General features: G+C 30.2%; 94 protein-coding genes (1 of these 94 cut by a window edge). 40 read left to right on the top strand and 54 right to left on the bottom strand.

Annotated elements, in window-relative coordinates; genetic code table 11:
* The first annotated feature begins 75 nt into the window (after positions 1-75).
* Positions 76-1,524 carry a S41 family peptidase gene (locus ACOQN8_RS16845; protein WP_420553573.1) on the top strand — a complete coding sequence of 483 codons (1,449 nt, stop codon included), beginning with the start codon at positions 76-78 and terminating at the stop codon, positions 1,522-1,524.
* Positions 1,525-1,560: 36 nt separating this feature from the next.
* Here ACOQN8_RS16845 and ACOQN8_RS16850 read toward each other — a convergent pair whose 3' ends face one another.
* Positions 1,561-2,454, bottom strand: coding sequence for a DUF72 domain-containing protein (locus ACOQN8_RS16850; protein WP_420553574.1), 894 nt, complete (start codon positions 2,452-2,454; stop codon positions 1,561-1,563).
* Positions 2,455-2,458: 4 nt separating this feature from the next.
* Complete coding sequence (locus tag ACOQN8_RS16855) at positions 2,459-3,412, bottom strand: patatin-like phospholipase family protein (RefSeq protein WP_150899607.1); 954 nt, start codon at positions 3,410-3,412, stop codon at positions 2,459-2,461.
* 48 nt (positions 3,413-3,460) lie between these two features.
* Here ACOQN8_RS16855 and ACOQN8_RS16860 point away from each other — a divergent pair, with 48 nt between their 5' ends.
* The gene (locus tag ACOQN8_RS16860; protein ID WP_420553575.1) at positions 3,461-4,504 is read left to right on the top strand and encodes a WD40/YVTN/BNR-like repeat-containing protein; all 1,044 of its coding nucleotides are present in this window, start codon (positions 3,461-3,463) and stop codon (positions 4,502-4,504) included.
* Between the two features lie 35 nt (positions 4,505-4,539).
* Here ACOQN8_RS16860 and ACOQN8_RS16865 read toward each other — a convergent pair whose 3' ends face one another.
* Positions 4,540-5,769 carry a hypothetical protein gene (locus ACOQN8_RS16865; RefSeq protein WP_420553576.1) on the bottom strand — a complete coding sequence of 410 codons (1,230 nt, stop codon included), beginning with the start codon at positions 5,767-5,769 and terminating at the stop codon, positions 4,540-4,542.
* Positions 5,770-6,061: 292 nt separating this feature from the next.
* Here ACOQN8_RS16865 and ACOQN8_RS16870 point away from each other — a divergent pair, with 292 nt between their 5' ends.
* The 6 genes from ACOQN8_RS16870 to ACOQN8_RS16895 all read left to right on the top strand — a co-directional run bounded on the left by ACOQN8_RS16870 (position 6,062) and on the right by ACOQN8_RS16895 (position 16,301).
* Positions 6,062-9,004: an amidohydrolase family protein gene (locus tag ACOQN8_RS16870; RefSeq protein WP_420553577.1), complete on the top strand. Its 2,943-nt coding sequence runs from the start codon at positions 6,062-6,064 to the stop codon at positions 9,002-9,004.
* Between the two features lie 19 nt (positions 9,005-9,023).
* Positions 9,024-10,322: an amidohydrolase family protein gene (locus tag ACOQN8_RS16875; RefSeq protein WP_420553578.1), complete on the top strand. Its 1,299-nt coding sequence runs from the start codon at positions 9,024-9,026 to the stop codon at positions 10,320-10,322.
* A 94-nt stretch (positions 10,323-10,416) separates the two neighbouring features.
* A complete protein-coding gene (locus ACOQN8_RS16880; RefSeq protein WP_420553579.1) occupies positions 10,417-11,211 on the top strand; it encodes a TrmH family RNA methyltransferase in 795 nt (264 codons plus the stop codon).
* 55 nt (positions 11,212-11,266) lie between these two features.
* A complete protein-coding gene (locus ACOQN8_RS16885) occupies positions 11,267-11,572 on the top strand; it encodes a DUF6787 family protein (RefSeq protein ID WP_235274740.1) in 306 nt (101 codons plus the stop codon).
* 387 nt (positions 11,573-11,959) lie between these two features.
* Positions 11,960-15,163 carry a LodA/GoxA family CTQ-dependent oxidase gene (locus ACOQN8_RS16890; RefSeq protein ID WP_420553580.1) on the top strand — a complete coding sequence of 1,068 codons (3,204 nt, stop codon included), beginning with the start codon at positions 11,960-11,962 and terminating at the stop codon, positions 15,161-15,163.
* 7 nt (positions 15,164-15,170) lie between these two features.
* Complete coding sequence (locus ACOQN8_RS16895) at positions 15,171-16,301, top strand: NAD(P)/FAD-dependent oxidoreductase (RefSeq protein ID WP_420553581.1); 1,131 nt, start codon at positions 15,171-15,173, stop codon at positions 16,299-16,301.
* Positions 16,302-16,308: 7 nt separating this feature from the next.
* On the opposite strand, the gene ACOQN8_RS16900 is transcribed toward ACOQN8_RS16895, so the two are convergent.
* The 8 genes from ACOQN8_RS16900 to ACOQN8_RS16935 form a co-directional block, all read right to left on the bottom strand.
* Positions 16,309-17,163 (bottom strand): mechanosensitive ion channel family protein, encoded by an 855-nt coding sequence (locus tag ACOQN8_RS16900; protein WP_235274736.1) that lies wholly within the window; start codon positions 17,161-17,163, stop codon positions 16,309-16,311.
* Positions 17,163-17,849: an aspartate/glutamate racemase family protein gene (locus ACOQN8_RS16905; protein ID WP_420553582.1), complete on the bottom strand. Its 687-nt coding sequence runs from the start codon at positions 17,847-17,849 to the stop codon at positions 17,163-17,165. Before ACOQN8_RS16905 ends, ACOQN8_RS16900 begins: the two co-directional genes overlap by 1 nt.
* Positions 17,850-20,564, bottom strand: coding sequence for a DNA gyrase/topoisomerase IV subunit A (locus tag ACOQN8_RS16910; RefSeq protein ID WP_420553583.1), 2,715 nt, complete (start codon positions 20,562-20,564; stop codon positions 17,850-17,852).
* Positions 20,565-20,779: 215 nt separating this feature from the next.
* Positions 20,780-22,639, bottom strand: coding sequence for a DNA topoisomerase IV subunit B (locus ACOQN8_RS16915; RefSeq protein WP_235274733.1), 1,860 nt, complete (start codon positions 22,637-22,639; stop codon positions 20,780-20,782).
* Between the two features lie 144 nt (positions 22,640-22,783).
* Positions 22,784-23,137, bottom strand: coding sequence for a cadherin repeat domain-containing protein (locus tag ACOQN8_RS16920; protein WP_420553584.1), 354 nt, complete (start codon positions 23,135-23,137; stop codon positions 22,784-22,786).
* A 164-nt stretch (positions 23,138-23,301) separates the two neighbouring features.
* A complete protein-coding gene (locus ACOQN8_RS16925) occupies positions 23,302-23,967 on the bottom strand; it encodes a DNA-binding transcriptional response regulator (protein ID WP_420553585.1) in 666 nt (221 codons plus the stop codon).
* A gap of 2 nt (positions 23,968-23,969) precedes the next feature.
* Positions 23,970-25,751, bottom strand: a complete 1,782-nt coding sequence (locus tag ACOQN8_RS16930; RefSeq protein ID WP_420553586.1) for a tetratricopeptide repeat-containing sensor histidine kinase — start codon at positions 25,749-25,751, stop codon at positions 23,970-23,972.
* Positions 25,752-25,798: 47 nt separating this feature from the next.
* The gene (locus ACOQN8_RS16935) at positions 25,799-25,984 is read right to left on the bottom strand and encodes a hypothetical protein (RefSeq protein ID WP_420553587.1); all 186 of its coding nucleotides are present in this window, start codon (positions 25,982-25,984) and stop codon (positions 25,799-25,801) included.
* 374 nt (positions 25,985-26,358) lie between these two features.
* Between ACOQN8_RS16935 and ACOQN8_RS16940 the strand changes: the two genes are divergently transcribed.
* Complete coding sequence (locus ACOQN8_RS16940; protein WP_420553588.1) at positions 26,359-26,922, top strand: hypothetical protein; 564 nt, start codon at positions 26,359-26,361, stop codon at positions 26,920-26,922.
* A 150-nt stretch (positions 26,923-27,072) separates the two neighbouring features.
* Here the strand turns inward: ACOQN8_RS16940 and guaB are convergent, their stop codons facing one another.
* The 11 genes from guaB to ACOQN8_RS16995 all read right to left on the bottom strand — a co-directional run bounded on the left by guaB (position 27,073) and on the right by ACOQN8_RS16995 (position 41,708).
* The gene (gene guaB / locus ACOQN8_RS16945) at positions 27,073-28,548 is read right to left on the bottom strand and encodes an IMP dehydrogenase (protein ID WP_420553589.1); all 1,476 of its coding nucleotides are present in this window, start codon (positions 28,546-28,548) and stop codon (positions 27,073-27,075) included.
* Positions 28,549-28,705: 157 nt separating this feature from the next.
* Positions 28,706-29,431: an ABC transporter ATP-binding protein gene (locus ACOQN8_RS16950; RefSeq protein ID WP_420553590.1), complete on the bottom strand. Its 726-nt coding sequence runs from the start codon at positions 29,429-29,431 to the stop codon at positions 28,706-28,708.
* Positions 29,432-29,433: 2 nt separating this feature from the next.
* Positions 29,434-31,047, bottom strand: coding sequence for an ABC transporter permease (locus ACOQN8_RS16955; RefSeq protein ID WP_420553591.1), 1,614 nt, complete (start codon positions 31,045-31,047; stop codon positions 29,434-29,436).
* A gap of 36 nt (positions 31,048-31,083) precedes the next feature.
* A complete protein-coding gene (locus tag ACOQN8_RS16960; RefSeq protein ID WP_235274714.1) occupies positions 31,084-32,130 on the bottom strand; it encodes a Fe(3+) ABC transporter substrate-binding protein in 1,047 nt (348 codons plus the stop codon).
* A gap of 48 nt (positions 32,131-32,178) precedes the next feature.
* The gene (locus tag ACOQN8_RS16965; RefSeq protein WP_420553592.1) at positions 32,179-34,662 is read right to left on the bottom strand and encodes a TonB-dependent receptor domain-containing protein; all 2,484 of its coding nucleotides are present in this window, start codon (positions 34,660-34,662) and stop codon (positions 32,179-32,181) included.
* On the bottom strand, positions 34,637-36,010 hold the full coding sequence (locus ACOQN8_RS16970) for an HTTM domain-containing protein (protein ID WP_420553782.1): 1,374 nt from the start codon (positions 36,008-36,010) through the stop codon (positions 34,637-34,639). The genes ACOQN8_RS16965 and ACOQN8_RS16970 overlap by 26 nt, the downstream gene beginning before the upstream one ends.
* Positions 36,000-37,106, bottom strand: a complete 1,107-nt coding sequence (locus ACOQN8_RS16975) for an imelysin family protein (RefSeq protein ID WP_420553593.1) — start codon at positions 37,104-37,106, stop codon at positions 36,000-36,002. Before ACOQN8_RS16975 ends, ACOQN8_RS16970 begins: the two co-directional genes overlap by 11 nt.
* A 93-nt stretch (positions 37,107-37,199) precedes the next feature.
* Positions 37,200-38,396 (bottom strand): DUF4856 domain-containing protein, encoded by a 1,197-nt coding sequence (locus ACOQN8_RS16980; RefSeq protein WP_420553594.1) that lies wholly within the window; start codon positions 38,394-38,396, stop codon positions 37,200-37,202.
* Between the two features lie 102 nt (positions 38,397-38,498).
* Complete coding sequence (locus ACOQN8_RS16985; protein ID WP_420553595.1) at positions 38,499-40,010, bottom strand: bifunctional metallophosphatase/5'-nucleotidase; 1,512 nt, start codon at positions 40,008-40,010, stop codon at positions 38,499-38,501.
* Between the two features lie 15 nt (positions 40,011-40,025).
* Positions 40,026-40,847, bottom strand: a complete 822-nt coding sequence (locus ACOQN8_RS16990) for a hypothetical protein (protein WP_420553596.1) — start codon at positions 40,845-40,847, stop codon at positions 40,026-40,028.
* A gap of 3 nt (positions 40,848-40,850) precedes the next feature.
* Positions 40,851-41,708, bottom strand: a complete 858-nt coding sequence (locus ACOQN8_RS16995) for a hydroxymethylglutaryl-CoA lyase (protein WP_420553597.1) — start codon at positions 41,706-41,708, stop codon at positions 40,851-40,853.
* Between the two features lie 200 nt (positions 41,709-41,908).
* Here ACOQN8_RS16995 and ACOQN8_RS17000 point away from each other — a divergent pair, with 200 nt between their 5' ends.
* Genes ACOQN8_RS17000 through ACOQN8_RS17010 form a run of 3 tightly spaced genes read left to right on the top strand, consistent with a single transcriptional unit; the run spans position 41,909 to position 44,055 of the window.
* A complete protein-coding gene (locus tag ACOQN8_RS17000) occupies positions 41,909-42,475 on the top strand; it encodes an RNA polymerase sigma factor (RefSeq protein WP_272149517.1) in 567 nt (188 codons plus the stop codon).
* On the top strand, positions 42,465-42,995 hold the full coding sequence (locus tag ACOQN8_RS17005) for a hypothetical protein (protein WP_420553598.1): 531 nt from the start codon (positions 42,465-42,467) through the stop codon (positions 42,993-42,995). The genes ACOQN8_RS17000 and ACOQN8_RS17005 overlap by 11 nt, the downstream gene beginning before the upstream one ends.
* Positions 42,982-44,055 (top strand): hypothetical protein, encoded by a 1,074-nt coding sequence (locus tag ACOQN8_RS17010; RefSeq protein ID WP_420553599.1) that lies wholly within the window; start codon positions 42,982-42,984, stop codon positions 44,053-44,055. Before ACOQN8_RS17005 ends, ACOQN8_RS17010 begins: the two co-directional genes overlap by 14 nt.
* On the opposite strand, the gene ACOQN8_RS17015 is transcribed toward ACOQN8_RS17010, so the two are convergent.
* Positions 44,045-44,797, bottom strand: coding sequence for a lysoplasmalogenase family protein (locus tag ACOQN8_RS17015; RefSeq protein WP_420553600.1), 753 nt, complete (start codon positions 44,795-44,797; stop codon positions 44,045-44,047). The two genes, ACOQN8_RS17010 and ACOQN8_RS17015, sit on opposite strands and share 11 nt — an antisense overlap.
* Between ACOQN8_RS17015 and ACOQN8_RS17020 the strand changes: the two genes are divergently transcribed.
* Positions 44,748-45,473: a head GIN domain-containing protein gene (locus tag ACOQN8_RS17020; protein WP_272149512.1), complete on the top strand. Its 726-nt coding sequence runs from the start codon at positions 44,748-44,750 to the stop codon at positions 45,471-45,473. The two genes, ACOQN8_RS17015 and ACOQN8_RS17020, sit on opposite strands and share 50 nt — an antisense overlap.
* 76 nt (positions 45,474-45,549) lie before the next feature.
* Here the strand turns inward: ACOQN8_RS17020 and ACOQN8_RS17025 are convergent, their stop codons facing one another.
* The 4 genes from ACOQN8_RS17025 to ACOQN8_RS17040 form a co-directional block, all read right to left on the bottom strand.
* The gene (locus ACOQN8_RS17025; RefSeq protein WP_420553601.1) at positions 45,550-47,589 is read right to left on the bottom strand and encodes a hypothetical protein; all 2,040 of its coding nucleotides are present in this window, start codon (positions 47,587-47,589) and stop codon (positions 45,550-45,552) included.
* A gap of 159 nt (positions 47,590-47,748) precedes the next feature.
* A complete protein-coding gene (locus ACOQN8_RS17030) occupies positions 47,749-49,509 on the bottom strand; it encodes a hypothetical protein (RefSeq protein ID WP_420553602.1) in 1,761 nt (586 codons plus the stop codon).
* Between the two features lie 159 nt (positions 49,510-49,668).
* Positions 49,669-51,111, bottom strand: coding sequence for a hypothetical protein (locus ACOQN8_RS17035; RefSeq protein ID WP_420553603.1), 1,443 nt, complete (start codon positions 51,109-51,111; stop codon positions 49,669-49,671).
* 158 nt (positions 51,112-51,269) lie between these two features.
* Complete coding sequence (locus ACOQN8_RS17040) at positions 51,270-53,906, bottom strand: valine--tRNA ligase (RefSeq protein ID WP_420553604.1); 2,637 nt, start codon at positions 53,904-53,906, stop codon at positions 51,270-51,272.
* A gap of 187 nt (positions 53,907-54,093) precedes the next feature.
* Between ACOQN8_RS17040 and ACOQN8_RS17045 the strand changes: the two genes are divergently transcribed.
* Positions 54,094-54,501 (top strand): DUF1573 domain-containing protein, encoded by a 408-nt coding sequence (locus tag ACOQN8_RS17045; RefSeq protein ID WP_420553605.1) that lies wholly within the window; start codon positions 54,094-54,096, stop codon positions 54,499-54,501.
* 51 nt (positions 54,502-54,552) lie between these two features.
* Here ACOQN8_RS17045 and ACOQN8_RS17050 read toward each other — a convergent pair whose 3' ends face one another.
* Positions 54,553-55,899 carry an aspartyl protease family protein gene (locus ACOQN8_RS17050; RefSeq protein WP_420553606.1) on the bottom strand — a complete coding sequence of 449 codons (1,347 nt, stop codon included), beginning with the start codon at positions 55,897-55,899 and terminating at the stop codon, positions 54,553-54,555.
* Positions 55,900-56,055: 156 nt separating this feature from the next.
* Between ACOQN8_RS17050 and ACOQN8_RS17055 the strand changes: the two genes are divergently transcribed.
* On the top strand, positions 56,056-57,246 hold the full coding sequence (locus ACOQN8_RS17055) for a pyridoxal phosphate-dependent aminotransferase (RefSeq protein WP_420553607.1): 1,191 nt from the start codon (positions 56,056-56,058) through the stop codon (positions 57,244-57,246).
* 2 nt (positions 57,247-57,248) lie between these two features.
* Positions 57,249-58,256 (top strand): UDP-N-acetylmuramate dehydrogenase, encoded by a 1,008-nt coding sequence (gene murB, locus ACOQN8_RS17060; RefSeq protein WP_420553608.1) that lies wholly within the window; start codon positions 57,249-57,251, stop codon positions 58,254-58,256.
* Here the strand turns inward: murB and ACOQN8_RS17065 are convergent.
* The 4 genes from ACOQN8_RS17065 to aqpZ all read right to left on the bottom strand — a co-directional run bounded on the left by ACOQN8_RS17065 (position 58,253) and on the right by aqpZ (position 61,106).
* On the bottom strand, positions 58,253-58,942 hold the full coding sequence (locus tag ACOQN8_RS17065; RefSeq protein ID WP_420553609.1) for an SCO family protein: 690 nt from the start codon (positions 58,940-58,942) through the stop codon (positions 58,253-58,255). The genes murB and ACOQN8_RS17065 overlap by 4 nt on opposite strands.
* Entirely contained in the window at positions 58,926-59,495 is a 570-nt protein-coding gene (locus ACOQN8_RS17070) for a toxin-antitoxin system YwqK family antitoxin (protein WP_420553610.1), read from the bottom strand. The genes ACOQN8_RS17065 and ACOQN8_RS17070 overlap by 17 nt, the downstream gene beginning before the upstream one ends.
* Positions 59,496-60,272 (bottom strand): YHYH protein, encoded by a 777-nt coding sequence (locus tag ACOQN8_RS17075; protein ID WP_420553611.1) that lies wholly within the window; start codon positions 60,270-60,272, stop codon positions 59,496-59,498. It abuts the gene before it with no gap.
* 147 nt (positions 60,273-60,419) lie between these two features.
* Entirely contained in the window at positions 60,420-61,106 is a 687-nt protein-coding gene (aqpZ, locus tag ACOQN8_RS17080) for an aquaporin Z (RefSeq protein WP_420553612.1), read from the bottom strand.
* Positions 61,107-61,243: 137 nt separating this feature from the next.
* Here aqpZ and ACOQN8_RS17085 point away from each other — a divergent pair, with 137 nt between their 5' ends.
* The 6 genes from ACOQN8_RS17085 to ACOQN8_RS17110 all read left to right on the top strand — a co-directional run bounded on the left by ACOQN8_RS17085 (position 61,244) and on the right by ACOQN8_RS17110 (position 67,759).
* Complete coding sequence (locus ACOQN8_RS17085) at positions 61,244-61,450, top strand: membrane or secreted protein (RefSeq protein ID WP_150899655.1); 207 nt, start codon at positions 61,244-61,246, stop codon at positions 61,448-61,450.
* A gap of 15 nt (positions 61,451-61,465) precedes the next feature.
* Complete coding sequence (locus tag ACOQN8_RS17090) at positions 61,466-62,566, top strand: glycosyltransferase (RefSeq protein ID WP_420553613.1); 1,101 nt, start codon at positions 61,466-61,468, stop codon at positions 62,564-62,566.
* Complete coding sequence (locus tag ACOQN8_RS17095) at positions 62,557-63,120, top strand: RNA polymerase sigma factor (RefSeq protein WP_150899657.1); 564 nt, start codon at positions 62,557-62,559, stop codon at positions 63,118-63,120. The genes ACOQN8_RS17090 and ACOQN8_RS17095 overlap by 10 nt, the downstream gene beginning before the upstream one ends.
* 91 nt (positions 63,121-63,211) lie before the next feature.
* On the top strand, positions 63,212-64,432 hold the full coding sequence (locus tag ACOQN8_RS17100) for an Nramp family divalent metal transporter (RefSeq protein WP_420553614.1): 1,221 nt from the start codon (positions 63,212-63,214) through the stop codon (positions 64,430-64,432).
* Between the two features lie 40 nt (positions 64,433-64,472).
* Positions 64,473-65,342 (top strand): lipoyl synthase, encoded by an 870-nt coding sequence (gene lipA / locus ACOQN8_RS17105; protein ID WP_235274689.1) that lies wholly within the window; start codon positions 64,473-64,475, stop codon positions 65,340-65,342.
* A 296-nt stretch (positions 65,343-65,638) separates the two neighbouring features.
* Positions 65,639-67,759, top strand: coding sequence for a thioredoxin domain-containing protein (locus tag ACOQN8_RS17110; protein ID WP_420553615.1), 2,121 nt, complete (start codon positions 65,639-65,641; stop codon positions 67,757-67,759).
* A 6-nt stretch (positions 67,760-67,765) separates the two neighbouring features.
* Here the strand turns inward: ACOQN8_RS17110 and ACOQN8_RS17115 are convergent, their stop codons facing one another.
* From ACOQN8_RS17115 to ACOQN8_RS17155, 9 genes are all read right to left on the bottom strand, one after another.
* On the bottom strand, positions 67,766-68,950 hold the full coding sequence (locus ACOQN8_RS17115; RefSeq protein WP_420553616.1) for an AGE family epimerase/isomerase: 1,185 nt from the start codon (positions 68,948-68,950) through the stop codon (positions 67,766-67,768).
* Entirely contained in the window at positions 68,931-70,319 is a 1,389-nt protein-coding gene (locus tag ACOQN8_RS17120; RefSeq protein ID WP_420553617.1) for an MFS transporter, read from the bottom strand. The genes ACOQN8_RS17115 and ACOQN8_RS17120 overlap by 20 nt, the downstream gene beginning before the upstream one ends.
* Positions 70,320-70,329: 10 nt before the next feature.
* Entirely contained in the window at positions 70,330-71,343 is a 1,014-nt protein-coding gene (locus ACOQN8_RS17125) for a LacI family DNA-binding transcriptional regulator (protein WP_420553618.1), read from the bottom strand.
* A 105-nt stretch (positions 71,344-71,448) separates the two neighbouring features.
* Positions 71,449-73,692, bottom strand: a complete 2,244-nt coding sequence (locus tag ACOQN8_RS17130; RefSeq protein WP_420553619.1) for a glycoside hydrolase family 3 N-terminal domain-containing protein — start codon at positions 73,690-73,692, stop codon at positions 71,449-71,451.
* A 7-nt stretch (positions 73,693-73,699) separates the two neighbouring features.
* Positions 73,700-74,725 (bottom strand): SMP-30/gluconolactonase/LRE family protein, encoded by a 1,026-nt coding sequence (locus ACOQN8_RS17135; protein ID WP_420553620.1) that lies wholly within the window; start codon positions 74,723-74,725, stop codon positions 73,700-73,702.
* A 97-nt stretch (positions 74,726-74,822) separates the two neighbouring features.
* Positions 74,823-76,412 carry a solute:sodium symporter family transporter gene (locus ACOQN8_RS17140; RefSeq protein ID WP_420553621.1) on the bottom strand — a complete coding sequence of 530 codons (1,590 nt, stop codon included), beginning with the start codon at positions 76,410-76,412 and terminating at the stop codon, positions 74,823-74,825.
* A 6-nt stretch (positions 76,413-76,418) separates the two neighbouring features.
* Positions 76,419-79,703, bottom strand: a complete 3,285-nt coding sequence (locus tag ACOQN8_RS17145; RefSeq protein ID WP_420553622.1) for a VCBS repeat-containing protein — start codon at positions 79,701-79,703, stop codon at positions 76,419-76,421.
* A gap of 92 nt (positions 79,704-79,795) precedes the next feature.
* A complete protein-coding gene (locus tag ACOQN8_RS17150; RefSeq protein WP_420553623.1) occupies positions 79,796-81,337 on the bottom strand; it encodes a RagB/SusD family nutrient uptake outer membrane protein in 1,542 nt (513 codons plus the stop codon).
* Positions 81,338-81,349: 12 nt separating this feature from the next.
* Entirely contained in the window at positions 81,350-84,322 is a 2,973-nt protein-coding gene (locus ACOQN8_RS17155; protein ID WP_420553624.1) for a SusC/RagA family TonB-linked outer membrane protein, read from the bottom strand.
* Between the two features lie 218 nt (positions 84,323-84,540).
* On the opposite strand from ACOQN8_RS17155, the gene ACOQN8_RS17160 reads away from it, so the two are divergent.
* Together ACOQN8_RS17160 and bglX are read left to right on the top strand one after the other, a co-directional pair.
* Positions 84,541-85,413 carry an AraC family transcriptional regulator gene (locus tag ACOQN8_RS17160; RefSeq protein WP_420553625.1) on the top strand — a complete coding sequence of 291 codons (873 nt, stop codon included), beginning with the start codon at positions 84,541-84,543 and terminating at the stop codon, positions 85,411-85,413.
* Positions 85,414-85,563: 150 nt separating this feature from the next.
* The gene (bglX, locus tag ACOQN8_RS17165) at positions 85,564-87,864 is read left to right on the top strand and encodes a beta-glucosidase BglX (protein WP_420553626.1); all 2,301 of its coding nucleotides are present in this window, start codon (positions 85,564-85,566) and stop codon (positions 87,862-87,864) included.
* 55 nt (positions 87,865-87,919) lie between these two features.
* On the opposite strand, the gene ACOQN8_RS17170 is transcribed toward bglX, so the two are convergent.
* Both ACOQN8_RS17170 and ACOQN8_RS17175 read right to left on the bottom strand, forming a co-directional pair.
* On the bottom strand, positions 87,920-89,281 hold the full coding sequence (locus ACOQN8_RS17170; protein ID WP_420553627.1) for a pyridoxal-phosphate dependent enzyme: 1,362 nt from the start codon (positions 89,279-89,281) through the stop codon (positions 87,920-87,922).
* 22 nt (positions 89,282-89,303) lie between these two features.
* Entirely contained in the window at positions 89,304-90,539 is a 1,236-nt protein-coding gene (locus ACOQN8_RS17175; protein WP_299122790.1) for an ABC transporter permease, read from the bottom strand.
* A gap of 64 nt (positions 90,540-90,603) precedes the next feature.
* On the opposite strand from ACOQN8_RS17175, the gene ACOQN8_RS17180 reads away from it, so the two are divergent.
* From ACOQN8_RS17180 to ACOQN8_RS17215, 8 genes are all read left to right on the top strand, one after another.
* Positions 90,604-91,188 carry a GNAT family N-acetyltransferase gene (locus ACOQN8_RS17180; RefSeq protein WP_420553628.1) on the top strand — a complete coding sequence of 195 codons (585 nt, stop codon included), beginning with the start codon at positions 90,604-90,606 and terminating at the stop codon, positions 91,186-91,188.
* A 34-nt stretch (positions 91,189-91,222) separates the two neighbouring features.
* A complete protein-coding gene (locus tag ACOQN8_RS17185; protein ID WP_420553629.1) occupies positions 91,223-92,473 on the top strand; it encodes an exo-beta-N-acetylmuramidase NamZ family protein in 1,251 nt (416 codons plus the stop codon).
* 209 nt (positions 92,474-92,682) lie between these two features.
* Positions 92,683-93,276, top strand: coding sequence for a hypothetical protein (locus ACOQN8_RS17190; RefSeq protein WP_420553630.1), 594 nt, complete (start codon positions 92,683-92,685; stop codon positions 93,274-93,276).
* A gap of 68 nt (positions 93,277-93,344) precedes the next feature.
* On the top strand, positions 93,345-94,154 hold the full coding sequence (locus ACOQN8_RS17195) for a hypothetical protein (RefSeq protein WP_420553631.1): 810 nt from the start codon (positions 93,345-93,347) through the stop codon (positions 94,152-94,154).
* 15 nt (positions 94,155-94,169) lie between these two features.
* Positions 94,170-94,493 carry a hypothetical protein gene (locus ACOQN8_RS17200; protein ID WP_420553632.1) on the top strand — a complete coding sequence of 108 codons (324 nt, stop codon included), beginning with the start codon at positions 94,170-94,172 and terminating at the stop codon, positions 94,491-94,493.
* Positions 94,494-94,562: 69 nt separating this feature from the next.
* A complete protein-coding gene (locus ACOQN8_RS17205) occupies positions 94,563-95,156 on the top strand; it encodes a phosphopantetheine-binding protein (RefSeq protein WP_420553633.1) in 594 nt (197 codons plus the stop codon).
* A 135-nt stretch (positions 95,157-95,291) separates the two neighbouring features.
* Positions 95,292-96,020, top strand: a complete 729-nt coding sequence (locus ACOQN8_RS17210) for a tetratricopeptide repeat protein (protein ID WP_420553634.1) — start codon at positions 95,292-95,294, stop codon at positions 96,018-96,020.
* A 162-nt stretch (positions 96,021-96,182) separates the two neighbouring features.
* The gene (locus ACOQN8_RS17215; protein ID WP_420553635.1) at positions 96,183-96,941 is read left to right on the top strand and encodes a hypothetical protein; all 759 of its coding nucleotides are present in this window, start codon (positions 96,183-96,185) and stop codon (positions 96,939-96,941) included.
* A 3-nt stretch (positions 96,942-96,944) separates the two neighbouring features.
* Here the strand turns inward: ACOQN8_RS17215 and ACOQN8_RS17220 are convergent, their stop codons facing one another.
* The 5 genes from ACOQN8_RS17220 to ACOQN8_RS17240 form a co-directional block, all read right to left on the bottom strand.
* On the bottom strand, positions 96,945-97,586 hold the full coding sequence (locus ACOQN8_RS17220; protein ID WP_420553636.1) for an MIP/aquaporin family protein: 642 nt from the start codon (positions 97,584-97,586) through the stop codon (positions 96,945-96,947).
* 69 nt (positions 97,587-97,655) lie between these two features.
* Positions 97,656-98,054: a GlcG/HbpS family heme-binding protein gene (locus ACOQN8_RS17225; protein WP_420553637.1), complete on the bottom strand. Its 399-nt coding sequence runs from the start codon at positions 98,052-98,054 to the stop codon at positions 97,656-97,658.
* A 95-nt stretch (positions 98,055-98,149) separates the two neighbouring features.
* Positions 98,150-98,989, bottom strand: a complete 840-nt coding sequence (locus tag ACOQN8_RS17230; RefSeq protein WP_420553638.1) for a helix-turn-helix domain-containing protein — start codon at positions 98,987-98,989, stop codon at positions 98,150-98,152.
* A gap of 19 nt (positions 98,990-99,008) precedes the next feature.
* The gene (gene capA, locus ACOQN8_RS17235) at positions 99,009-100,007 is read right to left on the bottom strand and encodes a cysteate synthase (protein ID WP_420553639.1); all 999 of its coding nucleotides are present in this window, start codon (positions 100,005-100,007) and stop codon (positions 99,009-99,011) included.
* A gap of 120 nt (positions 100,008-100,127) precedes the next feature.
* On the bottom strand, positions 100,128-102,224 hold the full coding sequence (locus tag ACOQN8_RS17240; RefSeq protein WP_420553640.1) for a S9 family peptidase: 2,097 nt from the start codon (positions 102,222-102,224) through the stop codon (positions 100,128-100,130).
* Between the two features lie 140 nt (positions 102,225-102,364).
* On the opposite strand from ACOQN8_RS17240, the gene ACOQN8_RS17245 reads away from it, so the two are divergent.
* The 5 genes from ACOQN8_RS17245 to ACOQN8_RS17265 all read left to right on the top strand — a co-directional run bounded on the left by ACOQN8_RS17245 (position 102,365) and on the right by ACOQN8_RS17265 (position 104,978).
* Complete coding sequence (locus tag ACOQN8_RS17245) at positions 102,365-102,688, top strand: YbaB/EbfC family nucleoid-associated protein (protein WP_150901181.1); 324 nt, start codon at positions 102,365-102,367, stop codon at positions 102,686-102,688.
* A gap of 8 nt (positions 102,689-102,696) precedes the next feature.
* Positions 102,697-102,990, top strand: coding sequence for a DUF2752 domain-containing protein (locus tag ACOQN8_RS17250; protein WP_272149467.1), 294 nt, complete (start codon positions 102,697-102,699; stop codon positions 102,988-102,990).
* A 15-nt stretch (positions 102,991-103,005) separates the two neighbouring features.
* A complete protein-coding gene (locus ACOQN8_RS17255; protein WP_420553641.1) occupies positions 103,006-103,338 on the top strand; it encodes a CCC motif membrane protein in 333 nt (110 codons plus the stop codon).
* Positions 103,339-103,486: 148 nt separating this feature from the next.
* Positions 103,487-104,203, top strand: a complete 717-nt coding sequence (locus ACOQN8_RS17260) for an AAA family ATPase (protein WP_420553642.1) — start codon at positions 103,487-103,489, stop codon at positions 104,201-104,203.
* Between the two features lie 46 nt (positions 104,204-104,249).
* A complete protein-coding gene (locus tag ACOQN8_RS17265; RefSeq protein ID WP_420553643.1) occupies positions 104,250-104,978 on the top strand; it encodes a YggS family pyridoxal phosphate-dependent enzyme in 729 nt (242 codons plus the stop codon).
* Positions 104,979-105,022: 44 nt separating this feature from the next.
* On the opposite strand, the gene ACOQN8_RS17270 is transcribed toward ACOQN8_RS17265, so the two are convergent.
* Genes ACOQN8_RS17270 through ACOQN8_RS17295 form a run of 6 tightly spaced genes read right to left on the bottom strand, consistent with a single transcriptional unit; the run spans position 105,023 to position 111,143 of the window.
* Positions 105,023-106,354, bottom strand: coding sequence for a DUF58 domain-containing protein (locus ACOQN8_RS17270; RefSeq protein ID WP_420553783.1), 1,332 nt, complete (start codon positions 106,352-106,354; stop codon positions 105,023-105,025).
* A 2-nt stretch (positions 106,355-106,356) separates the two neighbouring features.
* On the bottom strand, positions 106,357-107,358 hold the full coding sequence (locus ACOQN8_RS17275) for an AAA family ATPase (RefSeq protein WP_150901177.1): 1,002 nt from the start codon (positions 107,356-107,358) through the stop codon (positions 106,357-106,359).
* Between the two features lie 11 nt (positions 107,359-107,369).
* On the bottom strand, positions 107,370-108,593 hold the full coding sequence (locus ACOQN8_RS17280; RefSeq protein WP_420553644.1) for a DUF4350 domain-containing protein: 1,224 nt from the start codon (positions 108,591-108,593) through the stop codon (positions 107,370-107,372).
* 4 nt (positions 108,594-108,597) lie between these two features.
* Complete coding sequence (locus ACOQN8_RS17285) at positions 108,598-109,329, bottom strand: DUF4129 domain-containing protein (RefSeq protein WP_420553645.1); 732 nt, start codon at positions 109,327-109,329, stop codon at positions 108,598-108,600.
* A 4-nt stretch (positions 109,330-109,333) separates the two neighbouring features.
* Positions 109,334-110,185 carry a hypothetical protein gene (locus ACOQN8_RS17290; RefSeq protein ID WP_272149460.1) on the bottom strand — a complete coding sequence of 284 codons (852 nt, stop codon included), beginning with the start codon at positions 110,183-110,185 and terminating at the stop codon, positions 109,334-109,336.
* A complete protein-coding gene (locus ACOQN8_RS17295; RefSeq protein ID WP_420553646.1) occupies positions 110,178-111,143 on the bottom strand; it encodes a stage II sporulation protein M in 966 nt (321 codons plus the stop codon). The genes ACOQN8_RS17290 and ACOQN8_RS17295 overlap by 8 nt, the downstream gene beginning before the upstream one ends.
* Before the next feature lie 119 nt (positions 111,144-111,262).
* On the opposite strand from ACOQN8_RS17295, the gene ACOQN8_RS17300 reads away from it, so the two are divergent.
* The 3 genes from ACOQN8_RS17300 to ACOQN8_RS17310 form a co-directional block, all read left to right on the top strand.
* On the top strand, positions 111,263-111,979 hold the full coding sequence (locus ACOQN8_RS17300) for an RDD family protein (protein WP_420553647.1): 717 nt from the start codon (positions 111,263-111,265) through the stop codon (positions 111,977-111,979).
* Between the two features lie 173 nt (positions 111,980-112,152).
* A complete protein-coding gene (locus tag ACOQN8_RS17305; RefSeq protein WP_420553648.1) occupies positions 112,153-115,125 on the top strand; it encodes a DEAD/DEAH box helicase in 2,973 nt (990 codons plus the stop codon).
* 74 nt (positions 115,126-115,199) lie between these two features.
* Positions 115,200-115,343 carry the start of a hypothetical protein gene (locus tag ACOQN8_RS17310; RefSeq protein ID WP_420553649.1) on the top strand. 786 nt of this gene lie beyond the right edge of the window, so 144 of the gene's 930 nt are visible here — the first part of the coding sequence; its start codon is at positions 115,200-115,202; its stop codon lies off the right edge, out of view.

Below are 115,343 nucleotides of genomic sequence, written 5' to 3' on the forward strand. Positions count from 1 at the left end.
AAGTTTGTTACATCAATTTCAAAAAAAATAATATTATTGATTAAATTGCGTTGTATTATAGCTAATATATTCCATATGAAATTACTTAAAGTATTTTTAATTGCCTTTTTAATAGTATCAATAACCTCTTGTAGCGATAAAGATGATACTCCAGCAAATATTCAAATCCCTAACTTTGTTTGGAAAGGTTTGAATGCTTATTATTTATGGCAAGATCAAGTTCCTGATTTATCTGATAGACGTTTTTCTAACGATCAAGAACTATACAGTTATTTATCTACTAAAAATGATCCTGCTGCTTTTTTTAGCAGCTTATTATATATGCCTAATGAATATCCAAAAGATCCTAATAGAACTTATTCTTGGATTGTTGATGACTATGTTGCTTTGGAACAAGCTTTTCAAAGTAATCGTTTAACTACTGGTATGAAAGTTAAGGGGAAAAGTTTTTCAGATGGTTCTGGTGGTTATTATGTTTATGTTTATGATGTTGCTAAAGGTTCTAATGCAGAAACTAATGGAGTTACAAGAGGAATGCTAATTACTCAAGTAAATGGTACTACTATTACTGAAGCAAATGTTAATTCATTATTTAACAATGATTCATTTACTATCCATTTAGCTGACTATAACGCTGGAAATCCTGTTGCTAATGGAACAACTATTTCATTAACCAAATCGCAATTAATTGAGAACCCAATAAAAGAAGCTAAGGTTATTACTAGCGGTAGTAGAAAGATTGGTTACATTATGTATAATCAATTTTCTAATTCTTTTGATGGTGACTTAAACGCTGAATTTTTAAAATTTAAAAATGATGCTATTGACGATTTAATTATTGATTTAAGATATAATGGTGGTGGTTCTGTACAAACTGCTGTTTATTTAGGTAGTATGGTTACTGGACAATTTAAAGATGAACTTTTTTCTAAACAAGTTTGGAATAGTAAAGTAATGGCAGTAACTAACCCTAATCAGTTAATCAACAATTTTACCGATCAAATTTTAAATAAAGACGCTAGCGGTAATGTAGTTTTAGATGAAGCTATTAATAGTTTAAACTTAGGTACAGTTTATTTTATAGTATCGGATAATACTGCTTCTGCTTCTGAACTTATAATAAATGCTTTATCTCCATATATTGATGTAAAATTAGTTGGAGTTCAAACTTATGGTAAACACGTAGGTTCTATTACTTTATATGATTCTGAAAACTTTAGAAAAAATGGTCCTAATTTTAGAACGAATCATACATGGGCTATGCAACCTATTGTTTTAGAAATTCAGAACAAAAATGGAGAAAACAAACCAGAAGGTTTTATTCCTGAAGTAACTTTGGAAGAAAACCCTGGAAACTTAGGAGTTATTGGTGATCCTACAGAACCTTTATTACAAAGAACTATTCAATATATTACTACAGGTTCTAAAGGTTTTCCTTCAGCACTAACAACAAGAACTCATACTCCTTGGAATTCATCTATGAGTAATATTGATTACAACAACATGTATGTTGATTTAAAATAAAAATAAAAAGACCAGCTTTAAAGCTGGTCTTTTTATTTACAACAAACTCATTTGTTGACCATTATCTTCGTTTGGTATTTTTAAATTAATACTTAATTCTTTATTCAATTTCTTAATAAAATGTGCTGCTAATAATGGAGATTCTACTTCTAAATTCTGATGTATAAAAAAGTGAATATTCTCCAAACCTAAATCAACCCATTCTTTTAATCTTACAACCCAATCGTCTAAACGAGTGTAATCTGATACATGATTAGCTCCTACATATCGTACAAACGCTTCGTTATTAGTTAAACGCATATGAGCCATATCTCTTCTTCCTGCTGTGTCAACTAATACATTGGCTATCTGATTTTCTTCTAACAACTTTGTAAACTCATCAAAAATAGATGAATCTTCATACCAATCTTTGTGTCTTAATTCTACTGCTAGTGGAATTCCTTTTGGCCAGCTTACAACAAAGTTCTTTAGTGCTTCAAAGTTTTTAGGCCCAAAATTAGAATGCATTTGTAAAAAAATAGTCCCTAACTTTTCTTTTAAATGTGCCGAATTATCTAAATACAAATTAACTGCATCTTGTACACCTTGTAAACGTTTCCAATGACTTATCTCCTGCCCTAACTTAGGGAAAAACTTAAAGTTTTCAGGTGTTTTCAATCTCCATTTATCAAATTGTTCTGCTGAAAATTGACGATAAAAAGTAGCATTCAACTCTATCGAATTGAATTGCTTAGAGTAATATACTAATTCATCTTTAGTTCCTCTAGGATAAAAACCTTTTAAATCGGCCTTGTTCCATTTAGCACAACCTACATAAACATTCAATTCATTTGCCTTCTCTTGAGAACTTAACAAATCAACTGTTTTTGTATGTGTAACAGGTAATGAAAAATCTATTAATTCTGGATGATCTACCTTTCCAAATTTCATAAAACTAAGAGTTTTCTAATCCTTCTTCTATTTCTTGATTATCTATCATTTCAGGTCTAAATTCACTCATTTTTTCCTCATTCAATCTTTTAGCATATTTATAACCAGACTTCCACCATTTTTTCATCTTCTCTTTCTCAAAAACTAAAGAATTGGTTGTTAGAACGGTAGGTGTATAATATAGATTCAATTTTACATCATGCTGTTTAGCAGATAACTTCCCTATAGTAATATTATGTTTTTCAACATTTTCTAGCATAAAATCGAAAGTATCCATCATTAAAGAAAATGGATTTCTAGCTGGTAATCTATTTATTTGAGTAACTTCAGTAGCTAAAATAATAGCATCTACTTCTTTTGCTCCTCTTAAAATAGCTTCTCTAATAGGAACTAAACTACCAAAACCACCATCTGCATATTGACAATGGTCTTTTTCTAACAAACTCATAAAAGGAACATAATTGCACGAACCCCAAACCCAATCGCAGAAATCATCATAACTACAATCTAAAATAGATTTATATTCAATTTGATTGGCTGTTAAATTAGAAACCGTTACTACAACATCTTTATTAGCTTTTCGTATTTGGTGGTACATCTTTTTAGTAACACTTTTTTTTATCAGCTTTCTTAGATTCTTACTTTCTCCAAAAGTTTTTCGTCCATTTAAAAAATTCCAAAAAGTATTTCTGTGTCTAATAGAAATTACTTTGGCGCCATTTACTTTTCTAATTTTAAAAGGACTGTTACTAAAAATAGATTTTTGGTCTACTGAAGTATAAACATCTTTTAATTCATCAACCATCCCTAAAGCTAGGTGTGAAACCATTAAACTTCCTGTTGAAGTTCCTAAAAACATATCGTAATCCTTTCCTTTTTCTTTCATTAAATATTGAGCAACGCCACCTGCGAATGCTCCTTTACTTCCACCTCCAGAAATTACTAATGCTTTCTTCATAGAATTAAATTGATTTATCTATTTTTATTTCTGTAAAAATATCAAAAAATGAAACGAATTTCACTTTTAATTTTAGTCGTAATTATTTCTTTTTCTTGCAAAAAAGAGTATACTCCTAGAAATATAAATTCAGTAAAAATAACTGAATATAAACAAGATAGTATTAGTATTCGTGCTATACAAGTAATTTCCGAAAACGAATTATTATACGCTGGTTCTAAAGGTGCTCTCGGTTTAACTCAAGACGGAGGTAAATCTTGGGATATAAAACGGCTAAATTACAATGATTCTATCATTCCTAATTTTAGAAGTATTGCTATGAACAAAGAAGGAGTTTTTGCTCTTTCAGTTGCAAATCCTGCTTTGTTATTTAAGGTGAATCTAGAAAAAGATACACTAGTTTACAAAGAAGAACATGAAAAAGTATTTTACGATTGTATGAAATTTTTTGATGATGGCTTGCATGGAATTGCTGTTGGAGACCCTACAGAAAATTGTCCTTCTATCCTATTAACTATTGATGGAGGTATAACTTGGTCAAAACTTCCTTGTGAAAAACTTCCAAAATTTGAAGAAGGAGAAGCCTTTTTTGCTGCAAGTAATACCAATATTGCTATTATAAATAAAACCGTATGGATAGCTTCTGGTGGTAGCAAAGCTAGAATTTTAAAGTCTGTAGATTACGGTAACACTTGGGAAGTTTACAATACACCAATTGTACAAGGTGATGGCCCTCAAGGAATTTATTCTATTGATTTTTATGATGAAAACAACGGTATTGCTATTGGGGGAAACTATTCTAAAGAAGATGATAATTATGCTAACAAAGCTATTACCAAAGATGGTGGTAAAACATGGACTATTGTTGCAAACAATCAAAACCCTAGTTATAAAAGTTGTGTACAATATGTACCAAACACCAATGGGAAAGAAATTTTTGCAGTAGGTAAAACAGGAGTTTCTTTTTCTAATGATGGTGGAATCTCATGGAAAGAAGTTAGTAAAGATAAATACTACGCCATTCAATTTGTTGATGAGAATACAGCTTGGCTTTCAGGACATGAAAAAATTGGAAAATTAATACTGAATTAGAAAATTAAAGAGGTTTTAAAAAACCTCTTTAATTTTTATTGCAAAATCATACTATTTATTTGTGAAGAGCTCTTGTTTGAATATTCTAAAACTTCTTTTTTAATTTTTTCAATTAAAAGGTAATAATCACGTGAAGAATAATCCTTTTTCATAAAATCTAATACCTCTAAAAAAGAATTCTTTTCTTTTTCTGATATCAAGATATTTTTAGATGCTCTATTTTTCATAAACACTTCTACTTTATCTATTATTAAAGGTTTTATTTTATTAATTCTTCTCATAGTTTCATCAGATAGTTCTTTTGAATAAGAACTTAACTCATAATATTGAGATATTAACTCTTTTCCTTTATCACTTAAGAATAAAAAACCATCTCTTAATAAATATAATATATTTTCCTCTTCTTCTCTAGACCTTTTACTTGCTATAGGCTCTTGTAATTTACTTATTTTTTTTACTTCTCTAAATAAGCACCATGTAACTCTTGGCTGACAATTCCAATATCCTGGTCTTGGATTATCATTTACCCATGTACATGGCCCTCCACTTATAAAATTACAAGGAGAAGTACATTTATCATCAGATAAATCTTCATCATAAATTAATTCAAAATTATTCTTTGTTTTTAACTCTTGTAGAGATATTCCTCTTTCTCTAGCACCTTCTTCTATTAAATAGGTTCTTATGTTACTCTCTAATTCATACTCTCTCAATGAATTTGGTTTAAAATCAATATAATTGAACGATTCATTAATATTTTCAAGCATAAAAATACTAGTAGTTCCATTAAATAACCCAGCTATTTTATACATATCATTAGCTGAGATATAATTCACTGCTGATGATAGTTTTTTAATTTTTTCATATTTTCCCTTGTTATTTTTATAAATATCAGTCTTGATAGTATTCTCTTTTCCAAAGTATAATTGATATGCCTTAACATTATTAGCATTTATACCCCTTTTCCTTATCCAGTCTTTTTGATCACCATCTACATAAAAAATAATTGCAAAAGATTTTTCTACGCTATTTTTATCAAGAAATCTATCAAATAATAATTGATTATTATTCACTGATGAAACATACAAATCATACTTTTGATCTGAAGTAGAAGCATTCCAGTATTTAAAATTGATTTCTTTATTAAAAAAATTGATTTTAGAAATTCCATCTTCTGAAATAGAACATTTTTGATCTTTTTGACATGAAATAAAAAAGCAAAAAACAAGAAAAATATTACAGTAATGTTTAATTTCTCTCTTCATAATATTATTAAAAGTTAATTAACATTCTACGACTTTTTTTAAGTCATTCATAGCTTTATGACTAGTCATTGCAAAAACTTAGTTTAAAGTTCAAATATTTTTTTTTCATACACAAAACACACTGGTTTTAAATAATAGCATAATGTTTTAAAATACAACCATTAGCTATAATTTGGTTGAAATCATTTCTTGAAAAATATTTTTACTTTTAATAATTCTTAATTATTTGTTAAAACGCTATACTTTCTTTTTAGAAAAAGATACCTTTAACCATTAATCAACGTAATCATCAATGAAAAAAACACTCTTACTCCTATTATTCATGTGTTTGTCTACAGTGTATGCACAAGAATATTTTCCAAATAACAAAGGAGTCAAAACATCAAAAAACAATGTATTTGCATTTACCAATGCTAAAATTTATGTAAATCCAAACACTATTATCAAAAAGGGAACACTACTTATCAAAGACGGAAAAGTTATTAGTAGTGGAAAGTCTGTTTCTATTCCTAAAAATGCACAAGTAATTGACTTAAAAGGAAAAACTATTTATCCGTCATTTATCGATGTCTATACTACTTTTGGTATACAAACACCAAAAAGAGAAGGATGGTCAGGTAAACGTCCACAGTACGAAGCTGGTAGAAAAGGATATTATTGGAACGATCATATTAGACCTGATGTTAATCCTTTAAATCAATTTAAATTTGATACTAAAAAAGCTAAAGAGTTATTAAACTTAGGTTTTGGTGTTGTTAATACACACTTAGAAGACGGTATTATGCAGGGTAACGGAGTATTAGTAGCACTTAACCCAAATAGTACTAATGCCTATAGAATTTTAGACAAAGAATCAGGAAACTATTTATCGTTTAGTAAAAGTAAGAAATCGCGTCAAACATATCCAACTTCTCGTATGGGAGCAATGGCTTTGTTAAGACAAACATATTTAGATGCTGATTGGTATGCTAAAGGTAAAATGAAGAATACCGATTTAGCTTTACAAGCATTAAATGATAAAAAAGATTTAGCTCAAATTTTTAGAGGAGGAAACTATCTAGATGATTTAAGAGCTGATAAAGTTGGTGACGAATTTGGAATTCAATATACCATAGTTGGTGGTGGTGACGAATTTGAGCGTATTAATGATATAAAAAATACCAATGCTACTTTTATAATTCCTATTAATTTTAGAAAAGCTTACGATGTTAGCGATCCTTTTTTAGCTGATCAAGTAGCACTTAGCGATATGCGTAAATGGAATCAAGAGCCTTCTAATCCATCAGTATTAGCTAAAAATAAAGTTCCTTTTGCTTTAACAACATATCAATTAAAAAAAGCAACTGACTTTACAGCTAACTTAAGAAAAGCTATAAAATATGGATTAAACAAAACAAAAGCTTTAGAAGCTTTAACTACAATTCCTGCTAATATTCTTAAAAACACTAAGATTGGAAACTTAAACAATGGAAGTTATGCTAACTTCTTAATTACTTCGGGAGATATTTTTGATAAAAATACTACTTTATACGAAAACTGGGTTCAAGGAGACAAAAATGTTGTGAACCCTATGAACATTAAAGACCTTTCTGGAGAATACACTTTAACTACTAATGGTAAAACATATAACATGACTATTAGTGGAAAAGGAGCTAAACAAAAAGCAACTATAAAACAAGGTGATAAAAAAGTGAATTCTAAATTTTCTTTCAAAGATAACTGGGTAACTATTACTTTGAGAGAAGGAGATAATTTCACACGCTTATCAAGTTTTGTAGAAGATAAAAACTTAAAAGGAACTGCTATAGATAATAATGGAAACACATCACAATGGTCAGCAGTTTTTAACTCTAAAAAGCAAGATAAAAAAGATAAAAAAGGAGACAAAAATAAAACTCCTGAAATAGTAGCTGTTACTTACCCAAATGTTGGATATGGTAATACTAGTAAGCCAAAGCAAGAAAACATTTTAATAAAAAACACAACAGTTTGGACTTCAGAAAATGGAGCTGTTTTAAACAATACTGATGTTTTAATTAAAAATGGGAAAATTAGTCAAATAGGTAAAAATCTTTCTTCTAGAGGAGCTAAAGTTATTGACGGAACTGGAAAATACTTAACAGCCGGAATTGTTGATGAACATTCACATATTGCTACATCAGCAGTAAATGAAGCAGGACATAATTCAACTGCTGAAGTTACTATAGAAGATGTTGTAAATCCTGATGACATTAATATTTATAGAAACTTAACTGGTGGTGTAACTTCAATACAAGTATTACACGGTTCGGCAAACCCAATTGGTGGGCGTTCTGCAATACTTAAATTAAAATGGGGTGAAAACGCAGATAAATTAATTTACAAGAACTCTCCAAAATTTATCAAGTTTGCTTTAGGAGAAAATGTAAAGCAATCAAACTGGGGAGATTTACAAACTGTACGTTTTCCACAAACACGTATGGGAGTTGAACAAGTTTATATTGATTACTTCCAAAGAGCTAAAGAATACGATGCTAAAAAGAAAAGTGGTCAACCATACCGTAAAGATTTAGAATTAGAAGCTTTGGCTGAAATTATAAATAAAGAGCGTTTTATTTCATGTCACTCATATGTGCAATCAGAAATCAATATGTTAATGAAAGTTGCTGAAATGTTTGATTTCAACATTAACACATTCACACATATTTTAGAAGGATATAAAGTAGCTGATAAAATGAAAAAACACGGTGTTGGTGGATCTACATTTGCCGACTGGTGGGCTTATAAGTACGAGGTAAATGATGCAATTCCATATAATGCAGCAATCATGCACAGACAAGGAGTAACGGTTGCTATAAATTCTGATGACGCGGAAATGTCTCGAAGATTAAATCAAGAAGCAGCTAAATTGGTAAAATATGGTGGTTTATCTGAACAAGAAGCTTGGGCTACAGTAACTATAAACCCTGCTAAATTATTACACTTAGATCAACAAACTGGAAGTATTAAAGAAGGTAAAGATGCCGATGTTGTTTTATGGAGTGGAAACCCACTTTCTGTATATTCAAAAGCAGAAAAAACAATTATTGATGGTACTATCTACTTTGATATTGATGCCGATTTACGAAAAAGAAAATCAATTAAAGAAGAACGTTCTAAATTGATTAATATGATGTTACAAGAAAAATTAAAAGGAGCTAAAACTCAAGCACCTTCTAAGAAAACTAAAAAATTATTCCACTGTGATACTGAATAAGAACTTAAAAAAAACAAACATGAAACTAAAAGTAATATATAGTCTATTGTGTTTCTTATTCATAGGAAATATAATGGCACAACAAACGCCTGCTCCTAAACAAACTACCGATTATAGTATTGAGGGAGCTACAGCTCACTTAGGAAATGGAGAAGTAATTGAAAACTCTTTAATTATGTTCTCTAAAGGTAAAATTTCTTTTGTTGGTAGCGCTAATATGAGAATAGCTCGTATAGGTACAGTAATTAATGCCAAAGGAAAACATGTATACCCTGGTTTTATTGCTGCTAATACTTCATTAGGTTTAGCTGAAATTGATGCTGTAAGAGCTACCAGAGATTTTGATGAAATAGGAAATATGCTTCCTCATATACGTAGTATTATTGCTTACAATACAGAAAGTAAAGTTGTTGAAAGTATGAGACCTAATGGTGTTTTTATGGCACAAATAACTCCAAGAGGAGGTGTAATATCAGGAACATCATCAGTTGTACAATTCGATGCTTGGAACTGGGAAGACGCTGTTTTAAAAACAGATGATGGTGTTCATATGAATTGGCCTAGTAGTTTTAGACCTACAAGCTGGAGCTTTGGTGGTGTTGGGAATTTTAAACCTAACAAAAACTACCAAAAAAGTATTGATCATATAGAAAAATACATTACCAATGCTAAGAGTTATTTAGCTGGAAAAAAAGAAGCAAAGATTTTACCATACGAAGCCTTACAAGGAGTATTAAATGGTTCACAAAAAATGTTTGTACATGTAAATGGTCAAAAATCGATAACAGATGCTGTAAATACTCTAAAAAAGCTTGGCATTAAGAATATTGTAATTGTAAAAGGTAGAGAAGCAGAAAAAGTAGCTGATTTATTAAAAAGCAATAATATCCCTGTAATTTTAGAAAGAGCCCACAGATTACCTGGAGGTGAAGATGAAGATTATGATTTACCTTTCCGTGCTGCTAAAATGCTAAGCGATGCGGGAATTTTAGTAGGTTTAGGTATGGAAGGAGATATGGAACGTATGAATACAAGAAATCTTCCTTTTTATGCTGGAACTTATGCCGCTTATGGTTTAGACAAAGAAAAAGCTGTACAACTGATTACAGAAAACAATGCAAAAATTTTAGGAGTAAACGATAAAGTAGGAACTTTAGCTGTAGGTAAAGACGCAACTTTATTTATTTCTGAAGGTGATGCATTAGATATGCGAACAAATATTTTAACAGACGCTTTTATACAAGGAAGAAAAATTAGTTTGGAAACACATCAAACAAAATTATGGAAACGATATTCCAACAAGTATAAAAATCAATAACAAAGAAGCTCGGTACTAACCGAGCTTTTTTTATACTTCAAAATTTATCTGAAAACTAGTAAGTCAAATACGCTATATTCAATATTTTTGCAACATGAAAATAATTAGCAGTACGCAAAATTCTTACATAAAAGATTTATTAAAACTACAAGACAAATCCAGAGAACGAAAGAAAAAAGGATTGTTTTTAGTAGAAGGAAAACGTGAAATATCTTTAGTAATTAAAGGAACTTATCAAATAGAAACAATTTTATTTGTTCCTGAATTATTTTCAGAAAAAAGTTTACAGGAAATACAAAAGCATACAACAAATTGTATTGAAATAACCAAAGAAGTATACCAAAAATTAGCTTACCGAGATACTACCGAAGGCGTAATTGCAGTAGTTAAAACTAAAAGTTTTGAGTTGAACTCTATCCAATTTAACACTCCTACTCCACTCGTTTTAGTATTAGAAGGTATTGAAAAACCTGGAAATATTGGAGCTATGTTACGATCGGCAGATGCAGCCAATATTGATGCAGTATTAATAGCAAATCCAAAAACAGATTTATTCAATCCTAATATTGTACGTTCTAGTGTTGGTTGCTTATTCACCAATCAAATAGGTGTAGGAACTACAGATGAAACTATTGCTTTTTTACAACAGCAAAATATTCATATTTACAGTGCCACATTGCAAAATTCTAATGAGTATCATAAAAACGATTACAAACAAGCTACTGCATTAGTTGTGGGAACTGAAGCTACTGGATTAACACAAGAATGGCGTGACAAAGCAACTCAGAATATAAACATTCCTATGCAAGGAGAAATAGACTCTATGAATGTTTCTGTCGCTGCTGCTATATTAATTTTTGAAGCTAAACGACAACGAGATTTTAAATAAAATCTATTTGTCTGCACTTAATCTTTTAACTATTTTTGCAGTCGATTATTTACTTATGGAAAAATTAAAACAACGTTGGGGTATTGAAAATAATTGGGCAATCATAGCAATCCTAATTGTTTTCGCTATTAACGGTTCTTTTGCAGCTTGGGTTGCTAAACCTATTACAGCTTTCTTAGGGCTTCACCAAGAAACAACTGCTGCTTGGATTTATTGGCCATTACGTATTTTATTAATTTTCCCTATTTATCAAGCAACATTACCTATAGTTGGATGGGTATTTGGACAATTTAAATTCTTTTGGGCTTTTGAAAAAAAGTTTTTAGGTCGTTTAGGTCTAGGCTTCTTGTTTAAAAACTAAAATTCCCTTTTTTTCTTTTACTAAAGAAAGGAACTTGAATTTTATCAGTTCCTAATTCTCTCTACAAGAAGAAATCACTCTAAATACCTTTAGTGATTTTCCCCTTCTCGAAAAGGAAAAACACCCGTATTTTATTATCTCTACTTTTATAGAAATCTCTATACCTACCTACAAACAAGATGTTTAGAAGAATTCTTCTTATAAAAACTCTCTTACATTCTTAAGGTCTCATTTCTCTTTAACAACTTATCTTTAAGTTTACTAGTAGCTAACTAATGAGTTATAATAACTTTTTATGTCCCCCTTTTATCTCTTTAGTTTTTAATGTTAGCATATAAAAGGTCCAATAATTAGTTATCAACTAACCAAACTTAAAATAACCTAACAATGACTAACAAAAACAAAGCAAAACCAACAGCAAATAATGTAAAGTGTTGGGATAGCAACGGAAGTACACCATTAGTAACACAACGTCTTGAAGAGATGTTTGTTGAAATGGGACAAAAAACTAGAATTGAAAAAGGGCAAAAACCAGCTGAACGTGCAGTTTTTAGAAAACAACATGGAATCGTTTATGGAAATTTTATCATAAATAAAGATATTCCTGAAGAATATAAAATAGGAATATTTGCTGGTGATTCCTATGAATGCGCAGTACGTTTTTCTAGTGATATTTCTCCAACTTCACCTGATTTACATAGTACTGTAGGTGTTGGATTAAAACTATTTGGAGTTGAAGGACCTAAATTATTCGGAGAAGGAAGTACTGCAGATTTTATTTTTCAAAACATTGATCGATTTTTTGCTAGAGACGCTCAACAAATGTGCAGTTTTACAACTGCTGGTACCATAGACCATGATTACGATGCTTACATCAACAAACATCCTAAGCTTGGAAACATATTAAAAGCTATGGCAAAGGAAGAAGCTAGTTGTTTAAGCGCTAAATACTGGGCCATTTTACCTTTTCAATTAGGAGAAAATAATATTGTTAAATATCGACTTGTACCAGATGACACCTACAAAGGTGCTCCTTTTGACGATAAAAATTATTTAAGGTTAGATTTAGAGAAACGTCTTCGAAATAAAAGTGCCAAGTTCAGGTTTGAGATACAACCTAGAACCAATGATAATATGCCTTTAAATAATGCGCAAGATGTTTGGAGTGAAGAAGAAAGTCCATATGTATGTATTGCTGAGTTATATTTAGAACAACAAGATATTACCGCTATTGGTCAAGCTGAATTTGGTTCTAATTTATCATTTAATATTTGGCGAACTTTAGAAGCTCATAAACCAATAGGTTCCATAGCAGAGGCAAGGAAAACAGTATATGCTGCAAGTGCAGAAGTACGCCATCAAGCAAATGGGCAACAGCAACAAGAACCTAAAGAACGTGCTAAGCATTTTAAAGGGAATATTGATGAAAGCAGCGAGTGTATTGTAAGAGCTGCTATTTATCCTCCAATAGGTATTACCAGAGTTGGAAATAGTAAAGATGAATATTTTATTGGTCCTTTAGTTGATGAACCAGAAGCTAAAATGGATCAATATGCTTATAGAGATAAAACTGGTGCATTAAAAAGACAAGCAGCACAATTTAGAATTTATGGTTTTAATGCCGCTGGAAAAGCTGTAAAAGAATTAACTTCTGATAATGCTAAAATTACTTGGCATAGCCATTTAGCAAATCAAAAAGCTTCTTGGTATCAATTTCAAATAGCTTTAGACATACCTGATGCTCAAGATCCAAATATTCCACCATCGTTACTTAGAAATATTGATGTAAAAGATAGAAGTACTTTATTAATAGATGGTGGAGCACAAAGCATTTCAACACCAAATGTAAAAGAAGGACATGAATTCAGAGGAGAATTTCAATCGAAAGAAGTATACCTTGGAGAAATGCGTACTGATGAAAAAGGGCGCTTAATTATGCTTGGAGGTCATGGAAAATCTGAAAACTTAAAAGGAGATATTGCTATTACTTTTGCTAATAATGAAGGATGGTATGACGATACTTCAGACGGACCAATTACTGCAGAAGTAGAATATGAAGGAGTACAATTAAAAGTTGAACCAGCCTGGGTTGTATGTGCTCCACCAGATTATGCACCTATGCAAAAATCTGTTCGTACAATGTGGGATTTAATGCGAGATGTTGCCGTTAAATCTGGAATGTTAGAACGTCCAGCAAGACCTTCATTTAAAAAAGACATCTTACCTATTTTTGAAAGAATGACAAATTTACAATGGGTAAATGCAGGTTTTGCAGCAGCTTTTGGTTGGGGTGGTCAATTCGATTACACGACTGTTGAATGGGTAAAAAAATTGAATGATCCATCTTCTGCTAATTACGAAATGCGACGTACTATTTCTAACAATTTCCGTCGTTATGATGTTTCTGGTGCAGAAGCTCCTCAGTTATGGCCTTGGACATATGGTGATGCCGTTTCTATCCCAACTACAGGATCTGTACGTCAACACTCTACGCTATCTGGTTTACAATTAGAATTTCTTGATCAATGGGTAGAAGGTGATTTCGATGCTGATTTTGTTGATATGACTGGTTGTCCGCATGTTCCAAAACCACTAGAAATAGATGATTTACCTATTGAAGAACAACCTGATATGCTTACGAAAGCTGCTATGGAATTTTGTTTAGCTGATGCTTTTCACCCAGGATGTGAAATGACTTGGCCAATGCGTACTTCTGGAATGTACTCTGCTCCTTTTAGATTAAAACATGCACCCAAAACACCACTAGTAGATACTTCTTATTATGGCTCAACTATGAATAGCGATGTTTTAACTTTATCAGCTGGACCTCTTTTAGGAGGGCAAGTACCTGGTGGAATTACTCGTTGGATGGCCATACCTTGGCAAACTGACACAGCTAGTTGTAGAGATGGTTATACGAAAAGTTACGATCCTTATTTACCAACATTTTGGCCAGCTAGAGTTCCTAATAATATCTTAAGTGAAGAACGCTATAAAGAAACTATAGACTCTAATATTTCAGAAGAAACTCGTAAAGAAGCTTTTGCTTTCAGAGAAGCTTGGTTAGATGACTTACCTTTAGACGGGGAAGCTCCTACACAAACAAATCAAATCAATAGTATGATTAAATACTTTGATAAACTTGCTGTTGTACAAGCACGTCCAGGAACTCCTGATGACTCAAACTTTCCTCCAAAAATGCAAGTTGGTATTATTCCTAGTGTAGAGCAAGAAGAACTTCTATTCAAGGAAGCGATGAAAGAACTTCATGAAATTTTGGAGGATAAAACACGCTTAAATACTACTGAAGAAAACCTATTAACAGCAGCAGTACAACAATTATCTGATAAGAAATTATTGACTGAACAAGAGTTAATGGAAAGTGCCAAAGGACAATTAATAGCTATGGTAGAACATGAACTAAAAGAAGATTTTAATGCTACTGAAAGTGTTCAAAAGTTATTAAATTTATTAGCTTCTAAAACTCATGATAAAACCAAAGTTCAAACCATGCAACATCAGAAAACAACAAGAAAAGAAGTTGGTGTTCCTGAGAAAATGGTTCGTTTCCAAAGATTCATGCCTAAATAGAAAATAGTTGATTAATTTAGAAACAGATATTTTAATTATTGGTGGCGGCATTGCTGGTTGCATTGCCGCCATTTCATTAGCTCATACACACAAGGTTATTATAATTGATAAAAATACAGCACCTAGTGATCGTATTGGAGAGTCTTTAGCTCCTGCTGCGCAACGCATTCTTAAACAACTTAATTTATTAGAAGACTTAGAAAAAACTACCCAACAACATAATCCCGTGTATATTAAAAATATGGGAATGCAATCTTTTTGGGGTAGTAATCAGGTTCATATTGTAGATCATTTGAGAAATCCTGATGGTTTTGTTCAAAGCTTAAATAGAAAAAGTTTTGAAAGTTTTCTTAGAGATTCAGCCGTAAAAAGAGGTGTTAAAATCCTTAGTCCATTAAAACTACAAACAAGTAAACTCGAGAATAACTATTGGTATGTGACTGCTAAAACTACTGAAAAGACAACTGAGAAAGCTTATTATATCAAATCTAAGTTTGTTATCGATGCTACTGGAAGACAATCTCATTTTGTTAGAAGTTTAGGGGTTAAACGTAATACTATCGATAAATTAATTGCTTGTTGGGCAACAATGCCAAACTATTTACAAAATACAATGAGTACTATCTCTGCTTCTGAAAATGGATGGTGGTATAGTGCTGTTGTTCCAAATAATAAGAGAGTTATAGCTTTTCAAACTGATGCTGATTTAATTGATAAAAATGAAATTAAAAAAGTTGATTTTTTTATTGAATTAGCTAAAAAAAATAAAGCTATGGAAAGTATCTTAAAAGAATCCAAAAGCACCCCTAGCCTTCATGGAACTGTGGCGGCTAACTCCTCCAAATTAACCCAAGTTATAGGCAAACAATGGGCAGCTATTGGTGATGCTGCCATAAGTTTCGATCCTCTTTCTTCACAAGGTATGTATAATGCTATGGCTACTGCTATGCAACTTACATCTCTCATTATTAAATACGATTTAGTTCATCATTTTGATATTGAAAAAGAGAAAATTGTTCAAGAAAAATATAATCAGCAAATAAATACTATTTGGCAATACTATTTACAACATAAGAAACTGTTTTATAGTGCTGAAATGCGTTGGAAACACTCTCCTTTTTGGAAGAGAAGAATCTAAATACTTTTTATACTTTTAACACTTTATGAATAGGAATTGGAAGTTGTACTCCTTCAGCTAAAAAACGTTTGTGTACAGCTTCTTTTAAAGCACATTTTGTTTTAAACTCTTGAAAAGGTTCATTCAACCAAACATAAGCTCGCATATGTATGTGATCTGGATGTATATCTATTACACGTACATCTACTTGCTCTGCGTTTGCCATTACTTGTTCTGGAGTTCTAAAATCAATTACAGTTGGTAATTTTATGGCTTCTTCTTGTATAATTTTTCTAGCTAAATCAATATTAGCCTTTATACCTAGTTTGAAATTATTAAAACTTAAAACATGTGAATCTTCTATCGTATGATTCAATACTGAATCGGTACTAATTACCGAATTTGGTATAATTAATCGTTTATTTTCAAAATTATTAATTACCGTATGACGTAAAGTAATGTCTTCTACAATACCAACCCTTGTATCGTCTAATTTGATATAATCTCCTACTCTAAATGGACGGAAAATAACAATAAAAGCTCCCGCTATTAAGTTCGATAAAGCTGCCTGTGCCGCGAAACCGATTATCGCAGCTAATATACCGGCTCCTGAGAATATTAAAGTAGCTTTACTTCTAAAAGCTGGTACAGTCATAATAATATAGGCTATACCGAAAAGACCTAGAAAAAACTTAACCGAATTTCTAAAAAACAAGATACTTGTTCTTCCATAACGGTCTGTTTTTCTTCGTTTTATTATTTGAACTATAATATAACGTGTAATTCTAGACAGTAACCAAACTACTAATCCCACGAGAAGTATATAACCTACAATTCCAAAAAAAGAATTTAAATCAAATTGGTATGTATGTAGTTCTTCCATTATTTTGAAAGATTAAATGCTTTTGTTGCGTGAATAGTTGTAGTATCAAAAACAGGAATTGAAACATCTTCTTGTTTTATCAATAAAGGTATTTCAGTACATCCTAAAATAACTCCTTCTACACCTTGCTCCTCTAATTTACGTATAATTTTTAAATATGCTTCTTTGGAGTTTTTATTTAAAACTCCTTTAGCTAATTCATTATAAATAACTGTATGGATAATAGTTCTATCTTCTTTATCTGGTATTATTGTTTCTATGCCCATACTTTTTAATACATCTGTATAAAAAGTTTTCTCCATAGTATACTTTGTACCTAACAATGCTACCTTTTTTAATTTCTTTTCTAAAATTACCTCACCAGTAGCTTCTGCAATATGTATAACAGGAATTTGTATAGCTTCTTTAACCTCATTTATTGTTAAATGCATGGTATTGGCACATATTACAATACAGGATGCACCTGCCGCTTCTAAACTTTTTGCTGCATCAACCATGATAGTAGCCAAAACATCCCATTTACCTTCGGTTTGAAGTTGAGATATTTGACCAAAATCCATAGAATTAATAAGAACTTTCGCCGAGTGTTTTTCTCCAAACGATTCTGTGGCTAACTTATTTAGTACCTGATAGTACATAATAGTTGACTGCGGTGTAATCCCTCCTATTAATCCTATTGTTTTCATTTAAAATAAGGCTGTTTGGCTATCGTCATCTTCTTCGGCACTCTTTTTCTTCTTTTGAAGTGCTCTTGCCAATGCTTTCTTAGCTTTATCCTCTTTAGTTTCTACAAATTCCTTTTGCGGAGCTTCCTCTACTTCTAAAGGCAATGTTTCTTCAATTGTTTCTTCTTCGTTTACCTCTATTTCTTCTACTTTCTCCTCTTCTGGTTCTTCGTATGGTAAAGACTCTAATAAATTAACTGTTCTAATTTTATCAGTTGTTAATTGATTTCCTAAAGCTTTGATACCTTTTATAGAAATAAACTCTTCAAAGTTTACCTGAATTCTTTCTAAACTTCTCTTTGAAAAAACAACCTCAGCCATTGGTCTATAATCCGTAGCAATAATTTCTAATTTAGATTTTTCACTTTCAGAAATAAAAACCTCTTCCTTGTCTGGAGTTTCTATTAAGAAACGTTTCACATAGTAACGCTCTTTTGCTCCTTCAAAATAAATAGCTGATATTGGTTTCTTAGGATTCCATTTCTCCAGTACAATCATATCATTTTCAAAATGCATTGCTAAATCTGGTGAAACTGCTTTTATTTTTCCTGACTGTGTTGCTATTAAAATTTTGTCTTCTGCTCTAAATTCTCCTAATAAATCTCCTCTTCCATCTACATTTAATCGTTGAACAGCATCGTCGAACCAAATCTTACGAGGTTTTAAAGTAGAAACCCCTGCTGATTTAAATTCGATTTTTTTAATTGCGAATTTTGTTATTTGGTTTCCTCTTACTCCTCTTCCTTTTATAGCTAAATCGGCAAAATCAATGTCCCATTTTAACTTTTTAATACTACCTACAGCACGTAAGTTAATTGTAACTACTTCTGCTTCTCCATTTGGATTTGCTGAAAAGTATAAAACTTTTGAACCTTTATTTCCATTGGTTAAATCGTATTCTTTGTCGCGAGTTACACTCGTTACATTGAATCGCTTCATATAACTTGGTCCTTTGGTTCCATCTTTATACATCATATTGTACACCGTACGTTTGTCTTTCTTTTTAAAGACTGCTATGTGTAAAATTCCTTTTCCTACAAAGGTTTTTGATGCTACTTTTGTTACAATCATAGTACCGTTATCTCTGAACACAATGATATCGTCAATATCGGCACAATCGGTAACGTATTCGTCTTTTCGTAAAGAAGTACCTATAAATCCTTCTTCTTTATTTACATATAATTTGGTGTTACGCATTACTACTTTAGTAGCTACGATATCATCAAATATTCTAATTTCAGTTCTACGTTCGCGTCCTTTTCCGAATTTTGCTTTTAAAGCTTTAAAATAGTCGATTGCAAAATCAATCAAATTATCTAAATGATGTTTTACCTCTGCTATTTTTTCTTCTAAAGCTTCTATATGCTGTTTCGCTTTGTCAATATCGAACTTAGAAATCTTTTTAATTCTAATTTCTGTTAATCGAACAATATCTTCCTCAGTTACTGGGCGCTTTAAATGTTTTATATGTGGTTGTAATCCTTTATCAATTGCTTCAATTACTCCTTCCCATGTTTCTACTTCCTCAATATCACGATAAATTCTATTTTCAATAAAAATACGTTCTAACGAAGCAAAATGCCATTGTTCTTCTAATTCGTGTAATTGAATTTCTAACTCTAACTTTAACAATCTAACAGTTAAGTCTGTTGAATGTTTTAATATTTCAGATACTCCAGCAAATACCGGTTTGTTATTTTCAATCGTACATGCTAATGGTGATATTGAATTTTCACAATTCGTAAAAGCATATAGGGCATCTATGGTTTTATCTGGCGAAACATTTGGAGGTAAATGCACTAATATCTCTACATTAGCTGCAGTGTTATCCTCTATCTTCTTTATCTTTATTTTACCTTTATCGTTAGCTTTTAAAATACTATCTATTAACGATGTAGTAGTTGTTGCAAATGGAATTTCGGTAATTACTAGCGTCTTCTTGTCTAATTGCGATATTTTAGCTCTTACTCTTACCTTTCCTCCTCTTTTACCATCGTTATAATTGGTAAAATCGGCAATACCTCCAGTTAAGAAATCTGGTACTAGTGTAAAACTTCTTCCTTTCAAATATTTTACCGAGGCATCTATTAACTCATTAAAGTTATGTGGTAATATTTTAGTCGATAATCCTACAGCAATACCTTCTGCTCCTTGTGCTAATAATAACGGGAACTTTACTGGTAAATCTATTGGCTCTTTTCGTCTTCCATCATACGACATTTTCCATTCTGTAGTTTTTGGATTAAAAACTACTTCTAGAGCAAACTTTGATAAACGTGCCTCAATATAACGTGATGCTGCTGCTCTATCTCCTGTTAAGATATTACCCCAGTTTCCTTGCATATCAATTAACAGCTCTTTTTGTCCCATTTGTACCATGGCATCAGCAATAGACGCATCTCCATGTGGGTGATACTGCATGGTATGACCTACAATATTGGCTACCTTGTTATAACGTCCATCATCTAAATCTTTCATCGAATGCATAATACGACGTTGTACAGGTTTAAACCCGTCTTCTATTGATGGTACAGCACGTTCTAAAATTACATACGAAGCATAATCTAAAAACCACTCTTTATACATCCCTGTAACCTTGGTAATGGTTTCAGTTTGTTCGTGATTTTGATTTGCTAATTCTTCGTCATGTTCGTAATTGTTGTTTTCTTCACTCATTGAATAATGTGTATTCTTTTAAGAGTTCTTATTTGTTAGTTTTTTACTACTCAAGTATATTATTAGATACACTAAAATAGCAACTATCATTCTTACATAATTCTTACTATTTCTACTCCAACTTAAATCATTAAAGTCGAGGTTAGAAACACTGATAATAAAAAATGTTGCAGCTACAAGTAAATATATTTTTATTCTTCTCTGCTTATCCATTTTTATGAATTCTCCTCAGCTAAGTCTAATTCTACCTTTAAATTTTCTATAATAAACTTTTGGCGATCTGGTGTATTCTTACCCATGTAGAATTGTAACATTTGATCTATAGACATTTCTTTATCTAACATTACTGGGTCTAAACGTATATCGTCTCCAATAAAATGTACAAATTCATTTGGCGAAATCTCCCCCAATCCTTTAAATCGAGTTATTTCTGGTTTTCCTCTTAATTTATTTATAGCTTCTTGTTTTTCTTCTTCTGAATAACAATAAATAGTTTCTTTTTTATTTCGAACTCTAAAAAGTGGCGTTTCCAAGATATATAAATGTCCTTCTTTTATTACTTCTGGGAAAAACTGTAAGAAGAAAGTTATTAATAACAAGCGTATGTGCATTCCATCGACATCGGCATCGGTTGCGATTACAATATTGTTATATCGTAAATCTTGTAAACCATCTTCTATATTTAATGCTGCTTGTAATAAATTAAACTCTTCATTTTCGTATACAATTTTCTTAGTTAATCCGTACGAATTTAAAGGCTTTCCTTTTAAACTAAATACTGCTTGTGTATTTACATTTCTCGATTTTGTAATCGATCCACTTGCCGAATCTCCCTCCGTAATAAACAAAGTAGTATCTAAGTAAGCTTCCTTTTTTGTGTCTCCAAAATGGATACGACAATCGCGAAGTTTCTTATTATGTAAGCTTGCCTTCTTAGCTCTATCTTTTGCTAATTTTCGTATTCCTGAAAGCTCTTTACGTTCCTTTTCAGCTTGTAAAATCTTTCTTTGTAAAGCTTCTGCTACTTCGGTATTCTTATGTAAGTAATTATCTAATTTTGTTTTAACAAAATCGTTGATATAAGTTCTTACGGTTGGTAAATCACCTCCCATATCTGTAGAACCTAATTTTGTTTTTGTTTGACTTTCAAAAACTGGTTCCATTACCTTTATGGAAATCGCTGAAATAATAGACTTTCTTACATCTGAAGCCTCAAAATTCTTTCCGTAAAATTCTCTAACCGTTTTTACAATCGCTTCTCTAAATGCAGCTTGGTGGGTACCTCCTTGCGTAGTATGCTGTCCATTTACAAATGAGTGATACTCTTCTGAATATTGTGTTTTACTATGCGTTATAGCTATTTCAATATCGTCTCCTTTCAAATGGATTATTGGATACAACATATCATCTTGATTGTTATTATCCTCTAATAAATCTTTTAATCCATTTTCTGAGTGAAATTTCTCCCCATTAAAAACAATGGTTAACCCTGGATTTAGGTATACATAGTTTTTAAGTAATCGGATTATATATTCTGGACGGTACTTATAATTTTTAAAGATAGAATCATCTGCAATAAAAGTTACTTTAGTTCCTCTTCTACGTGATGTTTCTTCTAAAAACTCTTGGTTTGTTAAACTTCCTTTTTCAAACTCTGCAGAGGCTGACTTCCCGTCTCTTGTAGATTCTACTCTAAAATACGTAGATAAGGCATTAACCGCTTTGGTTCCTACCCCGTTTAGTCCTACCGACTTTTTAAAAGCTCTAGAATCGTATTTTCCTCCGGTATTCATTTTCGACACTACATCGACTACTTTTCCTAACGGAATTCCTCTACCATAATCTCTTACAATTACTTTTTCTCCTTGAACAGATACTTCAATTGTTTTTCCAGTACCCATTACAAACTCATCAATAGAGTTATCTAAAACCTCTTTTACCAAGATATAAATTCCATCGTCTGGAGATGAACCATCTCCTAGTTTTCCAATGTACATTCCCGGACGCATTCGGATGTGTTCTTTCCAATCGAGCGAGCGTATATTATCTTCGGTATATTTTGTTTCTTGAGTCATAAAATTTAAGGAAATTGAAGTCTCTGCTAAAATAGTATTTACTCTGTAAAAACAAAAAACTCTGTTGAATTAATTTTCAACAGAGCCCGTCTTTTTGCTTAAAATGTGTATTATTTAAACTCTAAAACTTCAACTAATAAATTTTTATGCTACAGCTTTCACTTTTATGGTTATTGTTGCAGTAGATGTTAATTTTCCATCCGATACCTCTACATCTATCGAATATGTTTTTGGTGAAATTTTCTTTCCTGGCTGCACTCTTAAAGTTCCATCATTTAAGAACGCAAATAAGTTATTATCGTCTTTTTTTATTGAGAACGTAAGTTCATCATCTTCTAAATCTGACGCTACTATTTTTAGGCTTAATATCGCATCTTCATTAACCTCAAAAGCCTGCGCTTTAATAATTGGCGCTGTGTTTATCACTGTATCATCCTTTGAACATGAAGTGAATTGTATTAATAAAATTAATGCGAATAATGTGGTAATTTTTTTCATTTTATGTTTGCTTTTATAATTTTATTCGGCAAACATATTGGCTTGTTTTTCTCTTTTATTCTTTTTGTTTCCCAACGTTCTTTTTTTGTTTCCGTATAAAAAAACACTGTTAGTTTAAGTTCTAACAGTGTCTTATTATTATTCTTTAGTTTAATATTTTCTTTCTAAATCAATCCAAAATCTTTAGTTATTGCTATTAATTGAGTGGGATTTTTAGCATTAAAGCTTTCTTTCAAAATCTTTAATCTTTTCTCTACCGAACTAATACTATTTGGCTTTATTTTATTTATTTCTAATTCTTTACAAATACCTCTTTGATCCAATCCATTTGCTAGTTTTTTCAACAAAAAAACGTCATAATCGGTAATTTCGAAACTTTCTTTTTTCTTTAAAGCATGTGATAATTTTGGAGATATAAAGAATGTATCATTATATACTAGTTCTATTGCTGTTTTTAACTCCCTTTCTCCATGTATTGATTTCCATACATAAGCATTTATCTTCAACTCATTACACAATTGCTGTACTCTAAAAGGTTTATCTTCTACAGAAAAGATAATAGTTTTTAATAATGGTTGTAGTTTTTTTGCTTCAGAAATTAAGTCTTCCCCTGTCTCCAGTCTTTGTGGATTTGGATTTTCTAAGAACGATAAATCACTAATTAACAAATCAAAAGGTTCTTTATCCAACCACGCTTTTTTTAATTTTAAAAAAGCTTCATCACAATATTTTGCGTATTCTATTTTTGGAATCTCTATACTTTTTAATGCCGCTTTTATCCCACTAGACATAAAATCGGCATCTTCTGCTATCAATACTTTTTTAAACATATTTATTTCTTAAATCGAAACGTTACATGAAATCCTTTTTGTGTTTCTAATTCAAAAGTAATAGTTCCTCCTATTGATTTAATACGGGTTTCCATATTTTTCAATCCACTTTTCATTTCTATGGTATCAACTCCCACTCCATTATCTTTATATTCTACCTGTAATGTATCTTTTATAATTGAAAATGCTACAATTACCAAACTGGCTTGGCTATGCTTTTTCATGTTTACCAGTAGCTCCTGTAATAATCGATACAACACAATTTGTTTTTCTTTTTGTAAAACATTTATGTCTACCTCTGATAATCCTTTATTCATTACTTTGCAAGTATCTGTAGTAAAGTCTACAAATAATTGTTTTAAAAAACCTTCAAACAAATTCCCTGTAATAACTGGGCTGTTTTCTCTAGAAATATTTCTAGTAAGAGTGTATATTTTTTCTAAATCGTATAATATTGAAGTATTTTCTCGCTTTTCTTTTTGTAATTTATTCATGACTAAATACATATCATTTGCTAGTACATCATGAATTTTTTTAGCCAAGCGAGTTTCCGTATTGTATACTTCTACTATCTTTTCTTTTTTGGTTTTATTTCTTTTGTAAAAAACATAACTAACGAACCCAAGAAATGAAGTAAGCCCTATAAAAGTCCAAAGTTGTTTTTGGTTTTTCTGTTGTTCAGCTTCAAATTTATTTTGCAGAGCTTTCTTTTCATACTCTTCACTTTTATATTTTATTAAAGCATACTTATCCTGTGATTTCTCTATAGCTAGTTGCAAACTATCACTAATTCTAATTCTCTCATGTGCATATATAATAGCTTTTGTTGGTTTTTCTTTAAAAGTAATTTTATCAATAGCTTCCATAACATCATAAGGGCTTTTACTCTTCTTAGAAAACCTGTACATTTCATAAGCATATTTTAAAGATTCTTTTTTATCTATATCATTATAATAATCTGATAGATGAGAAAATGAAGCAACCAAACCTTCAAAATCTTTAATTTGAATTCTAATAGATTTTGCTTTTAATAAATCTGACAATACATTTCGATTTTTATCTTGCAACCATTTAGTAAAACCTAAATTATCTATAACTCTCGCTTTTTTTCTCAGATCATTATTTACTATTGTATCATTAAGAATTTCGTTTAATACATCAACAGAAGAATCAAACTTCTTAAAATCTTTATAAACATTAGCTAAATTATTTTTATATGCTAAAATATCTGTTCTACCCTCTGCATTTTTAAAAGCTTTATTACAATAATCTATCGCTAATTCATATTTTTTTTCTCCTCTAGCATTAATTGCTAAACAATTAAAGGCTTTTGATCTATATATTCTATTTTCTCTTTTTAATAACTCTAAGGCCTTAACAATAGTTGAATTACTTCTTGAATAATCTTGAAAATCACTTTCTATATATGCTATATTTAGATATGTTTTTGCTAATCTTAAACTATCTTTAATTTTTGTAAAAAAAGGAAGTGCTTTATAATAAAAATAATATGCGGAATCTTTCTCATTAAATTTTTTATAATAAATTCCACATCTATGATAAGCCTTACCTAAAAAAAACAAATTATTATCTTTTTCTGCTAATTTTAAATAGCTTTTCAAATAATGTTTAGTCTTTTGTATGTCTCTTAATTTATAAGCCTTTCTTATTTTGACCACCAACTGTTTGTAATCATTATCCGTATTAATTGAAGAATTATGTTTACACGAATAATTTAAAATTAGTAATAAAAAACAAAAACATAGTACTACTTTTCTTTTCATAGTACTAAAATAAAAAGGCTGAGTAAATTACTCAACCTTTTTTGTTTTTAATTATCTTCATCGTCCTCAACAGGAGTAGGTTCGTCTTCTCCTCCTGTATCCTGATTTTGATTACCTGTTGTACTCTGAAGTTGTTGCTCTATTTGATTTGGCACAACATCTTCCGACAAATCTGTACAAGATGTCAATACCCCACTTATTATTAAAACTGCTATAAAAATTATTTTTTTCATTATTTTGTCTTTTAAAATTTGGGATTAAGTCCCCTTCTCTAAGCATTTTGCTTAGAGTCGATTAGTGTTTAAAAACACTTGAAATTTTAAAAGAGCCGCGCGCCTCTTTCATGGGAAGTGGAGATAAAAACCAGCAAATTTTAATAGCTTCCCCTCTAAAAAAATCACTGATTTAAAATCTACCTTTAAAGAATTTATTAATCTATATTTCAAATACTTAATCAATTAATTCTGTAGCAAATATTGCTTCTATTGATAAATTTCTATGGAAAAGAATTGGAAAAGAATTGGAAAAAAAAATTCCGTTTTACGGATTCCCTTTTTATTAGCTTTTTTCACCTATCTACATTTGCGAGAACCCAAAAAAACCTACGATGCTCAAGGAATTATTAAAACAACTTTATTTAAATCTTGAAAACGAAATTGAAAATGATAGAAAAAATAAAACGGGGAATTTTGATTTTTTTGAAGAAAGAATTTTAAAACAAGAACGATTTAAAAAATATAAAAATGTAAGCGTTACTTCAAAAACTATGAAGAACTATTACGAAAAACATGTTGAAGGAAGAAAAAACAAATCAAAAGAACCAAATATTGATCTAAAAAATCTAATTGCTGAATATTTAAATTATGAGAGTTATACAGATTTTATATCCAAATCAGTAATAATTAAAAGCTCTAAAAAAAATAATAAGAAATCAACTAATTTTTCTTCTTTAAAATTATATAGAAAACTTAGTCATCAAATGGCTATGTGTTGTTGTATACTGTTTATATCTACTTTATCCCTTTTCTTTTATAAAAATGATCACCAGCCCAATAACAATTATATTGTTGTTCATGATCTACATCATGAAAAAAATATTAATGATAAACATGCTGTAAATATTACTATTTTAAAAAAAGAAACTGTAAAAAAGAACACTATTTTTTTTTAATTCAAGAAAGTCACTTCTTCATATTAAAGGATTAGAAAAGTATTTTCAGATAGAGAGTCCCCCATCCCCCAATTAAAATACTTACATACATAAAAAACGCCGCTAGTTTTAAAACTAACAGCGTTGTATAATTTATATTTAAATAGATTTTTATCTTCTACTATAATTTGGTGCTTCTTTGGTAATCGCTACATCATGTGGGTGACTTTCATTAATTCCACTTGCTGTAATACGGACAAATTTCCCTGTATTTTTCAATGTCTCAATATCCTTAGCTCCACAGTATCCCATACCTGCACGTAAACCTCCTACAAATTGATGAATACTTTCTACCAACTCTCCTTTATATGGTACACGTCCAACAATTCCTTCTGGCACTAATTTTTTAATATCATCTTCTACATCTTGGAAATAACGATCTTTTGAACCTTGTTTCATTGCTTCTACAGATCCCATTCCTCTATACGACTTGAACTTTCTTCCTTCGTAAATAATTGTTTCTCCTGGCGATTCTTTTGTTCCTGCTAATAAAGATCCTAACATAACACAATCTGCTCCTGCTGCTATTGCTTTTGGAATATCACCTGTATAACGAATACCTCCATCAGCAATTACTGGTACTCCTGTTCCTTTAATTGCTGCTGCTACCTCTATAACAGCTGAGAATTGTGGAAATCCTACTCCAGCAACTACTCTTGTTGTACAAATAGATCCTGGTCCTATTCCTACTTTTACAGCATCTGCTCCTGCTTCTACTAAATATTTTGCTGCTTCTGGTGTTGCTATATTTCCTACAACAACATCCAATTTTGGATATTTATTTTTTACTTCTTTCAATACCTTTACAACACCTTGTGTATGTCCGTGTGCTGTATCAATAATTACCGCATCCACTCCTGCATTTACTAGTGCTTCTGTTCTTTCAACTGCATCATGTGTTACTCCTAAAGCAGCTGCTACGCGTAAACGTCCATAGCTATCTTTGTTTGCCGTAGGCTTTAAGGTAAGCTTTGTGATATCTCTAAAAGTAATTAAACCTACTAACTTATCGTTATCATTAACAACTGGTAACTTTTCAATCTTATTCTCTTGTAAAATTACTTCTGCTTCTTTTAATGAAGTTCCTTCTGCTACTGTAACTAAATTTTCTGAAGTCATTACTTCAACAATCGGACGCTCATTGTTTTTTTCAAAACGTAAATCACGATTCGTTACAATTCCTATTAATTTTCCTGCTTCGTCTACAATTGGAATACCTCCAATTTTATGCTCACGCATTGCTTGTTTTGCATCTAAAACGATAGCATTTAACGATAAAGTAATTGGATCGATAATCATTCCACTCTCTGCACGCTTTACTTTACGTACTTCTTGTGCTTGTTGAGCTATTGTCATATTTTTATGCAACACTCCTATTCCTCCCTCTCTAGCAATAGCAATAGCCATAGCTGATTCGGTTACCGTATCCATTGCAGCAGATACTATTGGAACATTTATCGTTATGTTTTTTGTGAATTTTGTTTGGATTGAAACTTCTCTTGGAAGCACTTCAGAGTAAGCTGGAACTAATAGTACATCATCGTACGTTAAACCTTCGCCTACAAATTTTGATTGATGAGCTTGCATGTGCAATTAATTTAGTGTGTTGTTAATTAATTGCGTACAAATATACTATAAAAAAAGTGAACTTTATCTTTAAATTATAGTTAACAAAGCGCCTTTAGCTTTTCATTTTAAATAACTACAGATAAATTAGAGCTTTTTTTAATATCATTCCTCTTTTTTACATATTGTCGAATAACTTTTTTACGTAAGACCCTTCTGGTTTTTCATGTACCTCTTTTGTACTTCCTTCTTGTAAAATGACACCTTGTTTTAATATGATAATTTGATCTGAAATAGTAATCGCATCTTTTATATCATGCGTTACAAAAATAGCTGTGGTATTTGTCTGTTTTATTATTTGTAGTATGTCTTTTCTTAATTGACTTCTTAAAATCACATCTAAATTACTAAATGGCTCATCTAATATTAAAAGTTCTGGTTTTGGAGCCAAGGCTCTTGCCAATGCTATACGTTGTTGTTGTCCTCCTGATAACTCATGAGGATATCTTTTTTCCATTCCTGATAAGCCTACCAATTTTAATACTTCTCTTACTCTTTCTTCTTTATTTTCTTGTTTAGAAAGTCCATATGCAATGTTTTTAAATATTGTAAGATGTGGAAACAATGCATAATCTTGGAATACCATCCCAACATTTCTTTGCTGTGGTTCTATAAATACTGAATTAGAAGAAACAGTTGTATTATTTATTTCTATCTCTCCACTGTCTAATGTTTCTAAACCTGCAATTAAACGTATTAAGGTTGTTTTTCCACTTCCACTTTCTCCTACTACAGCCAATACATTTCCTTTTTCTAAAGAAAAACTAACATTATTTAAAGCCTTTACCTTACCTGAATTAAATGCTTTATGTAAATTTTGTATTACTAATAATTTAGTACTCATTACTATTCTTTAGAGATTAATCGATTTAAAAATAATACAGGGATAATTCCTGTTAGAATTATAAACAAAGAAGGCAGTGATGCTTCTGCTACTAATTCGTCACTTGCATATTCGTATGCTTTTACTGCTAGTGTATTTATACTATATGGTTTTAAAATTAACGTTAAAGGTAATTCCTTCATAACATCAACAAACACTAAAATAAAGGCACTTAATATTGCTGGTTTTAATAAAGGGAACTCTACTTTTTTGAAGGTACAAAAGTTTCCTTTTCCTAAAAGTTTTGATGCTTCTGATAAAGACTTTCCAAACTTTAAAGTACTTGCTTCAATCGGATTATAAGCTACCGCCATATAACGTACAATATACGCATATAATAATGCTATGATTGTTCCATTCAGTATAAAACCTATTTTATAATCTGCTACTTCTTTAAAAAATGTTACCAACCATTTATCTAAAGAAAGAGTTGGTATTAAAACCCCTACTGCTATTACTGCTCCTGGAATTGCATAGCCTAACACTCCTATTTTTGCGATGGGCTTTAATAAAGCTAGTCGATTCCATTTTGTTAAAAATATTAATAACAACGCAAATACTACCGTTGCTAATGCTGCTATAATTGCAATTCCTAAACTCTGTAATGAGATAGTTATAAAACTTTGAGTAAATACATCTTCATAAGTTAAGTATGCCCAATACAACAATTGAAAAACGGGTAATAAAAAGCCAAACAAAACTGGTATAAAAGCTACCGTAAACAAAGCTACTTTTTTCTTAGCTGTACTATGTTCTCTTTTTGCTTTCTGATGATTTCTGGTAGTATTTGAATACCCTATTCTTCTTCGCTGCCATTTTTCTAAACTAATTATTAGAAAAATAATCGCCACCAATATAGCTGATAAGTAAATTGCTGTTTCTGGCTCTTCTAATGAAAACCATGCTCTAAAAATCCCTGTTGTAAATGTATTAATACCATAATATTTAGCTGCTCCATAGTCGTTTAAAACTTCCATTAATACTAAAGTGAGTCCGCCTATAAATGCTGGGCGAGATAATGGTAATATTAATTTAAAAAAAGTTTTAAATTCTCCTGCTCCTAACAATTTTGAAGCTTCAATAATATTGTTTGATTGATTCAAGAAAAAAGCTCTAGAAGCTACATATACATATGGATATAATGAAATACTTAAAACAAAAATAAGTCCAAGGTGATTCATTACGTCTATCTTCACAGCAAAGAGTTTTTCAAAAACACCACCATAATCAAAGATTCCTGCATAGGCATAAGCAGTAATATACGATGGTATGGCTAATGGTAAAATTAATAGCCACTCTAACTGTTTTCGAAAAGGAAAATAATATCTAGATACTGCATAAGCAGATGATATTCCAAATACTAATGTAAGAATGCTAGTTCCTAGAATTAACCAAAAAGAATTTAGTAAATAACTTGGCAATAAATTAGCTACTAAATGACTCCATGTTTCACCAGGTCCGTAAAATAAATTGATAAAAATGGTAATAACTGGAACTGCTATAAACAAAACAATGGTCAATAAAATTATTGACCATTTGTTTGTGTCTCTTTGTATGTTTTGTAACCTGTTTATCACTAGGAATTATCTAATTAAAAACAACAAAGGTATTGATTATTTCCATTGAGCTGAATCAAAAACTAAAACAGCTTTTTTATTGTTTTCTCCTAACTTAGTTAATGATAAAGTATCTTCTTTAAATTCTCCCCAAGATTTTAATAAATCTGATGAAGCAACTTCTTTATTTACTGGATACTCGTAATTAGCTTTTGCAAATACTTCTTGCGCTTCTTTACTTGCTAAAAACTCAATAAATTTAATTGCATTCGCTTTGTTTGGTGCATATTTAGCAACTCCTGCTCCACTTACATTGATGTGTGTTCCTCTATCTGCTTGATTAGGGAAAAATATTTTAATTCCTTCTCCAGCTTTTACTTCTTCTGGATTCTTTGAATTTAATAATTTACCAATATAATATGTATTTACTACTGCTACATCTCCTTCACCAGCAACAACTGCTTTTACTTGATCTCTATCATTTCCTTTTGGTGAACGTGCCATATTTGCTACCATTCCTTTAGCCCATTCTGTTGCTTTTTCTTCTCCAATGTTTGCTATAATTGAAGCTAATAATGATTGGTTATAAATATTTGATGAAGAACGAATTAATATTTTGTTTTTCCATTCATCATTCGTTAATGCCTCATAAGTAGATAATTCTTCTGGTTTTACTTTTTCTGGATTGTAAACTATTACACGTGCTCTTTTTGTTAAGGCAAACCAATTATTATCAGCATCTTTTAAATGTGCTGGAATTGTTTTATCTAAAAACTCAGAAGTAGCCGATTGTAACAATCCTTTGTTCTTAGCTCTTACTAAACGTCCTGCATCTACAGTAATTAATACATCTGCTGGAGATTGCTCTCCTTCTACCGTCATCTTTTGCATTAACTCATCTGCTTTTGCATTGACAACATTTACTTTAATTCCTGTTTCTTTTTCAAACTTGGCAAATAATTCTTGATCTGCTTTATAGTGACGGTGTGTGTAAACATTTACCACCTCTTGTTTTTTCTCTTCCTTCTTTTCTTCTTTTTTTTGCTCATTTTTACACGATGTAAAAACTATTGCTAAAGCTAAAATTGTGAATATTTTTTTCATTCTGATTGATAAATTTAGTACTGCTAATATATATGTTATAAAATAACTTTAAAGTTTAAATTGTAATGTTACATAGTAACTTCTTGGTGAAGATGGAATAATTCCTGGTCCTGGATATCCCGTAGCTCTTCTTGTAAAATAGGTTTCGTCTAATAAATTATTTACTCCCGTTTCTATTTTCCACTTTTTGTATGAATATGAAAAAGAAGCATCTAATATAGAGTATGCTGGTATAGGTCCAACCAATCCTTCTCTACTTGTTCCTGCTAATACTGTTTCTCCATTAGTTGCATCGGTAAATTGCTTTGATAAGTGCGTAAACTGAAGGCTTCCTAAAAAGTTTTTATATCCAAACTTAACCCCTGTTTTTAAGTTTACTAACGGAATAAATTCTACTTTTTTACCTACAATACTACTTTCTTTTGATTTTGTATACTCTGATTCTGTTACTGCAATATTTGTAAACCAATTTAATACAAACTCACTGTTAGAATTATTAAACGTTGATAATAAATTCCAATCTACAAAACTCTCAATACCGTATATAAATGCTTCTCCAATATTATCTCTTACTCTATCTCCTTTGTTTGGCCCTGTAGAAACTAAAGTTACTCCTATACGATCTTGGTAAAACAATCCATAAGCACTTATATCATATGATAAAAAGTTTCTCCATCTACCTCTTAATCCAATATCTGCTGTTGCTCCTTTTTCATCTCCTATATTTTCTGCTACTAAGAAAGAAGGATTTACCGTTCTGATATCACTAAAGGTTACAGATCGATAATTTTGAGAAATATTTCCGTATAACTCAAAACTTGCTGATGGTTTATAGCTAGCTCCTAATCCTAATAATACAAAGCTTCTTTCTTTTACTTGACTCTCAGTTTCTGTATTAATACCTCCTGGTAATGGATTTCCTGCTCCATCTCTTAATACTCTTGTATATGAACCATTAGCTCCTGTTTTTATATATTCTAAACGAATTCCTGGTGTAATGGTAAAACTATCAGAAAGTTTAAAAATATTTTCTCCAAATACCGCTATGTTTTCATTTGGGAATTTAAAGAATGAACTATTATAATCTTGTTTATCTACAAATCTAAAATCAGCATCACTGTTTCTTGAACCTGCACCTTGACGTTCATCGTTATTTGCTTTGTAATATTTAGCTCCTACTAAAAATATACTTTTTTGATTTCCTAAATTATAGTTTGATAAGAAACGAGTTTCTACTCCCCAGTTTTTATAATTCCCTACTATTAAATCTCTAAAATCATACTGTCCATTATCTAACTCATCTGGTGTTGATACTGGATTTAAACCTACAAATCTATAATTTCCTCTATACCCCAATGCTTTTCTTGATGCATTCAATCCGAAGAAATTAAAGCTTAACCTTGTATCTTCTGTAAAATCATGTTCCAATTTTAATGCCCATAAGTTCCAATCAATATCAAACCAATTTCTACTTCTTAAACTTTGTAAAGGATCTTGGTTAAATTGCGTATCGGTAAGACCTCCTGGCTGTTTTGCTAAATAGTTTAAGTGGGTAAACTCTGCTATTAAAGTTGTTTTATCTGATATTTTATGATCTACGTGTGCGTAAATATTTTTAGAATTGAATTTTGAATTAGGTCTAAATCCATCACCTCTTTTAAAATTAAAATATCCGTAGTATCCTGTTTTACCAACTGTACCTCCCACACTTGTAAAACTATTAAACAGTCCAAATGATCCTGCTGATTGTCGAGTTACTAATTCAAATTTTTTATTTCTATTAGGCTCTTTAAACTTAAAATTCAACAATCCTCCAAACTGAGTTCCGTACTGCAAAGATGCTGCTCCTCTAATTACCTGTATTTCTTTTAAAGCTTCTGCTGGTGGTGTATAATAACTTTCTGGATATCCTAATACATCTGCACTAATATCATATCCATTTTGCCTAGTATTAAAATTAGATGTTCTATTTGGGTCCAATCCTCTACCTCCAATATTTAATTGTAATCCCGCATCATCGTTTTCATAAATATTTAATCCAACTACTTGACTATAGATTTGACGTGCATTATTTGCCGCTTTGTTCCCTATAGACTCATCTACTAAAACAACTTCTGTCTTTTTTCCTGCAAAAATTGCTGTTCCTTCTACTTCTTGTAATCGTTTAAGCGCAAATACTTTTTTCTTTCTTTGGCTTATTACTACTTCCGACAATTCTTCTTCTATTTTTTGTAATACAATATCTAATTTTAAATTTTGGTTAGAAATTGTTACTACTTTTTCACTTATTTCATAATCATAAGAGAAAAATACTATTGAGTACTTTCCTGGTTTTAAAGAAGTGGTTTTGTAATCTCCTTGTGTGTTTGTTTTTGCTAAAGTTCCCCCTGAAGCATTATAAATTTCTACACTATTAATAGCCTTTCCTTCATTATCTACTATTTTCCCCGAAATAGTGTACTGAGCAAATAAATTTTGCATTGCAAAAAACAGTACTATAATAATGCTATAATCCTTTAATTTTAATTTCATGATTAAATGGTATAATCCAATTTTTGTGTTTAAAACTATCTTTCTCTTGGTATAAGTCTACTTTCGAATCTATAAATCGTGAACTTAACCTTCCGTTAAGAGTTACAAAACTTTCTACATAAACCTCTGGGTTCTTTATTCCTTTGCTTTTATAGGTATCGCCTAAAAAGTGGGCGAATTCCAATATAAAATCGGGTTGAAAACTCATTTGTTTCTCTTGTAAAACAGTTAAATAATCTCTATTCTTTATATAAAAATACTTACCAGTATCCCCGTCTACTATTTTAAAATCTGCTATTCCTGCCTTTTCCATTAACATTACTCTCCATGAAAAACGATATCCTTCTTCCGTCCAAAACAATTCTCCTGGGTATGCCAAATACCTAAAAGGAAAAAGTAATTGAATTATAAAAAAGACTGCAAATATATTCACTATTACTCTTTGTTTAACGGAATATATTAATGTCTTTCCATGATTAAAACTCTCCTTTGATATTCGTAATGCTTTCGCTATTAAGTTAATTATCTTATGATGGAAATTTGGTGAAAAGAATATTAGTGTACTTACTATCATTATAAAAGGAAACATTCCTATTGGAAATAATATTCTTGTAAATACATGAAAAACTACTACCATAAAAAATGCAAACAAACGTGTTCTTTTATATAATAATAGAAAAGGTATGGTTAAATCGTATAAAGCTCCTGCCCAACTCATCGCAAAATGAAACCAAGTTTTTGGCATTAAAACTCCTACAATTGGTAAATCGTACTGTACAGGTAACCATATATTTAAAGGTGAAGCTCTAAACAACCAATCAGAATTTAATTTTGCTAATCCCGCATAAAAATATACTATACCCAACATTAGTTTTATTACATCAACAGTATATTGAGGTACTTTTTGATAAGATAGCTTCGAATTTAACTTTGCATCTATTGAAAAGTAAGCGTTTGCTGGTAAAAAAATTAAAATAAAACTTACTAAACTTATAAAGTAATAATGGTTTAGATAGGTAGTTTTATCCATTAATTCAATATAGGTAAAACTTAAAAAGAAAATAACAATAGCTATCCTATATTTATAACCTATTGCTATTAATAATGCTGAAATAGCGCATATTGCAAATAATAAATAAGTATAACTTCCTAAAGTTTTTACCCATTCAAATCCGTAGTAAGTAAAATGAAATTTGGGATTTATGTACAATGATTCTATCCAACCATGGTACCAAAAACGTATGATGCTCCCCAACATCATAACACCAAAAAAAATACGAAAAACAGCTAAAGTAGCTGCTTCCGTAGTTTTTTCTAAATATTTTTGTATTTGACGACTAATCGCCATCGTTATCTTCAATAGTAATTTTTATACTCATTGCACTTGCCATATCTACTTTTAAGTCTTTTACTAAAAGCTGTAATTTATCAAATGTCAATGTCATTTTTGTATTATCATTATTAATCTGATCTACAAAATTATTATTTAATACTCCTATTGCAGTTTTAGCATCAGCTATTTTAGTATTGATTGCTGTTACTAAATCATTTCTCTTTAAAAATTCTAAGTACGATTTTAAACTTTGTCCTGTACTAGCACTACTATATGCCTTTCCATTAAAAAAATCTTCTGTAGCATTAAAAGCTGTAGTTAATAATAACTTAGAAATATCTCTTTTATAATATGCTTCTGTATTAGTTGGAACTGGTGTTCCTGTTCTAGCTCCAGAAGGGAAAGATATTTTCTTTTCACGTACTTCTCTTTCAAAAAATGAAACAATGTAAAAGTTAACTAATTTATCTACACTACTTGTAACTGAAGAACCATCATTATCTATGAATGATGGTTTAAAACTACCATTCCAATCTGCTAATACTTCTTTTGCTAAAGCATCAATTCTTGTTGCTAAATCATTTAAATACTTGTTATACTTAGCTGCATCTGCTCCTGTATAATTTGCTATAATAGCTGTATCATCTGCTCCAGCTCCATTCAATAAATAATCTAAAGCGGGAAAACCTTGCTCGTCATATTCATTTTGTGAAGTTAAATCATAATTACCTGATGTGATATTTAAAGTTAAATCACTCACATTTGTAGGATACGTATTCATCGTATTTACCATGTTCAATGTTTCAGCTTTTCCTATTTGAAATATTGAAACTTTTTGCCAAACAACATAAGCATCTTGCCAACTTGTTCTTAAAGCTCCTAAATTTGTTGGATTTGGTGTAGTTGTAAAAGTTTCTACTGCCGTTTTTAAAGCTCCAGTTTTCTGAGCAAAATCTGTATATCCTGGGATAATTATATTCTCAGCCCAATGCGTTAACATTGCCTTTCTATTAAATCCATCTCCAGTACTCACATTCGAATCAGAGCTTGAACTACAAGCGTACATTACTAATACTGAAACAATTAAAAGTAAACTAACTTTTCTTAACATATTATTACTATTTATTCTAAATAAAGGTGCACAAATATAAAAAAAGTAGCCGACTAATCGACTACTTTTTTTATACATATTTATTAAAAGCTACTAGTTACTAGCGTCTTTAGCTTCGTCTACTGTAAATCCAAATGCAGCTGCAATCTCATTAGAAATAGTATCTAAAGTAGCTGGAGTTACATCCCAGAATCCATCTCCTGTCATTAAAGTAGTTAAGTATCCTTTTACTTTAGTTTTATCTAAGTGAGGTGCTCCTGAAGCGTTACGAGTAAAACGTAAACTGTAAACAAAACCATATCCTTCAGATAAATCGTGGAAAGCTGCAGTTTTGTCTGAAGTTAATTTAGCTTTACCAGCTTGTAAATAGTATACTGCTCTAATAGCAATTACTTTAGAAATAGCTGCTCTAATGATTTCAGCTTGTGCATCTCTAACTGTATAGTTTTTAGCTACAATTGCTGCTCTACCTAATTTGAAAGCATCGTAAACTTCTTTTGCAATTCCTTTAAAACTAGGATCATTTTCAACTCTAGTTAAGTATTTATTTAAAAAGTCGTCTGCTGCTAAAGCTGGTACTGCTGGGTTAGCTTCTGTACCGTATAAGTATCCATAAGCTTCATCCCATTTGTGTTCCATCTTCGTGTAATTTTTTCCAGCCTCTAAAACTCCATTATCGTTATTAGCTTTGTTTGGAGTAGCGTCAAGTACACTTTTACTTAAATAGTTGTTTAACATTTGGTCAGCCATTAAAGCACCAATTAAAGACTTTCCAAAAGCTTGATTTAATTCTAATCCTTTTGCATTTACATAACGGTAAGATGCTGGGTTAGAATTTAATTTTTGTAATCTTCCTGCATTTCCTTTTGAAGCGTCATCGTTCCATTTTGGAAATACGTTATCTACTTGAGAGTTAATCCAACCATCGAAATCTGCTAAAAGCTCATTTCTTTCAGTAGTATTAGCTTTAAAGTAATCTTCTGAAGCTGCTACTTTATCACGTACTTTTTTTCCTGAAGTATTTAAAGATGCTTCTGTAAAACCAGTACCGTCTTTAAACATTTCTGTTAATCCTGCTTTTGTACTAGCAGTATTTGATAAAGCTCCCATTATTTCGCTAGACATTTTAATTCTAGCTGTTTGTCCTGAAAAACTAACAGTAGTGTTTCCGTTTCTCTCAAACTTATATGTTGTAGGTGCAGTAACGTTATTTGCTGGTGTATCATCATCTGAACATGATGTTAATACCATAGCTGAAACAGCTAACATTGAAAAAATTACTCTTTTCATTTTTATTTAGATTTAATTTTGATAATTTTCTGCAAATCTACAGAACAAAACTAAATCTCCAAACTTTATTTAGATTTATTTCAATTAAAAATAACAAATCAACTACATGGTCTTTAAATATTCTATAACTGCTTTCCTTATATCAAAGCTCAATTCTGAGTCTTTAGGCTTATAAACATTAAGTACTCCTGGATTTTTGTCTGATAGCATTGGAATATCTAACCCTCTTAATAAGTAATCTGAAAAAGCTACTTTATAAACTTTCGTATCATTTATTTCTTTCCCATTTATAAACCACTTACCTTCTTCTTGTTTTACATTATAACGTTGTAGGTATGCTCCTGTTCCAGCTGCGTTAAGCCCATAATCTAAAACTTCTTTTAATAAGCTTCCTTTTATATCAACTTTCAATACAGCTCCTCCATATGGTAATACTCTGAAAATATCTATAACGGTAACATCTCCTTTTAACTCATCATCTATACGTACTGAACCTCCGTTTACCAAAGCACAATCTACTTTGTTATCATATGCAAAACTCATTGATTTTGTAATGATATCTCCCATATTTGTTTGTACTGTTCTTATTGGAGTTTCCCTAGCATCTAAAGGCATTTCTGCCTTATAAACTACTTCATAAGGGTTTGGAACTATATCTTTTATTTTATTATCTAAAATCTTTTGCCATTTTTCAACAATCACATTTACTTTTTCATCAGCAACAATTTGATCATTAATTTCTTTTAACTCAGATTTAAACGTTACTTTTTTAGTTGTTGGATCGTATTCAAAACGATGTATATATGCTGTTTTAGCATTAGCATCAGCTTTTGTTATAATAACTTCTCCTACTTTATCGTAACTATTAGTATGCTCATGACCTCCCATTATCAAAGGTACATTAGGTAACATTTCTGCTATTTTTTTGTCTTGTGTTATAGAACCATGAGTTAAACCTATTACTATATCTACCTTATCTTTAATATCATTATAAGAACGCTCTATTTCTTTGTACATGTCTCCATAGTACACATAACTTCTTGGATTTGATGGAATACATACACTTATAAAACCTACCTTTAATTGAGTTCCATCTTCATTTTTAAACTCTTTTATAAAAGAATCTTCTAAATACTTTTTCTTTCCATCAACCATTTTATGAAAATACTCATGTTTTCCATCTACATTATGTAAAACATTTGCTGATATCCAGTCAAACTTACTTTCATTAAGTCTTTCTTGTAAGTTTTTATAACTTAAATCAAATTCATGGTTACCAAATGCAACTAAATCAAAGTTCATCGCATTCATTACCTCTACCATTTGTTTTCCTCTTACTCTAGCTCCATCTACTTTCATTGTACCTATTAATGATGGATTTAAAAAATCTCCCGCTAAAACTAGCATTGTATTCTTATCTTCTTTTAATAAGTTTTGGTGTACTGTTTCTACTCTTGCCATTCCACCATACTTTCCTCCTTGGATAGGTGCTATTTCATAAACATCATTTAATTGTAAAATTGTAAATTTTGTTTTATTTATTTCTTTTTTTGGAGCACAACCAACCATAATAACAGTCAATACTGCTACTATTAAATATTTAATTCCTTTCATGAAATGTTTTTTTAATTACCTTCTAGGTTTATAATGTAAGTATCTACTAGTATTCTTTCTTATTAATCTTCTGTATTCTACCAATTCAGGAAATTGATAAAAGAAATTAATTTTTTTATGAGCAATAGTACGAGGCTTTCTAATTTTTTGTCTAAGAACAAAGGCCGTCCAACTTTCTACAATATCTTCTTCAGGGCTTTCTGCTGCATAATCTGTAACAAATTCTGTACGATTATTGTCGTATAAATCATATAACTTTTCTACACAGTTAGCTTCTGTATAACAATATTTTTTTTGAATGGTATCCCATCTATCTAATAATCTACCTTTCCAAAATAAATTTACAAATCTATTGATATAACTATTTTTATAAGCCTCTCCTTCTAAAGTTAAATACAACTCTCCTTCTTTTTGAGTTGCTTTTGTAGTAGGTCTTATTTGGGTTCTATTTAAAGTTAATAAATGTCCAAACTCATGCACCATTGTATATACAGATTCATGAAGCCTTCTTCTATCTTTTGTTTTAAGATTTACATCTTGGACATCTATTTCTAATTGCCATTTATCATTTCTAGAATTTAAAGACACTAATGCACCTGTTTTTTCATCAATCCCATCGGTCATTAAAACAATACGTTTTATGTATTTCTTGGTAAGTTCTTGAGGAAAAATTCTATTAAACTCCTTCCAATAATAATTAGCTAGTTCGTTTTTATTTGACTTATTTTTTAATAAAACTCCGTTTTTTATTTGCCATACTCCTATTCTTCTATCAAGTGTTGCTTGATAAAATGTAGAAAAAAAGAAAAAAAGGGTTAATATTTTAACTTTCATCATCTATTAAAAAACTTCTAACGCTTTATTATAAGCGCTTTCAAAACTCATTGGTTTAATATTTGTTTCAACTTTTTCAGCTGTAAAATACGATAATAATTTTTCTGTTGGCATATTACCTGTTAATTCGTCTTTTGCCATTGGACAACCACCATATCCTTTAATTGCTCCGTCAAAACGGCGACAACCAGCTTTAAATGCACTATCTACTTTTTCATGCCATTTTGTTGGTGTTGTATGTAAATGAGCTCCAAACTCTATTTGTGGATAACTAGGAATTAAGTTTGAAAATAAATAATCTATGTCTTCTGGGGTTGAACTTCCTATCGTATCTGATAACGATAAAATCTTAACACCTAACTTAGATAATTTCTCTGTCCACTCTCCTACTATATCTACATTCCATGGATCTCCATAAGGGTTTCCAAACCCCATTGACAAATATGCTACAACTTCTTTATTTGTCCTATTTGCTATAGCCAATACTTCCTTTAACGTATCTATTGACTGTTCTATTGTCTTATGTGTGTTTCGCATCTGAAAATTTTCAGATATTGAAAAAGGATACCCTAAATAATCAATCTCTTCAAATTGTGATGCATCATTTGCTCCTCTAACATTTGCTACAATTGCTAATAATTTACTTCTAGTTGTAGACAAATCTAACATTGATAAAACCTCTGCCGTATCTTTCATTTGAGGAATTGCTTTAGGCGACACAAAGCTTCCAAAGTCTATTGTATCAAAACCTACTTTTAACAATGAATTGATATATTTTGCCTTTAACTCAGTTGGAATAAAGTGACTTTTAATTCCTTGCATTGCGTCCCTAGGGCACTCTATAATTTTAACACTGTCAATCATTGTGCCAAATATACGTATTTTGATTCATTTTTCCTCTTGAAGTTCTTTATCAATTAAACAGAAAAACCAACCCCACATAAAACACTAAATAACAACAATTTAAACTTAAAAATAATTATTTTCTAAAAAAAGTTACTTTTATTTAAAATAAAACTGTCACAATTTAAAAAGTAAATTGTCTCTAGTATAGAATGATTTCTTTGGAGTCTAAAAAAACACATATCAACCAACTAATCGAACGCTGTAAGAAAAACGATAGCACTGCTCAAATGCAGGTGTACGACGCATATTATAAAGCAATGTATAATACTGCTTATCGTATTTTGAAAGATGAGTTTGAAGCAGAAGATTTAATTCAAGAAGCTTTTTTAACTGCTTTTTCAAAATTACACACTTTTAAAGGTGAAGTTACTTTTGGTGCTTGGTTAAAAAAGATTGTGATTAATAAGAGTTTAACTCAATTAAAAAAGAATATTCGTTACGATGAAGTAAAAATGGAAGTAGTTTCTAATTATGAAATTGAAGAAACAGCCATAGATTATAGTTCTTTGAATGTTAAACAAGTAATGGATGGTTTACAAAGTTTGAAAAGTAATTACCGAATTATTCTTACTCTAAATTTGATTGAAGGATATGACTACGAAGAAATTTCTCAAATACTGAAGTATACCAATGAAAATGTACGTACAACGGTATCGAGAGCTAAAAAGAAATTAAAGCAAGTTTTACTTGCCAATACTAATAAAACACAAGTGTATGGAAGATAAATTACATCAGTTTTTTGATGAAAATGACTTCGATATTTTCGAACCTCATTCGGGACATTCTGATCGTTTTCAAAGAAAACTTCAGCAATCTAAAAAAAATAATAAACCAACTATGTTTTGGATGAGCATAGCTGCATCTGTAATACTTGTTTTAGGTTTTTATCTTGGTAGTTATCAGCAAAAAAGCGTTTATGATTTAGCTGATATTTCTCCAAAAATGGCAGAAGCTCAAAGCTTTTTTGTATCGACAATTAATCAAGAATTAAAAGAAATTGAACAGTATAGAAATATTGAAACAGAATCTATTATTGAAGACTCTTTAGATGAAATTGAAGATTTAGAAGATCGTTATAAAATATTAATAACCGAACTATCAAAAAACGACAACAAAAGACAAATTATTCAAAAAATGATTAACAATTACCAGCAAAGATTGGAAATCTTAGAAAGACTTTTGTTACAATTAGAATTACAAAAAAACCCAGCAAAACTAGAACTTAAAGACGATGAAATTATATAAATTACTTTTCTTATTTTTTCTTATTCCAACTATCTTATTAGCAAACGATAACAGGAAACATGAAAAAAGCAAAACCATTAATAAAAACTTTACTGTAAACAAAAACGCTACCTTATATATTAGCAATAAATACGGTAATTTAAATATTACTACGTGGAATGAAAATCGTATTGAAATTAAAGTAAAAATAACCGTTAAAGGTGATGATTTAAGCAATGTAGAGCAAAAATTAGACGCTATTGATGTTCTTTTTGAAGCTTCTGAAAACTTAGTTGAAGCACGTACTAAAATTGAGAACACAAAATCAAAATGGTCGTGGTGGGGCAAAAAAAATATTAATTACAAAATTAATTACCTTGTGAAAATGCCAATTACCAACAATGCTGATTTAAACAATAAATATGGTAACATTGAGCTATCAAGTTTAGAAGGAAAAGCTAATCTGAACTGCGATTATGGTAATATAGAGGTTGACAGACTTTTAAACGATACTAACTCTATTAGTTTAGACTATTGTGGGAATTCTGAAATTAACTATATGAAAACTGGTATTGTAAGTGCTGATTATTCTAAATTGAGAATTGAAAAAACTGAAACTTTAAAAGTTAGCGCTGATTATTCATCAATAAAAATTGGTGATGCTGAAAACCTTAAATTCAATAGTGATTACGGAAGTATCTCTGCTAGAAGCGTTACTAACATTACTGGTGGTACTGATTATGCAGCTGTAAAAATTGGAGACTTAAAAAAGCACTTACAAATTAATACCGACTATGGTAGTATTAGAGTTCAGAATATAATGAAAGGATTTGAAAGTGTAACTATTCATGGAAGCTATGCAGGAATCAAATTGGGGACTAGCAGTGACAATAACTTTAAATTTAACATCGATTTAGGTTACGCTGGATTTAACTACCCTAAAAGCAAAGTAGATATGTTTAAAAACATTAAAAAAACGACTAAAAAATATTACGAAGGTACTTTTGGTAAAGGGAGCTCTAGTTCAGTTATAAATGTGAAATCTAGATACGGAGGTGTATCTTTAAAACTTAACGACTAATTTTCTTTCGTTCGATCATAGAGACACAAATCAAGTAACGAGCTACATAATACATAGTTGTATAAACAATTACGTAAATTATATTATAGTCTAAGAATTTATTGAAGGCTATTAAAACATCTGCTGTTACAATAAGTAAAATACCAAATAAAAAGAACTTACTTTTTTTATTCATTTCATTTAAATAATTAAAAAAAGATAAGCCTATTATTATAGCAGATGTTATACCTAATAGTATAAAAGACAAAGATATTTCTTGAAGGTATGGCCTTAATAAAACAAAAATAGTAGTAAATAATAGTAGACTAGGTATTACATAAATTAATAACATTTTAGGTTTTGTTTGAAACAATGCTCTTCTAGACAAAATGATATATAAAAACCTATTTGCTAATAACAGAAAAATACCAAGCATCATGAAAGCATCATCAAAAATTAAAAATGTATCTGACGCTAGTGAGTTCATTAAAACCAATAAATAGAAATAATTAATTTTTTTTGAAGAGCTTAAGTACAAAAACGACAAAAACATTAATGAGAAAATTTTAATAATCATCTCAGTAATTGAATTGCCCGTGTCAATAAAGAACAAAGAGACAATACATGCTAAAAAATAAGCAACACTATATAAATTGATTTTTTGGGGCATATAAAACTTAAATATAACCAATTTTAACTTTAAAATACACAAAATGAAAAAACAACTTATTACAACTCTTATAATTTTACTTTCACTTAACATTAACGCTCAAAGTTGGTGGAATTCTAAAAAAATAAAGGGTAACGGAAATGTAGTTACTAAAACTAGATCTATCAGCTCTTTTGACAGAGTGAGTGTTGGAGGCTCTTTTGATGTTAACTTAGTAGCTGGAACTGAAGGAGAAATAACTATTAAGGGAGAATCTAATATAATTCCCTATATAGAAACTGAAGTAAAAGGCGGTAAATTAAAAATTCAATTTAAAGAAAACACAAATATTAGAACTACAAGAAAATTAGTAGTCACTGTACCTTTTGAAAGAATTAGAGCTGTTTCATTAGGTGGTTCTGGTAATGTACGAGTACAAAAAAGAATGAAAGCTGATGATGCTTCTTTTAATATTGGTGGTTCTGGAAACATCTCGGCTGATGTTGATGCTAATACTGTAAAAGCTTCTATTGGAGGTTCTGGAAACATTAAATTAAAAGGTAAAACAGATAACTTTAAATGTTCTATTGCTGGATCAGGTAGTGTAAAAGCTTACGATTTAGATGCGAATACTTTAAAAGCTAGCATTGCTGGTTCTGGTAGTGTACAAACTAGTGTAAGCTCTAAGATTAAGGCTAGTGTTGTAGGTTCTGGTAGTGTTTACTACAAAGGAAATCCTAAAATTGACAGCAATTCTATTGGTTCTGGTGATGTTATTGATAGAAACTAACACATTGACTTTATTATAATTTAAAAAACCACATAGAAATAATTTCTATGTGGTTTTTATATAATGTAGAAAAATGTTAGTTTTTTTGTTCTAATAGTTTTTCTAATTTTTCTAATCGGTCAGATAATCCTTGTAATTTTTTCAATTCTTTTTCTTGCTCTTTTATTTTCTTTTCTTGTTGAATGGTATATAAAGTTAGCTCTTCTATTTTCTGTAATAATTTACCATTCATTTCACCTAAATTAATACCTTTTTTAAGCACTTCCTTTTCTGAAGGAATATCTTTTAAATGTCCTTTTTCTTTGATATGCTTTTCTACTTCTTCTATTGTTGGTAAATTATAGTCTTTTTCAAATACAAAATCATACCAACCTATTAAATCTACCTTAACCTCTTTCGTATGTATTTTACCGTTTACAGCTAATTTTGAATCAGGTGTTGTTGTTCCAATCCCTACATTACCATCTTTTGTTACCCTAAGTCTTTCAACTGAAGCCCCTGTTAAAGTTGGTGCTGTAAAAACTCCAAAGTCTGCTCCACTACTTCCTTGTCTCATATGCTTTAAAAAAGTACCGCTGGTTCCTCCTCCTGCATTAAATCGCATAGAAACAACATCATTTACACTCCCTGACATATTTGTTAAACTAAATACTCCATTTGTGGCATCTGTACTATTATTATTAATAGTTAGTTTAGAGTCTGGCGAGATAGTCCCTATCCCTACTTTATCTCCTTGTATTCTCATAACCTCATCTGCCTCTTTTTGCACATTACTTGTAGACGTAAAAAAAGCTAAAGCATTAGCAGTAGTCCATCTTCCTGCAATAGCTTTAATTGCTGATTGACTAAAATTAGTACCGTCAGGGCTTGAATGAAATTTAAGAGCCCCTATAACTTCGTTTTCTGGAGTCCCATGCGATTTAACAACAATACTTCCATCTCTTTCTGAACCATTATTAAGATATAATAAAGAGTTATCTAAACCATCTGTATTTGTTCCTACACTACCTTTTACTATAGACAATAATGATTTTGGTGTATTTGTTCCTATACCGACATATCCCCCAAACTTTGCATTTCCATTTTTAAAATCATGATTTCCTCCTGAAGAAATTTCATATTTCGTGGTGGCTATAGATTCTAAATTTGTTGATGTTTTAAACCTTAAACTAAACTCAGGTCCAGACGCTGCATGTATTCCAGAAAAAGCCTCTATCTCTGCGCCAACTCTTACTCCTGGTGCGGTAGCATCTAGTGTCTTCCATTGAAAACTTCCTAAAGACACATTATCCCACGATCCATTATCTAAAGATCTATTATCTGTTAAAACCATATTGGGATTTGCTTTCTCTACACTAAGACCACCTCCTATTTTAATATTTCCTGTCGCATCAATATCACTTATAAATAACTTTTTAAACCTATTACTTTGCTTACCTAAATCCCATTCATTATTGTTTTGCCCGTAAATTGATTTCAATGCTGATATATGAAACCTAGTAGTATAATCTAATCCCTCTGAGTCTTCTGCTGTAAAAGTTAGAGAATTGGTGCTTCCTCCTCCTGAAAGAGTTATATCCCAAGTATTATTGAAACTATTCTCTAACCTCTTTAATTGTAAATGATTCCTAAAAGCTGAATTCTCTACTATTGTTTTACCAGTAAACAAACCTCCTCCTGAACTTACATTAAAATTAATTTTAGACGTTCCTGCAGCATCCCTAAAACTAAAATTTTGATTTCCGAATGTTCTAATATAACTACCTGTATTACTAGCTGCCAAAAACAACGTATTTCCAATTCCATCCGTTGACTTTATAATTCCTTTTACATCTAAAGGAGTTTGAGGAGACGTTGTTCCTATCCCCAAATATCCTAAATTATTCATAGCTATTTGCTCTGTACCACTATTTCCAAAAGAAATTCCTCCTGTATAAGAGGTTAAAAATAGTTTTCTTCCTACCGATTCTATTCTATTTCTAGAGCCATCCCATTGGCCTAATTCAATTGAATTTGTATTCTCTTTAACTTTAAATCGAGTATTTACCTCATCGTTTTGCGCTTTAATATTAGCACATAACATTAATAACAAAACTCCTAGTATTGTTTTTTTCATTATTATAAATTTATTTTTTAATTATTGAAGAAATAAAAAGTGCAAAGCAATTGTGTAGTTATTCATAGCAATTTTACTTCTTTTTCAGTGCAAATGTACATTATAAAAACAAAAAAGAGTTCTTATTTAGAACTCTCTTTGTTATAAAACAATTATTGCTTATTTACTTTTCAATAGTTTTTCTAACTTAGACAACCTATCAGATAAATCTTTTAATGATTTTAATTTCTCCTCTTGTTTTTTAATCTTTTCTTCTTGCATATTCATTTTTTTCTCTTGCTCATTAATTTTCTTTTCTTGTTGAATCGTATACAGTGTTAACTCTTCTATTTTCTGCAATAATTTACCGTCCATTTCACCTAAATAGATACCATTTTTAAGCACTTCCTTTTCTGAAGGGATGTCTTTTAAATGTCCTTTTTCTTTAATATGCTTTTCTACTTCTTTTATAGTTGGTAAGTTATAGTCTTTTTCAAATACAAAATCATACCAACCTGTTGCCTGCACCTTAATTTCTCTTGCACCTATTGAACCTTCTACCGCTAACTTATGAACCCCTGTTTCCTCTGTTCCAATTCCAACATTACCTTTAGAAGAAATGGTCATTCGTTCTTTTACATCTTCTAAGGCATTTGTGTTATAATCTTGAAGTGAAAAAACCATTTTTGGATTTACATAACCAGGATTTGAGTTTGTATTTTCAATTTTAATACTTCCTGAGTAAAAATCAGATTTAGCTTCCCCAAAAATTATCTCAGCTTTGTCTCCTTTTGCTCTTGTATTACCTGATTTTAAAATTTTAATCTCATTTTTAACCGTTAATTGTTTATCAGGTGTTGTTGTACCTATACCCACATATCCTGAACCGTTAGGATCACTTGCTCCACTTATATACATATTTACATGATCTTTTGTTGAAGGGTTTAATGTAGCTGTAGAAAAACCAATACCGTAATAATTCGATATAAACGATTTTGAATTTTGAGTTCCACCTACATCAGGTATTACCTTCTCTTGAAAAACTACTGTGTTACCTGAACTCATCACGAACTTATTATTATAATCATGATTTGCTTTTATTTTAAGTTCATAATTTCCTGTTGCATCATTAGTACTCAATTTTAAACCACCGTTTTTTATTTCTAATTTTTCAGAAGGATCAGCTGTACCTATTCCTACATACCCATCTTTTTTTATTCGCATTCTTTCTGCTCCACCTGAATAAAAAGTAGGATAATAAGTGCTAGCTGCATTTAATCGAATCTCTCCAGACGCTTGATTCCATAATAACCCTCCATTTATACCATCATTATAAGCTTTAAACTTAATTCCATTGAATATATTTCCTGAATTTTCTTGGTGAATTGTTATACCTTTTCCATTACCAGCAACCTCCAATTTATCATTTGGTGAAGTTGTTCCTATACCTATATTACCTCCGTTTAAAATTGATAAATTTTCAATGTCTCCTCCATCCATAAAAGACAATCTATCAGTAGTTAAGGTTTTATTATAAACAACACTAAATCCATTTTTTCTTTCCGCTACTCCTGCAAAAAACTTTAAACTTGATTTTCCCATCGTGTTCTTATTTAAAGTACCTATTGCTATTGTTGGATTATTCCCACTATCTACATGTAACAAATAATTTGGAGTTATAGTTCCTATACCAAAATAACCTGCATTATTCATGGTTATTTGCTCTGTACCACTATTTCCAAAAGAAATTCCTCCTGTATAAGAGGTTAAAAATAGTTTTCTTCCTACCGATTCTACTCTATTTCTAGAACCATCCCATTGGCCTAATTCAATTGAATTTGTATTCTCTTTAACTTTAAATCGAGTATTTACCTCATCGTTTTGCGCTTTAATATTAGCACATAACATTAATAACAAAACTCCTAGTATTGTTTTTTTCATTATTATAAATTTATTTTTTAAATTATTGAAGAAATAAAGTGCAAAGCAATTGTGTAGTTATTCATAGCAATTTTACTTCTTTTTCAATGCAAATGTACATTATAAAAACAAAAAAAGAGTTCTTATTTAGAACTCTCTTTGTTACAAGCCGATTATTGTTTATTTACCTTTTAAGAACTTTTCTAATTTAGACAACCTATTAGACAAATCTTTTAATGATTTTAATTGCTCTTCTTGTTCTTTAATCTTTTCCTCTTGTACAATCATTTTCTTCTCTTGCATATTCATTTTTTTCTCTTGTTCTTTAATTTTCTTTTCTTGTTGAATGGTATACAATGTTAACTCTTCTATTTTTTGCAATAATTTACCATTCATTTCACCTAAATGAATACCATTTTCAAGTACTTCTTTTTCTGAAGGAATATCTTTTAAATGCCCTTTTTCTTTGATATGCTTTTCTACTTCTTCTATTGTTGGTAAGTTATAATCTTTTTCAAATACAAAATCATACCAACCAATTAAATCTACCTTAACCTCTTTCGTATGTATTTTACCGTTTACAGCTAATTTTGAATCAGGTGTTGTTGTTCCTATTCCTACGTTCCCATCTCCTCTTACAGTTAATGTTTCTGTTCCATTTTGTTTTCTCAATAACAATATATGATCACTTGAGTCTTCCCCTGCAGTAACGACCAAACCACTATTAGTAGCTCCTACTCCTGTATTTTCAAACCATCCTGCCCAACCTGATTTGTTTGCAACACTTTTAAAATCTCCAGTTAATGTTAGTTTAGAAGTTGGTGCTCTTGTTCCTATACCTGCATTACCATTCTCATCTATATAAAACCTTGAACTTACACTTAATTCATCTCCTACTGTAGTTTGAACTGCATTTTGTGTTGATAAAAACTCTAAGGTTCCTTTATTTAATCTTAAGGCGCTTCTCCTTGCAGAAAAATTATCAAAAGTAGATACTAACTGCCCTGATGCTCCTTGATCTTTCATTCCAGCTGCTCCATACCCTAATATCAGTGCTCCAGAACTGTAGTTTGAACTTAATGTTCCAATATAATCATTTCCTCCATATTTTTGTGCTAAAAATACTCCTCCCTTGGTCGAATCTTTATTCCCTGCTTGAATAATACCTTCTACATGTAATTTAGCGTTAGGAGATATCGTACCTATCCCCACAAAACCATCAGAATTGATATTCAATGCATTTATATTATCACCAGATTTTGTTATTACATTAAACATTATATTCTCTTCTAATAACCTCATATAAGAAGCCCCTCTTTCATTACTTATTCTAGTTAAGTATGGTGAAGTTGATGAATTAATTACATTATTTCCTATACCTACTCCTGAATAAGTCAAACCTGGTTCACTTGCCCATAACATCAAATCAGCATATCGTGTCTCAATACCTCCTCCTACAGAATGCAATAAAAGTCTAGTATTTGAATGATTTCCTTTTATATGCATTAAGTGTTGTGGTGTAGAGATACCAACACCAGCAAAACCAGTTGCTTCTAATTTATTTTGAGCATTTACAAGTAAACCTGTTAATACTAGGCCAATTGATAGAACTATCCTTTTCATAATTTATATATTTAGTTTTTAATTATCTATTGTAGAAATAAAGACGTGAAGTTATAATATGATTTTTCATAGCTTTATTTCTTTTTCATTTCAAAAGTACATTTTTCTCATAAAAAAAGCTCCCAGAAGGGAGCTTTAAATTATATTCTAATATCTATTTAGGCTAAAGATGCTAAACTTGATTTAATCGTTTCAATCTTAGCTAATGTATCCGATTCTTTTTTACGTTCTAATGCAATTACTTGTTCTGGTGCATTGCTTACAAAACGTTCATTTGATAACTTCTTTTGAATTCCAAATAAGAAACCTTCTGCTCTTTTTAATTCTGCATTTAATTTCTTTGTTTCTGCTTCTACATCAATATTTTCAACAGAAATAGGAACAAAATATTCATTAGACTTTACTCTAAACGAAGCTCCTTCTACCTTTTCTGACACATAATTAATTACTGATGCATTTGTTAACTTTTGAATAACTACATCAAAATCATTAGCAACATTCTCATTATTTACTACAAATAACTCAACTGCTTCTTTAAACGAAATATTTTTATCTTTTCTAATTGTTCTAATACCTGAAACAACATCTGTAGCAAATTCAAACTGATTGATAATTGCTGTATCTACCTTTTTAATCTCTGGATATTTAGCAATAATTAAAGCTTCCTCTGGTGTTCTTTCTGTAATGTGCTGCCAAACTTCTTCTGATAAGAAAGGCATGAACGGATGTAATACCTTTAAGTTATCTTCAAAAATAGCAATTACTGCATCAAACGTTTTCTTATCTATTGGTTGTTGATATCCTGGTTTAACAGTTTCTAATAACCATGAAGAAAAATCGTCCATGATTAATTTATAAATCGCCATTAAAGCATCTGATAAACGATATTTTGAAAAATGGTCTTCTATTTCAGCTAACACTGTTTGAAACTTCGCATTATACCATTCTAATCCAATTTTTGCCGCTTCTGGTTGCTCTATAGTAGCATCAACTTCCCAACCTTTTACTAAACGGAAAGCATTCCAAATTTTATTTGCGAATCCTTTTCCTTGTTGACATAAATCTTCATCAAACATTAAGTCATTTCCTGCTGCTGAACTTAATAATAATCCTACACGAACTCCATCAGCTCCGTAATCATCTATTAACTTTAACGCATCTGGTGAATTCCCTAATGATTTAGACATTTTTCTACGTTGCTTATCACGTACTAAACCTGTTAAGTATACATTTTCAAATGGACGCTCATCTTTGTATTCGTATCCAGCAATAATCATACGTGCTACCCAGAAAAATAAAATATCTGGTCCAGTTACTAAATCGTTTGTAGGATAATAGTATTTGATTTCCTCATTCTCTGGATTACGAATTCCATCAAAAACAGACATTGGCCATAACCAAGAAGAGAACCAAGTATCTAATGCATCTTCATCTTGACGTAAATCTGCTGCTGATAACGAGCTATTACCTGTTTTTTCTTGTGCTAATTTAACTGCATCATCAATATTTTCAGCTACTACAAAATCTTCTTTTCCATCTCCGTAGTAAAATGCAGGAATTTGTTGTCCCCACCATAATTGACGAGAAATATTCCAGTCACGAATATTTTCCATCCAGTGACGGTAAGTATTCTCAAACTTTCTTGGGAATAATTTCACCTCTCTATCTTCACCTAAAACTGCATCAATAGCTGGTTTAACTAACTCTTCCATTTTTAAGAACCATTGATCTGATAATCTTGGTTCAATAACAGCTTTAGTTCTTTCTGATGTTCCTACTTTATTTGTATGAACTTCTGTTTTTACTAATATTCCTTTTTCTTCTAACTCTTTTGTTATTTCTTTACGAACCACAAAACGGTCTTTTCCTTCATAGTGTAAACCAAATGAGTTTAACGAGGCATCTTCATTAAAAATATCAACAACTTCTAATTGATGCTTATCCCCAAGAACCTTATCATTCTCGTCATGTGCTGGAGTTACTTTTAAACATCCAGTACCAAATTCAACATCAACATATTCATCTTCTATAATAGGAATTACTCTATTACAAATAGGTACAATTGCTTTCTTACCTTTTAAGTGTGTAAAACGTTCATCATTTGGATTGATACAAATTGCAGTATCTCCAAAAATAGTTTCAGGACGTGTAGTTGCAATAGTTAACTTATCGTCAGAACCTTCTATTTTATACTCTAAATAATAAAGATTCCCTTGCTTTTCTACATGAATTACTTCTTCATCAGATAAAGTTGTTTTTGCTTCAGGATCCCAGTTTACCATTCTATATCCACGGTAAATTAATCCTTTATTATATAAATCAACAAATACTTTTATTACTGATTCAGATAACGCTGGATCCATAGTAAAAGCAGTACGTTCCCAATCACAAGAAGCTCCTAACTTTTTTAATTGCTCTAAAATTATTCCTCCATATTCGTGTTTCCATTCCCAAGCATGCGCTAAAAACTCTTCTCTTGTTAAATCGTTTTTATCAATTCCTTGCTCTTTTAACTTCGCTACTACTTTTGCTTCAGTAGCTATTGATGCGTGATCTGTTCCAGGCACCCAACATGCATTTTTACCTTGTAAACGTGCACGACGAATTAACACATCTTGAATTGTGTTATTCAACATATGTCCCATATGTAATACTCCTGTTACATTCGGTGGTGGTATTACAATTGTATATGGTTCTCTTTCATCTACTTCAGAATGAAAATAATTGTGTTTCATCCAGTAATCATACCACTTTCCTTCTACCTCTTTTGAATTATATTTTGATGGAATATTCATATATTTTTATATCTTTATAACCAATTATTGTCTAAGACTTAATCTTTGGCATTATTTTTGAAATTTCGAAAGCAAAAATACAACTATCTCTGAGGTACAGAAAATAAGATGTTGTTTTTTTGGAACTAAAAAAATAATACTAAATTTGTAACGGTTTAAATTAAACCCCTTAATTAATTTCTAAATTATGAAAACAATTTTATCATTCCTAGCTGTTTGTTTTATTACGTTAACAGTAAATTCTCAAGAATTTAAATTTGAAACTGAAACTATTAACTACGGTAAAGTAGCTATTGGATCTGAAGGTAAGCGTACATTTGAATTTACTAATATTGGTGATGCTCCATTAATTATTAAAGATATAAAGTCTACTTGTGGTTGTACAGTTCCTAAAAAACCTGAGGCTCCAATTATGCCAGGACAAAAAGGGCAAATTGAAGTTTCTTATGATACTAACAGACCAGGTGGTTTCTCTAAAGCTATTACTGTAATTTCTAACGCTAAGAAATCTAGAACAATGCTTAAAATTAAAGGATTTGTATCTAAAAAAGCAGCTCCAGCTAAAGAAAAAAGTATGATGAATGATAGTGAATAATTAGTTTCACATTATAATATAAAAAAAGATCACCAAGTTGGTGATCTTTTTTTATATCCTTTTCTCTAACCTAAATTCGCACTTAACATCCGTAAAACCTCTTTTAACTTTCATTCTTATTTTCCTATTCGGTTTTGTTTGAAACATACTCATTATTTCTTCTAAAGTATATTCATGTGCTGGTTTATTATTAATAGTAACTATAATATCACCACTTAAAATACCTGCTTTATGCGCTGGCGAATTTACTACTACTCTATCTATCTTATATTTCGGCTTAAACCTATAATTATAAGTACTTACAAATGGAATTATATTACTAGACGACTGATTAGCATTACTATTTTCTCCACGAAAATCTAATGTCCATGTTACTGCTTTTTCCTTAACTAATTCCTGACCATCGTAAACAATACGTAAACCACTCATGTTGTAAAAAAATCCAGCTTTTAAAGATGCATTCTTTTTTAAAGTAATTTTTTTATTCGGATAATCAATCCATACTTTAAATCTTCTTAAAATATTACCTCCAATACTTCCATTTCTTTCTTTAAATTGACGAGCATTGAATGTTGATGTTGAATCCAAAAAAGATACTGTAGGTTCTTTTAACATAAATCTACCCAATGACACATAAGGTATTTTACTTCTATTTCCATAAATAGTACCGCTTATACCTTCTCCTAAAATATCTTTAAAATTTTTGATAGGTGTTTTTATAATGTCTTTTGTATCTTCAAATAGCCACATAGCATCACTTCCTCCTGTATCTATCAATAACTTTAACGGAGTTGCAATATCATTTACAGTATCAATTCTTGCTTCTACATCTATGTAAGGTTTCTTTCTGTAGAATTGTAGAGGAAATATTTCACATTTTCTACATTTTGAATCTTTATATTTCTTAGGATTATAAAAAACAATTCGTTTAGTGTTATAATTTATTTTAACAACAACGTCTTTTAATAAATCATAACCTATAATTCCATGAATAGTAGTTCCCATTTTGGCAGATAAATTAAAAGCATCTTTTAAAATAACATACAGCTCTTGATCTTCGCCCACTATATTGTTTATTCTAAACTTATTACCTTTTGATAATAATGCTTCAATTGGCTCTCCATCTCCTAATCCTCTAATAAAAACTTTTTTAACATTATTTAGTCCTATACTGTCGTTTCTTGTTAAATTAAACAATATAGTTTTGTTTACTCCTGTATCTAATATAAATGATAGTTTATGATTATTAACTTCTAACGGAATAACGATTAGATTGTTAATCAAATCAAACTTTAACTCCTGTTTATCAGTTCGTTTACCATAAAAATGAAATTTTTTCTGAGAATAAATTGAGAAACATAAAAAGAAACTAATAATGTAAAGTAATCGTTTTTTCAAAAGGGAAAGTTTTAAGGATAATTTTAAATATACAACCTTCATTTTATATTTTCATTTTTTTAAGATTTTTTTAACCTCTCATTTTCATAAAAAACAAGTTAATTTTATCAAATATATTTTGCAAATTTGCCAAACAAATAACTAATTCTATTTACAATGCCATCTATTTCTATAAAAGGAAATTCTATGCCACAATCGCCAATTCGTAAATTGGTGCCTTATGCTGAAGCTGCTAAAAAAAACGGAACTAAAGTTTATCACTTAAACATTGGTCAGCCAGATATTAAAACTCCTCAAGTTGCACTTGACGCTGTTAAAAACAACGCTATTGAGGTATTATCTTATGCTCGTTCTGAAGGTTCTGAAGAATACAGAACAAAATTAGCTAGTTATTACGCTAAAAATGATATTCATGTAAATGCTAATAACATTATTGCTACAACAGGTGGTTCTGAAGCTTTATTATTTACTATTGGTAGTATTACTGACCCAGGAGATGAAATTATTATTCCTGAGCCGTTTTATGCTAATTATAATGGTTTTTCAACTGCTTCTGGAGTAAAAGTTGTTCCTGTAATTTCTAAAATAGAAGACAATTTTGCTTTGCCTGCTATTGAAGATTTTGAAAAGCTGATCACTTCAAAAACTAAAGCTATTTTAATTTGTAACCCAGGAAATCCAACTGGATACTTATATAGTGAAGAAGAAATTGAAAAATTAAAACAAATAGTTTTAAAACACGATTTATTTTTAATTGCTGATGAAGTTTACCGTGAATTTACTTATGATGGTGAAAAACACAACTCAGTAATGACTTTAGAAGGTTTAGAACAAAATGCTATCATGATAGATTCTGTTTCAAAACGTTACAGTATGTGTGGAGCTAGAATTGGTTGTATTGTTTCTAAAAATGAAGAATTTATTAGTACAGCTATTAAGTTTGCACAAGCTCGTTTAAGTCCTCCTACTTACGCTTTATTAGCTAGTGAAGCTGCTTTAGATACTCCTCAAAGTTATTTTGATGAAGTTATTGAAGAATATGAAGATCGTAGAAATACTTTAATTTCTGAACTACAAAAAATTGAAGGCGTTAAAGTAGCAAACCCTAAAGGTGCTTTTTACTGTGTTGCTGAATTACCTGTTGAAAATGCTGATGATTTTGCTCAATGGATTTTAGAAAAATTCAATCACAATAACGAAACTATTATGGTTGCACCAGCTAGCGGTTTTTACTCTACTAAAGGAGAAGGTAAAAACCAAGTTCGAATTGCATATGTTTTAAACAAAACAGACTTAAAGCGTTCGGTTGAAATTCTAAAAATTGCTTTAGAACAATACAATAAATAACATTGAATATTCAAGAAAATATATCATTAAAAAAATACAACACGTTTGGCATTGATGTTAATGCCAAACGTTTTGTTTCTATTGATTCTCTCTATAGTTTACAACAACTTTTAAAAGAAGAACAAGATTTATTTCTAATTAGTGGTGGTAGCAATATGCTATTAACTAAAGAAATTGAGAAACTAGTAGTTCATTTAAACTTAAAAGGAATTTCTATAGATAGAGAAAATCATAATGATATTTATCTAACTGTAAATGCTGGTGAAAATTGGCATGATTTTGTTCTTTGGTGTGTTTCACAAGACTATGGCGGATTAGAAAATTTATCTTTAATACCTGGTAATGTTGGTACCTGCCCTATTCAAAATATAGGAGCTTATGGTGTAGAAGTAAAAGATACGATTACTCGTGTGGAAGCTATAAACATTGAAACAGGCAAATTAGTAGAATTTTCAAATTCTGAATGTAAGTTTGGTTATAGAAACTCTATTTTTAAAAACGAAGCCAAAGGTAAATACATTATAACTTCTGTAAGTTTTTTACTTACTAAAAACGAACACCAGCTAAACACTTCTTATGGAGCTATTGAAACTGAATTAGCTACAAAAAATATTACTAGTCCGACTATAAAAGATATTTCAGATGCAGTAATTGCTATTAGACAAAGTAAATTACCAGACCCTAAAGAAATTGGAAATAGTGGTAGTTTTTTTAAAAACCCTGTTATTTCAAAAGAGCACTTTGAAAAGCTTCAAAACATATTTCCTAACATACCTAGTTATGTTATCTCTGATACAGAAGTTAAAGTTCCTGCTGGTTGGTTAATAGAACAAAGTGGCTTTAAAGGAAAACGCTTTGGTGATTATGGGGTACATGAAAAACAAGCTTTGGTTTTAGTTAACTATGGAGAAGCTTCAGGTAAAGAAATTTATGAGTTAGCTCAAAAAATTCAAAAGACTATTGAAAGTAAATTTTCTATTAAACTAGAAATAGAAGTAAACGTAATTTAACCTTCTTTTTTTAAGATTTCTATATGACGAATTAGTCTTTCTGTATCTAAGCCTAAAGTACCGTTATAAACACCTCTAATGCGTCCTTTTTTATCTACCAATACAAAATTTTCTGTATGGATAAAAGCATTTTCGTCTTGTGTTTTTGCAAAATCTTCATCAGCAAAATATGCTTTTCTAGCTAGATTATAAATTTGCTCTTTATCGCCAGTTACTAAATTCCATTTATCTGAATTTATATCATTATCTAATGCATATTTTTTTAATACAGGTACAGAGTCTTTAACTGGCATTACTGTGTGAGATAACAATAACACATCCTTATCATCTTTAAATTTTTCTTGAAGTTTACTCATATTTTTTTCAAGAATAGGACAAATCCCTGGACAAGACACGAAAAAGAAATCTGCTACATAAATTTTCCCCTTATACAAATTACGGCTGATTCCCTTTCCGTCTTGATTTACCAAATTAAAATCTGGTATAGTATGTATTTTATCATATTTGGATGAGTCTTCTGAAATCCATTCTGGTGTAAATTCTGCCGAATTAAAAAATGGTAGTGTAACTTCTTTATTTATCTTTTTTTCAGTTTTACAAGCTGTTAAACCAAAAGAAAGAAGCATTAAAAAATAGATTACTCTACTTTGACCTATACTACCTATAATTTTATTTGAATGACTCATCTTTAACATTTACTGAATAACACTTTTTTAATCCTATTAACCCAAATCTTTCACCATTTTTGGTTACAAAATTTGCTCTTAACTTCCCATCACCTTGCCACATCTTTTGACTTCCACTCTCTTTACCTTCTTTGTAATTAAAGTCTTTATATAACTGTCCGTTTTTATACCAAATTTTAACATTACCATTATACTCTCCTTTCGTATTGAAGTGATAAATAAATTTTTGATTTCCATTCTCCCACCAAGCTTTATGAATTCCAGACTTTAATCCTTTTTTATAGAATCGTTGCTCAGCTAAACTTCCATTTAAATATTTTTTCAACTCCTCTCCTTCTTTTTTTCCGTTCAAATATTGAGATGAATCATTTGTTTTATTTACTTCATTATAAGAAATCATAGTACCCGAAAATGGAACTCCTTTATAAAAAAGGACTCCATTTTTCAATTCTATGTTATTATTAGGATATTGAATTTTTAGTGCAATTTTCTCTGGCTTTTCTCCACAAGAAAAAAAACTAATACATAGCCATATAAAAAATAACTTCTTCAATTATTGCGAAATATTTCCAGGTGTACCATAAAATGCATTTCCATTAATATACGGATCATCAGCAGTAATATGATAATGATAAATTCCATTTGGAAAATCTGCAGTTGCTGAAGTGTGTCCATGATAAATATCTAAATCAGCACTTGTAATTGTTGTTCCATTTTCCTCAGGCCCATATACTGGAAAACCATCAGCTAATAATCCTAAAAATGCACTTTTTCCGTTTTGAGCTGTAAGATATAATGGTTCTTGGTGATAATGATATTGACCTGAATTTTGCGGATGTCCTAAATACTGATCAAAAGAATTTATCTCATTGGTTAATGGTTGATTATTAGGCCCTGCATACTGATTATAAAACGCAACTCCATTTATAGCTAATCCCATTGGTCCAAGAGATGTATTCGTTTTGGTAGATGCTTCTGATGGATTTAACGGTATTTGAAACGTTATATTCTGAGAAGCTATTGTATTAGGGTTTTGATTCCAATTTGGATTGGTTCCATTATATGCTTCATAATTTGCATTTCCTACTCCCCAATATGGACTTTTATGATTAGGTAAATTATTTGTTGTAAAGGTTACTACATTTCCATTTATAGCATATGTTACTCCAGAAACTCCATCGAATTTAGATAAAATTGGTGTAATATCATACGTCGTTCCAGAAGGATTACTTCCATCTCCGCTTACATCATCACTTGAACTACATGCATATAATACACTCGTTACTACTAATAATCCTAATAATGTTTTAACTAATTGATTTAAATTCATTTTAATGGGGTTTTTAGTTTATACAAGATACTCATTTCTTCTAAGACCTTCAAAAACTCAAAAAGTTTAAAATGAATTAATTTTTTTTCAAAAAAAATAGACATCATTAATTATGATGTCTATTTTAAACCTTTAATAAAAGTAATACTATTCTTTATTTATCAAGCTTTTATAAATAATTCCTGCTACAATAGCTCCTCCAATTGGTGCTACCCAAAATAACCAAGATTGAATTAAATATTCTCCTCCGACAAACAATGCTTGGCTCATAGAGCGTGCTGGATTTACCGATGTATTTGTTATTGGAATACTTATTAAATGAATTAAAGTAAGACCTAAACCAATAGCTACAGGAGCAAAACCTTTTGGAGCTTTCTCACTAGTACTTCCTAAAATGATTAACAAGAAAAACATTGTTAATACAAACTCTGCTACAAAAGCAGCTATTATATTATAACCCCCAGGAGATAATGCACCATAGCCATTGGCTGCAAAACTTCCTATTGATTCAAAACCTTCTTTATTAGAAACTATTAAAAACAAAAAGCTAGCCGTTAAAATAGCTCCCAATAATTGAGAGGCTATGTAAGGAACTAATTCTTTTGAAGAAAATTTTCCTCCAGCCCATAAACCCAATGATACTGCCGGGTTAAAATGTCCTCCAGAAATATGTCCCACAGCGTAAGCCATGGTTAAAACTGTTAAACCAAAAGCTAATGCTACTCCTAAAAACCCTATCCCTAAGTCTGGAAAATTTGCAGCAAAAATCGCACTCCCACAACCTCCAAAAACTAACCAAAATGTTCCGAAAAATTCAGCAAAATATTTTTTCATATGATTGTATAATAAATTAATTGATTACTAATTAGGACACTTAAAAAAATAAAAGTCACAACCTTATAAACTGCACAATAATCCATTTATATAATCTAGGAAGTTTGTATCTTTGCTGCACTAAAATTTTTCAAGAAATGAAATTAGTTTTCGTAACAATTGGATTATTAGCGCTTGCATTTGCAGGAATTGCTATTAAAATTTGGGCTAAAAAAGATGGTGAATTTGCTGGAACTTGTGCTAGCCAAAATCCTGTATTAAATCAGAGTGGTGAATCTTGTGGTTTTTGCGGTAAGACACCAGACCAATTCGATTCTTGTAGTGAACCACAACACACAAACTAAATTTATTTTATTTATATGATCTTTACTGTAGTTTTCTACATTTTTGTAGCAGTTACGATTATACAAATAATTTATTTTTTAAGTTTTTCCGTTTTTGCTTTTAAAAAAGAAAAAAAAGCAATCTCTAAAAATATTCCTATCTCAGTTATCATTTGTGTTAAAAACAAAGCAAATGAGTTAGCAGATTATATTCGAGAGTTTTCTAAACAAAATTATACTGATTTTGAAATTGTTTTAATAAACAATGCTTCTTCTGATGATACACTTGATGTTATGGAAAACCTTCAAGAGAAATATTCTAATATCAAAATTGTAAATGTTGTAAATACTGAAGCTTTTTGGGGAAATCGTAAATACGCTTTAACCTTAGGTATAAAAGCTGCAACTCATGAACATTTATTATTTACAGACATTTCTTGCAAACCAGATTCAGCCTATTGGATTGAGGAAATGAGTTCTAATTTCTCTCAAGAAAAATCAATTATTTTAGGTTATCAAAAAATAAAACCTAAAAAATTATCTTTCTCAAACCTACTTATTAGGTTCGATAATATTTTTAATCATATTTTATCTTTCTCTTTTGCTAAACTTGGAAATCCTTTTAGCGCTAATATTAAAAACTTAGGATATACTAAAAGTGAGTTTTTTAAAGTAAATGGCTTCATTAAACACATGGATAGTTTTTTAGGCGAAGATGATTTATTTATAAAAGATGCTGCTAATAATAAAAACACAGCTATTTCTATAACTGAAAATAGTCTTGTAACTTCTAACTCTTATATTTCTTTTAAAGATTGGTTTACACAAAAAAGGAAACTATCTATTATATTTCCTTTATATAAGTTTAAACATCGTTTTTTATTAAACCTTTTCAACTTTACGAAAGTTATTTTTTTCCCTTTAGCTGTTTATGTACTTATCTTAAAATGGAAAATAGCTTTACCAATTGTTTTATTCTACTATTTTATACAGTTTTTAATTATTGGGAAATCAGCTTTTAAACTTTATGATAAAAAAATTCTTTTCTTGTTACCCATACTTGACATTTGTTTAGTATCATTACAAATCATTATATTTATAACAAATACAATTTCTAAACCTACACATTGGAAGTAAATAAAGAAAAAGTTCTTCACCACATTCAGCTTGCTAAGAAAGGAAACCAAATTTCTTTTAATTTCCTATTAGACACTTTCTGGGGAAATGTATACAACTATCAATTATCAAAAATTAAAAATGATAATGATGCTGAAGATATTACCATTCAAACTTTCTCTAAAGCTTTTGATAAAATTGACACCTTTAATGAAGAATATCAATTCAAAACTTGGTTAATTACTATTTCCAAGAATGTACATATTGATTTTCTACGTAAAAAAAAGTCAACAATTTCAATTGACACTTCTAAAGAACAAGAAGAAGCTGCTTTTCAAGTAGTTGACGATGCTCCTTCTCCTGAAGATAAAATTATTACGGAGCAAAATTTAGCTAAACTTTTAAAGGATATAAAAAAGCTAAAACCGAAATACCAAGAAATAATTAATTTACGTTTTTTTCAAGAGTTAAGCTATAAAGAAATCTCAGAAAAAATAGGAGAACCAATGAATAACGTAAAGGTTAAATTATTGAGAGCTAAAAAATTATTAGCAGAAATAATAAAGAAATCTTAAATTGCCCAAACTTTAGCAATTAAAAAACTAAAGAATTGTATAATTTATTATACAGTATCAATTAATTTAACATTTTCTTTCATTTCCCTTTATGAAAAAATCTTTTTTAAATTTACTTGGTCCTGGTTTGTTATTTGCTGGTGCTGCAATAGGAGTTTCTCACTTGGTACAATCTACAAGAGCTGGTGCCGATTTTGGTTTTGGTTTACTTTGGGCTTTATTAATCGTTAATATTTTTAAATATCCTTTTTTTCAATTTGGACCTCGTTACGCTTCTGCTACTGGTGAAACTTTGTTAGATGGCTATAAAAAACTAGGTAAATATGTTTTAGTTAGCTATTATATTTTAAATTTTACTACCATGTTTACCATTCAAGCTGCAGTAACAATTGTAACTGCAAGTTTAGCTTCTAACATCTTTGGCTTTACCAATGATTTAGTAATATGGTCGATTATAATAATGTTTATTAGTGTAATCATTTTAGGTATTGGAAAGTATAAACTACTTGATAATTTAATGAAATACATTATCTTAACATTGACCATAAGTACTATTTTAGCTGTAAACATTGCTTTATTTAGTACTCAAAAAGGATTTAGTTTTCAACAAATTGTACCTAGTGGCACTGCTCAAATAACTTTTTTAATAGCTTTTTTAGGCTGGATGCCTGCCCCTTTAGATATTTCTATTTGGCATTCAATATGGTCGGTTGAAAAAAGTAAAACTACTTTCGAAAAAATAAAACCCAAACATGCTATCTTCGATTTTAACGTTGGTTACATTGGAACCTTCTTTTTAGGTGTTTGTTTTGTAATGTTAGGAGCATTAGTTATGTATAGATCTGGTGAATCTTTTTCTAGTAAGGGAACTGTATTTGCTTCACAACTAATTAATTTATACACAAAAAACTTAGGTGATTTCTCTTACTTATTCATTGGTATAGCTGCTTTTACAACCATGTTTAGCACTACGTTAACCACACTAGATGCTTCACCTAGAGCTATGAGTAAAACTTCTACCTTAATTTTTAATAAAAAAACAAAGGCTTCTTACTGGTTCTGGATGTTATTTTTAGCTATTGGTACTTTTCTTATTCTAAAATATTTTTTATCTGATATGGGGTTTTTGGTTAAAATAGCTACGATATTATCTTTCTTAACAGCTCCATTCTATGCTATTTTAAACTATATATTAATTACCGGTGAACATACTCCTGAGAAGTATAGACCTGGTTTAGGTTTACGTATTTTAAGTATTACTGGTATTGTATTTTTAATCGCATTTAGTATTTGGTTTTTACTCAATTTATAATTCTTTTCTTTGTAAATTTGCAGTTCAATTTTTTTATAAAATGGAAAACAAATCTGTAGTATTACCTGAAAGAACAAAAAAACCAAAATGGTTACGCGTAAAGTTACCTGTTGGTAAAAAATATACAGAACTTAGAGGTTTAGTAGATAAATACAAATTAAACACTATTTGTACTAGTGGTAGTTGTCCTAACATGGGAGAATGTTGGGGAGAAGGAACTGCTACTTTTATGATTTTAGGAAATATTTGTACTCGTTCTTGTGGTTTTTGTGGTGTAAAAACCGGTAGACCAGAAACTGTTGAATGGGACGAGCCTGAAAAAGTTGCTCGCTCAATTAAATTAATGAGTATTAAGCATGCTGTATTAACTTCGGTAGATAGAGATGACTTAAAAGATGGGGGATCTATCATTTGGGCTGAAACAGTAAATGCTGTTAGAAGAGCAAATCCTAATACTACTTTAGAAACCTTAATACCAGATTTTCAAGGAAATGAAAAATTACTTGATAGAATTATAGAGGTAGCTCCTGAGGTAGTTTCTCACAATATGGAAACTGTTCGTAGATTAACTCGTGAAGTTCGTATACAAGCTAAATATGATAGAAGCTTAGCTGTTTTAAAATATTTGAAAGATAACGGCATGCGTACTAAATCCGGAATTATGCTAGGTTTAGGAGAAACTGAAGAGGAAGTTATTCAAACAATGAAAGATTTACGTGGTGTTGGGTTAGATATTATTACTATTGGTCAATACTTACAACCAAGTAAAAAACACCTACCTGTTAAGCAATTTATCACTCCTGATCAGTTTAAAAAATACGAAACCTTAGGTTTAGAAATGGGCTTTATGTATGTAGAAAGTGGTGCTTTAGTTCGATCTTCTTACAAAGCACACAAGCATGCTAGTTAATTAAAACATCAATTTATTAATAAATTGTTAAAATTAACAGTTTGCTTATACATTTGTTAACACAAAGACTATATATCGTTAAAAAATTGTGAATTCTTAAAAAAGAGATTCAAAAACATATAAGTAATTCGTAATTTTGGCACAGAATTTGAAAGCAATAATTCGTAGACAAGTAACATTGTTTTCATTGTGTAAATTATTTGAATTAGTTGATTAACAAAAGCCCACTCATATGAGTGGGCTTTTGAATTTTATCACATAAAAATTTATTATTTTTGGTTATAACCTTATTTAATATGTTTTTAAAAAAGATCTTATTCTGCAGTATTATTTTTTTCATCTTATCATGCAAAAATACCTCAACAAAAAATGATACTAAAAAACATAAATACACTAATAGTTTAATTCACGAAACAAGCCCGTACTTATTACAACATGCGCACAACCCTGTAAACTGGTATCCTTGGAATGAAAAAACATTAGAACTTGCTAAAAAAGAAAACAAACTTTTATTAATTTCCATAGGATACTCTTCTTGTCATTGGTGTCATGTTATGGAAAAAGAATCTTTTGAAAATGAAGAAGTTGCTAAATTAATGAACGACAATTTTATCAATGTAAAAATTGACAGAGAAGAACGTCCTGATATTGATAAAGTCTACATGACTGCTGTACAGCTTATGACTGGAAGTGGCGGATGGCCCTTAAACTGTATAGCTCTACCTAATGGGAAACCTGTTTTTGGCGGAACTTACTTCCCAAAAGATCAATGGATTAATGTTCTTAACCAAATTTCTTCTCTATACACAAAAGAACCACAAGAACTAATTAATTACGCTGAAAAACTAACAGAAGGCATTAAAGAAAATTCTTTAATTTCTATCAATAACAAAGAGCAAGATTTCAACAAATCTTATATAAAAAATTCTTTAGACAACTGGATCAAGCACTTCGATAATTCTTTTGGTGGCATTGATAGTTCTCCTAAATTTCCAATGCCTGTTAATTATGAGTTTCTATTACAATATTCATATCTAACAAAAAACAAAGAACTTTTATCTCATGTTAATACTACTCTAACTAAAATGGCTTTAGGTGGTATTTTTGATCAAAGTGAAGGTGGCTTCTCTAGATACTCCACTGATAAAAAATGGCACATTCCTCATTTTGAAAAAATGCTCTATGACAATGGTCAGCTAGTTAGTCTATATTCTAATGCTTATACAGCTACACAAAAGCCTCTTTACAAGGAAACCGTATATCGGACATTAAACTTCATAGAAAAAGAATTGATGGATAAAAGTGGTGGTTTTTATTCATCTCTAGATGCAGATAGTAGCAACGAACATAATAAACTTGAAGAAGGAGCTTATTATGTATGGACTAAAAACGAACTTACTTCAATTATTCCTAAAGATGATTTTGATTTATTTTCAAATTATTTTGGAGTCAACTCATATGGATTATGGGAAGAAGAAAAATATCATTTAATAAGGGAATTTTCCAATGAAGAGTTTTCTAAAAAATACAATATACCATTAGACAAACTAAACAAAAAAGTAGAGCAATGGCGTTCATTATTAACAAAACATAGAAACAAAAAAAATAAACCTAGATTAGATGACAAAATCCTTACTTCTTGGAATGCTTTAACTTTAAAAGGTTATGTTGATGCTTACAAAGCTTTTGATGATTCTCATTTTTTAAATATTGCTCTAAGAAATGCTAATTTTATTAAAGAAAATTTAATTAAACAAAATGGTGAAGTTTTCAGAAATTATAAAAATGGTAAAACAAGTATTAATGCTTATTTAGAAGATTATACCACCCTAATTAACGCCTATTTAAGCTTATATCAAGTTACATTCGATTCTCAATGGCTATCACTATCAAAGAAGCTTACTGACTATGTTTTTGATCATTTTTACGATGAAAAAAGTAATTTCTTTTATTATACTTCTAACCTGGAAAAAGAGTTAATTACTAAAAAAATTGAAACTGACGATAATGTTATTGCTTCCTCTAATTCAATCATGGCTAAGAACTTATTTTTATTAAGTCATTTTTATGAAAATGAAGAGTACTTAAAAGTTAGCAAGCGAATGCTACACAACATTAGTCCAGAAATGAATAACTTCCCTTCTTCTCATGCAAATTGGCTTTCTCTATATTTAAATTATACCTACCCTTTTTATGAAGTTGCTATCTCAGGAAATAAAGCTCTTGAAAAATCTACTTTATTGAATAAAGTTTATTTACCAAATAAGTTAGTTGCTGGTAGCCTTAAAGAAAGTAATTTACCTTTATTAAAAAACAGGTTTTCTTCTAAAGAAACATACATATACGTTTGTATTAATAAAGCTTGTAAATTACCTACTAGTGATGTAAAAAAGGCAATAAATCAATTGAAAAATTAAATAACATTAAATATCTGACACCACATTCAAACACATCCTAACTATATGATATGGAGTTTTCCACATAGCTACTTTATGTTCTGATCTTTCTCCATTCTCTGTTATTTTTGAATGCCATTCTCCATTATCATTATCAATAAAATTACCTTTCACAAAGCACCATACTTTATTCAAGCTAATTAAATACTCTTCTTTTTTAGTTTCTTTATATAAAGTATAAAAAGCAAGCATAGCCTCTGTTTGTACCCACCAATTCAATTCAACATCTAATTCTTTAGAAGCTATATTTTTCCCTGTTAACACTGCTCCATCAAACGTTACTGCTTCATTTAGAAAATTAGCAATACTATGCTTCATTTTTTCAACAATAATTTCTTCATATTGTTTATAACCAAGAGACCTCACTATATCTAGCAACATCCATGGAACCTCTGCATTGTGTCCAAAAGAAATTGTTTCACTTATATCAACCCACTGTTTATCAAATTTTAAAACTAAACACTTCTCGTTTTTCCAAAATTTATTTACAATAGTTTCTAATAAATATATTATTCTTTTTCCTAATTCATCATTTTCATACACTTTATACAAAGCACTATAACCTTCTAACAAATGCAAATAAGTCCCTAACTTCTTAATCTTATCTTGAACTCCTTCTTTAAACTCTTCATTCAAATAACTTCCATCAGAAGACTTCAACTCTTTCTCTACAAACTCAAACAAATTTATCGCCCAAGTTTTTACTTCTTCTTTTTTAGATAATTTATAATATTCTGACAATCCTAAAATAGTATATGCCTGAGCTATTGTATTTTTTGTTGTATCAATTGGTTCTCCGTTGTAATTAAGTTCCCAATATACAGCTGATGTTTCTTTATCTTTAAAGAAGTACTTTAAATATTGATAAGCTCTATTAGCAAACGTTTCATTATCTTTTATAACCTCTTGATTACAAACTACTGAAAAACTCCACAAAGTTCTAGCGTTCAATATAATTCCCTTTGGTGCTTTTGGCACTACATTTCCCTTACTATCAACTCCACCCAAAAAACCTCCTTCTAAATTATCTATAGTATTCCTTCTCCAATAATCTAATACATTTTGTAATTCTTTTCTTATTTCAACCTGAAGCTTTCTTTTAATAGAACTATCTACAACTTCTACCATCTGTTTATGAATTCCTTTGTTCATTTAACACCTGCTCAACTTCTTTCATTTTTTTAGTTGTTAATGGATAAAAAAGTAAAGCCACTACAGCTAACAACACAAACAATGCTGGAACTAAACTCATATTTAATTTTATCCCTTCAAGCATTTCCGCAGTTTTAACAGCTACATCCCCTTCATAATTATACATATTTAAAATAGCTAAAGTTATTGCTCCAGCTACCCCTCCTCCAAATTTCATTGCAAATGTACCTGCCGAGTAAATTAAACCTGTAGCTCTTCTTCTATTTTTATATTCTGAATAATCGGCTGAATCACCCAACATAGCAAAGAAAAGTATAGGCATTAATCCTGCTCCAAACTCTGAAATTATACCAAATAAAAATATACTCCCCACTTGGTTAGGCTCTAACCAATAGATAGCTCCTGCAGTAATTGACGAAAGTAAGATACTTAAAATAAAAAGTCTCTTTTTCCCTATTCTTTTTGATAAATACGGAGCAAACAATGTAGAAATCATAGATATTACCAACAATGAAAGTAAGTATAACCCAGCTAATCCATTTTCTCCTCCCCATCTCGAAAGACTTCCAAAAAAATTTGTTTCATCTTGTACATAATGTGTAAAATAATACATTGTTGCACTTTGTTTTATTACATTATATGTTACAAAAACAAAACCTAAAAACAATAAAATTAACCATGCTTTATTAGTTATTAAATCTTTATAATCTTGCTTCACATTCGATTCACTATTTATAATCGGTACTCGTTCTCTTGTAGTTAAAAACGTAATTACTGAGAAAATAGCCAATATAAACGCTAACACATACATAGTATATTGATAACCTAAGTTTTTATTTCCTTCTCCTAAAAAATCTACCAATGAAATAACACCAATTGTAGCTATTACTCCTCCCAAGTACGCACCAAAGAAACGATACGATGATAAAACTGTTCTTTCTTTTATATTAGAAGTCATAACCCCCATTAAAGCTGAATATGGAACATTATTAGCCGTGTACATTAAAGTATAAAAAATAGATGTTGCATATGCCCAAATTAGCTTTCCTGACAAACTTAAATCTGGTGTTGTAAACTGTAATATTAAAGCTACTCCAAATGGTAATGCTGTCCATATTAACCAGGGTCTAAACTTCCCCCATTTTGTTTTAGTTCTATCTGCAATATTTCCCATTATTAAATCAGTAACTCCATCTCCTAAACGAATTACAAATAATAACATAGCTACAGCTGCCGTACCCAAACCGAAAACATCGGTGTAAAAAATAGGTAAAAAGGGACCTATGGTTCGCCATGCAATATTAGCTGCTGTATCCCCTAAAGCATATCCTATTTTTTCCTTTGTTGATAATTTATTTTCGGTTGACATATATTTTGTTTTATCTATTTTTTGTTGTTTCTCTAAGTTCTATACTCGTATTTATAACCTTTGTTATTCTTTCTACTGGAGCTTTCCCTTCTATTCTTTCAATAATCATACGAACAGCATTTTTCCCTATCTCTTCAGAATGCTGTGTTACCGTTGATAATTTTGGATTACAAAAAGGCAATACATTTTGGTCTGAAAAACCTATTATTGAAATATCATTTGGAAATTTATATCCAAAATCTTTTGCCTTATTTATCGCTATCACTCCTAATGTATTATCAATAGCTAAAATTCCATCTACTCCATCATACTCTTCAAATACTTTACTCACTTGTTCTTCTAAATCAACAGTAATATCTATATTTACTATTATTGGTTTTTCTTTATACGTCTTACTTTCTGTAATTGCTTTTAGGTAACCATCTGTTCTAAGCTTTCCAACATTTAAACCTTCAAGCGTACTTAGCAAAGCTATTTTTCTTCTTCCTTCTTTTAATAATTGATTTGTTGCTTTATAAGCCGCTCCAAAATCATCAATAATTACCTTATCACAATTTACATTCTCTATCATCCTATCGAACATCACAATTGGTAATTGTTGCCTTAAAATAGCCTTAAAATGCTCTACTTCATCCTTTCTTTGCGTTTCTTCTGCTACCGAAATAATGTAACCATCCACGCTTCCATTAGCCAAAAGTTCTATATTCTTTTTTTCATTTTTATATAATTCATTTGATATACAAGTAATAATACTATACCCTAATTTTGAAGCCTCTTTTTCAATTCCATGTAAAGACTTTGCAAAAAAATGATTTAGAATATCTGGAATAATAACACCTATAGTTTTTGTCTTACTTTTTTTCAAGCTTAACGCTGCTTTATTAGGCTTGTAATTATATTCCTTAGCTAATTTTTGTACTTTTTCAATTGTCGCTTGACTAATTTCATAACTATTATTTAATGCTTTTGATACTGTAGATACAGAAATATTTAGCTCTTTGGCTATATCTTTAAGTGTTATCATTTTTTTCTATAAAACTAATGAAATTAAACTGACTATTGTAAACAACAAACTATGACTATTGATAATCTATTCTTAATTTATAAAGTAAAATTCTATAACTAACTATTACTCATAGATAAACTCCAACTTTTCTTTTGAAGCTGAACTTGCTCCTATCCAAACATTGAATTCACCCTTCTCAACTCCATATTCTAATTGGTTGTTATAATATTTTAAATCTTGGAGTTTTATTGTAAAACTTACCTTTTTCTTTTCATGAGGTTTTAAACTTATTCTTTTATACCCTTTTAATTCTTTTACTGGTCTTGTAATACTCCCTACTACATCTTGAATATACAACTGAACCAAATCACTCCCCATTCTCTTTCCTATGTTAGTAATATCAACTGAAGCGATTATATTTCCATTATCTGTTAATTTATTTGTTGATAATGTTAAGTTTGAATACTTAAATGCTGTATATCCCAATCCAAAACCAAAAGGATATTCAGGTTCATAACCGGCATCTAAATAATGAGAAGTATTCCCTAAAGAGCTTTGCCATGCACCAATTGGTATACTATCTATATGTACAAACTCTTTAGCACTTGCTGGTCTCCCTGTATTTTTATGATTGTAATATAATGGTAATTGGCCAGCCATTTTTGGCCACGTTATTGGCAATCTTCCTTTTGGTTCTTCCTCTCCATAAATCATCTCATAAATAGCATCTCCTCCCATAGTTCCTGGATGCCATGTCATTAAAATACCATCAACTTTATTTTTTATGTTTTGTAAAGTTATTGGACGACCTGCCATAATTGTTAATATTATCGGTTTTTTAAGTTTTGATAACTCTTTTATTAACTCTTCTTGTGCTCCTGGTAAATTTATATTCGCTCTACTATGTGCCTCTCCTGATAATATTGCTTCTTCTCCTCCTATAAACAAAATAACATCTGCTTTTTTAGCTTTAGACATCACTTCTCTAAATTGTTTTTTACTTGTATCTCTACTATAAGCTAAACCTTCTATAAACTCAAAATTTGCGTTATGGTTTTTAAAAGACATTACCGGTGTTACAGTATAATTCTTATCTCCATCAAAAGTCCAAGTTCCTAATTGTTCCCTAGGTTTATCAGCCAAAGGCCCAACTATAAGTATTTTCGTATTTTTACCTAAAGGGAGAATATTGTTTTCATTTTTTAATAACACTGAACTTTTTATAGCTGCTTCTTTTGCTAACTCTAAGTGTTTAACATCGTAAAGTTTTCCTGTTTTATTCCTATACGGATTCTCAAACAACCCCATTCTTATTTTCACTCTTAAGATATCTGCTACCAATTTGTCTATTTGATTTATTGATAACTTTTTTTCCTTTAATAGTTCTTTTACATTATCCTCATAAGACTTACTTGTCATTTCCATATTCAATCCAGCATTAATAGCCTTTTCTGCTGCTTTCTTTTCATCTTCTGCGTAACCATGAGCTATCATTTCTGTAACCGAATTCCAATCGCTAACTACAAAACCATCAAATTTTAATTGTTTCCTTAAAATGTCTGACAATAATTCTTTATCCCCTGATGCTGGTACTCCATTTACTTCATTAAATGAAGTCATTACGGTTTGAGCTCCCGATTCAAAAGCTGATTGAAATGGTGGTAAATAAGTATTATATAATTGTTCTTTACTAATAATTGCTGTATTATAATCTCTACCTCCTATCGCTGCTCCATACCCTATAAAATGCTTTGCACATGCAATTAAACTTGTTGAGTCTGATAAACTATCTCCCTGAAACCCTTCTACATATGCTTTTGCCATTTGTTTTGCCAAATACGGGTCTTCTCCTGGCGATTCTGCTATTCTTCCCCATCTTGCATCTCTAGCTATATCTAACATTGGTGCAAAAGTCCATCTTACCCCAAATGTAGAAGCTTCTATTGCTGCTACTCTAGAAGAATTCTTAGTTACTTCTTCATCCCAAGACGCAGCTATCCCCAAAGGAATTGGAAAAATTGTTTTAAACCCATGAATTACATCTCTTGAAAAAATTAACGGTATTTTATTAGGACTTTCTTCTACAGCAATTCTTTGTAATTCATCTACATATTCTTTATTCATCACATTTAAAAAAGCTCCTATTTTTCCTTCTCTAACAGCTTTTTTCAATGACTCTGGCAATGTTCCTTTTACTCTACTAGAAGTTCCTCTAAGATTTAACTGCCCTATTTTTTCTTCTAATGTCATTTTAGACAAAAGTTCTTGTACTTTAGATTCTATCGGGTTATTTTCTTTTTCATCCTTTTCACAACCTATTACGAAAAACATTATAGTTCCTAATAAAAAAATAAATATTGCGCGCATATTGTTTTTACTTTATTTGTTCTACAACTAACTTTTCTTTATTATAAACTGGAGTTTTAAAATAGCTAGACCTCACCCCTTTTACACCTGGAATAGCTACAAACAAAGAGCCAGCTAATGGATATTTTTCTCTTTCTTCTTTTGTCATATCAACACTTGCAGTTGTTATATATAGTTTATCTAAGTTTTCTCCTCCAAACGCACAAGAAGTTACATTATGAGCTGGAACTTTTATTTTAGAAACCAATTTTCCTGTTTTAGGATTATATTGAGCTACTGCATTTCCATTCCACATTCCTACCCACAACATATCATTCTCATCTATAGTCATTCCATCTGGAAAACCATCTTTTTGATTAATCTTTACTACTATTCTTTCATTTGAAATTGTACTTGTTTTCAAATCAAAATCAAAAGCTCTAATATTTCCTGTTGGAGTGTCTATATAATACATTATATCTCCCTTTTTAGTCCATACAATTCCATTAGAAATTGTTATGTTTTCTAACATCGTTGTTGTTTTTCCTTGATTATCTACTTTATATAACTTACCACTAGACGTTGTTTGCTTTAAATTCATTGACCCTACCCATAAATTTCCACTTGGATCACATTTCCCATCGTTAAATCTATTTTCTTTAATTAAAGATTCAATACCTGACAGAAGAGATATTTCTTCAGTATTAATGTTCACTACATAAATCCCATCTTCCAAAGCTACCACTACTCTATCTCCTGTTTCTGAAGGAACAACTGTTCCAATTTTTGAAGGCATTGTTATTGTCCTATTCTTTTTATTCAATGGATTATATATGTGTAATCTCTTTTTTTCTATATCTACCCAAATGAAATTTTTCTTTTTATAATCCCAAAATGCACCTTCTCCTAATTTTGCAGGGGTTTGATATTCTAGAACTGCTTCAACTGAATAATTTTTCACCTTACATGCTTCTAAAACCATAATCCCCAACACTAACAATAGTATATTTATAAGTACCGCTATTTTTCTTTCTTTTAATCTATTCAACATCATTCTTAATGATTTTTATTTCAAAATAAATGTATAACTCCCTTTCCTGTTCTTTAAAAACAAGCAATTAAACAACAACATTTATTAAGTATATATTTATCTATGAGAAGTATAAAAATGTTCCTATCACAATAACACATATCAATATCCCCACTAACTTTACATGCTTCCAAGGTGTGATATCTACTTCTTTTGTGAATTCTTGGACATAATCTTTATCTCTAGGGTATAATTTACCTATTAATAACATTATTAGCACATTCAATACAAATAGTATTGCCATAACATGTAAAAAGTGAGGATAATTCTCCTCTCCAAATACATAAGGTTTTAAATAGAATTGACTAATTACATACAATACAACTCCTGATATTATGGCAACTTTTGCTGCTATAGCTGGTACTTTTTTAGTTAAATACCCAACAACAATTATTGTTAATATAGGTATACTATAACAACCATTTACTTCTTGTAAATAACCAAACAAACCATCTGGTGCATTAGCAATAAAAGGTGCTACAAACATTGATAATACCGCCAATACAACTCCGAATTTTTTACCTGCAAATACCACCTGTTTTTCACTTGCTTCTTTATTTATATATTCTTTATAAATATCTATTCCGAAAAGTGTTACCGAACTATTTAGCGCACTATTAAACGAACTTAATATTGCTCCAAACAATACAGCAGCAAAAAAACCTACAAATGATAATGGTAAAACCTTAGTTACTAACTTTGGATAAGCTTCATCTGGGTTTGTTAATGATTCTCCAAAAAGATGAAACGCTATAATCCCTGGCAATACTACTATGATTGGTCCTAAAATTTTAAAGAATGAAGCCAATAACAATCCTTTTTGACCTTCTTTTAAATTTTTTGCCCCTAGAGCTCTTTGTATAATAGCTTGATTAGTTCCCCAATAAAACAATTGCACCAACATCATACCAGTAAAAATAGTTGCAAATGGTATTGAAGAACCACTTCCTCCTATTGAATTTAATTTTTCTGTATGTGTAGTTGTTAAAATAGTTATTCCTTCTAAAAAGCTTCCTCCTCCAACTTCAATTAAACCAAAAACTGGAATCAACAAACCTCCTACTATAAGTCCAACTGCATTAATTGTATCTGATACTGCTACCGCTTTTAAACCTCCAAAAATTGCATAAATAGACCCAATTATTCCTATTGAAAATATACATATCCATAAAGCTATTTCTTTTGATACCCCCAATAAATCTGGCACATTAAACATTGTACTTATTGCCAACGATCCTGAGTATAATACTATAGGTAAAAAAACTACAACATAACCAGATAAGAACAATCCTGATGCTATCGATTTTGTGATTTTATCATACCGTCTTTCTAAAAAAGTTGGTACCGTTGTTAAACCTCCTTTTAAATACCTAGGCAACAAAAACACTGCTGTAATTACCATTGCTATTGCCGCCAAGGTTTCCCAAGCCATTACCAATATCCCTTCTTTAAAGGCTTGTCCATTTAAACCTACTAATTGCTCAGTAGATAAGTTTGTTAATAATAACGATCCTGCTATAACTGTAGCTGTTAAACTTCTTCCTCCTAAAAAATATCCTTCTGAAGATTGTTCATTTGTTTTTCTAGTTGCCAAATAAGCTATAACTGCTACTAAAACCGTAAATCCAATAAAGGAGATTATACTTAACATATTCTTTTAATTATTAATTTTTATAAACTGTAGGTAATCGTTATTTTTTACTGAAATGATATACTTTTGATTACCCACTGTAATCGGCACCAAATCCTTTACATCTCCTTCTGTAAAAAGTCCGCTATTTATTGTTGGAATTGATTTAAACTTCCCTTTTCCATTTCCTTCTAAAAACACTCCATAGCTTCCATCATTTCTTGGTGTTTCTACTTCTGAATTATATAAATTTCCCGCCACTATTACATCTAAATCCCCATCCTTATTAAAATCATTTACTATTATTTGATTAATACTTGAAAACTGAGCTTCGATTGGTAATTCATGTAAAATTAATTTACCTTCTTTATTTTCCAAATAGATACTTGCAAATGAACTTACTTGATAATGCAATGAGTTTTCTAAATTCTTACTTCCATAAACATCAACCAAAGTAGCTGTTGAAAATTCATTATAATTTTTAAACTTGCTTTTTAATGATGGAATTTGTTGGGACGAACATTGCTTTCCTCTAACCGGATACTGCTTTCCTTCATTATAGTAGCTCAATACAATATCGTTTTCATTATTTTTATCAAAGTCGTTTACATAAATATCAAATGTTTCTTTTTCTGTAGCTTTATATTTATAGTTTAAACCGTTATTTCCAACGATGTAATCCATATCTCCATCATTATCAAAATCTCCTTGATTTATACTCCACCACCAACCTGTGGTATTTTTAGTTAGTCCATATTTTTCTGAAACTTCTTCAAATTTTCCTTTATGATTTAAAAACATTTTTATTGGCATCCATTCTCCAACAATTATAATATCTTCCCATCCATCATTATTTATATCAGTAATAACTGCTGATGTTGCCATTCCTAAGTCCTTAAGTAACGGTATCTTTGAACTTGTTACATTATTGAATTTTATAGATTTTTCATCCGAAGCATTTTCTAATAAAGTACTTGATTCTGGTAACGGATACTTTCCTGGAACTTGCCTTCCTAAAACCAAAACATCTTGTTTACCATCTTTATTAAAATCTAATTTATAAGCTCTTGAACCACTATTTTGCAGTTGTGGTAATGCTTTTTTTTCTTTTTGAAAATTACCCTTTCCATCATTCACATATAATCTATCTTGTAGCATTGTTGATTTTTCTGCATATTCATATCCTCCACTAACCACATATAAATCCTGATCTCCATCATTATCTGCATCAAAAAATAACGCCCCTAAATCTTCTGATAACTTGTCTTTTGTTATTTCTAAATTTTGTTTTTCATAAAAGCCTTCTTTCTTTTGAATAAACAATTTCCCTTCGTTTCCAAAAGCGCCTCCTACAAAACAATCCTCTAAACCATCATTATTTACATCGGCTACTGCTACAGCTGGCCCTAAGGTTGACATTTTGTGTGGTAACAAAACTTGTTTATCAAAATCGTTTATATCATTTTCTACAGATTTATAGCCTATTAATTTGGAATTTTCATTTGAGAATATTTTCTTTTTTGCTAAAATTCTATCTTTTACTTTCTCCGCATTAGCATACTCTAAAACTATTGATTGATTCGTTTTTACTCCTTTAAGAATTTCCTCTTTTCCAATAGACCAAACTACTTTTAAACTATCTATTTTTTTAGTATCTCCTATACCGAAATGTAGTTTTGGTGCTATTGATGACTGAAAACCTCTTGTTAAAGTTAATTCTTGTTTTTGTACATTTTTTCCAACGTAAGTATAAACTTTAGCCCCAAATCCAAAAGGATTTTTTTGAGTTCCTTTAAAAGAAACACTTAAATAATTTTTATCACTTCCTTTGTTTTCAAATACACTTGCAACTTCATCAAGGTTATTGATAACCACATCTAAATCTCCATCATTATCAAGATCAGCATAAGTCCAACCATTTGAAAACCCTTTATGCTCTATTCCCCATTTTTTATTTACCCTTTCAAACTGAATTCCATTAACATTTTTAAACATAAAATTGTCAATTTTTTCAGAAGGAATCATTTTTGTTTTCTCTAACAATGAATACTTCTTATACTCTTCTCCATCTATTTTCTTAAAAAAATCTTTATTATTTACCTCTCTTCTTGTTCCATTAGTTATATACAAATCTTTAAAGCCATCATTATCAAAATCGGCAAACATAGGTCCCCAACTCCAATCTGTAGATGAAGTTCCTGAAATCCTAGATATGTTTGAGAATTTTGGAACATTATTTTCTACACTTCCAACATTTAATTGCAGGCAATTATGCATATATTGATAATGGAATCCATAAAGTACTGTTTCATAAAATAATCGAGGGTTCATACTTGCCATATTGGCTTTTTGTCGTCGATTATTATTCGATTCCATATCTACTTGAAATACGTCTAATAACTCATCATTATTGATATCAGCAATATCAATCCCCATCCCATAAAAAGAAGTTTGAGAAGTTGCTTCTTTTATCACCTCTTTAAATGTTCCATCTTGATTGTTTATGTATAAAAAATCTGGAATACTGTAATCGTTCGACACATATAAATCTTGCCAACCATCATTATTTAAATCTGCAGCTACGACTCCTAATGAAAAACTATAATTTTTCACTCCAGATATCTCAGTAACATCAGTAAAATAACCTCCATCATTTCTATATAACTTATCTGTTTCTTCATCTGAAACATTTTTCATTCTATGGTCATATATTGCATTTGAAGTAGTTGGATGAGCAATTGGATAATTTGCCACATATAAATCTAAATCTCCATCATTATCAAAATCAAAAAAAGTTGCTTGTACTGAATTCCCTAATGCATCAATTTGATATTCTTTTGCTTTTTCTGTGAATGTATTATCTCTGTTATTTATATACAATTCATTTCTCTTATCTCCATTTTTACCTGAAACTGAACAGTAAATATCTAAGTAACCATCTGCATTTACATCGGTCATTGTGACTCCTGTATACCATTTTGAACCGCCTTCTATTTTGGCTTTCCTTGAGATATCTTCAAAAGAAAAGTCACCCTTATTTAAGTATAATCTGTTTTTAACTTGGTTTCCTGTAAAGAATAAATCTACTAATCCATCATTATTTATATCACCAGCAGCAACACCTCCACCCATATAAATAGAGGTATATTTAAAGTAATTTAAAGAATCTGTTTCTGTTAAATTATTTTCAAAACGAATACCTGTTGTATTAGATTTTAACTCATTGAACAACAGATCGTTTTTTTTAGTACTTTTTTGATCAGTACACGCTACAAATAATATTACAATTATGATTAAAAAGGGAAATCTCATATACTTAAGTAAGACTTAATAAACTAGATAGTTAATTGCTTTTTTTTTAACAACTAACTACCTAGTTAAGTCAATAATAAAACAAAGTTTTTTTAATATCCTGGGTTTTGATCAGCACTCGTTAACTTAGAGTTCTTATCAATTTCTGTAATTGGTATTGGAAATAAATCGTTTTTAGGAGCATATCCTGTACCTACTAGTTCAGTTGCTGCTTTACCCCAACGTACTAAATCCCAAAAACGCTGACCTTCATGTGCTAACTCTAAAAACTTCTCGCTAACAATTGCTTCAAATAAATTGTTTCCAGATAAAGTTGGATCAACATCTGGAAGTCCAGCTCTTGTTCTCACTTTATTTAACTCCGTTCTTGCTTGTGCATCCTGTCCTGTTTTATTATAAGCTTCAGCTGCTAGTAATAAAACTTCTGCATAACGGAACAATCTAAAGTTTGTTGAATAATTCAATTCTTTTACTCCACCTGAACTAGTATCTTCAGATTTTGTACTATATTTTATTCTTATAGAGCCTTCATAATCCCAAACAGCACCTCCAGGAGCAGCCGATTGATCTACACTTCCTCCTGCTGCTATCAATTCAGCTTCAGTCATTAAAGTAGCCCCTTTTCTATCTGTATCTCCTGCTGCCGTAAAAGCATCTGCTAATTTTTTTGTTGGTAAATTAAATCCCCAACCATTTAATAAATTAACCGCTGCAACATCAAAAATACCATCTCCTCTAGGCCCCATTAACTGAATATGTAAGTTACTCTCGTTTCTTCCTCCCCAAGCTATATTTCCCCAATCTCTTCCCGTTGTTGAAACATATCCTATTTCTAATAAAGATTCTCTACCAAACTCTTTATCAATACTCCAAATATCATTTGGTGATGCTTCTAAATCGTGAGATGAATTTGAAATAACACTTTGAAAAAATGGTATTGCTTCCGAGTTTTTATCTTGAAAGACTAAAACTTTCCCCATTAAAGCTTCTGCTGCTCCTTTCGAAACTCTAAAAGAGTTTCCTAACGCAGATTTTTCTGGTAATGACGCTATTGCATCTGTTAAATCTGCTTCTATCTGAGTGTATATTTCTGCTCTTGTAGATTTACCAATTCCAAATTCTGCTGGTGTTGTTGGTACTGTTAAACGTAAAGGAATATCTCCAAACATTGTAGTTAACTCAAAATAACACCATGCCCTCATAAATTTAGCTTCTGCCAAAGCCCTATCCTTATTACTTAAGTTAGAATCTTTTACATTTTCAATCACTAAATTAGACAAGGCTATTGTTCTGTAAAACAAATCCCATACACTTGATATTGACGCATTTGAAGACGAAACATTTGTAAAATCATCTATATCTTGTAATTGTGGTTGATCTTGAGAATTACCTCCTGCTGCATTAGCATCATCTCCTGGTAATAATTTTACTAAAAAGGCACTATGCCAATCTCTTCCATAATTATATTGCATTAAATCATAGATACCTATCACTGCAGACTCAACATTTTCCTCCTTTAAAAAGAACGTTTCTAAGTCCTGTACATTTTGTGGAGGATTTACTGTAAAATCTTTATCACAAGCAAACACCCCTATTAAAAGTATTGCTATAACTGTTAAAAATTGTTTTTTCATAATTTATAAATATTAAAAATCTAATGATAGTCCTAACAATGCTTTTCCTGGTGTTGGATAATAACCTCTATCTACACCGATATCATTATTTCCAAAGTTTCCAATCTCTGGATCAAGACCTTTATAATTAGTAAAAGTGAAATAATCATCTAAAGACACATAAACTCTTAAATTGTTAAGATGTAATTTATCTGTTAAAGATTTAGGAACTCTATATCCTAGTTGAATTTGTTTAATTCTTAAATACGATCCATCTTCAACCACTAAATCTGTATCATATGCTGTATTAGCGTATTGCGCAGCTGGAAAAGATGCATTATCTCCTGCTTGAGTCCACCTGTTATTGTAAAAATGTATTGGTTTGTTCGTTATAGGTCTTGATGGCTGATGATATGTAGCCATAATATCATTTCCTATTGTTCCTTGAAACTGTACGTTAAAATCGAAATTCTTGTATCCTAAACTAACATTACCTCCGTACAATACATCTGGATGCGGTGAACCAATCATTGTTTTATCAGCATTATTTACTGAACCATCACCATTAGTATCTACTAAATTAATTTGCCCAGTTGTTGGATCAATACCATTAGTTTTATACCCATAGAAATACCATACCGGTAATCCTTTTGTAAATCGAGTAACGCCATCACTATTTTGCGGCGCACTTGCTCCAACTATTGAAGTTCCTTCTGGCACAAATAATACTTCTGTTACTTCATTATTTAAAGTAGATAAATTAAGATTTACATCGTATCTAAAACCACTTTCTGATTCATCACCATAACCTAACTCAAATTCAAAACCTTTATTTTCAATTGTTCCTGCATTAAACGGACTAAAAACAAATCCTGCTGAACCTGGTGTTATTAAACTTCCATCATTTACAATTAAATCTTTTGTTGTTTTAACATAATAGTCAACTGAGAAGTTCATTCTATTATTAAAAGCTTTTAAATCTACCCCTAAATCTAATTGTTCTGATGTTTCCCATACTAAGTTTTCATTAGCAAAACTTGTAATTTGCGAACCTAAAGAACCTAAATAATTAATTGGATTTCCTCCATGTAATTGAGTAATAAAAGTTCTATCTGTATTACCTGGTAAATTACCCCAGCTACCATTTTGCCCCCAACTTGCTCTTACTTTTAAATAATCAATTTTTGAATCTTCATTCCAGAAATTCTCTTTAGAAACTACCCATCCACTTGATACAGCTGGAAAAAATGCTGTTTTATTTTTTGTAGGAAACTTATCTGATCTATCACTTCTAAACGACGCTTCTAATAAATACTTACCTGAGTAATCATATGACAATCTACCAAAAGCTGAAACTAAATTATTTCTGTATACTGGTACAAAAGGACTTACTCCTTGAGTATCCACTAACTTTGTAGTAGTCCTAGTGTCCTCTGCTGAATAACCTACTAAAGCTGTAAAACTATGCTCTTCGATTTCTTTAGTATAAGTTGCAAAGTTTTCCCATAACCATCTGTTACTTTCAACATCAGCCGTTGACCTAGTTAAAGTTGTATTTTGAGCTTCTGAAGAAACATAATAAGGATAATTAGTATTTACAGTACTCCATGTATTTTGCTCTAATCCTAGTCTAGTTGTAAAAGTTAAACCTTCTAAAATCTTAAACTTAAAATAGGTAGTATTTAAAAATTGAGTTGCATCTGTAACATTACTATTCATCACATTAGAATACGCCACAGGATTTACAACCTCTCCTGTAGAAAAACTTGGATATCCATATACATTACCATTAGCATCTAGTAATAATGGTACTCCATTATTTGTAGCATTGTCAATTACTGTTTGAGGCACTTGCCCATTAGGATATGTAACAGGAGTTAAAGGATCAATTATTAACATATTTTGTATAACCCCTCTAGTATCACTGTTCTCTGTAATACCATTTTTATCAGTTATAGAATACGTAGCATTTAATCCAACTTCCAACCAGTTTGTTAATTCTCCTTTAAGATTCAATCTAAAGGTCGTTCTTTTAAAAGATGAATTATCTTTTCCTACAATACCTTTTTGATTCAAATTAGATGCAGAAAAATAATACGATCCTTTCTCTCCTGCCCCAGATAAACTCACATCATTCCTATACATTGGAGCTGTAACAAATGTTTCATCAATCCAATTAGTATCATAACCATTATTTACTACACCTGTTTGACCTGCTTCATTCATATAAGTAACAAATTGAGAAGCATTCATTAACTTCATATCTGTTCTTACACTTTGAGAAACAAATTGAGAATTAACACTAACTTTCAACCCTCCTTTTTTTCCTGTTTTTGTTGTAACAATTACAACACCATTTGCACCTTCAGTCCCATAAATAGCAGAAGAAGCAGCATCCTTTAAAACTTCAATATTTTCAATATCACTTGGAGGTAAATTATCTAAATTAGCCACCTTCATTCCATCGACGATAAATAATGGATCAGAATTACCATTAGAACCAGCACCTCTAATTCTTATCTTTGCTCCAGAACCTGGAGAACCTGATGAAGCTACAACTGTAACCCCTGAGGTTCTACCTTGTAAAACTTGCTCTACTCTTTGACTAGAAACACTTTTTATCTCTTTACTATCTATACTAGAGATAGCACCAGTAACTAAACTTTTCTTTTTTGCTCCATAACCAACAATTACAACTTCATCTAAATTGTTAGAATCCTCTTCTAATAAAACATTTATAATCTTTCTTCCATTTACATTTACCTCCTTTGTTTTATACCCAACAAAACTAAAAACAAGGATTGCATCTGGCTTTACATTATTTATTGTATAAGACCCATCCATTTCAGTTACTGCACCTATAGTTGTACCTTTTACTACAATATTTACTCCTACTACCTCTCCTAAATTATCTGTCACAACCCCTTTAACGGTTTGTGAATACCCGTAAACACTTAGAAGAAAAGCAGATAAAAGTATTAACTTTCTAAAAAAACTGTTTTTCATAATTAATAATTAAATTATATTTTTCTGTTATATCACTAATAATCTCATTCGTTTTTTAAAGACTTCGTAAATAATTAAAGATTACTCAAATTAGTCTACAGTTTACGAAAAGGATTTAGATGATACAAAACTATACCTTAAAAAAGCTTCTTAATAATATATTTTTGTCATTTAGTAATATATTTTTTATATTATTGAACCATAAAACCATAAAAAAAATGCAAAACAACATTCACAGAGAGATCACTCAACTATCTCCTTCAGACAGCTTTTTAGTATATTATAGAATAAAAGACGAATTTGACTTCCCTTTACATTTTCATCCTGAATATGAAATAAATCTAATCCACAAAGGAGCTGGAGTTAGAAGAATCATAGGAGATCATATTGAAAAAATTTCCGATTACGAACTAGTACTTGTTGGACCTAATCTTCCACATTGCTGGGAACTTCACGAGTGCACCAATAAAGAAATACATGAAGTAACCGTTCATATCCATAATGATTTACTAGACGAAAAACTACTTTCTAGAAGAGTTTTCAAATCCATAAGAGATATGTTTAATAGATCTATTCATGGAATTCTTTTTTCTGAAAAAACAACAAAAGAAGTTATGCCCAGGCTAAAAAACCTCCCAAAAACCTCTGGAATTGACTACTTTATAGAATTCATCTCTATACTACACGACCTTTCCACCTCTAGAAACCAAAAGCTCTTATCCACAACCTTTTCTAATATTGAAAACTTCGAAAACAGCGATAGAATTAAAAAGATATACGAATACATACAAGAGAATTATCATAAGAAAATTACTCTTGACGAGATATCTAAACTCATCAATATGAGCCCAGTATCATTTAATAGATTCATAAAAAAACGCACAGGAAAAACATTCATTGCATACCTAAACAGCACCCGCGTAAGCGCAGCCACACGACTCTTACTAGAAACCGATTTAAGCATTAGTGAAATCGCTTTTAAATGTGGTTTTAACAACATTGCTAACTTTAACAGAATCTTCAAAAAAGTAAAAAACTGCACCCCTAGCGAGTTCAAAACTGAGTTCAAAGGAATACAAAAAGTACTATAATACTATTTTGTCATTTAAAAACACATAAAAAACAATAAGTTTAAAAAAATACCACCTTTTGATTATTTATGTATACTTTTCAAACACTCTTTCTTTTAATTTTGCATACTATAAACATTAGTTCAAAACATAATTCCACAAGTTAAAAACATGAAAAAAATTATTATTCCAATAGTAATCGTAAGCTCGTTAATCATTCTTGTTGGATGTTATTCAAAAAATGAACAACACAAGAAAGGTGATATAATGATGAACACAGAAATTGAAAAGAAAATTGATTCCCTCTTAGAAAAAATGACCGTTGAAGAAAAGGTAGGGCAAATGAATCAATATAATGGTTTTTGGGATCTTACTGGACCTGCTCCAAAAGAAGGAAGTGCTGAAACCAAATACCAACATCTTAAAAATGGGTGGATTGGTTCAATGCTGAATGTAAGAGGTGTAAAAAATGTAAGAGCTGTACAAAAAATTGCCGTAGAAGAAACTCGATTAGGTATTCCTTTAATTATAGGTTTTGATGTAATTCATGGGTACAAAACACTGAGTCCAATACCTTTAGCAGAGGCTGCTAGCTGGGATTTAGAAGCTATAAAAAAGTCTGCAAGTGTTGCAGCAAAAGAAGCCTCTGCCGCTGGAATTAACTGGACTTTTGGGCCAATGGTAGATATATCAAGAGATCCTAGATGGGGACGTGTAATGGAAGGAGCTGGTGAAGATCCTTTTTTAGGAAGTAAGGTAGCTGTCGCTAGAGTTCAAGGTTTTCAAGGTACTAACCTAAAATCACCACACACCATTGTTGCTTGTGCTAAACATTTTGCTGCTTACGGTTTTTCTGAAGCGGGTAAAGAGTATAATACTGTTGACATTGGTACTTCTACTCTCCATAATGTTGTACTACCTCCTTTTAAAGCTGCAGTTAATGCAGGTGTTAGGACTTTAATGAATTCTTTTAACGAACTTAACGGTGTACCTGTTACGGGAAGTAGTTACTTACAAAGAGACATTTTAAAAAACGGATGGGGCTTTAATGGATTTGTTGTATCAGACTGGGCATCTATTAATGAAATGATTAATTGGGGGCATGCCAAAAATAAAAAAGAAGCAGCTGAAATAGCTGTTATTGCTGGTTCTGACATGGATATGGAAGGCTATGTTTATGTAAAAGAATTAGCTCAATTAGTTAAAGATGGTAAAGTAGATGAATCCTTAATTAATGATGCAGCTAGAAGAATTTTACGAGTAAAATTTGAATTAGGTTTATTCGATGATCCATACAAATACTGTAACGAAGAAAACGAAAAAAACTCTTTATACAATCCTAAACATCAAGAAGCTGTTTTAGATGTAGCAAAAAAATCTATCGTATTACTAAAAAACGAAAACGATTTATTGCCTCTTAAAAAGAGTGGTCAAAAAATCGCGCTTATAGGATCATTAGCAAACGACAAAAACAGTCCTTTAGGTAGCTGGCGTATTGCTTCTGATGACAACACTTCTATATCTGTTCTTGAAGGAATGCAACAATACAAAGACAACACTTTGAACTACAGCAAAGGAGTTGATTTAATTACTGAAAAGACTTCTTTTACCAGCGAAGTAAAAATAAATTACACGGATAAAAGTGAGTTTAAACATGCTGTAGCAACTGCACAAAAATCGGATGTAGTAGTTATGGTACTTGGAGAACATGGTTTTCAAAGTGGTGAAGGAAGAAGTAGAAGCGACATAGATTTACCTGGACTTCAACAAGAATTATTAGAAGAAATATATAAAGTAAATAAAAACATCGTACTTGTATTAAACAACGGTAGACCTTTAGCTATTGAATGGGCTTCTGAAAACATCCCTTCAATTGTAGAAGCTTGGCAACTAGGTTCACAAGCTGGGAATGCTATTGCTCAAGTTTTATATGGTGATTATAACCCTAGTGGAAAGCTTCCGATGACTTTTCCAAGAAACGTTGGTCAAATTCCTATTTACTATAATTATAAAAATACAGGAAGACCAATAGACAAAGACAATAACGTATTTTGGTCTCACTACATTGATGTTGAAAACACCCCGCTATACCCTTTTGGTCACGGCCTAAGCTACACTACCTTCAACTATTCAAACTTTAGAATTAGTAAAAAATCAATATCGATAAACGATTCTATTAAAGTATCTGTAAATGTTACCAACACTGGTAAATACGACGGTAAAGAAGTTGTTCAACTATACATTCGTGATATGGTTGGTAGCAACACACGACCTGTAAGAGAGTTAAAAGGATTTGAATTAATTGAATTAAAAATTGGAGAAACTAAAACTGTAGAATTTACTCTCGACAAAAATACTCTTGGATTTTATAATAATGATGGGGAATTCATTACTGAACCTGGAGATTTTAAAGTTTTTATTGGTGGCAGCTCCACCACAACATTAGAAGGACAGTTTGAATTAATTCCTTAACAATAAAAAGGCCCGTAAGTTACTTACGGGCCTTTTTATTTTATATCTCTATAAATTAACTTATTGCGCTAATTACATCGTATTTAGTAATAATATGGTGCTTACCATTTTCTAAATCAACTAATACTGCTTGATTCTCTTTAGAAATTAACTTAGAAACCTCATCAATAGAAGCATTTAATTTAACTTCTGCATACTTAGCCCCCATAACATCCTTAATTGGCTTATCTGCTATATTTTTATCTTCTAAGTAGCTACGTAATAATGTTGACTCATCTACCGAACCTACAAATCCATTGGCATCTCTTACAGGAATTTGTGAAATTTTAAAATCACGCATTCTTTCAATTGCATGAGAAACTAATTCTTCAGTTTGTACAGTCACTAATGGCTTATCAATATGCGACTTGATTAAATCTTCAGCAGTAGTAACTTCTTCTTCTAAGAATCCTCTATCACGCATCCAATCATCGTTAAACATTTTTCCTACATATCTACTTCCGTGATCGTGGAATAATACAACAACTACATCGTCTTTTTTAAACTCATCTTTTAATTGTAACAATCCTTTAATTGCTGATCCTGCTGAGTTTCCTACAAAGATACCTTCTTCCTTAGCTATTTTTCTTGTATAAACAGCAGCATCCTTATCTGTTACTTTAGTAAACCCGTCAATTAAAGAGAAATCTACATTCTTAGGTAAAATATCTTCTCCAATTCCTTCTGTGATATATGGATATATTTCGTTCTCATCAAAAATACCAGTTTCATGATACTTCTTAAATACAGAACCATATGTATCTACTCCCCAAATTTTAATGTTTGGATTCTTTTCTTTTAAATATTTAGCTGTTCCAGAAATAGTACCTCCTGTTCCTACTCCAACTACAAAATGTGTTATTTTACCTTCTGTTTGCTCCCAAATTTCAGGTCCAGTTTGTTCGTAATGCGCTTTTGCATTTGATGGGTTATCATACTGGTTTACATACCAAGAGTTTGGTGTTGATTCTCCTAATCTTTTTGATACTGAATAATAAGAACGTGGATCATCTGGCTCTACATTTGTTGGACAAACAACTACCTCTGCTCCTACAGCTCTTAAAATATCCATCTTTTCCTTAGACTGCTTGTCAGAAATTACAAAAATACATTTGTATCCCTTTATAATTGCTGCTAAAGCTAATCCCATTCCTGTATTTCCTGAAGTACCTTCAATAATAGTTCCTCCTGGCTTTAATCGACCATCTGCTTCTGCATCTTCAATCATTTTTAACGCCATTCTATCCTTTACTGAATTCCCTGGATTGAATGTTTCAACCTTAGCCAATACTAAAGCATCTACTTCTTTTGTTACTGAATTTAACTGAACTAAAGGTGTATTCCCAATAGTCTCTAATATATTTTTTGCGTATTTCATCTTCTAAAATTATGCTGCAAATTTATGCAAATCGAATGGATTTTGAAGGGTGTATTTTGGTTACTATATATGACGGAACTATTAACATGAAAAAACATAGGATAAGTGTCCCTATATTTAACAATAAGATAACCCAAAAACTAATTTCAACTGGCACTGAAGACACGTGATAGGTTTCAGGATCTAATGTTATAGGCTTGAAATATTTCTGAATAAATAATAAAGTAACACCAATAATATTCCCCCAGAAAAGCCCTTTCAATATTAAATAAAAAGCATTGTATAAAAAGATTTTCCTTATACTCCAATTAACACTTCCTAATGCTTTAAGAATACCAATCATTTTAACACGTTCTAATATCAGCACTAATAAAGCTGTTATCATATTTATTCCTGCAATTAAAATCATGATTGCAATAATAAATCGAACATTATTATCAAAAAGTTTAATCCAATCAAAGATTAATGGATTACTTTCTACAATGGTACTACTATTTAAAGTCGCTCCTACGTTTGAATAAACTTCATCTCCTTTTTCTGCTAGCATATCAAAATCATCAATTACAACTTCAAAACCTCCTATTTGATTATCGCTCCAACTATTAATTCTTTGTACCTCTCTAATATCTCCAATCAATATAGATTTATCAAACTGCTCTAGTCCTGTATTATAAATCCCTACAATAACAGGTTTACGTCTTTTATGTTTTAATTTACTTTTTTCAGAACTAAACAATGTTTCAATAGTATCATTCAATTTAAAATTTAAGCGATTCGCAATCGATTCTGATATTAATATCTCTTTATTTCTTCTTTGATTAAAGTTAGGCAGTCTTCCTTCTTTTAAATATTCTTTAAAAAAAGAAAAATCATAATCAGACGATACTCCTTTAAATATAATCCCTTCAAAATCGGTTGGGGTTCTAATAATCCCTCCTACATTCGCAAAAACTTGTACGTTTTTAATTCCATCAATGTTTTTAAACTCAGGATAAAAATCTTGGTTCTTATCAATTGGAACTGTAGATAAATCAGAGTTATTATTATCGTAATTTACAATTTGAATGTGCCCTTTAAAGCCAGACATTTTATCTCTAATCTTCTTTTGAAAACCCGATGCTATCGATACTGATATTAACATAATAGCAATACCCAACGCAATAGCAATTGTAGCTATTTTAATTATTGGTGATGATATACTACTTTTATGCTCTTTACCAGCAATAATTCGTTTAGCTATAAATAATTCGAAATTCAAAAGTTGTTATTTTTTTAAGTAAATCCAAAAGTAATTAATTCTTCTTTAAATAATATTATTTATCATGATTAAAGCTTCATTTTCTGACAAAGAATTAGTTACTGATATTTTATACAGTGCTTTTGTCAACATCAAAAAAGACAATTCTATAAGCTTTGTTGTAAAACAAGATTCCAAAAAAAATAAACGTCTTCGTTTTTTAATGGAATATCTATTTTTAACTTCTTTTGAATTTGGTGAAGTCTTTATTTCTGACAATAAAAAGGCGTGCCTACTTATCAACTATCCACATTTAAAAAAAACAACCTTAAAAAACTCTTATTGGAAACTTCTTTTAATTATTAAAACCATTGGATTTTTTAATGTGTTTAAAGTACTAAAAAGAGAGCGTGAATTAAACAAATACCATATAAAAACACCACATATTCATCCAATTATTATGGGTGTGCTTAACGAGCATCAACACAAGGGCATTGGTGTTCGACTCATTAAGGAAGTGCTTTTGCATTTTAAAAACAATCAACTTCCTTGTATTATAGAAACTACTACCAAAGAGAATTTAAAGCTGTATAAAAAATTTGGCTTTAAAATTGTAAGAGAAACTCATAGTTTAAATTATCCACTATTTTTCTTACGAAAAGATTTTTAAACTGTAACTTTATCTTTTAAAAACATACATTTAAATGAAGAGAACTTTTAACCACCTTTTATGTTTAATTTTTATCAGCTTTCAACTAAACTCTTGTGCTCAACAACAGAAATCAAAAACTAAAAAAGCTATAAAAGAAACAGAAACTTTACAAGTAAGAACTGGTGCTGATAGAATTAATTTATACTTACCAAAACTAAAGGGTAAAAACGTTGCTATTGTAGCCAATCAAACATCTGTTTTAGAAGTTTTACAAAGAGCCGAAGTAGCTCCAAACGTAATGGGTTCAAAGTTAGTTCAATTTCATTTAGTTGATTATTTAAATGATTACAATGGAATTAACGTTCAAAAAGTTTTTGCTCCTGAACATGGTTTCCGTGGAAAAGCAGATGCTGGTGAAACTGTTGTAGATGGTATTGACACTAAAACAAAGTTACCTATTATATCGTTATACGGAAAAAACAAAAAACCTTCTGCTGAACAGTTAAAAGGTATTGATGTTGTCGTTTTTGATATTCAAGATGTAGGTGCTCGTTTTTACACTTATATTTCTTCTTTACATTATGTTATGGAAGCCTGTGCTGAAGCTAACATTCCAGTTATTGTTTTAGATAGACCTAACCCTAACGGATATTATATTGATGGTCCTGTATTAGAATCTGAACATAAAAGCTTTGTAGGGATGCATCCTGTTCCTGTAGTTTACGGAATGACTATTGGTGAATACGGACAAATGATTAACGGTGAAAAGTGGTTAAAAGAAGGAATCCAATGTGATTTAACTGTAATTCCGTTAGAAAACTATACACACGATTACAAATACAGCTTACCAATTAAACCTTCTCCTAATTTACCTAATGATACATCTATAAACTTATATCCTAGTTTATGTTTTTTTGAGGGAACAAAGGTTTCTGCTGGAAGAGGAACGGATAAGCAGTTTCAAATTTATGGTTCTCCATTTATAACTAATGCTAAATTTAGTTTTACTCCCCTACCAAACGAAGGTGCTAAATACCCTAAGTTTAAAAGTGAACTATGTTATGGTGAAGATTTAAGAAAAACTCCTTACTTAGCTGAATTAAATCTTTCTTGGTTATTAAACGCTTATACAAACTCTCCTAAAAAAGACTTTTTCAATGCTTTTTTTACCAAACTAGCAGGAACTAAGAAATTACAACAACAAATTGAACAAGGTATCTCTGAAAAAGAGATTAAAAACTCTTGGAAAAAAGATTTAGAAAATTTTAAAAAAGTTAGAAGTAATTATTTACTTTATAAATAACTCTCAATACTTAATTATAAAAATGCATAGCGCATATACATAGGTTTCATGTATATGCGCTATATTTTTTAACTATATTTGTTTGAAAAAATTGCATGGAGTTTATTCCTATTATACTTTGTACACCTAAATAAGTTTAATTTAATCAGTAATGAAAAGTATAGGCCCAGATAACTAAAAGTCTATCTTTAAAGAAATTGTCAACCAATATGAAAAGAAATTCCGTAAACACCCAAAAACGAAATCAATACTCTATCTTATTCCCTATTTTGACAATTCTTTCAATTGGAGCTATTATTGTTTTTGCAAATAATTACGAACCTAATTGGAGTTATAATTGGAGTGGAATTAGAGTAAAAATAAAAGACTCTATACTAAAATCAGAATTACGAGGAATTACAAGTGGTGTTGGCGGAATGGGAGTTTCTACAAAAAATGAAGTAGATAGAAGAAAATGGATCATGAAACACGCAACAAAATCTGAGCTTCAAAAATTGATTAAATACCCTAATGGGACTGTCAAAGCAATTGCATATGAAGGCCTATTAAGAAAAAAAGATTTTGTCAATAAAACTGAATTAGTTTTGAAAGCAATCCAAGATACAACATATCTTTTAGACTTTCAATCTGGCTGTGTTGGATGGGATAGAGAAATTGGAAGGTATCTAGTTCAAGATGTTTTAATGATGGACGATCAAATTCCTAAATTACCTCCTAGTATGCGCACAAATTTTGGGTTATCAAAAACTGATAAAGAAAAAATATTATCCGAATATAAAAAGCTTCCAAAAGAAGAATATTAAAAACACTATACTTTATAACATCTCTCTAAAAATACACTCCATATATAAACCATTCATTAAAAACATCTGTGAATAAATTAACCAATTATACAACTGAAAAGATATTTACTAGACTTTTAACAAATAAGTCTAAGAAAAACTATTGGAATTATGTGGGTGAATTACGAAAGCGAAAAACTGACGAAATTTTTAAAAGAAGTGTTTTATTAAGCAAATCTAACTTTGCTAAAGAAAGAATAATAGGAATAGATATACTATCTCAATTTGGTTTTCCAAGACTTTATAAAAAAGAAATAATAACATTATTCTTTGATTTATTAAAACACGAAACTAATAAAAATGTTATAAGTTCAATATTATATGGTGTTGGACACAACAATGAAAAATTAACAAATAAACAAGTTGAACTGCTTTGTTCTTTTCAAAACCATAAAAGTGTATCCGTAAAACGTAGCTTAATTTTTTCTCTTCTTTCGGTTGAAAAAGATAATGCTATAGATACTTTAATAAAACTATCAAATGATAAAGATTCTGACATAAGGGATTGGTCTACTTTTGGAATCGGAAGTCAAATTGAAACAGATAACGAGAAAATAAGAACTGCTTTATGGAATAGAATTTCAGATAAAGACGAAGAAACAAAATATGAGGCTATTACTGGTTTAGCTCAAAGAAAAGATGAACGAATAAAAGAAGTTTTAAAAAAAGAACTTGAAAACATTGACGGAAATTGTTCTCTTATTTTAGATTCTATTGAGTTACTCAATGCTAAAGAGTTTATTCCATTGCTAGAAAAGAAAGTTATTGAAAATAAAAAATCAAAAAAAGTAAATGAAGATTGGCTATTAGATACCATAAACACGCTGAACGAAAAATAAAACCTACATACAAACATGGAATTTCACGAATGTAACTTGAATATAAGGTACGATTTACCAAAAGCAATCTTAGATAAAGTTCCTTTGATTTATGAAAAAATGGAAGGCTGGAATGGATTTGGAGAAAACGGAACACCATATTGGTTTAGTTATAACGAAAATGAGAAATCAATATTTGCCACAGAAGAACCTAGTGGTCTGCATTTTGAAGCTACAATGGAGCTTGAAGAATGGCTAGAATGGAAATCTAAAATTAAAATAATTGCCACAAATGTTTTAGGTTTCAAAGTTGGAGAAATAGAAGAAGATGAAGTTGGAAACGAAATTGAATGGTTATAAAATAAGCTAATTATTCACCAATTGAAAACTCTATATTTAAACAAATTAGTAAACATATAAAACAACAAAATGGGTTTAGATTCAGTTGAATTAGTAATGACTATAGAAGATAAATTCGGGATATCAATCCCTAATGTTGAATGTGAACAAATTGTAACAGTTCAACAAATGGCTGATTCTGTATTTAAAAAAATTAAATTTAAACCTAATAAAAAGTGTTTATCACAAATAGTTTTTTATAAAATCAGAAGAGCTTTGGAACAATTTGAAAATAAAAAAGAAGATATTACTCCAAATACTAAAATATCAGACTTATTAAACAAAACGGATTTAAAAAATGATTGGATTCTATTAGAGAATGAGATTGGATTAAAAATACCTGATTTGGTAGATTTAGACTTAGATAAAACGTTAAATAAAGAAGTTAAATTTTTAGGTTTCAAAATTTTTGACCGAACCGAACCAGTAGCAGAAAATACATTACGAAAATTTACCGATTGGATAATCTCTATGAATTACGAACAATTAATATCAATTGAAAATATTTCTAGTAAGTATGAAATTGAACGAATCATTTGTGGAATTGTTGAAGATAGAATTGGTATCCCTATAAGTGAAATTGAATTACACCATTCTTTCACAAATGATTTAGGAATTGATTAAAACAAAAAAATAAAATGACATCAACAGAATTAAAAAAACTTTGGATGAATAATAGCCCAGAAAACTAGGTAGAATTTCCAATTTACCAAATAGAAATATCAACAAAAGTAATTTTGAATTAACTCATAGTCACAAATGAAAAGAGGATTTATTATATTATTATTTTCAGTATTTAGCTTTTTAGACTGTAATAGTCAAAACAATTATGATGAATTAATTGCAAAAGCATATAAATATGAACAAAAAGAGAATTATAAAAAATCGATTGAATTATTAACTAAAATAATTAGTGTAGCCCCAGAGCATTCCAATGCATTATTTAACCGAGCTAATAACTATTCAAAAACTAAACAATATAAGAAAGCAATTTCTGATTTAAATTTAGTCATCAAATTAAATCCAAAAGACGACGAAGCATATTATAACATGAGCTTAAGTTACAACAGACTTAATAACTATAAAAAAGCTATTGAATTAATAAATAAAGCTATCGAGTTAAATCCAAATGCCGACGATTACATCAAATCAAGAGGTGGTGTTTATTGGACTATTAAACAATTCGAAAAAGCATTGATTGATTTCAATAAAATAATTGCCTTAAAACCAAATAACCCTGAATACTATGCTCTTCGTGCTTTTACATTAGAAGAACTAAATAATTACGAAAAGGCAATCATAGATTATGATAAAGCTATCGAATTGGATGAAACCGATTATAGAATGTTTTATGATAGAGGTAATGCATTTTTACAATTAGGATTTCTTAGAAGAGCTTGTTTGGATTGGAAAACCGCAATTAAAAAAGGGGATAGAAGAAAAGAAGAATTAATTGAAAAAATAAATAAAAACTGTAGTAACCCATAGAAATAAATTTACTTCGGTTAGTGTCTAAATTGTTAAAATTTAAACATCTGTAGTAATGTATATAAAACATTATGTAAAAAAATCATTAGATTACCTTTTAATTGAATTCATCTCAACAAAAAAGAACTATCTCGCATACATAAACTCATAACAATAATGTTAATGAAGCAAGTATTAATTATAATATTAATTTTTGGTAGTCTAAATTTATTTGGACAAAAATCAGATATTGAAAATTTAATTAATCAAATCGTTAAAGATGAAGTTCCCGAAAATTTTAAATATTTTTTTTTAGTTTCTAAAAGTATTGAACAACAAAAAATACACGAAATACGGCTAAATCATGAAATAAGAAAATTGAAATTAGCTAATAAAAACTTTCCTAACGATTTTATTTATACACAAGCTGAAAAAGATACTATTAATTGGGAAGATTATAATTTAAATAAAGTAAAATATGTTTCTTCTAAGAAGAATTATATTCGTTATTTATCCCCTCCACAAACTAAAAAAATAAGGTTTGTTAAATACAGAATTGACCAAAAGAAATTTGACAGTTTAATTAACAACAAAGAACCATATACATTAATTGTAAAAAAGAAATGGTTATGGAATAAAAAAAGAATTTGGCATAACAAAAAGTTCTATGATAATTTTGTTAAAAGTTGGAATATGGACGATAAAAATAACCCTGAAGAAACTGTTTATTTCCATTTTTCAAAACCTATGTTCTCAAATAATAAAAAATATGCATTAATTTCTATAATTAAAATGAGACGATGTGATGGGATTAAATTTACATCATTATACAAAAACAATAATGGAGTTTGGAAAAAAATTAAAGAATTTAAACTAGCTAACTTTAATACTTTTACAACACATATTGAATGTAAAGATATTAAAAGGGTTAATTATGAATAAAAACTACTCCTCACTAACCATAAACTTCCATAATAACATTGCTAAAACACTTCCTAATACAGGTGCTATAATATATATCCATAGTGAATGAATATTTCTAGAAAGTACTGCTGGTGCTAAACTACGAGCTGGATTAAAAGAACCTCCTGAAATTGGACCTGCAATTAAAATAATTCCAGTTACAAAAACACCTATAACTATTCCTGCTAAACAACTGTACTCTTTTTGACTCGTTACCCCCAGAATTGTTAGCATCAAAAAGAATGTTAATACAGTTTCTAGCACAAATGAAGAGATTATACCTCCACTAGGTAAAGTTTCGCCTAAAGTTTGTGTTTCTGGAAAGGCTAAGCATAATAAAACACTTGCTAAAAAAGCACCAAGTACTTGAGCAATCACATAATGTATTACCTCTCTTTTAGACATTAACTTACCAACTGCTAAAGCAATGGTAACCGCTGGATTGATATGCGCTCCTGAAAAGGCTCCAAAGACATAAATAATTCCCATTATAACAATTCCAAAAGCTGCTGAGATTCCTAACAACCCTAAGCTTCCTTCTGATAAAGAATTTACAATTACAGCACCTGTACCGCAAAAAACCAATGCAAATGTCCCAATAAACTCAGCTATATATTTTCTCATAATTACTTACCTATATTCAATAAAAAAAGGATAGCCATGGCTACCCCCTCTCTTTCACCTTTTCTTCTTTTAAATTGCGTTTGCTCCTGCTTCTGCTACTATATGATCATTTTCTACTGAGCTACCACTTACTCCAATAGCACCAATAATAGTTCCGTCTGCATTCTTTACAGGTACACCTCCTGGAAATGTAATCAATCCGTTGTTAGAGTTCTCTATATTAAATAAAGGTGCTCCTGGTTGTGATAACTCTCCAATTAGTCCTGTATTCATATCAAAAAAACGCGATGTTTTTGCTTTTTTAATTGAGATATCTAATGAACCTAACCATGCTCCGTCCATACGAGAAAAAGCTACTAGATTTGCTCCTGCATCTACTACAGCTATGTTCATTTTAGTATGTATTGCTTCAGACTTTTCTTTTGCTGCTACAATTATTTTTTCTGCTTGTTCTAATGTAATATTCATCTTCTTATTTATTAATATTTCCGATGCAAAATTACAGTAACTTCAAAGCTTAATAGTTACAAGATAGGTTCATCTTGTTATGAAAAAAGGTCAAATTAAATTTCTGATGGATTGATTCCAAACTGATTTTTAAAAGCTGCACTAAAGTTTGATAGATTATTATATCCTAAATCTAAGTATACATCTGAAGGACTCTTGTTTCCTTTTTCTAAAAGCTCTTTAGCTTTATTCAATCGTTTATTTCTAAACCATTTTCCTGGAGATTCCTTATACTCTTTTATAAAGTGTCTTTTAAAAGTTGAAAGACTCATATTACATAAGAAAGCTATTTCGTCTAAGGTAAGTGATGTATAAAGGTTTTTCTCAATAGTCTTTTTTAAAGGTGAAGTTTCTTTAGATATTAGCGAAAACAAATAATCTTCAAACGATTTGCCATACTTGGTAATTAAGTACACCAATAACTCATCAAACTTAATAGCTAATAAACTTTCTACTAACTCTGACTTTGTGTTCTTAATGGTATTCAGTGAGTTTAAATAAGATTCTATATAATCGTCATTTTCTATTACATAGCATGAATTAACTTGTATATCTTTTTCTGTACTACGACCATGTTTTTGAAAAAACTCTTTTAGTTTTTCTTCCGAAAAGAATAACAGTTTACAATAATAAGTTTCTTCTGAATCTAATAACTCGCTCCAAAGGCAATTCCCTTTCTTTATTAAAATTGACTGTGAATTATCTACTAAAAAAGCGTCTTCAGCAAAATGAACCTGCTTTTTCCCCTTCTGTAAAAAACTAAACATATGCATGTTCAGATTTACTTTGGTTTTAATAGCATCCTCATTCATCTTGAGGTCATATACAAAAAGCTCAGGAAGTTTTATACTTTCTATATAAGATTCAGGTATGTTGTCTATAGGTATTTTACTCACTAAGCTATTTCTTAAACTGTTAATTTAAGAAACCTTGCTCTTGCATCCAAGAGTCAGAATAAATTTTGTCCATGTATCTTATTCCGTGGTCTGGTAAGATTACCACCACTACACTATGCTCATCGAACATATCTTTATCGGCATACTGCTGCACTGCTTGCATTACTGCTCCAGAAGTGTATCCGCAAAATAACCCTTCAGTTTTTACCAACTCTCTCGATTTCAAAGCAGCTTCTTTATCAGCTACTTTTTCATAGATATCTACAACGTCGAAATCTGTTGATGAAGGAATTAAGTTTTTCCCTAAACCTTCTATTTTATAAGGAGAGATTTCGTTTGAATCAAACTCACGAGTTTCATGATATTTTTTAATTACCGATCCAATAGCGTCTACTCCTAAAATTTGAACATTAGAATTTTGTTCTTTTAAGTAACGTCCAGTTCCAGAAATAGTTCCTCCTGTTCCACTTGCTACCACAACATGAGTTACTTTACCTTCGGTTTGTTCCCAAATTTCAGGACCTGTAGTATGGTAATGCGCTTCTATATTTAACTCATTAAAATATTGATTGATGTAAATTGAATTTGGAGTTTCTTTATGAATTCTTTTAGCTGTTTCATAATACGAACGAGGATCGTCTGCAGCTACATTTGCTGGACATACATGAACCTCAGCTCCCATTGTTTTTAAAACATCAATTTTGTTTTGAGATGATTTATCGCTTACTGCCAAAATACATTTATAACCTTTTACCATAGCTATCATTGCTAAGCTAAAACCTGTATTTCCTGAGGTAGTTTCTACAATAGTATCTCCTGGTTTCAGAATACCTTTTTTCTCTGCATTTTCAACAATATGCAAAGCTATTCTATCTTTTGCCGATTGCCCTGGATTGAATGCCTCAACTTTCGCGTAAAAATTACCCGGTAAGCCTTTTGTAATTCTATGTAGTTTAATTAAAGGGGTTTGTCCTACTAATGCTAGTATATTATCGGCTATTTGTTGATTTCTATCCATTATATTTAATAAAAAAACGTCATTACGAGGGTGAATAACGAAGTAATCTTTTTTATTGAGATTGCTAATCTTCGTTGCTCTCGCAATGACGCTTACACTCAATCGAGCGCAAAAATATAACTATTTTTCTAACTTATCTTCTAACATTAAAAAGAATGTATATTCTTCAGCTGTTTCTTTTAATGCATCAAACCTACCTGAAGCACCTCCATGTCCTGCATCCATGTTTGTATGTAAGAATAACATGTTATCATCAGTTTTTAAATCTCTAAGCTTTGCTATCCATTTTGCAGGCTCCCAGTACTGTACTTGACTATCGTGTAAACCTGTAGTAATTAACATATTTGGATAGGCTTTTGCCTCTACCTGATCATATGGAGAATACGATTTAATGTAATCGTAGTATTCTTTATCGTTAGGATTCCCCCATTCGTCATACTCACCAGTAGTTAATGGAATACTATCATCCAACATGGTTGAAATTACATCTACAAATGGTACCGCAGATATGATTCCATTATACAATTCTGGATTCATATTGATAACTGCTCCCATTAGCAATCCTCCTGCTGATCCTCCCATTGCATACAAATGCTCTGGTGATGTATATCCATTATCTATTAAATATTTAGAACAATCAATAAAATCGGTAAATGTATTTTTCTTATTCAACATTTTACCATCTTCATACCACTCTCTTCCTAAATACTGACTTCCTCTAATATGTGCTAATGCATACACAAAACCTCTGTCTAATAAACTTAAACGCGTTGTTGAGAATCCATCTGAAATAGTATATCCATACGAACCATATGCATATTGTAATACTGGTGTATTTTTGTCAATCTTAGTGTCTTTATGATGTACAATTGATAAAGCTACTTTTTTACCATCTCTAGCTGGCACCCAAATACGCTTACTTACATAATTTGTTTTATCAAACTTTCCACCTAATACTTCCTGCTCTTTTTTGATTTCTTTTGATTTATCTTTCATATTGAAATCAATTACCGAACTTGGAGTTGTCATAGAATTGTACGAATAACGGATGATATCTGTATCAAACTCTGGATTTGAATATACTCCTGCTGAATAAGTTTCTTCATCAAAAGGTAAGTAATAATCTTCCGATCCATCCCAACGCTTAATTCTAATTTTGTTTAATCCGTTGTTTCTTTCTTCTAAAACTAAATAGTCTTTAAAAATTGAAAAGTCCTCGAATAATGTATCTTCTCTATGAGGAATAACATCTACCCAATTCTCTTTAGTAGTTTTATCTTCTGGAGTTTTCATTAACTTAAAGTTAGTTGCTCCATCTTTATTTGTTTTGATATAGAAATGATCGCCATAATGTGCAATATCATATTCTAAATCACGCTCACGTGGTTGAACAACTCTAAAATTTCCATCAGGATTATCAGCTTCTAATACTTGGTACTCTGTTGAAACCGTGTTATACGAACCGATTACTAAGTATTTTTTCGATTTTGTTTTCGTTACAAAAGTTCCAAATGTTTCGTCTTTTTCTTCAAAAACCAATACATCTTCAGATGAATCTGTTCCTAAAACGTGCTTATATATTTGTGAACTTCGCAAAGTTTTTGGATCTTTCTTTGTGTAGAAAATTGTTTTATTATCATTTGCCCAAACTGATCCTCCTGTAGTATTTTCAATCTTATCTGGATAAATTTCACCAGTTTCTAAGTTTTTAATCTTAATAAAATACTGACGACGACTTACAGTATCGGTTGCAAAAGTTGTTAATTTATTATCAGGTGATATACTTAAACCTCCTAATTGGAAATAATCATGACCTTCTGCTTCATCATTAACATTAAACATTACTTCTTCCTCAGCCTCTAAACTACTTTTCTTACGACTATAAATTGGGTATTGCTGTCCCTTTTCATAACGAGTAATATAGAAATACCCACTCTTCTTGTAAGGTACTGATTCATCATCTTCTTTAATACGACCTTTCATTTCCTGAAATAACTTCTCTTGAAACTCTTTCGTCTCTTTTGTTACTTCATCGTAATATGCATTTTCAGCATTTAAATAATCGTATACTTTTTGGGTTTGTTCGTCTTTAACTTCGGCATTTTTTTGCTCGTCGGTTAAACGCATCCAAAAGTAATTATCTGTACGCACATCTCCGTGTTTCTCTAAGGTAGTTGGCTGCTTATCAGCAACTGGAGCTTTGATATCTTTCTTCATTTCTTGTTTTTTGCAGGACGCAAAAATAAGGCTAAATGCGATAGCGGGGAACATAATTTTTTTCATTTTTATTTAAATTAAACAATTTCCTTGTGAAAATACTATTTTTGCTTGTATATAAATAATAAAAACGACGATTAATGTTTGGAGATATTTCTGGTATGATGGGCAAAATTAAAGAAGCTCAGCAAAAAGTTGAAGAGACTAAAAAACGTTTAAACACTGTTTTAATTGACGAATCTGCTGCCAGTGGTGCTATAAAAGTTACAGTTACTGCCAATAGAGAAGTAAAAGCAATCACAATAGATGAGTCTTTATTAGAAGACAAAGAAGAATTAGAAGACTATTTAATTTTGACTTTAAATAAGGCTTTAAAAAGAGCTGGAGATATTAATGAACAGGAATTAGCTATTGCTGCCAAAGCTGGTATGCCTAATATTCCTGGAATGGATATGTTTAAATAACAGCTAAGATGTTTGTACAGCTTGAAGATTATATGTTGCCTTGCTTAAACAAAAAACTCTTCGGAATTGATTGCTTAGGTTGTGGTATTCAACGTGCTTTAGCTTTAATTTTAAAAGGTGAATTTATTGAAGCTTTTAAAATGTATCCTGGAATATATACACTACTTCTTTTAGCTTTTGTTATTATTCTTAACTTCTTTTATAAAGTTAAACACGCTCAAAAAATAATCAGTATTTTAGCTGTAATTAACGTACTTATTATTGTAATAAGTTATGTTATAAAAATGAATCAATTAATCTAAAATCATATAAAAACTATGGAAAAAATGAAATTACCTAATTCTACAACGGCATTAGTTTTAGGAATTTGCTCTATTGTAACCTGCTGCTGCTATGGAGTTATTGGACTACCTCTAGGTATTGTTGCTTTAATTTTAGGAAATAAAGCTATTAAACTTCATAATCAAAATCCAGATGAGTACGAAGGTGTAAAAAATGCCAATGCTGGGAAAATATTAGGTATTGTTGGTATTATACTTAATGTTGTATTTATTGCTTACATCATATGGATTATTTCTCTTATTGGATGGGATGCTTTAAGTGATCCAGACTTAATGATGGAAAGAATGAATGAATTACAAAATAGATAAAAGAAAGCGATCCAATTGGGTCGCTTTTTTTATACAACTATTTCAATAAAAACTTCATAAAGTAAGGATTCCTAATTATATTTGTAGTCTCAAGATTTCTTTATGTTTTAAGAAGGAAGAAATTAATTGATTTTTAATAATAAGTATAATGCAAAGCAATTTATATATAAAGTCAAATAACATAGTTATTGATAACTTAGATGCAATTCATTTTAGTCAATCTAACAAAACAATTATTGAACAATTTTTAAAAGAATTTAAACATAGAAAAGCGCTACAAGAATTTAATTTACCAGTGGATAATAAAATCCTGCTTTATGGCCATACTGGATGTGGCAAAACTATGACAGCAAAGGCTATAGCTGGTGTTCTTAAAAAGCCAATAGTAATTCTAAATTTAGGTGGTATTGTTTCTTCTAAACTAGGAGAAACTGCTAAAAATATTCAAACCTTATTTGACAAGTCTATTAGACAAAACGCAATACTGTTTATTGATGAATTTGATGCAATCGCAAAAATGCGCGACTATGATCAAAAAGACTCTGGAGAAATGAAAAGATTAGTGAATACTATTATTCAACTTATAGATTATTTACCCGACAACGTTATTTTAATTACTGCTACCAACTATAAAGAAATAATAGATACCGCAATCCTAAGGAGGTTTCAAATACAGCTAGAGTTTAAACTTCCAACAAACAGTTTATTGGATGTATATTATACAAGCTTATTATCTCAATACCCTGAAAAATATAGAGACATTCAAAGAATCTATAATGTTTCTTATGCGGAAGCAAAAAACACTGTTTTTAAAGAGTTAAAACGACAAATAATTTTAGAAGAAGAACTAAAATTAAGTATTTAATAATTATTGAACGATACAAAAAAAGGAAGTTCAAAAACATTGATTTATGAGTACAACTATCGTAGATAATTTACGCATCATACAAAATCGAATAAATAATGCTTGTAATACTTCAGGAAGGTCTACAAAAGAAGTTCGTCTTTTATTAGCAACTAAAACTGTCAGTCCTGAAAAAATTAGTATTGCTATGCAAGAAGGTGTTACTTTAATGGGAGAAAATAAAGCTCAAGAGTTTAAAGAAAAATGCAATGCTGTTGCTGAATGGAATCCTGAAATTCATTTTATTGGTCATTTACAATCCAATAAAATAAAAGAAGTATTAAAATGGTGTACTTGTATTCAGTCCATTGACAGACTTTCTCTTGCTGAAAAACTTCAGCAAAGACTCTCTTTTGAAAATAAAGAAATAGATGTATACATTCAAGTAAATACATCTAATGAAGAAAGTAAGTTTGGTGTGAGTCCTGAAAATGCAATTGAATTAATTAAACAAGTTTCGAAACTTAAAAACATTCATATAAAAGGCTTAATGACCATTGGTTTATTAAGTTCTGAGTCAAACGAAGTACGAAAGTGTTTTAAACTATTAAAAGCTATTCAAGAAGAAGTTATTCAATTAAATATTCCTAATGTATCTATGGATGAATTATCAATGGGTATGAGTAATGATTTAGAAATAGCTATTGAAGAAGGTGCTACTATTGTTAGAGTGGGAACTGCCATATTTGGAGAAAGAATTTACCCAGATAGTTTTTATTGGAACGAACAAAATTAAAACACACTTAACCTTAAACACATAGAACTTATTTAAAGCATAACTTAAATCATACCTTTTGCCTTAAATTCTAAGTATTTGTTTATTACATTAACCGACAATTGGGCTGGTTTTGTTAAAATTGCATGCACTCTATTTTTTTCTAGTTCTTTAACTATCAACCTTTTTTCATAGGCATATTTTTCGGCTATTGTTTTGTGATATATGCTTTGTAAATCTTCTGAATTTTCTGTGATTAACTTATCCAACTCTGTATTTTCAAAAAACACTGTAACTAATAAATGTTTTTTAGCAATCATTTTCAAATAAGGTAACTGTCTTTTTAAAGCTGAAATATGCTCAAAATTTGTATATAAAATCAATAAACTTCGTTGATTTATTTTTCGCTTTATAGTAGCATATAATAAAGCAAAATTAGCATCTGAAAAATCGGTTGTGATTTTATATAATTCTTCATTTATTACCGATAAATTCGTTTTCTTATTACTTGCTGCTATTATTTTTTCTACATTTTTAGAAAACGTAAGCATCCCTGCTTTATCATTCTTTAATAATGCTATATTTGAAAAAGCCAATGTTGAATTAATTGCATAATCTAACAACTTCAATCCTTCAAAAGGCATTTTCATAACACGTCCTACATCAATAATAGAATATATGGGTTGAGATTTTTCATCTTGGTATTGATTCACCATCAACTCTCCCCTTTTTGCTGTAGCCTTCCAATTTATAGTTCTGACATCGTCACCAGGAATGTAGTTTTTAATTTGCTCAAACTCCATGGTATGTCCAATACGCCTAATTTTCTTCATTCCAAACTCTGTCAAATTATTATGCATTGCTAAGAATTCATACTTCTTCATTTGAACATAAGAGGGATATACTTTTACATCTTTATCATTTGTAAAAACATATCTTCTTGAAAAAATCTGCAATAATGTTGAAACAAATACATGCAAATTTCCAAACTTATACTCTCCTCTTTCTACTGGACGAACATTATAGGAAAACGTTTTTTTATCAGCTACTTGAAGTGATGTTTGATAGTCAAAATCTCTTTTTTGAAATTGTTCTGGCAATTCATCGATAACTGAAACAAAAACCTGAAATGGGTATCTATTTTCTAACGTAATGGCTATTTCATTTTCATCTGAATTAGACAATTTATCAGAAACTATACGTTGAGCTGAAAAGCCTTTTTTAAATCGATATAAAACTATTAAATCAATACACATGGTTATTAAAAACAACCAAACAAGCATCCACGTAAGTGAATACAATACGGGTAACCAGAACGACAATAAAAATAATCCTGATATAATGCTTATGTATATAAAAAAGCGATTATGTATGTATATAGATTTAAAAAACTGAATCACTATCTTGGTACTTCTACTGATTGTACAATTATTTCTATGACTTTATCTGCAGTCATTCCTTCCATTTCTCTTTCTGGAGTTAACATTATTCTGTGGCGTAGCACTGGATAGATACTTTTCTTTACATCTTCAGGAATTACAAAATCACGTCCGTTAATTGCTGCAAATGCTTTTGCTGCCATTAATACTGCAATACTTGCTCTTGGTGAACCTCCTAAATATAAATGCGAATTATTACGCGTATTTGAAATTAATTCGGCGATATATTTTATAATTTTCTCCTCTACTAAAACATCAAATACTTTACTTCTATATTCTAACAGTTCTGTCTCTGTTAAAACAGTTGACACTTTTGTTTGAGGCAGCGCTCCTTTACGTTCGTTATGAGCTGTTAAAATTTTAATCTCTTCATCTAAATTTGGATAACCTACATTTATCTTAAACAAGAAACGATCTAATTGAGCTTCTGGTAATGCATATGTTCCTTCTTGTTCTATAGGATTTTGTGTTGCCAATACCATAAACGGTGGTTTCATTTCATAACGAGTTCCATCCATAGTAATTTGTTTCTCTTCCATTACCTCAAATAAAGCAGCTTGCGTTTTTGCAGGTGCTCTATTTATCTCATCAATTAGAACAATGTTAGAGAATATAGGTCCTTTTTTAAATTCAAAATCAGAAGTTTTCATATTCAAAACAGAAGTTCCTAATACATCAGAAGGCATTAAATCTGGTGTAAATTGAATTCTACTAAAATCTGTAGCAATTGTTTTTGCTAACAACTTAGCTGTTACTGTTTTTGCTACTCCTGGTACACCTTCTATTAAAACATGTCCATCTGCTAACAATGAAACTAATAATAACTCTATAAAATCTTCTTGTCCAACTATAACTTTAGCTAGCTCTTCTTTTATTTTTACTACTGCTTCCTTTAGTTTAGATAAATCTATTCTATTTGAAAACAATTCATTTGATTCGGTTGTTGGATTCTCTACACTCATCCTATTCTTTTTTATTCTTTAAACGCTTCTATAGCTTTATTTAACGCTATTAATTCTTCTTCTTTTATATGTTCTTTTGACGCTATTGCATCTATCTTTTTAAACAAATTAACTATATCTTCATATGAATTTCCACTCCTACTTGATAGTTTCTCATAGAAAGCTTCGTCTATTTTCAATGTTGACAATCGGTAAGTAGTTCTTATATACTCTAAAAAGTAATTTATTTTATGTGATGCTATATTTTTATGATCTGATTTTTCATAATACATATTAGCTATTGTTCTTGTAAAAGCTAAGGTTTGATTCTTTAAAGGTGTAATTACTGGAATAAATCGCTGTTTTCTTTTCCCTTTAAAAACGATAAAAAACAATACACCTATTAAAGCCACATAATAAGCCCATTTTAAATGTTTTGAACTTAATACATAATGCATTGGCGAGGCTATTCTACTCTTCCCCGTCTTATAATATGTGTCCCATAAAATTATATTATCACTATAACTTTTTCTATCGTCAACACCTGAATTATTTTTGTCTAAATATGACAATACATTTCCTACATATTCATAATTATCTTCTAGCAACATACTATAATTAGTAAATGCTTGGGGAAAAGTATGTAAATAAAAATACCCTTTTCCATACTTTGTTCTAATATAATTAGCTTCTGTACTTTCAACTACACCATCTCCATCCTTAATAATCATCTCTCCTAAAATGGTTGTATTTAATGTATCAATTTCTGAAAAATATCGTTTCGGAAAGTCTCTATCAAAATAATACTCTTTGTTTCCAAACTCTGGATTACTCATTTTTTGATATGCCTTTTCCTCAAATGCAGATGTACTTAATTGCTTTGTTCTTACATTTAAAGTATCTATATAAATACCGTTTGTTGCGATAAATACATTGTTTCCTCGTTCGACAAAATCTAATAATTCTTCAAACTCATCATCTCCAAAATTAAGAGTATTATCTATAAACAAATAAGTTCCTTTACGTGTAGAATCTTTTAAAAATAGATACGGGTTTTGATATATATCTTTTACTTTATTTTTTGAAAAAAGAGAAGGTAATTCTTTATGCAAAATATAAGTTCCATAAGGTATCTTGTGATTTGCTACATAACTTGGAAACCAATTTATTTCTTTTGGTTTTGCCGATTCGATATAGACAATACTAAGTATTATAAATATCAATAAACCAATATATATTTTTAGTTTTTTATCCAATTCCTTAAATTTTAGCAATCACACTTTTAAAGTTTGTTTCAGCTTGTAAAAACTTTTCTTTATCTATTAAAAAGTCTCCATACCAAACATAATCATATAAATAAGTCAGTTTTTTAAACTCCGAGTACAAACTTTTGTTTAACGATAACTCTTTTATATAATCTTCGTTTGTTTTTTCTTGTTGCCAAGAAATCAATTCTTTTTCCGATAAGTTTTTCAATAATAACAAGTAATAATAACGTACCGCTAGCTGATAATTCCCTTCATTAATTGCTTTTTCAATTAAATTTGGTAAATCCTTGTCTCTTATTAATGCTTCATCTTCTGAAAGATTTACAATAGATTTTGTATTTTTTCCTTCTATAATACTTCTCGCTTTTACTTTTAAAAAGAACTTAATTATTAGGTATAAAATTATTCCAGCAATAATGTAGGGCAAAGCGTTTAATACAAATCTCAAGAAGCCAACTGCAGGCGTGATATCATCAAAAAAATAAGACAATACTTTCTTGACTATTCTCTTCAACCAGTTCCAAATTTTATCTAAAACTGTCGGTTCACTTTCTTGAACAACATATATAAACTCCTTTTGTTTTTTATACTCTTCTATTTTTTTAGCATCAAATTTCTTTTGCTCAATTCTAGAATCATCAAACTGAACTTGCTTTTTTTCTTCTTGTGAAAAAACACATATAGAAAACAATAAAAACGTTATGTAAAAAAGAAACTGTTTCAAAATATTATTGACCTAAACCATCTATTTTTTCCATTGTTCCTGTCAAGTTTCGTTGCTCATTAATATCAAAGTATAAGAATACATTGGTAATTAATGTGATTGAATAAAACATAAGTTGTCCAACCATAGAAATAATATATAAAATTAAATATATAGGATCTTTATAAAGATCTAAAACTTCAGTTGGATCTTGAACGCCAAATCCTATTCCCATTTTTACTAGTTGGTAAATAGTAGCTGGAACCTGAAAAACATAACCCAAAACACTTACTAAAAGACTTACAACAAATATAACTCCAAAAGTTTCCCAAAAATATCCACTAACAAAATTGAAACATTTACCTATAGTAGATGTAGCTGATTCATTTTCAAAAACTAATATTGAAGCTCCTAAAGACAAAACAGTCCATGTATAAAATGCTGGAAAAAAACATAAGAATGCACTAGCTATAAATATTATAAATGCTAAAATTGCAAAACCAGTAAATGACCAAAACTTACCTCTAGTATTAACCATGATGTCTTGTTCATTAACATTTCCTTTATTTTCTATATACGATTTGATATAGTACATACCTGATAAATTGATATAAACAAGTGTAATCAAATAAGCAATTCCCATCATAAAACCAGAACCACTAAAACCTAACATACCTAAAACATCATTATTTGCTACATTAGATAAAGAAAACATCATAAAAATTGCCCCTCCTATAGTTATTAAAATAGGAATAGCCGATACTTTAAGAATAGTTAAGAAAAACTGTTTTCCTTCTAACCTTATGAATTTAAAAGCATCGGTAATAATACTTCCTAAATCTCTTTCTCTTTTAAATTCTATATATTCTTTAGTCATTTGTTAATTGATTTTTATGTACTTGTATTGGATAGATTACGTAATAAAATATTATAATAGCTAAGGATGATAAGATTATCAAAACCGCTAACCAGTCTGGCATTTCAGTATGTCTCGTTACAAAACCTTCTAAAAAACCAGCTATGATGAAGAAAGGAATGGTACTTACCATAATTTTCAATCCATCTTTCATACTTCTTTTAAAAGATTCTAATCGAGAATATGTTTTAGGAAATAACAATCCGTTACCCAAAACTAGACCTGCACAACCTGCTATTACAATTACTGATATTTCTATGGTTCCATGAATCCAAATGGTTCTTGAAGATTCCCATAATAAACCTTTATCGTAAAAGAAATACAAAAACGAACCTAGCATAATTCCGTTTTGCATCATTATATATAAAGTTCCTACAGAAAATAACATTCCTAAAACAAAAGCATACATTGCTACTCTTATGTTGTTTACTGTAATACCTATAAACATATCTAATTCATTTGCTTTTTTGTAAACCGCCATAGGATCACCTTTTTCTATGTTTTCTAGCGTCATATTTACATAGTTATCACCTAAAATAAGTCGTACAAAATCAATATCGTTTGCTGATGAAAAAGCTCCACACAGAGTAAAAAAAGCAAATACTACAAAAGCAATCAACAGTTGCTTTTGATACTTATAAAACATTAATGGAAATTCAGTTTTAAAAAAACTAAAGAGTCTATTCTTACTCTCCTTCTTGGTTTTATATATTTTTTGATGTGCGACTGAAGCAATCGAATTCAAGTACACTACAGTATTTCCTTTTGGATAAAAGGTTTTAGCATAGCTTAAATCGTCAGTCAATTCAACATATAAATCAGATAATTTATCAGGAGACACAACTGCTTTGTTGTATAAAACATCTTCAAAAAGTTGCCATTTTTCTTTGTTCTTATTTACAAAAGCAGCTTCTCTCATTTTTTAAGAAAAATAGTAGTTTTCTTTCGTGCAATTTCTTTAATCATAGAATCTTTTTATCTTCGCTAAGCTAAAAAAAGTTAAAGAAACAACAATAAAAAAAATTGAAAAACTAATCAATGGATAATTTTCAAATAGAAACTGCACAAAATATTTCTATAAATCAAAATGTAGCTCATATAACAACGCGCATAGGTTCGTATTTAATTGACGCCTTATTTATAATTGGTTATTATATAATAATCATACTTATTATGGGAATGTTAGACATAGCTCCAAGTATGGAATACATGAGTTTATGGGCACTTATTAGTTTACCTGCTTTTTTCTATAGTTTAATTTTTGAAGTTTTAATGAACGGACAAACACCTGGTAAATATTTTAATCAAATTCGTGTGGTAAAATTAGATGGTTCTAAACCTACATTTGGAAGTTATTTAATACGTTGGTTATTACGTGTTATCGATTTTACCTTGGCTAGTGGTTCTGTTGCTGTTTTAACTATTCTTTTAAATGGAAAGGGACAACGCTTGGGCGATTTAGCTGCTGCAACTACAGTAATTTCTGAAAAGAAAAGGATTAGTTTAAAAGACACCATTGCTAGTGATATTGTCAACAATTATACTCCTACCTACACACAAGTTACTTTATTAAAAGATAGTGACATACACACTATCAAAAGTGTATTTAATGATGCTAGAAGAAAAAGAAACCATAAGGTAATTCTAAAACTACATCAAAAAATAATTGAATTAACAGGTATTAATACTGAGCAAAAACCTATGGATTTTATTAATACTGTTATTAAAGATTATCATTATTACGCACAACAATAAATTACAGAATAAATTCTTTTAATTTATTTCACTGGAAATTAAACGACTAAAAAGACTCCCGTTTTTTCGTTAATAAAAAGCTTTTAAAAAAGCAGATTTAACAATTTTAATCTTTTATTTTCGCCCTCCCCTTATCCAAAAAAACACAAATTTCTGACCGATAAGAAATAAGCATGGCAAACGAAAAAAACTGGTTACAATACTATAAAAACAGTTTATTTGATAGTGAAAACTTAGCAATAGATATTGCTAAAATTAAAAATCTTTTTCATCAAAACTCATCTGATTTGAGTAATGCTCTAATCAATTCAAAACAAGTAAATGAATTGTTAGATGTTGAAGAAAGAAGAATTAACAGATTAAGAGGAGTTACCAAAAAAGACGATCCAAAGTGGCATCAAGTAGAAGAAACTAAAATACTTATAGCTCCTTTTCATTTAACATATCAAACAGAAAATCCAAAATATAAAAATAGAACCATACATCCTTTTTGGATAACAGTGGTTGCTAATAGATCTGGACAATTATCTGCTCCAAAAGAGATATTCCCTTTAATTGTTCGTAACTATTTAACTCCAATGGCTGATGTAAAAAATGATTTTATTTTTTCATCAATAGACACCATTTTAGATGCTAAAAATATTGAAGAACCAGAACCTGAATATGAAGATGAACCAGTTGCATGGGATGAATATTGGGATTATATCAATGAGGTTTTTTTAGATGTTACAGGTCATAATTTATACAGTTATAAAACAGAAGGATATAATACTGTACATCAACTTACTTACTTTGCTGTAAGTTCTAAAATTGCCACTGCTAAAAGTATTCTTTTTCTTTATGAAAACTTACTAAAAGATGAAGAAGAACTTCCAGCTCTTTCAAAAATAATTAGTCCTTATGTAAGAGAAAGAAGACAAGCGATTACAGATAAAGAGTTTTTAAGTTACAATCATTTACATTTAGGTCAAATGTCTAATGAATTCCCTTTATCTATTAGTCAGCGTAAAACATTACTTTCATATCTAGTAGCTGAGGAAAATGCTGTTACAGCAGTAAACGGACCTCCTGGAACTGGTAAAACTACATTACTACAAAGTTTAGTTGCTACGGAATTTGTAAAAGCTGCCATTAGAGGTGAAGATGCGCCTGTTATTGTGGCTTGTTCTAACAATAACCAAGCAGTAACTAACATTATTGATAGTTTTATCAATTCAAAAAGTACTATGGAAGTTTTATCTGAACGCTGGATTCCAGATTTTAATGGATATGCTACCTACCTACCTTCTAATTCTAAAAGTGAAAAAACTTTAAAAGGAATTAATTTCTTAAAAGGAAATCTTTTCAAACATGAAGGTACTTTATGTAATTTAGAAAATGAAGATTATATACAAGAAGCGGCTTACTATTTCCTTACTAATTACTGTAATTACTTTGATGTATCTTCAAATTCTCTTGAAGATGCCTGTAATCATTTACAAGATGAAATTATAGCTATAGAAGACATTCTAATTGATGGAGTTGAATTTTCTGAAAACTATATCAATTCTATAGAAAGGATAAACAGTATTCTTTTAAATGAAAGTGATTTTATAGATAAAGATGATTTTAAAATTGGGAAAATTCAAGAATGGAGAACCATTATAACCAATTTAAAAAATGCATCGAAAGACATAGATTTTAAAACTAAAGTACAGCAGTATTTTAGTATTGGTAGTTCTTCAAATACTGAAGACTGCATCTTTAAAATGGATGAATTTACATTCAACAATCAAAATAGAACTGTTTCATTTTTAAAAGAAAGTATTAACAACTTTAACTTAATTCTTCAATCTCACTTAAAACTAAAGAATTGGAAGTATGAAAACAATATTCAAGGCTTTCCTTCTACTAATGAAACACTGATGTGGGATAATGAATATGAAAAATTAAATTCGACTGATAAAAGCAATCGTTTTTATTACGATGAATTAGACGTTAACTTACGTCATAAAGCTTTTCTTTTAGCAACCCATTATTGGGAAGCTCGTTGGCTATTAGAAACTCAAGATGCTATAGAAAACGATACAGAAAGAGGCACTGGAGAATTAGCTATTCAAGCAAAATGGAAACGTAGAGCTATGCTAACACCTTGTTTTGTAGCTACTTTTTATATGGCTCCAACACATTTCTTATTTAGTCAATTTCAAGGAGAAAACGAATACGGAAAACCTGTTTTTGAATACTTACCGTTATATAATTTTTTAGACTTATTAATTATTGATGAAGCTGGGCAAGTAACTCCTGAAGTTAGCATCCCTATGTTTTCTTTAGCTAAAAAAGCCTTTGTTGTTGGCGACTTAAAGCAAATTGAACCTATATGGTCTATTCCTGAAAGGATTGATGTAGGAAACTTAACTAGCTTAAATATGCTTGAAAATAAAAACGACACTAACTATTTAAGTGATATTGGTTTTTTAGCATCAAGTGGAAGTATTATGAGGATGGCTCAAAATGCTTGTGAGTATGAAACTCCTTTAAAGGAAGAAAAAGAACAAGGATTGGTTTTATTAGAACACAGAAGATGTAACGATGAAATTATTGATTTTTGTAACGAATTAGCTTACAATGGTATCTTAAAACCTATGAAAGGAAAAACAAAAGATACTCAAGTCTTTCCTCCTATGGTTGCTTATCATGTTGAAGGAGTTAGCGAACGTAAATACAATAGCCGTCGTAACATAAAAGAAGTAAACGCTATTATAACTTGGTTACAACAAAACAAGGAAACTATCCAAAAAGCTTATGGTGTAGATACTATTGAAAAGCAATTAGGGATCATTACTCCTTTCGCAAGTCAAAAAGGAGAACTTTCCAAAGCTTTAAGTGAAGCTGGTTATAAAGTTAACGATATTAAACTAGGAACAGTGCACGCATTACAAGGAGCTGAACGTAATATCATATTATTCAGTTCTGTATACTCTAATGAAGATGAAGGAACCATGTTCTTTGAAAAAGACAACAAACCTAACATGTTAAATGTTGCTGTTTCAAGAGCAAAAGAAAGTTTTATACTATTTGGTGACACTCGAATTTTTGACGAAACAAAAAACACTCCTTCAGGAGTATTAAAAAAACATTTACATGTGCATGAAATGGTAAATTAAATGTATTTAATATATTTGAATAAAATTAATTGCTTAAAAGTTGCTACTTTTTTGCACCTAAATATTAAACTACTATGAAAGTAAAAATTAAAATTGCTATCCTAGCTGCCATAGGATTTATTTCAGCGTCCTTCGCTCAAGGTCGTCAATTTAACATCACAAAAAACAGCCCCTATTTTACTCATGATGTAGCAAACCAAGTTTCTTATATTGATTTT

This window comes from Tenacibaculum aiptasiae (assembly GCF_965221665.1).
GTDB classification, from domain to species: Bacteria; Bacteroidota; Bacteroidia; order Flavobacteriales; family Flavobacteriaceae; genus Polaribacter; species Polaribacter aiptasiae.

Excerpts from the sequence above, each read along its gene's own strand:
- ACOQN8_RS16845 (WP_420553573.1), top strand. The coding sequence starts at position 76 with ATGAAATTACTTAAAGTATTTTTAATTGCCTTTTTAATAGTATCAATA.
- ACOQN8_RS16850 (WP_420553574.1), bottom strand. The coding sequence starts at position 2,454 with ATGAAATTTGGAAAGGTAGATCATCCAGAATTAATAGATTTTTCATTA.
- ACOQN8_RS16855 (WP_150899607.1), bottom strand. The coding sequence starts at position 3,412 with ATGAAGAAAGCATTAGTAATTTCTGGAGGTGGAAGTAAAGGAGCATTC.
- ACOQN8_RS16860 (WP_420553575.1), top strand. The coding sequence starts at position 3,461 with ATGAAACGAATTTCACTTTTAATTTTAGTCGTAATTATTTCTTTTTCT.
- ACOQN8_RS16865 (WP_420553576.1), bottom strand. The coding sequence starts at position 5,769 with ATGAAGAGAGAAATTAAACATTACTGTAATATTTTTCTTGTTTTTTGC.
- ACOQN8_RS16870 (WP_420553577.1), top strand. The coding sequence starts at position 6,062 with ATGAAAAAAACACTCTTACTCCTATTATTCATGTGTTTGTCTACAGTG.
- ACOQN8_RS16875 (WP_420553578.1), top strand. The coding sequence starts at position 9,024 with ATGAAACTAAAAGTAATATATAGTCTATTGTGTTTCTTATTCATAGGA.
- ACOQN8_RS16880 (WP_420553579.1), top strand. The coding sequence starts at position 10,417 with ATGAAAATAATTAGCAGTACGCAAAATTCTTACATAAAAGATTTATTA.
- ACOQN8_RS16885 (WP_235274740.1), top strand. The coding sequence starts at position 11,267 with ATGGAAAAATTAAAACAACGTTGGGGTATTGAAAATAATTGGGCAATC.
- ACOQN8_RS16890 (WP_420553580.1), top strand. The coding sequence starts at position 11,960 with ATGACTAACAAAAACAAAGCAAAACCAACAGCAAATAATGTAAAGTGT.
- ACOQN8_RS16900 (WP_235274736.1), bottom strand. The coding sequence starts at position 17,163 with ATGGAAGAACTACATACATACCAATTTGATTTAAATTCTTTTTTTGGA.
- ACOQN8_RS16905 (WP_420553582.1), bottom strand. The coding sequence starts at position 17,849 with ATGAAAACAATAGGATTAATAGGAGGGATTACACCGCAGTCAACTATT.
- ACOQN8_RS16910 (WP_420553583.1), bottom strand. The coding sequence starts at position 20,564 with ATGAGTGAAGAAAACAACAATTACGAACATGACGAAGAATTAGCAAAT.
- ACOQN8_RS16915 (WP_235274733.1), bottom strand. The coding sequence starts at position 22,639 with ATGACTCAAGAAACAAAATATACCGAAGATAATATACGCTCGCTCGAT.
- ACOQN8_RS16920 (WP_420553584.1), bottom strand. The coding sequence starts at position 23,137 with ATGAAAAAAATTACCACATTATTCGCATTAATTTTATTAATACAATTC.
- ACOQN8_RS16925 (WP_420553585.1), bottom strand. The coding sequence starts at position 23,967 with ATGTTTAAAAAAGTATTGATAGCAGAAGATGCCGATTTTATGTCTAGT.
- ACOQN8_RS16930 (WP_420553586.1), bottom strand. The coding sequence starts at position 25,751 with ATGAAAAGAAAAGTAGTACTATGTTTTTGTTTTTTATTACTAATTTTA.
- ACOQN8_RS16935 (WP_420553587.1), bottom strand. The coding sequence starts at position 25,984 with ATGAAAAAAATAATTTTTATAGCAGTTTTAATAATAAGTGGGGTATTG.
- ACOQN8_RS16940 (WP_420553588.1), top strand. The coding sequence starts at position 26,359 with ATGCTCAAGGAATTATTAAAACAACTTTATTTAAATCTTGAAAACGAA.
- guaB (WP_420553589.1), bottom strand. The coding sequence starts at position 28,548 with ATGCAAGCTCATCAATCAAAATTTGTAGGCGAAGGTTTAACGTACGAT.
- ACOQN8_RS16950 (WP_420553590.1), bottom strand. The coding sequence starts at position 29,431 with ATGAGTACTAAATTATTAGTAATACAAAATTTACATAAAGCATTTAAT.
- ACOQN8_RS16960 (WP_235274714.1), bottom strand. The coding sequence starts at position 32,130 with ATGAAAAAAATATTCACAATTTTAGCTTTAGCAATAGTTTTTACATCG.
- ACOQN8_RS16965 (WP_420553592.1), bottom strand. The coding sequence starts at position 34,662 with ATGAAATTAAAATTAAAGGATTATAGCATTATTATAGTACTGTTTTTT.
- ACOQN8_RS16970 (WP_420553782.1), bottom strand. The coding sequence starts at position 36,010 with ATGGCGATTAGTCGTCAAATACAAAAATATTTAGAAAAAACTACGGAA.
- ACOQN8_RS16975 (WP_420553593.1), bottom strand. The coding sequence starts at position 37,106 with ATGTTAAGAAAAGTTAGTTTACTTTTAATTGTTTCAGTATTAGTAATG.
- ACOQN8_RS16980 (WP_420553594.1), bottom strand. The coding sequence starts at position 38,396 with ATGAAAAGAGTAATTTTTTCAATGTTAGCTGTTTCAGCTATGGTATTA.
- ACOQN8_RS16985 (WP_420553595.1), bottom strand. The coding sequence starts at position 40,010 with ATGAAAGGAATTAAATATTTAATAGTAGCAGTATTGACTGTTATTATG.
- ACOQN8_RS16990 (WP_420553596.1), bottom strand. The coding sequence starts at position 40,847 with ATGATGAAAGTTAAAATATTAACCCTTTTTTTCTTTTTTTCTACATTT.
- ACOQN8_RS16995 (WP_420553597.1), bottom strand. The coding sequence starts at position 41,708 with ATGATTGACAGTGTTAAAATTATAGAGTGCCCTAGGGACGCAATGCAA.
- ACOQN8_RS17005 (WP_420553598.1), top strand. The coding sequence starts at position 42,465 with ATGGAAGATAAATTACATCAGTTTTTTGATGAAAATGACTTCGATATT.
- ACOQN8_RS17010 (WP_420553599.1), top strand. The coding sequence starts at position 42,982 with ATGAAATTATATAAATTACTTTTCTTATTTTTTCTTATTCCAACTATC.
- ACOQN8_RS17020 (WP_272149512.1), top strand. The coding sequence starts at position 44,748 with ATGAAAAAACAACTTATTACAACTCTTATAATTTTACTTTCACTTAAC.
- ACOQN8_RS17015 (WP_420553600.1), bottom strand. The coding sequence starts at position 44,797 with ATGTTAAGTGAAAGTAAAATTATAAGAGTTGTAATAAGTTGTTTTTTC.
- ACOQN8_RS17025 (WP_420553601.1), bottom strand. The coding sequence starts at position 47,589 with ATGAAAAAAACAATACTAGGAGTTTTGTTATTAATGTTATGTGCTAAT.
- ACOQN8_RS17030 (WP_420553602.1), bottom strand. The coding sequence starts at position 49,509 with ATGAAAAAAACAATACTAGGAGTTTTGTTATTAATGTTATGTGCTAAT.
- ACOQN8_RS17035 (WP_420553603.1), bottom strand. The coding sequence starts at position 51,111 with ATGAAAAGGATAGTTCTATCAATTGGCCTAGTATTAACAGGTTTACTT.
- ACOQN8_RS17040 (WP_420553604.1), bottom strand. The coding sequence starts at position 53,906 with ATGAATATTCCATCAAAATATAATTCAAAAGAGGTAGAAGGAAAGTGG.
- ACOQN8_RS17045 (WP_420553605.1), top strand. The coding sequence starts at position 54,094 with ATGAAAACAATTTTATCATTCCTAGCTGTTTGTTTTATTACGTTAACA.
- ACOQN8_RS17055 (WP_420553607.1), top strand. The coding sequence starts at position 56,056 with ATGCCATCTATTTCTATAAAAGGAAATTCTATGCCACAATCGCCAATT.
- ACOQN8_RS17065 (WP_420553609.1), bottom strand. The coding sequence starts at position 58,942 with ATGAGTCATTCAAATAAAATTATAGGTAGTATAGGTCAAAGTAGAGTA.
- ACOQN8_RS17075 (WP_420553611.1), bottom strand. The coding sequence starts at position 60,272 with ATGAATTTAAATCAATTAGTTAAAACATTATTAGGATTATTAGTAGTA.
- aqpZ (WP_420553612.1), bottom strand. The coding sequence starts at position 61,106 with ATGAAAAAATATTTTGCTGAATTTTTCGGAACATTTTGGTTAGTTTTT.
- ACOQN8_RS17085 (WP_150899655.1), top strand. The coding sequence starts at position 61,244 with ATGAAATTAGTTTTCGTAACAATTGGATTATTAGCGCTTGCATTTGCA.
- ACOQN8_RS17090 (WP_420553613.1), top strand. The coding sequence starts at position 61,466 with ATGATCTTTACTGTAGTTTTCTACATTTTTGTAGCAGTTACGATTATA.
- ACOQN8_RS17100 (WP_420553614.1), top strand. The coding sequence starts at position 63,212 with ATGAAAAAATCTTTTTTAAATTTACTTGGTCCTGGTTTGTTATTTGCT.
- lipA (WP_235274689.1), top strand. The coding sequence starts at position 64,473 with ATGGAAAACAAATCTGTAGTATTACCTGAAAGAACAAAAAAACCAAAA.
- ACOQN8_RS17110 (WP_420553615.1), top strand. The coding sequence starts at position 65,639 with ATGTTTTTAAAAAAGATCTTATTCTGCAGTATTATTTTTTTCATCTTA.
- ACOQN8_RS17115 (WP_420553616.1), bottom strand. The coding sequence starts at position 68,950 with ATGAACAAAGGAATTCATAAACAGATGGTAGAAGTTGTAGATAGTTCT.
- ACOQN8_RS17120 (WP_420553617.1), bottom strand. The coding sequence starts at position 70,319 with ATGTCAACCGAAAATAAATTATCAACAAAGGAAAAAATAGGATATGCT.
- ACOQN8_RS17125 (WP_420553618.1), bottom strand. The coding sequence starts at position 71,343 with ATGATAACACTTAAAGATATAGCCAAAGAGCTAAATATTTCTGTATCT.
- ACOQN8_RS17130 (WP_420553619.1), bottom strand. The coding sequence starts at position 73,692 with ATGCGCGCAATATTTATTTTTTTATTAGGAACTATAATGTTTTTCGTA.
- ACOQN8_RS17135 (WP_420553620.1), bottom strand. The coding sequence starts at position 74,725 with ATGATGTTGAATAGATTAAAAGAAAGAAAAATAGCGGTACTTATAAAT.
- ACOQN8_RS17140 (WP_420553621.1), bottom strand. The coding sequence starts at position 76,412 with ATGTTAAGTATAATCTCCTTTATTGGATTTACGGTTTTAGTAGCAGTT.
- ACOQN8_RS17145 (WP_420553622.1), bottom strand. The coding sequence starts at position 79,703 with ATGAGATTTCCCTTTTTAATCATAATTGTAATATTATTTGTAGCGTGT.
- ACOQN8_RS17150 (WP_420553623.1), bottom strand. The coding sequence starts at position 81,337 with ATGAAAAAACAATTTTTAACAGTTATAGCAATACTTTTAATAGGGGTG.
- ACOQN8_RS17155 (WP_420553624.1), bottom strand. The coding sequence starts at position 84,322 with ATGAAAAACAGTTTTTTTAGAAAGTTAATACTTTTATCTGCTTTTCTT.
- ACOQN8_RS17160 (WP_420553625.1), top strand. The coding sequence starts at position 84,541 with ATGCAAAACAACATTCACAGAGAGATCACTCAACTATCTCCTTCAGAC.
- bglX (WP_420553626.1), top strand. The coding sequence starts at position 85,564 with ATGAAAAAAATTATTATTCCAATAGTAATCGTAAGCTCGTTAATCATT.
- ACOQN8_RS17170 (WP_420553627.1), bottom strand. The coding sequence starts at position 89,281 with ATGAAATACGCAAAAAATATATTAGAGACTATTGGGAATACACCTTTA.
- ACOQN8_RS17180 (WP_420553628.1), top strand. The coding sequence starts at position 90,604 with ATGATTAAAGCTTCATTTTCTGACAAAGAATTAGTTACTGATATTTTA.
- ACOQN8_RS17185 (WP_420553629.1), top strand. The coding sequence starts at position 91,223 with ATGAAGAGAACTTTTAACCACCTTTTATGTTTAATTTTTATCAGCTTT.
- ACOQN8_RS17190 (WP_420553630.1), top strand. The coding sequence starts at position 92,683 with ATGAAAAGAAATTCCGTAAACACCCAAAAACGAAATCAATACTCTATC.
- ACOQN8_RS17200 (WP_420553632.1), top strand. The coding sequence starts at position 94,170 with ATGGAATTTCACGAATGTAACTTGAATATAAGGTACGATTTACCAAAA.
- ACOQN8_RS17205 (WP_420553633.1), top strand. The coding sequence starts at position 94,563 with ATGGGTTTAGATTCAGTTGAATTAGTAATGACTATAGAAGATAAATTC.
- ACOQN8_RS17210 (WP_420553634.1), top strand. The coding sequence starts at position 95,292 with ATGAAAAGAGGATTTATTATATTATTATTTTCAGTATTTAGCTTTTTA.
- ACOQN8_RS17215 (WP_420553635.1), top strand. The coding sequence starts at position 96,183 with ATGAAGCAAGTATTAATTATAATATTAATTTTTGGTAGTCTAAATTTA.
- ACOQN8_RS17220 (WP_420553636.1), bottom strand. The coding sequence starts at position 97,586 with ATGAGAAAATATATAGCTGAGTTTATTGGGACATTTGCATTGGTTTTT.
- ACOQN8_RS17225 (WP_420553637.1), bottom strand. The coding sequence starts at position 98,054 with ATGAATATTACATTAGAACAAGCAGAAAAAATAATTGTAGCAGCAAAA.
- capA (WP_420553639.1), bottom strand. The coding sequence starts at position 100,007 with ATGGATAGAAATCAACAAATAGCCGATAATATACTAGCATTAGTAGGA.
- ACOQN8_RS17240 (WP_420553640.1), bottom strand. The coding sequence starts at position 102,224 with ATGAAGAAAGATATCAAAGCTCCAGTTGCTGATAAGCAGCCAACTACC.
- ACOQN8_RS17245 (WP_150901181.1), top strand. The coding sequence starts at position 102,365 with ATGTTTGGAGATATTTCTGGTATGATGGGCAAAATTAAAGAAGCTCAG.
- ACOQN8_RS17250 (WP_272149467.1), top strand. The coding sequence starts at position 102,697 with ATGTTTGTACAGCTTGAAGATTATATGTTGCCTTGCTTAAACAAAAAA.
- ACOQN8_RS17255 (WP_420553641.1), top strand. The coding sequence starts at position 103,006 with ATGGAAAAAATGAAATTACCTAATTCTACAACGGCATTAGTTTTAGGA.
- ACOQN8_RS17260 (WP_420553642.1), top strand. The coding sequence starts at position 103,487 with ATGCAAAGCAATTTATATATAAAGTCAAATAACATAGTTATTGATAAC.
- ACOQN8_RS17265 (WP_420553643.1), top strand. The coding sequence starts at position 104,250 with ATGAGTACAACTATCGTAGATAATTTACGCATCATACAAAATCGAATA.
- ACOQN8_RS17275 (WP_150901177.1), bottom strand. The coding sequence starts at position 107,358 with ATGAGTGTAGAGAATCCAACAACCGAATCAAATGAATTGTTTTCAAAT.
- ACOQN8_RS17290 (WP_272149460.1), bottom strand. The coding sequence starts at position 110,185 with ATGACTAAAGAATATATAGAATTTAAAAGAGAAAGAGATTTAGGAAGT.
- ACOQN8_RS17295 (WP_420553646.1), bottom strand. The coding sequence starts at position 111,143 with ATGAGAGAAGCTGCTTTTGTAAATAAGAACAAAGAAAAATGGCAACTT.
- ACOQN8_RS17300 (WP_420553647.1), top strand. The coding sequence starts at position 111,263 with ATGGATAATTTTCAAATAGAAACTGCACAAAATATTTCTATAAATCAA.
- ACOQN8_RS17305 (WP_420553648.1), top strand. The coding sequence starts at position 112,153 with ATGGCAAACGAAAAAAACTGGTTACAATACTATAAAAACAGTTTATTT.